The sequence below is a fragment of the Ruegeria atlantica genome (genome assembly GCF_013032505.1).
Lineage (GTDB): Bacteria > Pseudomonadota > Alphaproteobacteria > Rhodobacterales > Rhodobacteraceae > Ruegeria > Ruegeria atlantica_F.
Genome location: NZ_WQCG01000001.1, coordinates 569,415 through 682,762, shown reverse-complemented (window position 1 = coordinate 682,762; position 113,348 = coordinate 569,415). Strand labels below are relative to the sequence as shown.

Annotated in this window: 109 protein-coding genes and 1 tRNA gene (2 of these 110 cut by a window edge); 61 read left to right on the top strand and 49 right to left on the bottom strand. The window is 57.2% G+C overall.

Annotated elements, in window-relative coordinates; genetic code table 11:
- The 4 genes from folE2 to GOW92_RS03335 all read left to right on the top strand — a co-directional run.
- Positions 1-205: the end of a GTP cyclohydrolase FolE2 gene (folE2, locus tag GOW92_RS03350; RefSeq protein WP_170557979.1), read on the top strand. The gene continues 899 nt to the left of window position 1, outside the view; the window shows 205 of its 1,104 coding nt (coding positions 900-1,104); its start codon lies off the left edge, out of view; the stop codon is at positions 203-205.
- A 278-nt stretch (positions 206-483) separates the two neighbouring features.
- Positions 484-1,140 (top strand): hypothetical protein, encoded by a 657-nt coding sequence (locus tag GOW92_RS03345; protein WP_170557977.1) that lies wholly within the window; start codon positions 484-486, stop codon positions 1,138-1,140.
- Positions 1,141-1,191: 51 nt separating this feature from the next.
- The gene (locus tag GOW92_RS03340) at positions 1,192-2,640 is read left to right on the top strand and encodes a TrkH family potassium uptake protein (protein WP_170557975.1); all 1,449 of its coding nucleotides are present in this window, start codon (positions 1,192-1,194) and stop codon (positions 2,638-2,640) included.
- Positions 2,640-4,214: a thiamine pyrophosphate-binding protein gene (locus tag GOW92_RS03335; protein WP_170557973.1), complete on the top strand. Its 1,575-nt coding sequence runs from the start codon at positions 2,640-2,642 to the stop codon at positions 4,212-4,214. The genes GOW92_RS03340 and GOW92_RS03335 overlap by 1 nt, the downstream gene beginning before the upstream one ends.
- Positions 4,215-4,269: 55 nt before the next feature.
- Here the strand turns inward: GOW92_RS03335 and GOW92_RS03330 are convergent, their stop codons facing one another.
- Positions 4,270-6,003, bottom strand: a complete 1,734-nt coding sequence (locus GOW92_RS03330) for a serine protease (RefSeq protein ID WP_170557971.1) — start codon at positions 6,001-6,003, stop codon at positions 4,270-4,272.
- A 205-nt stretch (positions 6,004-6,208) separates the two neighbouring features.
- Here GOW92_RS03330 and GOW92_RS03325 point away from each other — a divergent pair, with 205 nt between their 5' ends.
- The 10 genes from GOW92_RS03325 to glmM all read left to right on the top strand — a co-directional run bounded on the left by GOW92_RS03325 (position 6,209) and on the right by glmM (position 19,751).
- Positions 6,209-7,138 (top strand): glycine--tRNA ligase subunit alpha, encoded by a 930-nt coding sequence (locus tag GOW92_RS03325; RefSeq protein ID WP_170557969.1) that lies wholly within the window; start codon positions 6,209-6,211, stop codon positions 7,136-7,138.
- A gap of 363 nt (positions 7,139-7,501) precedes the next feature.
- Positions 7,502-8,026, top strand: a complete 525-nt coding sequence (locus GOW92_RS03320; RefSeq protein ID WP_170557967.1) for a DUF6446 family protein — start codon at positions 7,502-7,504, stop codon at positions 8,024-8,026.
- Positions 8,027-8,033: 7 nt separating this feature from the next.
- Entirely contained in the window at positions 8,034-9,248 is a 1,215-nt protein-coding gene (gltS, locus tag GOW92_RS03315) for a sodium/glutamate symporter (RefSeq protein ID WP_170557965.1), read from the top strand.
- 9 nt (positions 9,249-9,257) lie between these two features.
- Positions 9,258-11,477, top strand: a complete 2,220-nt coding sequence (gene glyS / locus GOW92_RS03310) for a glycine--tRNA ligase subunit beta (RefSeq protein ID WP_170557963.1) — start codon at positions 9,258-9,260, stop codon at positions 11,475-11,477.
- 64 nt (positions 11,478-11,541) lie between these two features.
- Positions 11,542-14,082: a putative PEP-binding protein gene (locus GOW92_RS03305; RefSeq protein ID WP_170557961.1), complete on the top strand. Its 2,541-nt coding sequence runs from the start codon at positions 11,542-11,544 to the stop codon at positions 14,080-14,082.
- Positions 14,083-14,268: 186 nt separating this feature from the next.
- Positions 14,269-14,910: a cell wall hydrolase gene (locus tag GOW92_RS03300; protein WP_170557959.1), complete on the top strand. Its 642-nt coding sequence runs from the start codon at positions 14,269-14,271 to the stop codon at positions 14,908-14,910.
- 73 nt (positions 14,911-14,983) lie between these two features.
- A complete protein-coding gene (locus GOW92_RS03295; protein WP_170557957.1) occupies positions 14,984-16,354 on the top strand; it encodes a multicopper oxidase family protein in 1,371 nt (456 codons plus the stop codon).
- 103 nt (positions 16,355-16,457) lie between these two features.
- Complete coding sequence (locus GOW92_RS03290) at positions 16,458-17,378, top strand: dihydroneopterin aldolase (protein WP_170557955.1); 921 nt, start codon at positions 16,458-16,460, stop codon at positions 17,376-17,378.
- Positions 17,375-18,373 (top strand): dihydropteroate synthase, encoded by a 999-nt coding sequence (gene folP, locus GOW92_RS03285; RefSeq protein WP_170557953.1) that lies wholly within the window; start codon positions 17,375-17,377, stop codon positions 18,371-18,373. The genes GOW92_RS03290 and folP overlap by 4 nt, the downstream gene beginning before the upstream one ends.
- Before the next feature lie 34 nt (positions 18,374-18,407).
- Positions 18,408-19,751 carry a phosphoglucosamine mutase gene (glmM, locus tag GOW92_RS03280; protein WP_170557951.1) on the top strand — a complete coding sequence of 448 codons (1,344 nt, stop codon included), beginning with the start codon at positions 18,408-18,410 and terminating at the stop codon, positions 19,749-19,751.
- On the opposite strand, the gene GOW92_RS03275 is transcribed toward glmM, so the two are convergent.
- Together GOW92_RS03275 and ilvC are read right to left on the bottom strand one after the other, a co-directional pair.
- Complete coding sequence (locus GOW92_RS03275; RefSeq protein WP_170557949.1) at positions 19,748-20,650, bottom strand: DMT family transporter; 903 nt, start codon at positions 20,648-20,650, stop codon at positions 19,748-19,750. The genes glmM and GOW92_RS03275 overlap by 4 nt on opposite strands.
- A gap of 73 nt (positions 20,651-20,723) precedes the next feature.
- Positions 20,724-21,746, bottom strand: a complete 1,023-nt coding sequence (gene ilvC / locus GOW92_RS03270) for a ketol-acid reductoisomerase (protein ID WP_170412147.1) — start codon at positions 21,744-21,746, stop codon at positions 20,724-20,726.
- Positions 21,747-21,878: 132 nt separating this feature from the next.
- On the opposite strand from ilvC, the gene GOW92_RS03265 reads away from it, so the two are divergent.
- Both GOW92_RS03265 and GOW92_RS03260 read left to right on the top strand, forming a co-directional pair.
- The gene (locus tag GOW92_RS03265; protein WP_170557947.1) at positions 21,879-22,334 is read left to right on the top strand and encodes an Lrp/AsnC family transcriptional regulator; all 456 of its coding nucleotides are present in this window, start codon (positions 21,879-21,881) and stop codon (positions 22,332-22,334) included.
- Positions 22,331-22,789 carry an Lrp/AsnC family transcriptional regulator gene (locus GOW92_RS03260; protein WP_170557945.1) on the top strand — a complete coding sequence of 153 codons (459 nt, stop codon included), beginning with the start codon at positions 22,331-22,333 and terminating at the stop codon, positions 22,787-22,789. The genes GOW92_RS03265 and GOW92_RS03260 overlap by 4 nt, the downstream gene beginning before the upstream one ends.
- A 6-nt stretch (positions 22,790-22,795) precedes the next feature.
- On the opposite strand, the gene GOW92_RS03255 is transcribed toward GOW92_RS03260, so the two are convergent.
- Positions 22,796-23,497, bottom strand: coding sequence for a GntR family transcriptional regulator (locus GOW92_RS03255; RefSeq protein WP_170557943.1), 702 nt, complete (start codon positions 23,495-23,497; stop codon positions 22,796-22,798).
- Between the two features lie 230 nt (positions 23,498-23,727).
- Here GOW92_RS03255 and GOW92_RS03250 point away from each other — a divergent pair, with 230 nt between their 5' ends.
- Complete coding sequence (locus GOW92_RS03250) at positions 23,728-24,855, top strand: aminotransferase class V-fold PLP-dependent enzyme (RefSeq protein ID WP_170557941.1); 1,128 nt, start codon at positions 23,728-23,730, stop codon at positions 24,853-24,855.
- Positions 24,856-24,866: 11 nt separating this feature from the next.
- On the opposite strand, the gene GOW92_RS03245 is transcribed toward GOW92_RS03250, so the two are convergent.
- The 3 genes from GOW92_RS03245 to GOW92_RS03235 form a co-directional block, all read right to left on the bottom strand.
- On the bottom strand, positions 24,867-26,063 hold the full coding sequence (locus GOW92_RS03245; RefSeq protein ID WP_170557939.1) for a UbiH/UbiF family hydroxylase: 1,197 nt from the start codon (positions 26,061-26,063) through the stop codon (positions 24,867-24,869).
- A 76-nt stretch (positions 26,064-26,139) separates the two neighbouring features.
- Positions 26,140-26,388 carry a hypothetical protein gene (locus GOW92_RS03240; RefSeq protein ID WP_170557937.1) on the bottom strand — a complete coding sequence of 83 codons (249 nt, stop codon included), beginning with the start codon at positions 26,386-26,388 and terminating at the stop codon, positions 26,140-26,142.
- Positions 26,389-26,474: 86 nt separating this feature from the next.
- Positions 26,475-27,119: a pyrimidine 5'-nucleotidase gene (locus tag GOW92_RS03235; RefSeq protein ID WP_170557935.1), complete on the bottom strand. Its 645-nt coding sequence runs from the start codon at positions 27,117-27,119 to the stop codon at positions 26,475-26,477.
- 100 nt (positions 27,120-27,219) lie between these two features.
- Between GOW92_RS03235 and GOW92_RS03230 the strand changes: the two genes are divergently transcribed.
- Positions 27,220-27,867, top strand: a complete 648-nt coding sequence (locus GOW92_RS03230) for a GntR family transcriptional regulator (RefSeq protein ID WP_170557933.1) — start codon at positions 27,220-27,222, stop codon at positions 27,865-27,867.
- Positions 27,868-27,870: 3 nt separating this feature from the next.
- Here the strand turns inward: GOW92_RS03230 and GOW92_RS03225 are convergent, their stop codons facing one another.
- The gene (locus GOW92_RS03225; RefSeq protein ID WP_170557931.1) at positions 27,871-29,739 is read right to left on the bottom strand and encodes a glycosyltransferase; all 1,869 of its coding nucleotides are present in this window, start codon (positions 29,737-29,739) and stop codon (positions 27,871-27,873) included.
- Positions 29,740-29,821: 82 nt separating this feature from the next.
- Entirely contained in the window at positions 29,822-30,988 is a 1,167-nt protein-coding gene (carA, locus tag GOW92_RS03220) for a glutamine-hydrolyzing carbamoyl-phosphate synthase small subunit (RefSeq protein WP_170557929.1), read from the bottom strand.
- 183 nt (positions 30,989-31,171) lie between these two features.
- On the opposite strand from carA, the gene GOW92_RS03215 reads away from it, so the two are divergent.
- A complete protein-coding gene (locus GOW92_RS03215) occupies positions 31,172-31,657 on the top strand; it encodes a GatB/YqeY domain-containing protein (RefSeq protein ID WP_170557927.1) in 486 nt (161 codons plus the stop codon).
- Positions 31,658-31,678: 21 nt separating this feature from the next.
- Here the strand turns inward: GOW92_RS03215 and GOW92_RS03210 are convergent, their stop codons facing one another.
- The 4 genes from GOW92_RS03210 to ctaD all read right to left on the bottom strand — a co-directional run bounded on the left by GOW92_RS03210 (position 31,679) and on the right by ctaD (position 35,759).
- Positions 31,679-32,173, bottom strand: coding sequence for a DUF2244 domain-containing protein (locus tag GOW92_RS03210; protein WP_170557925.1), 495 nt, complete (start codon positions 32,171-32,173; stop codon positions 31,679-31,681).
- A 44-nt stretch (positions 32,174-32,217) separates the two neighbouring features.
- A complete protein-coding gene (locus GOW92_RS03205; RefSeq protein ID WP_170557923.1) occupies positions 32,218-32,817 on the bottom strand; it encodes a 2-hydroxychromene-2-carboxylate isomerase in 600 nt (199 codons plus the stop codon).
- Between the two features lie 105 nt (positions 32,818-32,922).
- Positions 32,923-33,951, bottom strand: a complete 1,029-nt coding sequence (locus GOW92_RS03200) for a bestrophin family protein (RefSeq protein ID WP_170557921.1) — start codon at positions 33,949-33,951, stop codon at positions 32,923-32,925.
- 149 nt (positions 33,952-34,100) lie between these two features.
- Complete coding sequence (gene ctaD, locus GOW92_RS03195) at positions 34,101-35,759, bottom strand: cytochrome c oxidase subunit I (RefSeq protein WP_170557919.1); 1,659 nt, start codon at positions 35,757-35,759, stop codon at positions 34,101-34,103.
- Positions 35,760-36,048: 289 nt separating this feature from the next.
- On the opposite strand from ctaD, the gene GOW92_RS03190 reads away from it, so the two are divergent.
- On the top strand, positions 36,049-36,468 hold the full coding sequence (locus GOW92_RS03190) for an HIT family protein (RefSeq protein WP_170557917.1): 420 nt from the start codon (positions 36,049-36,051) through the stop codon (positions 36,466-36,468).
- Between the two features lie 11 nt (positions 36,469-36,479).
- Here GOW92_RS03190 and GOW92_RS03185 read toward each other — a convergent pair whose 3' ends face one another.
- Positions 36,480-36,899 (bottom strand): MerR family transcriptional regulator, encoded by a 420-nt coding sequence (locus tag GOW92_RS03185; protein ID WP_170557915.1) that lies wholly within the window; start codon positions 36,897-36,899, stop codon positions 36,480-36,482.
- An 83-nt stretch (positions 36,900-36,982) separates the two neighbouring features.
- Between GOW92_RS03185 and GOW92_RS03180 the strand changes: the two genes are divergently transcribed.
- Positions 36,983-37,930 carry a cation diffusion facilitator family transporter gene (locus tag GOW92_RS03180; RefSeq protein WP_170557913.1) on the top strand — a complete coding sequence of 316 codons (948 nt, stop codon included), beginning with the start codon at positions 36,983-36,985 and terminating at the stop codon, positions 37,928-37,930.
- A 298-nt stretch (positions 37,931-38,228) separates the two neighbouring features.
- Here GOW92_RS03180 and lipB read toward each other — a convergent pair whose 3' ends face one another.
- Positions 38,229-38,885 (bottom strand): lipoyl(octanoyl) transferase LipB, encoded by a 657-nt coding sequence (lipB, locus tag GOW92_RS03175; protein WP_170557911.1) that lies wholly within the window; start codon positions 38,883-38,885, stop codon positions 38,229-38,231.
- Positions 38,886-38,924: 39 nt separating this feature from the next.
- Positions 38,925-39,584 (bottom strand): DsbA family oxidoreductase, encoded by a 660-nt coding sequence (locus GOW92_RS03170; RefSeq protein WP_170557909.1) that lies wholly within the window; start codon positions 39,582-39,584, stop codon positions 38,925-38,927.
- A 144-nt stretch (positions 39,585-39,728) separates the two neighbouring features.
- On the opposite strand from GOW92_RS03170, the gene GOW92_RS03165 reads away from it, so the two are divergent.
- The 6 genes from GOW92_RS03165 to GOW92_RS03140 all read left to right on the top strand — a co-directional run bounded on the left by GOW92_RS03165 (position 39,729) and on the right by GOW92_RS03140 (position 46,014).
- Positions 39,729-39,815: transfer RNA gene (locus GOW92_RS03165), tRNA-Leu, on the top strand.
- A gap of 148 nt (positions 39,816-39,963) precedes the next feature.
- Positions 39,964-40,947 carry a glycosyltransferase family 2 protein gene (locus tag GOW92_RS03160; protein WP_170557908.1) on the top strand — a complete coding sequence of 328 codons (984 nt, stop codon included), beginning with the start codon at positions 39,964-39,966 and terminating at the stop codon, positions 40,945-40,947.
- 5 nt (positions 40,948-40,952) lie between these two features.
- Complete coding sequence (locus tag GOW92_RS03155; RefSeq protein ID WP_170557906.1) at positions 40,953-41,897, top strand: hypothetical protein; 945 nt, start codon at positions 40,953-40,955, stop codon at positions 41,895-41,897.
- Complete coding sequence (locus tag GOW92_RS03150; protein ID WP_170557904.1) at positions 41,894-43,891, top strand: tetratricopeptide repeat protein; 1,998 nt, start codon at positions 41,894-41,896, stop codon at positions 43,889-43,891. Before GOW92_RS03155 ends, GOW92_RS03150 begins: the two co-directional genes overlap by 4 nt.
- 61 nt (positions 43,892-43,952) lie before the next feature.
- Positions 43,953-44,999 (top strand): glycosyltransferase family 2 protein, encoded by a 1,047-nt coding sequence (locus tag GOW92_RS03145; RefSeq protein WP_254452881.1) that lies wholly within the window; start codon positions 43,953-43,955, stop codon positions 44,997-44,999.
- 31 nt (positions 45,000-45,030) lie between these two features.
- Positions 45,031-46,014, top strand: a complete 984-nt coding sequence (locus GOW92_RS03140) for a hypothetical protein (protein ID WP_170557900.1) — start codon at positions 45,031-45,033, stop codon at positions 46,012-46,014.
- Between the two features lie 3 nt (positions 46,015-46,017).
- Here the strand turns inward: GOW92_RS03140 and GOW92_RS03135 are convergent, their stop codons facing one another.
- Positions 46,018-46,323 (bottom strand): DUF6476 family protein, encoded by a 306-nt coding sequence (locus GOW92_RS03135; protein ID WP_170557898.1) that lies wholly within the window; start codon positions 46,321-46,323, stop codon positions 46,018-46,020.
- On the opposite strand from GOW92_RS03135, the gene GOW92_RS03130 reads away from it, so the two are divergent.
- Together GOW92_RS03130 and rpoH are read left to right on the top strand one after the other, a co-directional pair.
- Positions 46,322-47,356, top strand: coding sequence for an RluA family pseudouridine synthase (locus GOW92_RS03130; RefSeq protein ID WP_170557896.1), 1,035 nt, complete (start codon positions 46,322-46,324; stop codon positions 47,354-47,356). The genes GOW92_RS03135 and GOW92_RS03130 overlap by 2 nt on opposite strands.
- Before the next feature lie 146 nt (positions 47,357-47,502).
- Positions 47,503-48,399 (top strand): RNA polymerase sigma factor RpoH, encoded by an 897-nt coding sequence (rpoH, locus tag GOW92_RS03125; RefSeq protein WP_170557894.1) that lies wholly within the window; start codon positions 47,503-47,505, stop codon positions 48,397-48,399.
- Positions 48,400-48,439: 40 nt separating this feature from the next.
- On the opposite strand, the gene GOW92_RS03120 is transcribed toward rpoH, so the two are convergent.
- The gene (locus tag GOW92_RS03120; RefSeq protein ID WP_170557892.1) at positions 48,440-49,510 is read right to left on the bottom strand and encodes a fasciclin domain-containing protein; all 1,071 of its coding nucleotides are present in this window, start codon (positions 49,508-49,510) and stop codon (positions 48,440-48,442) included.
- 223 nt (positions 49,511-49,733) lie between these two features.
- On the opposite strand from GOW92_RS03120, the gene GOW92_RS03115 reads away from it, so the two are divergent.
- From GOW92_RS03115 to GOW92_RS03105, 3 genes are read left to right on the top strand one after another with little or no spacing between them, the layout of a single operon-like run.
- Entirely contained in the window at positions 49,734-50,708 is a 975-nt protein-coding gene (locus GOW92_RS03115; protein WP_170557890.1) for a Gfo/Idh/MocA family protein, read from the top strand.
- Between the two features lie 58 nt (positions 50,709-50,766).
- Positions 50,767-51,036, top strand: coding sequence for a DksA/TraR family C4-type zinc finger protein (locus tag GOW92_RS03110; RefSeq protein WP_170557888.1), 270 nt, complete (start codon positions 50,767-50,769; stop codon positions 51,034-51,036).
- Positions 51,037-51,049: 13 nt separating this feature from the next.
- Complete coding sequence (locus GOW92_RS03105) at positions 51,050-51,937, top strand: DMT family transporter (protein WP_170557886.1); 888 nt, start codon at positions 51,050-51,052, stop codon at positions 51,935-51,937.
- Here the strand turns inward: GOW92_RS03105 and GOW92_RS03100 are convergent, their stop codons facing one another.
- The 3 genes from GOW92_RS03100 to GOW92_RS03090 form a co-directional block, all read right to left on the bottom strand.
- Positions 51,938-53,758, bottom strand: coding sequence for a M3 family oligoendopeptidase (locus GOW92_RS03100; RefSeq protein WP_170557884.1), 1,821 nt, complete (start codon positions 53,756-53,758; stop codon positions 51,938-51,940).
- Positions 53,759-53,832: 74 nt separating this feature from the next.
- On the bottom strand, positions 53,833-54,810 hold the full coding sequence (locus tag GOW92_RS03095) for an alpha/beta fold hydrolase (RefSeq protein ID WP_170557882.1): 978 nt from the start codon (positions 54,808-54,810) through the stop codon (positions 53,833-53,835).
- Entirely contained in the window at positions 54,810-55,100 is a 291-nt protein-coding gene (locus GOW92_RS03090) for an SCP2 sterol-binding domain-containing protein (RefSeq protein ID WP_170412257.1), read from the bottom strand. The genes GOW92_RS03095 and GOW92_RS03090 overlap by 1 nt, the downstream gene beginning before the upstream one ends.
- A 69-nt stretch (positions 55,101-55,169) precedes the next feature.
- Here GOW92_RS03090 and GOW92_RS03085 point away from each other — a divergent pair, with 69 nt between their 5' ends.
- The 6 genes from GOW92_RS03085 (at position 55,170) to GOW92_RS03060 (ending at position 61,030) form a co-directional block, all read left to right on the top strand.
- On the top strand, positions 55,170-55,739 hold the full coding sequence (locus GOW92_RS03085; RefSeq protein WP_254452880.1) for a tetratricopeptide repeat protein: 570 nt from the start codon (positions 55,170-55,172) through the stop codon (positions 55,737-55,739).
- Positions 55,740-55,761: 22 nt separating this feature from the next.
- On the top strand, positions 55,762-58,572 hold the full coding sequence (locus GOW92_RS03080) for a helicase-related protein (protein WP_170557878.1): 2,811 nt from the start codon (positions 55,762-55,764) through the stop codon (positions 58,570-58,572).
- 6 nt (positions 58,573-58,578) lie between these two features.
- A complete protein-coding gene (locus GOW92_RS03075; protein WP_170557876.1) occupies positions 58,579-58,953 on the top strand; it encodes an RNA-binding S4 domain-containing protein in 375 nt (124 codons plus the stop codon).
- A gap of 53 nt (positions 58,954-59,006) precedes the next feature.
- Positions 59,007-59,345: a ferredoxin FdxA gene (gene fdxA, locus GOW92_RS03070; protein WP_170557873.1), complete on the top strand. Its 339-nt coding sequence runs from the start codon at positions 59,007-59,009 to the stop codon at positions 59,343-59,345.
- Positions 59,346-59,629: 284 nt separating this feature from the next.
- On the top strand, positions 59,630-60,145 hold the full coding sequence (locus tag GOW92_RS03065; protein ID WP_170348382.1) for a CarD family transcriptional regulator: 516 nt from the start codon (positions 59,630-59,632) through the stop codon (positions 60,143-60,145).
- Between the two features lie 114 nt (positions 60,146-60,259).
- A complete protein-coding gene (locus GOW92_RS03060; protein WP_170557871.1) occupies positions 60,260-61,030 on the top strand; it encodes a potassium channel family protein in 771 nt (256 codons plus the stop codon).
- Here GOW92_RS03060 and cobS read toward each other — a convergent pair.
- Positions 61,027-61,791, bottom strand: coding sequence for an adenosylcobinamide-GDP ribazoletransferase (cobS, locus tag GOW92_RS03055; RefSeq protein WP_170557869.1), 765 nt, complete (start codon positions 61,789-61,791; stop codon positions 61,027-61,029). The genes GOW92_RS03060 and cobS overlap by 4 nt on opposite strands.
- A gap of 79 nt (positions 61,792-61,870) precedes the next feature.
- Here cobS and cobT point away from each other — a divergent pair, with 79 nt between their 5' ends.
- The gene (gene cobT / locus GOW92_RS03050) at positions 61,871-62,884 is read left to right on the top strand and encodes a nicotinate-nucleotide--dimethylbenzimidazole phosphoribosyltransferase (RefSeq protein ID WP_170557867.1); all 1,014 of its coding nucleotides are present in this window, start codon (positions 61,871-61,873) and stop codon (positions 62,882-62,884) included.
- Between the two features lie 28 nt (positions 62,885-62,912).
- Here the strand turns inward: cobT and GOW92_RS03045 are convergent, their stop codons facing one another.
- Positions 62,913-64,793, bottom strand: coding sequence for a monovalent cation:proton antiporter-2 (CPA2) family protein (locus GOW92_RS03045; RefSeq protein ID WP_170557865.1), 1,881 nt, complete (start codon positions 64,791-64,793; stop codon positions 62,913-62,915).
- A 19-nt stretch (positions 64,794-64,812) separates the two neighbouring features.
- Positions 64,813-65,268 (bottom strand): Lrp/AsnC family transcriptional regulator, encoded by a 456-nt coding sequence (locus GOW92_RS03040; RefSeq protein WP_170557863.1) that lies wholly within the window; start codon positions 65,266-65,268, stop codon positions 64,813-64,815.
- Between the two features lie 146 nt (positions 65,269-65,414).
- Between GOW92_RS03040 and hppD the strand changes: the two genes are divergently transcribed.
- On the top strand, positions 65,415-66,512 hold the full coding sequence (gene hppD, locus GOW92_RS03035; RefSeq protein WP_170557861.1) for a 4-hydroxyphenylpyruvate dioxygenase: 1,098 nt from the start codon (positions 65,415-65,417) through the stop codon (positions 66,510-66,512).
- Between the two features lie 59 nt (positions 66,513-66,571).
- On the opposite strand, the gene GOW92_RS03030 is transcribed toward hppD, so the two are convergent.
- The gene (locus tag GOW92_RS03030) at positions 66,572-68,767 is read right to left on the bottom strand and encodes a hypothetical protein (protein WP_170557859.1); all 2,196 of its coding nucleotides are present in this window, start codon (positions 68,765-68,767) and stop codon (positions 66,572-66,574) included.
- A 164-nt stretch (positions 68,768-68,931) separates the two neighbouring features.
- Between GOW92_RS03030 and GOW92_RS03025 the strand changes: the two genes are divergently transcribed.
- Positions 68,932-69,627, top strand: coding sequence for an SIMPL domain-containing protein (locus tag GOW92_RS03025; protein ID WP_170557857.1), 696 nt, complete (start codon positions 68,932-68,934; stop codon positions 69,625-69,627).
- Positions 69,628-69,629: 2 nt separating this feature from the next.
- Here GOW92_RS03025 and GOW92_RS03020 read toward each other — a convergent pair whose 3' ends face one another.
- The 3 genes from GOW92_RS03020 to GOW92_RS03010 form a co-directional block, all read right to left on the bottom strand.
- Positions 69,630-70,340: a GNAT family N-acetyltransferase gene (locus tag GOW92_RS03020; protein WP_170557855.1), complete on the bottom strand. Its 711-nt coding sequence runs from the start codon at positions 70,338-70,340 to the stop codon at positions 69,630-69,632.
- Between the two features lie 3 nt (positions 70,341-70,343).
- Positions 70,344-71,636 (bottom strand): O-acetylhomoserine aminocarboxypropyltransferase/cysteine synthase family protein, encoded by a 1,293-nt coding sequence (locus GOW92_RS03015; RefSeq protein ID WP_170557853.1) that lies wholly within the window; start codon positions 71,634-71,636, stop codon positions 70,344-70,346.
- A gap of 72 nt (positions 71,637-71,708) precedes the next feature.
- The gene (locus tag GOW92_RS03010) at positions 71,709-72,704 is read right to left on the bottom strand and encodes a hypothetical protein (RefSeq protein ID WP_170557851.1); all 996 of its coding nucleotides are present in this window, start codon (positions 72,702-72,704) and stop codon (positions 71,709-71,711) included.
- Positions 72,705-72,871: 167 nt separating this feature from the next.
- Here GOW92_RS03010 and GOW92_RS03005 point away from each other — a divergent pair, with 167 nt between their 5' ends.
- The 4 genes from GOW92_RS03005 to preA all read left to right on the top strand — a co-directional run bounded on the left by GOW92_RS03005 (position 72,872) and on the right by preA (position 77,204).
- Entirely contained in the window at positions 72,872-73,504 is a 633-nt protein-coding gene (locus GOW92_RS03005; protein WP_170557849.1) for a cupin domain-containing protein, read from the top strand.
- Between the two features lie 159 nt (positions 73,505-73,663).
- Positions 73,664-74,998: an NAD(P)-dependent oxidoreductase gene (locus GOW92_RS03000; RefSeq protein ID WP_170557847.1), complete on the top strand. Its 1,335-nt coding sequence runs from the start codon at positions 73,664-73,666 to the stop codon at positions 74,996-74,998.
- 46 nt (positions 74,999-75,044) lie between these two features.
- Positions 75,045-75,881 (top strand): methyltransferase domain-containing protein, encoded by an 837-nt coding sequence (locus GOW92_RS02995; protein ID WP_170557845.1) that lies wholly within the window; start codon positions 75,045-75,047, stop codon positions 75,879-75,881.
- Between the two features lie 18 nt (positions 75,882-75,899).
- The gene (gene preA / locus GOW92_RS02990; RefSeq protein WP_170557842.1) at positions 75,900-77,204 is read left to right on the top strand and encodes an NAD-dependent dihydropyrimidine dehydrogenase subunit PreA; all 1,305 of its coding nucleotides are present in this window, start codon (positions 75,900-75,902) and stop codon (positions 77,202-77,204) included.
- A gap of 131 nt (positions 77,205-77,335) precedes the next feature.
- Here preA and GOW92_RS02985 read toward each other — a convergent pair whose 3' ends face one another.
- The 5 genes from GOW92_RS02985 to GOW92_RS02965 form a co-directional block, all read right to left on the bottom strand.
- Complete coding sequence (locus tag GOW92_RS02985) at positions 77,336-78,595, bottom strand: TRAP transporter large permease (RefSeq protein WP_170557840.1); 1,260 nt, start codon at positions 78,593-78,595, stop codon at positions 77,336-77,338.
- Positions 78,592-79,125, bottom strand: a complete 534-nt coding sequence (locus GOW92_RS02980) for a TRAP transporter small permease (protein ID WP_170557838.1) — start codon at positions 79,123-79,125, stop codon at positions 78,592-78,594. Before GOW92_RS02980 ends, GOW92_RS02985 begins: the two co-directional genes overlap by 4 nt.
- A 63-nt stretch (positions 79,126-79,188) precedes the next feature.
- Entirely contained in the window at positions 79,189-80,163 is a 975-nt protein-coding gene (locus GOW92_RS02975) for a TRAP transporter substrate-binding protein (RefSeq protein WP_170557836.1), read from the bottom strand.
- 25 nt (positions 80,164-80,188) lie between these two features.
- Positions 80,189-80,731 (bottom strand): 3-hydroxyanthranilate 3,4-dioxygenase, encoded by a 543-nt coding sequence (locus GOW92_RS02970; RefSeq protein WP_170557834.1) that lies wholly within the window; start codon positions 80,729-80,731, stop codon positions 80,189-80,191.
- Between the two features lie 95 nt (positions 80,732-80,826).
- A complete protein-coding gene (locus tag GOW92_RS02965; RefSeq protein WP_170557832.1) occupies positions 80,827-81,780 on the bottom strand; it encodes a dihydrodipicolinate synthase family protein in 954 nt (317 codons plus the stop codon).
- A 145-nt stretch (positions 81,781-81,925) separates the two neighbouring features.
- On the opposite strand from GOW92_RS02965, the gene GOW92_RS02960 reads away from it, so the two are divergent.
- From GOW92_RS02960 to GOW92_RS02950, 3 genes are all read left to right on the top strand, one after another.
- Positions 81,926-82,699, top strand: coding sequence for an aspartate dehydrogenase (locus GOW92_RS02960; RefSeq protein WP_170557829.1), 774 nt, complete (start codon positions 81,926-81,928; stop codon positions 82,697-82,699).
- Positions 82,700-82,701: 2 nt separating this feature from the next.
- Positions 82,702-83,646, top strand: a complete 945-nt coding sequence (locus tag GOW92_RS02955; RefSeq protein WP_170557828.1) for a LysR substrate-binding domain-containing protein — start codon at positions 82,702-82,704, stop codon at positions 83,644-83,646.
- Positions 83,647-83,722: 76 nt separating this feature from the next.
- Positions 83,723-85,180 (top strand): NAD-dependent succinate-semialdehyde dehydrogenase, encoded by a 1,458-nt coding sequence (locus GOW92_RS02950; RefSeq protein ID WP_254452879.1) that lies wholly within the window; start codon positions 83,723-83,725, stop codon positions 85,178-85,180.
- Between the two features lie 30 nt (positions 85,181-85,210).
- Here the strand turns inward: GOW92_RS02950 and GOW92_RS02945 are convergent, their stop codons facing one another.
- Positions 85,211-85,819 carry a TetR family transcriptional regulator C-terminal domain-containing protein gene (locus GOW92_RS02945; RefSeq protein WP_170557827.1) on the bottom strand — a complete coding sequence of 203 codons (609 nt, stop codon included), beginning with the start codon at positions 85,817-85,819 and terminating at the stop codon, positions 85,211-85,213.
- A 171-nt stretch (positions 85,820-85,990) separates the two neighbouring features.
- On the opposite strand from GOW92_RS02945, the gene GOW92_RS02940 reads away from it, so the two are divergent.
- The 9 genes from GOW92_RS02940 to GOW92_RS02900 all read left to right on the top strand — a co-directional run bounded on the left by GOW92_RS02940 (position 85,991) and on the right by GOW92_RS02900 (position 94,878).
- Positions 85,991-87,241 carry a Zn-dependent hydrolase gene (locus GOW92_RS02940; protein ID WP_170557826.1) on the top strand — a complete coding sequence of 417 codons (1,251 nt, stop codon included), beginning with the start codon at positions 85,991-85,993 and terminating at the stop codon, positions 87,239-87,241.
- Positions 87,242-87,332: 91 nt separating this feature from the next.
- A complete protein-coding gene (gene hydA, locus GOW92_RS02935) occupies positions 87,333-88,787 on the top strand; it encodes a dihydropyrimidinase (protein ID WP_170557825.1) in 1,455 nt (484 codons plus the stop codon).
- 55 nt (positions 88,788-88,842) lie between these two features.
- Positions 88,843-89,640: an ABC transporter ATP-binding protein gene (locus GOW92_RS02930; RefSeq protein ID WP_170557824.1), complete on the top strand. Its 798-nt coding sequence runs from the start codon at positions 88,843-88,845 to the stop codon at positions 89,638-89,640.
- Positions 89,633-90,562: an ABC transporter permease gene (locus GOW92_RS02925; RefSeq protein ID WP_170559320.1), complete on the top strand. Its 930-nt coding sequence runs from the start codon at positions 89,633-89,635 to the stop codon at positions 90,560-90,562. Before GOW92_RS02930 ends, GOW92_RS02925 begins: the two co-directional genes overlap by 8 nt.
- Positions 90,559-91,404: an ABC transporter permease gene (locus GOW92_RS02920; RefSeq protein WP_170557823.1), complete on the top strand. Its 846-nt coding sequence runs from the start codon at positions 90,559-90,561 to the stop codon at positions 91,402-91,404. Before GOW92_RS02925 ends, GOW92_RS02920 begins: the two co-directional genes overlap by 4 nt.
- Positions 91,405-91,459: 55 nt before the next feature.
- Entirely contained in the window at positions 91,460-92,449 is a 990-nt protein-coding gene (locus GOW92_RS02915) for an ABC transporter substrate-binding protein (RefSeq protein ID WP_170557821.1), read from the top strand.
- A 153-nt stretch (positions 92,450-92,602) separates the two neighbouring features.
- Positions 92,603-93,316, top strand: coding sequence for an ABC transporter permease (locus GOW92_RS02910; RefSeq protein WP_170557819.1), 714 nt, complete (start codon positions 92,603-92,605; stop codon positions 93,314-93,316).
- Positions 93,309-94,043: an ATP-binding cassette domain-containing protein gene (locus GOW92_RS02905; RefSeq protein WP_170557817.1), complete on the top strand. Its 735-nt coding sequence runs from the start codon at positions 93,309-93,311 to the stop codon at positions 94,041-94,043. The genes GOW92_RS02910 and GOW92_RS02905 overlap by 8 nt, the downstream gene beginning before the upstream one ends.
- Before the next feature lie 19 nt (positions 94,044-94,062).
- The gene (locus tag GOW92_RS02900) at positions 94,063-94,878 is read left to right on the top strand and encodes a substrate-binding domain-containing protein (RefSeq protein WP_170557815.1); all 816 of its coding nucleotides are present in this window, start codon (positions 94,063-94,065) and stop codon (positions 94,876-94,878) included.
- A 4-nt stretch (positions 94,879-94,882) separates the two neighbouring features.
- On the opposite strand, the gene GOW92_RS02895 is transcribed toward GOW92_RS02900, so the two are convergent.
- The 10 genes from GOW92_RS02895 to GOW92_RS02855 form a co-directional block, all read right to left on the bottom strand.
- Positions 94,883-95,755, bottom strand: coding sequence for a helix-turn-helix transcriptional regulator (locus GOW92_RS02895; protein ID WP_170557814.1), 873 nt, complete (start codon positions 95,753-95,755; stop codon positions 94,883-94,885).
- The gene (locus GOW92_RS25120) at positions 95,756-95,881 is read right to left on the bottom strand and encodes a hypothetical protein (RefSeq protein WP_302477271.1); all 126 of its coding nucleotides are present in this window, start codon (positions 95,879-95,881) and stop codon (positions 95,756-95,758) included.
- 13 nt (positions 95,882-95,894) lie between these two features.
- Positions 95,895-97,157 carry a c-type cytochrome gene (locus tag GOW92_RS02890; protein ID WP_170557813.1) on the bottom strand — a complete coding sequence of 421 codons (1,263 nt, stop codon included), beginning with the start codon at positions 97,155-97,157 and terminating at the stop codon, positions 95,895-95,897.
- Positions 97,158-98,369, bottom strand: coding sequence for a formate dehydrogenase subunit gamma (locus GOW92_RS02885; RefSeq protein WP_170557811.1), 1,212 nt, complete (start codon positions 98,367-98,369; stop codon positions 97,158-97,160).
- 73 nt (positions 98,370-98,442) lie between these two features.
- On the bottom strand, positions 98,443-99,036 hold the full coding sequence (fdh3B, locus tag GOW92_RS02880) for a formate dehydrogenase FDH3 subunit beta (RefSeq protein WP_058273836.1): 594 nt from the start codon (positions 99,034-99,036) through the stop codon (positions 98,443-98,445).
- A gap of 11 nt (positions 99,037-99,047) precedes the next feature.
- Positions 99,048-101,942 (bottom strand): formate dehydrogenase subunit alpha, encoded by a 2,895-nt coding sequence (locus GOW92_RS02875; protein WP_170557809.1) that lies wholly within the window; start codon positions 101,940-101,942, stop codon positions 99,048-99,050.
- Positions 101,943-102,046: 104 nt separating this feature from the next.
- Positions 102,047-102,235 (bottom strand): ubiquinol-cytochrome c reductase iron-sulfur subunit N-terminal domain-containing protein, encoded by a 189-nt coding sequence (locus GOW92_RS02870; protein ID WP_170412382.1) that lies wholly within the window; start codon positions 102,233-102,235, stop codon positions 102,047-102,049.
- A gap of 59 nt (positions 102,236-102,294) precedes the next feature.
- Entirely contained in the window at positions 102,295-102,906 is a 612-nt protein-coding gene (locus GOW92_RS02865) for a TorD/DmsD family molecular chaperone (protein WP_170557807.1), read from the bottom strand.
- A 4-nt stretch (positions 102,907-102,910) separates the two neighbouring features.
- Positions 102,911-103,495, bottom strand: a complete 585-nt coding sequence (locus tag GOW92_RS02860) for a DUF3306 domain-containing protein (protein WP_170557805.1) — start codon at positions 103,493-103,495, stop codon at positions 102,911-102,913.
- On the bottom strand, positions 103,492-104,046 hold the full coding sequence (locus GOW92_RS02855; RefSeq protein WP_170557803.1) for a DUF3305 domain-containing protein: 555 nt from the start codon (positions 104,044-104,046) through the stop codon (positions 103,492-103,494). The genes GOW92_RS02860 and GOW92_RS02855 overlap by 4 nt, the downstream gene beginning before the upstream one ends.
- 263 nt (positions 104,047-104,309) lie before the next feature.
- Here GOW92_RS02855 and GOW92_RS02850 point away from each other — a divergent pair, with 263 nt between their 5' ends.
- On the top strand, positions 104,310-106,262 hold the full coding sequence (locus tag GOW92_RS02850; RefSeq protein ID WP_170557801.1) for a 4Fe-4S binding protein: 1,953 nt from the start codon (positions 104,310-104,312) through the stop codon (positions 106,260-106,262).
- Here the strand turns inward: GOW92_RS02850 and GOW92_RS02845 are convergent.
- Positions 106,256-106,984 (bottom strand): c-type cytochrome, encoded by a 729-nt coding sequence (locus GOW92_RS02845; protein ID WP_170557799.1) that lies wholly within the window; start codon positions 106,982-106,984, stop codon positions 106,256-106,258. The genes GOW92_RS02850 and GOW92_RS02845 overlap by 7 nt on opposite strands.
- A gap of 132 nt (positions 106,985-107,116) precedes the next feature.
- On the opposite strand from GOW92_RS02845, the gene GOW92_RS02840 reads away from it, so the two are divergent.
- Genes GOW92_RS02840 through GOW92_RS02830 form a run of 3 tightly spaced genes read left to right on the top strand, consistent with a single transcriptional unit; the run spans position 107,117 to position 109,349 of the window.
- Complete coding sequence (locus GOW92_RS02840; RefSeq protein WP_170557797.1) at positions 107,117-108,178, top strand: Mrp/NBP35 family ATP-binding protein; 1,062 nt, start codon at positions 107,117-107,119, stop codon at positions 108,176-108,178.
- On the top strand, positions 108,175-108,870 hold the full coding sequence (locus tag GOW92_RS02835) for a biotin/lipoate--protein ligase family protein (protein WP_170557795.1): 696 nt from the start codon (positions 108,175-108,177) through the stop codon (positions 108,868-108,870). Before GOW92_RS02840 ends, GOW92_RS02835 begins: the two co-directional genes overlap by 4 nt.
- A complete protein-coding gene (locus tag GOW92_RS02830; protein ID WP_170557793.1) occupies positions 108,870-109,349 on the top strand; it encodes a DUF6505 family protein in 480 nt (159 codons plus the stop codon). The genes GOW92_RS02835 and GOW92_RS02830 overlap by 1 nt, the downstream gene beginning before the upstream one ends.
- Positions 109,350-109,352: 3 nt before the next feature.
- On the opposite strand, the gene GOW92_RS02825 is transcribed toward GOW92_RS02830, so the two are convergent.
- From GOW92_RS02825 to GOW92_RS02810, 4 genes are all read right to left on the bottom strand, one after another.
- Positions 109,353-109,853, bottom strand: a complete 501-nt coding sequence (locus GOW92_RS02825) for a flavin reductase family protein (RefSeq protein ID WP_170557791.1) — start codon at positions 109,851-109,853, stop codon at positions 109,353-109,355.
- 89 nt (positions 109,854-109,942) lie between these two features.
- Entirely contained in the window at positions 109,943-111,355 is a 1,413-nt protein-coding gene (locus GOW92_RS02820; protein ID WP_170557789.1) for a 3'-5' exonuclease, read from the bottom strand.
- Between the two features lies 1 nt (position 111,356).
- Positions 111,357-111,875, bottom strand: a complete 519-nt coding sequence (locus GOW92_RS02815; protein ID WP_170557787.1) for a hypothetical protein — start codon at positions 111,873-111,875, stop codon at positions 111,357-111,359.
- Positions 111,876-111,899: 24 nt separating this feature from the next.
- Positions 111,900-113,348, bottom strand: partial view of a DUF294 nucleotidyltransferase-like domain-containing protein gene (locus tag GOW92_RS02810; RefSeq protein WP_170557785.1) — the 3' portion only. The gene runs 375 nt beyond the window's last position; 1,449 of the gene's 1,824 nt are visible here — the last part of the coding sequence; its start codon lies beyond the right edge, outside the window — the gene reads right to left on this strand; the stop codon is at positions 111,900-111,902.

Genomic DNA, 113,348 nt, shown 5'->3' with positions numbered 1-113,348 from the left:
CAACCCGATCTTTGTCGAAGATGCAGCCCGCCTGTTCTGTGCCGAGCTGCTGGCCGATCACCATATCGGTGATTTCCGTGTGGTCGCAAGCCATCAGGAAAGCCTGCACAGCCATGATGCGGTTTCGGTTCTGACCGAAGGTCCGACCTTTGTATCGCCCAGTCTTGACCCACGGTTGTTCACCACCCTGTTCCACGTCGGGTGATGGGCAGGGTGGATCAATAAAGTATCAATACTAGACTAAAAGCGGTTTTCCGCCGCAGCGCGGCAATTCGTGCTGCATTCGCACAGTAGTTCACGTTACACTGATGCGGAATGCAGCCGTGGCTGGCGAATTTCTGTTCGTACGCCAGCCACACTGAAAGGAAGCTGAGACGTGCGACGCTCAGGACTTCATGACCGCTTGATCCGCCCGAATATTCGGGACGGGCAGGTCTTTTTACTCTTTTGCAGGCTGCATCGCTTTCAGAGGAGAACTAACGTATGAATCCAATTTCCCAACCGCTGGAGTTTCAGGCAGCAGCCATCCGAATGGCAGGCTATGCGGTTAGCAACCAGATGAAAATTATGCAGATTTTGACCCGTTCGGCGATGGAGTTGCCGTTTGTGTCGGTTAGTGCCCTGCACGTATCCGCATCGGCCCCGACACCGGTTGCACCAACGGCAAAACCTGCGCCCAAGGCAAAACCAGTCGCAAAGGCGAAGCCCAAAGCGGTCGCCAAACCCAAGCCTGTAGCTCGTAAGAAAGTTGCAGCAAAGCCCAAGGTCGAATCACCCAAAGCCACTGAGACTAAAACAGCGTCGGTGGCGGTCAAACCGGTCGAAGTTGCAGAAAAGCCCACAGTCAACCAAAAGCAGCCAGCGGCCAAACCAAAGCCTGCGGCTGCGCCTGCAGTCGCCAAGAAAACACCTGCGCCGCAGCCTGCAGCAGTTGCAAAGCCAAAACCTGCGGCTGCGAACACCGCTGTGCCCAAGGCCCCGGCCAAACCAACGGCCCTCAAGCCAGTCGCACCTGAACCGGCACCTGCCAAAGTCGAAGCGGAAAAAACTGAGGTGGCGCAGACAGCCCAGGCGCGTCGAACGCGCGCCCCGTCCAAACCGCCCGCGATGCCCACATCGGCAGGCAAAACGGACGGGTAAATCCCGACACCGGCTTGACACAGTCGTGTAGGCGCGCCAACGCTGCGCCTCATGACGGATATGCGCCCGGTTGGATATGTGATTGGCCTATTGGTCGCCATTCTTGGGGCGACCATGATGCTGCCTATGCTTGCGGACTTCATCGAAGGCCGGGGCGAGTGGCACGTTTTTCTTGAAAGCGCGGTCATCACAGTCCTCACTGGTGTCATTCTGGCGATGAGCTGCTCGAACGGCGTGGGTGAAGGTCTCACGATCCGTCAGACCTTTTTGCTGACCACGGGCGTCTGGGTCGCGCTGCCGTTTTTCGGGGCTATCCCATTTCTGCTTGGCGAGACCGAACTGCGCTTTGTCGATGCCTATTTCGAGGCGATGTCCGGCCTGACGACAACCGGATCGACTGTGATTTCGGGCCTTGATGACCTGCCGCAGGGTTTGCTGTTGTGGCGTGGTCTGCTGCAATGGTTGGGCGGTATCGGCATCATTGTCGTGGCCATGGTTTTCCTGCCAGAGCTTCGGGTCGGGGGCATGCAGATCTTCCGCTCGGAAGGATTTGAAACCATGGGTAAAATCTTGCCGCGCGCGCAGGAAATCGCGGGTCAGATTTCACTTATCTATGTCTTTCTGACCGTTGTTTGCGCACTGGTCTATGCCGGTCTTGGCATGGGCTTTTTTGATGCCGTGGTCCACGCGTTGACGACGATCTCAACGGGCGGGTTTTCGAATTATGACGCGTCTTTTGGTACCTTCTCGGGCCCGGCAGAATATGCGGCTGCTGTCTTCATGATCCTCGCTGCACTGCCGTTCGTGCGCTACGTCCAGTTCGCCAATGGCAATACTCGATCAATTTTCAGGGACAGCCAGATACGAACCTTTATGGCGACCATTCTTGTACTGGTGGTCATCATGGCCGTCTTTCTGACATCAGTGTTCCCGCATCATTGGGAACAGGCCGTACGTGAATCCCTGTTCAACATCACGTCGATCATTTCGGGCACCGGCTATGCCAGCGTTGATTACATGGCCTGGGGCAGTTTCCCGATCATGATGTTCTTTCTGATCGGCCTGATTGGCGGCTGCGCGGGCTCAACAGCCTGTTCCATCAAGATCTTCCGGTATCAACTGCTGTTTGCGTCGATCAAGACTCAGATCCGCCGTATCCGCTCACCCCACGGGGTGTTCACGCCGCAATACGATGGCCGTTCGATAGGCCCGGATGTTCTGACCTCGGTCATGAGTTTCTTCATGTTTTTCGTGGTTTCTCTGGGCGTTCTTGCCTGGGCGCTGGCGCTGACTGGATTGGATTTCATAACGGCCGTATCAGGAGCCGCGACCGCGCTGGCCAACGTCGGGCCAGGGCTGGGGGATAAGATCGGACCGGCGGGTAACTTTGCAGGGCTGAGCGACACAGCGAAGTGGCTGCTTTCGATCGGTATGCTTGTGGGTCGGCTTGAGCTTTTGGCCGTCTACGCTCTGTTCACTGTCCAGTTCTGGAGGAATTGATGAAAAGACCCCTTGGTGCGCAGATTTCGCATATGCTGCGGGATCGTGGAGTGGATGTGATCTTTGGTATTCCCGGCGTGCACAATCAGGAAATGTATCGTGGGATTGAAGAGGCTGGGATCACCCATGTGCTGGCCCGGCACGAGCAGGGTGCCGGGTTCATGGCCGACGGCTACGCTCGTGCGACCGGCAAGCCGGGTGTTGCTTATGTCATCACCGGACCTGGGCTGTGCAATATCATGACGCCGATGGGGCAGGCCTATACGGACTCAGTACCGATGCTCGTGATGTCCTCGTGTCTGGATGAAACGCAAGCCGTGCATGGTCAGCTACACCAGATGAAGGATCAACGCGCCGCAGCTGAAACCGTAACGGACTGGTCGCATCAGGCGAATACTGCTCAGGCCGCTTATGGTTTGGTCGAGCGGGCGTTTGAAGAGTTTGAACTCAGCCGTCCACGTCCAAAGCACATTCAGGTGCCGATTGCGCAGCTTGAGGCAGATGCCGATCCCGCGCCGTTTCCAAATCAGCCGGGGCTACGCACAAAAGTCCTGCCGCCCGACCTTGCGCCGGTGATGTCCATGCTGAACATCGCGAAGCGTCCGCTGTTTATTCTGGGTGGTGGCGCACGGTCGAACCTTTGGCGGCAAATCCTGACAGAGTTGGGCGCCGCGTGTTTCACCACTTATGCGGGGCGTGGAATGGCGGGTCTGGGCTATGCGTTGGACTTTGGCGCCACGCTGCCGCGACCGGGCAGCGCCGATGTCATCGCCTCGGCCGACCTTGTAGTCGTTGTGGGCGCAGAATTGGGCGAGGTGGACCTTTGGCGTAACAAGCTCGGCAATTCGGCCAATCTTGTGCGCATCGACTTGGACCCGAAAGTTCTGTCTGATCACCACCGCGCTGCGGTGAAGTTGCAGGCGGATGGTGAAGGATTTGCCCATGCGCTTTGGGCGGCAATCGACAATGTCAAACCGGCAACCGGCTGGACAACCGAGGAAGTAGCCAACGCCCGCACCCGTTGGCGGGCCGAAGTGGATGCCGAGCGACCGGGCATTGTTCCAGTGATGGATGCATTGCGCGAGGCTATGCCAGGCGACACCATGATCTATTCCGACATGACCCAGTTCGCTTATGTCGCCAAAGAGGTCTGGGATATGGCCTATCCTTACCATTGGCACCATCCGACCGGGTTCGGGACACTTGGTTACGCGCTGCCGGCCGGTATCGGCGGGGCCGTGGCGCGCCGAGGAAAACCAACAGCAGTGATCGCCGGTGATTACGGTTTTCACTATACGATGCAGGAACTTGGGGCGGCGGTTGAACTGGGCCTGTCTCTGCCAATTATCCTCTGGGATAATGGAAAGCTAAAAGAGATCGAGGAAAGTATGGTCCGGGGTCAGATCGCTCCGAATGCGGTCGTGGCGCGCAACCCGGATTTCTGCAAACTGGCCGAGGCCTTCGGTGCTTTGTCGTCCGCGCCCTCTAGTTTGGACGAGATGCAACAGGCAGTCCGGTCGGCTTTTGCGGCCCCGGTTCCGACATTGATCCGCGTCACTCCGGAAATCCTTTAGCCAACAAAAAAAGCGCCGCCCAATCGAGCGGCGCTTTGAACAATTTCGTGCGAACTCAGTCCCAGCAATGAACCAATACGGTCATCCCGGTTGCCCGACGGCTGAGTTCGTTCGGTGAGATCTGCGCCGTAGGCTGACCGGATTGACCGGATACCCCAGCCTTTGCCAGAACTTCGTTCAGGCTGCTCGCCGTGGCGGCTAGGCTGACCGAGGCGGGCAGGGTGCGGCCCTCGGTCGGGGTAGGCAACAGCATGCCAACAACCTGACCACTGCCGTCAAATACCGGCCCCCCCGCGTCGCCGGGTTGAGCTGCCAATGCGAGGCGTTTCACCCCGTCCTCACCGTTCAGGCCGCGCACATCTGCGATCTGACCATAAGTAAGCGTCGGTGCGCCCAATGCGCCCTGATACGAGAACCCGGACACCGCGACTTCGGATTGAATGCGCGGGGCATCGGCACTGAACTCTGCCACGTTAACTGGAACCAGATTACGGTTGGGGCGCAGAACCGCGACACCCAGATCGGCGTCCGACGAAGCAACCTCAAACTCTTGATCGCCGTCAAGCGTGATCCGTGTACAGCTGTCTGCGGCCTCGAACACAGTTAGGACCGTGCCACTGGCATCTGCGAAAAAGCCGGAACGCGACAGGCGCGGCGTTCGTACCTGCAGCCCGGACACGAGGTCAATTCGCTGCTCGGCGTTGGCACCCGCTGCTGAGTCCAGCACTGTGTCGGTTGCAGTAAAGCTGGCGCGCGTCGCAGCCAGAACTCTGGCAAGACGGTCGTCGTCACCTTCGGGCCAGACCAGAGTAAAGCCTTTGATCTGTCCGTCATCCAGCCGCGCTTCGCTGTGGGACACGATCCCATTGCCGCGTCCTTCCAGCGTAAAACTGTCGCCGCGCAGTTGCCGCAGGCCGTCCAGAGGAACGATTTCCAGCGACTGCATCACTTCGTAGAGGGCACGCAAGGTGGCCTTGTCGCCCTTCTGACTGATCAACAGGGCCTTGGCGTCCAAGTCGGTCGTGCCCGTGAAGTGAACAAACGGAGCCTCGTACCGGTCAAATGCGACGACACCAAGCGGCAGGTCCAGATCGATACCGGCTTGGGGATCAGAATATCGCTCCATCCCGACGCTTAGAAGGGGGGCGTTGAAATCGTCCATAAGAGCTTTGCGCTGTGCGGTTGTCAGAACGCCGGTTGCCTCAAAGCCATTGAACCGCTGCCAGTCGCCCATAGACCTGCGCGTGCCCTGGCCAAATGCCCCGTCAATCGTTGAATTGTAAAAACCCGCGGCCTGTAGGGCGGTTTGCAAGTCCATACGCTCTTGCGTGCTGAGAAGGCGCTCGCTTTGCAGCGCCTGCGAGCGTGTCTCGTCCGAGGCCTGCGGGGTCAAACCCACAACCGGCTGTTCAGGCTGCGGTTCAACTGGCGGCGCTACGACGCCCCGGTCCAGAATGTTCACACCAACCGGCCAGAATTGCTGACCTAGCGCGCTTGAAAACGCGATGTAGCTATCCGCGGGGATTTGCCCCTCGGCTCGGTATACGCTCAAGACCTGCTCAGCGTCGCTGCGCAAATATGGACCAATAACAATGGCATACCAGCCAGAGTTCAAGCGAAAACCGTTTACGTCCGGTAGGGTGCTGGCATAGGCCTGCGCACGTTCCTGCGCTTCGCGTAGTGAAGGCTGCGCCTCGACTTGCACCCAGACGCCTGCGTCCTGCTGTGCAAATACAGCGCGCGCGCCGATGAGAAAAAGAAACAAAATTGCCGTTAATATGCGAGTCATTGTCTGCCCGTGTCCGCAGTGTTTTATCTTTGCCGGACACTACGCGAATTCCTGCACCGAAAGCCATGCCCGGAATACGGGGAATTTCCAGTGTGGCGGCGCAGTGACAGCATAAGCCTTGCGGCCCGTTGACGCCCAACGGCCCCTTGCATAGGAAGGACAAAACCCAACGGAACCGGGCGCAGTGGCGTCCAAAGGGAATGTCATGACCGACCAGTCCAGCGCACCACGTTCTTTTCAAGAGATTATCTTGCGGCTTCAGACCTATTGGGCCTCGAAAGGCTGCGCCATTCTACAGCCATATGACATGGAGGTTGGGGCAGGTACGTTCCACCCGGCCACTACCTTGCGTGCTTTGGGCTCGAAAGCGTGGGCTGCGGCCTATGTGCAGCCGTCGCGCCGCCCCACGGATGGACGTTACGGTGAAAACCCCAACCGTTTGCAGCATTACTATCAATACCAGGTTCTGATCAAACCGAGCCCGCCGGATCTGCAGGAACTGTATCTGGGGTCGCTCGAGGCGATTGGCATCGACATGAACCTGCACGACATCCGATTTGTCGAGGATGACTGGGAAAGCCCAACCTTGGGTGCTTGGGGTTTGGGTTGGGAAGTCTGGTGTGACGGCATGGAAGTCAGCCAGTTCACCTATTTCCAGCAGGTCGGTGGCCATGATTGCGCACCGGTTTCGGGCGAGCTGACCTATGGTCTGGAGCGTCTGGCCATGTATGTGCTGGGCATCGATCACGTGATGGACATGCCCTTCAACGACCCGCAATCGCCAAGCCCGCTGACCTACGGCGAAATATTTAAGCAGACCGAAGAGGAATACGCCCGTTGGAACTTTGACGTGGCCAATACCGAGGTTCTGCTGCGTCACTTCGAAGAGGCCGAGGCCGAATGCGCGGCCATTCTCGCGCAGGACCATGACGACCCGAAGACCGGCAAACGCATCGTCATGGCACATCCGGCCTATGATCAGTGCATCAAGGCCAGCCATGTTTTTAATCTGCTGGATGCGCGCGGCGTTATTTCGGTGACGGAGCGTCAGGCCTATATTGGCCGCGTCCGGGCCTTGGCGAAACAATGTGCGGATGCGTTCCTGCTGACCGAGGCCGCCGGGTTCGAGGCCTGATGTGCCTCTCAGCTCAGCCCGGGCAGCAGGAAACTAAGGCCAGCTGCCTCGCTCAAATCATCGATGTTGACGCCGTACAGGTCCAGCGTTTGGTGTCCCGTAGCCGCAAAAGCGGTGCCGAGGATCAGGCAAAAGAGCGTCGTTTTTGTCGTGACGTAACGCTGATCGGCCGGGAAAAATCCGACCTTGACGCAAAGAAGTCTGGTGGGTTGGTGACCAGGTTCGCAATAGCAAAAAACGCGCCGAAGAAACCTCTGGCAAGGGTGCAGCCCGTCCCGAAAGTCTCGTTGAGACCTGTGATCAATTGGAATCTGTACTACTTACCGATCGTGAAAAAGGCATCGTGAGCAGAAGGAAAAGACGATGACAGGAAAAGTGCTTGCGATCATACTTCTGATCTCCGCAGCGGCGGCCGGGTTCGGGATGTATTACTTGCAGATCTACGGGTTTTATTATGACGTTGAACACAATCCCGGACAGGACGTCTTGTTAATGACAGAAGGGGCCGAGGCACCCGCACCGATTTCCTACAGCGCGTTTCGGGCTATCGACGCAGACAGCTCACCTATACGCTATCGTGCTTGTTTCGAAACCGATCTGACCCCAGCGCAGATTGAAGAAACCTATGTCGTGGTCAAGGATGCAGAGCCACTGACCGCGCCCGGGTGGTTCGATTGCTTTGACGCTGTGGCGGTCGCGGATGCGCTGAAATCAGGTGAGGCCAAGGCCTTTTTGGGGGCGAAGAATATCCACTTTGGCGTGGACCGTATTGTTGCCGTCACAAATGACGGCAAAGGCTATGTTTGGCACGCGCTGAACAATTGCGGGGAAAAGGCCTATGACGGCACTGTAATTGGCGAAGAATGCCCGGACCGGCCACAGAATTGAGGATGGGATGACTGCCGAGACCTTACAGATACCTGACTTTCTAACGGCCACGTTGGGGTTTGCGGTCTATCTGCTGGGGGCTGAGATCAACGCGCGTGTAAATGCGTTGCGCCAGTTCAACATTCCGGAACCTGTCACGGGTGGGTTGCTGGCCTCGCTGGTCGTGCTGGCGTTGTATCTGGTTTTTGATCTTGAGCTGTCCTTTGATCTGGCCACCCGGGACTTCCTTTTGGTGGTGTTCTTTGCTGGAATCGGGCTGAACGCGCGGATTTCCGATTTGATATCAGGTGGCAAGCCCTTGTTTTTGCTTTTGATCCTGACATTGGTGACGATCGTCGCGCAAAACGGTATCGGGGCGATTGGGGCGACGATATTCGGGTATCCGGCGCAGGCTGGGGTTTTGTTCGGCTCGGCATCTCTGATCGGCGGGCACGGAACTGCGATTGCTTGGGCTCCAGAAGTTGCCGAGGCTACCGGTCTGGACGGCGCAACCGAGCTAGGCGTTGCCGTTGCAACACTTGGGTTGGTGCTGGCTGCTTTGATTGGCGGACCGATTGCGCGGCTTTTGGTCGAAGGGCGCAACCTCAGCCCTGCACGCCCCGACGAGGATCACACAGTGGGGCTTCCCGCTGACGACGATGACGCGTCCAGCAAGATCGACCACCTGTCGATCATGCGGGTTCTGCTGTTCCTCAACCTGGCAATCATCGCGGGATACTCGCTGGGCGAGGTAATCAGCGCCGCCGGTTTGAAGCTGCCGCTTTTCGTGCCCTGCCTGATCATGGGCATCGTGATCGCCAACTTCCGCGCCTGGCTTGCGCCCAGCAGGCCACCGGTAGAACGCACGCCTTCGCTGGCGCTGATCTCTGAATTTTCGCTGGGCGCGTTTCTGGCGATGTCACTGATGAGCCTGCAGCTTTGGACCATCGCGGAACTCGGTCTTGCCATTGTGGTCATCATGTCCGCCCAGACGCTGTTCACGGCGGCCTTTGTGATCTGGGTTCTGTTTCCTGTCATGGGCTCCAACTACCGCGCTGCCGTTCTGGCAGCCGGGTTCGGAGGCTTTGCCTTGGGTGCAACCCCGACCGCCATCGCAAATATGACCGCTGTCACCAAACGATATGGCCCATCGCCTATTGCTTTTATCGTATTGCCCCTTGTATCCGCATTCTTTGTGGATATCGCTAATGCCATCGTCATTCAGACGATCGTAAATTTCTAAGGACCGAATATGCCCGACCTGCTGATCGAATTGTTTTCCGAGGAAATCCCCGCGCGCATGCAGACCCGCGCCGGTGAAGACCTGAAAAAGCGGATCACCGATGGTCTGGTCGAGGCCGGTTTGACCTACGCCTCTGCTGCTACTCTGACAACGCCGCGCCGCCTGACGCTGGCGGTCGAAGGGTTGCTTTCAGAAAGCCCCATGATCCGCGAGGAACGCAAGGGTCCGAAAGTTGGTGCTCCGGATAAAGCCATCGAAGGTTTCCTGCGGGGCGCAGGTCTGACCCGCGATCAACTTGAAGAGCGTGAAACACCCAAAGGCGCGGTTTATTTCGCCACCATCGAAAAGGCAGGACGCCCGGCAGCTGAAATCGTTGCAGAAGTGCTTGAGGCGACGATCCGTAACTTCCCCTGGCCGAAATCCATGCGCTGGGGCAGTGGCGGTCTGCGCTGGGTACGCCCGCTGCACTCAATCCTGTGCATCCTGACCGATGAGACCGGCGCGCAGGTCGTGCCGATGGAAGTCGATGGCATCAAGTCCGGCGATACCACCGAGGGTCACCGTTTCATGGCGCCGGGTCGGTTCGCCGTGTCGTCCTTTGAGGACTACGCCGCCAAGCTGAAACGCGCATTCGTTGTGCTTTCGCCTGCAGAACGCGCTGAGCATATTTGGAACGACGCTCAGAACCTTGCCTTTGCGGCGGGTCTGGAAGTGGTCGACGACAAGGGCCTGTTGGCCGAGGTTGCCGGCCTAGTCGAGTGGCCGGTCGTCCTGATGGGGCGGATCGACGACGAGTTCCTGGAGCTGCCACCCGAGGTGCTGCAGACTTCGATGAAGGAGCATCAGAAATTCTTCTCGGTCCGCAATCCCAAAACCAGCCGGATCGAACAGTTCATTACTGTTGCAAACCGCGAAACCACCGATAATGGCGCGACTATTCTGGCAGGCAACCAAAAGGTTCTGTCGGCGCGTCTGGCGGATGCCAAGTTCTTCTGGGAGAACGACCTGCGCGTGGCCAAATCGGATATCGCCCAATGGACCCGCGCGTTGGAGTATGTGACCTTCCATAACAAGCTGGGCACACAGGCCGAGCGGATCGACCGTATTGCGGCATTGGCCCGAGAATTGGCGGAAGTAACTGGCGCAGATGCAGATCAGGTTGAGACGGCCGCGCGACTGGCCAAAGCGGATCTGAGTTCCGAGATGGTCTATGAATTCCCCGAACTTCAGGGACTTATGGGGCGGTACTACATTGAGGCCGCAAGCGAAGATGCCGCCGTGGCCGCCGTTGCGCAGGAGCATTACTCGCCACTCGGCCCCTCGGACGACGTGCCGACTGCGCCGTTGTCGGTGACCGTGGCGCTGGCCGACAAGCTGGACACGCTGACCGGCTTCTGGGCGATTGACGAGAAGCCGACCGGATCGAAGGACCCGTTTGCTCTACGTCGTGCAGCGTTGGGCGCGACGCGGTTGATACTGGAAAACGATTTGCGTCTAAGCTTGGATCGGTTCTTTGATAGCCAATTGGTCCGGGCAGAAGGCGCCATCAATGACGCGTTGTCGAAATCAAATGTCGAGGACCTGCTAGAAGAAATCGCGGATCACGGCGTCTTCGGCGCAGCGTTCAAAGCGGTCAAAGACAATCTCGGCGAAAAGCCGACCGCTGAATTTCTTGGGTTGGAGAAGAAAGTCCCAGACGCGTCCGATGACCTGCTTTCTTTCTTCCACGACCGCCTCAAAACCTTCCTCCGCGATGAAGGCATCCGCCACGACATCATCGACGCCTGCATCGCGATGGACGGCAATGACGACCTGAACCTGCTGGTCAAACGCGCCCGCGCGCTGAACGCGGTGATCGCGACTGAGGACGGTGAAAACCTCGTGCAGGGGTTCAAACGCGCGAACAACATTCTGACCCAGGCCGAGGAAAAGGACGGGGTCGAGTACTCATATGGTGCGGATATCAAGTTTGCGGAAACCGATAGCGAAAAAGCCCTCTTCGGTGCACTTGAGGCCACGCAGGCCCAGATCGACCCGGCCTTGAAAGCCGAAGATTTCCCGAGCGCGATGTCGGCTATGGCAGGTTTGCGCGGTCCGGTCGATGCGTTTTTCGAGGATGTTCAGGTCAACACCGACAATGACATCCTGCGCCGTAACCGGTTGAACCTGCTGAGCCAGATCCGTCAGGTCTGCTCCAGTGTTGCTGATCTGAGCCGTATCGAAGGCTGATCCAGAACGCCCTTGCGCCATTGGTGCAGGGGCTTATGCTGCGTGCAAACCAAAAGGTGCCGCAGTGCAGAATAATCCGCATACCACACTTATCACGTCCGAAGCGCCCGTAGCCGCCAACACACATGGCGGGCGGGCAAAATGCTTGCAGCGTCTTGTTCGGCTAGACCTGCCAGTCCCACGGACGGTTGCGTTGTCCTTTGATGCGGTTCATCAGATATCGGACGGGCAGGTGCCAGATATCGTAGCCATTCTGGAGCAGTTCGATCAGACCGCGCTGCTTTGTGTCCGGCCCAGTTCCGAGGACCCTGATTGGGGCGGTCCCGGCGCCATTCTGAACATCGGCATGAATGATGCGCGCTATGTCGACCTGTCGGATTCGATGGGTGTCGAGGCCGCAGCCGCGCTGTATTTGCGGTTTGTCCAAAGCTATGCGGTGCACGTGGCGCGGCTGGACCCGGATGTATTTGACGAGATTGAAGCGGATGGCCGCGAAGGTCTGCAGGAGTCCCTGCGCGCATACGAGGACGAGACGGACGAAGCCTTTCCGCAAGATCGCGGCGAGCAGCTGATCGCCGTTCTGCGTTCGATGGCGCGAGCGTGGGAGGGCACCTCGGCCCGATTGTTGCGTCAGGCCAAGGGCGCCCCGGCAGATGCAGGCTTGGGGCTTGTGATCCAGGAGATGATCCCCGGCGTCGGGCAGGGCGAGTGCGGATCGGGCGTGTTGCAACTGATTGATCCGGCCACCGGATTGCCTCAGCTGACCGGTCGTTATCTGAGCCAGAGCCAGGGGCGGGATGCGCTGGGAGAGGGCGTCGCAGCGCTTTATCTGGAAAAGGACCCGCGCGGGGTGTCTTTGGAGGACGTCGCGCCCGAAGCTTTTGCCGCACTCAAGGCCCATGCGGCGCTGATGCGCGTCAAGCTGCGCGAGGAAATGCAGGTCGAATTCGTGATCGAAAACGGCCATGTTCACATTTTGGATGGCGTGCGGGTGCAACGCAGTGCCCGGGCCGCGATGCGCATCGCCGTGCGATTGGCTGAAGATGGCATCATCCCGCCGCAAGAGGCGGTGATGCGGGTCGATCCGCATTCGCTGAACGAGTTGCTGCACCGTCAGGTTCACCCGGATGCGGAACGGGATACGCTGACCACTGGCATTGCAGCCAGCCCGGGTGCTGCGACAGGCAAGATCGTGTTCACCTCGGCCGAGGCGCAAGCAAGTGCCGCGCGCGGGGAGCCGTGTATTTTGGTGCGGCGCGAGACCTCTCCGGAAGATGTGCGGGGCATGCACGCCGCTGTGGCTGTGCTGACCGAAAAGGGCGGCATGACCAGCCACGCGGCCGTGATTGGCCGAGGTTTGGGTCTGCCGTGTATCGTTGGCGCGTCCGAGATGCGGTTTCAGACCAAGAAAAAGCAGCTGACCGCACCGGATGGGCGTGTCTTCAAAACGGGCGACACGGTGACGATCGACGGCAGCTCGGGGCAGGTGCTGGCTGGACAGCCGACCATGCTTGAGGCCGCGCTTGACGACTGCTTCCAAACCCTTATGGGCTGGGCCGATGAGGAACGCGACATCGCAATTCGCGCCAATGCGGACACGCCCGCCGACGCGCAGACAGCGCGGAACTTCATGGCGCAGGGGATCGGACTCTGCCGGACGGAACATATGTTCTTTGATCCCGGCCGCCTGATCGTGATGCGCGAGATGATCTTTGCACAAACCTCATCCGGTCGCGCAGCGGTGTTGGAACGCCTGTTGCCGATGCAGCGCGACGACTTCGCCCAGCTTTTTCGGATTATGGAAGGTCAGCCGGTCTGTATTCGTCTGTTTGACCCACCGTTGCACGAATTTTTGCCCACCACGCGCACTGGGCAACGCGAACTCGCCGAAGCGCTGGACCTGCCGGTTTCTGACGTGGAGCGGCGGGTAGCGGAAATGACCGAGTACAACCCGATGCTGGGCCTGCGCGGTGTACGTCTGGGTGTGACGGTTCCCGAAATCTATGACATGCAGGCGCGCGCAATTTTTGAGGCCACGCTTGAGGCCAGCAAAGATGGCGCACCTGTCGTGCCCGAGGTGATGATTCCTCTGGTATCCGCCAAGCGCGAGGTCGAACTGGTCAAGGCGCGCATCGATTCGGTTGCAGCATCCGTTGCAGCAGAGCATGGGCAAGAGTTCGAATACCGGTTGGGCGTGATGGTCGAAACCCCGCGGGCCTGCTTGCGTGCGGATGAGATCGCTCCGCAGACATCGTTCCTGAGTTTTGGCACCAACGACCTGACCCAGATGACCTACGGCTTGTCTCGCGATGATGCGGGTCGGTTTATGTCGGCTTACGTGCGGCAAGGCGTGTTCGTAGAAGACCCGTTTCATGTGCTGGACGCAGACGGTGTCGGTGAGCTGCTTAAACTTGGGGCTGAGCGCGGTCGGCAAGCGCAGCCCGACGTGACCCTATCGGTTTGCGGCGAACATGGCGGTAACCCCGAATCAATCGCTATTTGCCGGGAATTGGGCTTTGACTATGTGTCCTGCTCACCCTTCCGGGTGCCCGTCGCTCGGCTGGCTGCCGCTCAACTTGCAATTTCGTCCAGACTTGGGGGTTGACAGAAGGCCAGCACTCAAGAATTAGTAGGAGACAGAGAGCGCCGTCGTCAAATATTGTTGACGAAACGGCGATTTTCCACTTGCTTTTTCGTCAGAACTGGACGTCGCCGTTTGAATTCGGTATGAGCCTCATCGCGCCCGCCGGGGGAGGGTCTGGCGCTGAATGTGCCTGTGCGAGGTTATCTGATGCTACGATACATAATGGCTGTTGCCACATTGGCAGCAACCGTGCTGCCGAGTGTTTCCGTCGCTGAGAGGGAAGCCACCGAATCTGCCAAACGCGAACTTGTGACCCGGAGCGAATTGCCCGGGCAAAACTTTCGCGACTATCTGAATCTGTTCAAGCCCCGTAAGGCGCCTGTGCTGGAAAAAGTTTCGTATTCAAAGTCCTGGTTGGATCAACTCCCCAAGGCTTCCGGAGACGAGAACTTTAAATGTCTTGCCGAGGCGCTGTACTTTGAAGCGCGCGGTGAAAGCGTGCGCGGTCAGTTTGCCGTGGCCGAGGTGATCCTGAACCGGGTCAAAAGCAGCCGCTTTCCAAGCTCGCTGTGCGGGGTGATCAAGCAGGGAACCGGCAAGAAGTACCAGTGCCAGTTCACCTACACTTGCGATGGTCAAAAGGAAGTAATCCGCGAGAAAAAAGCCTATGAACGTGTGTCCAAGGTTGCCCGCGCAGCAATCGACGGCGTTGGCGTGGGGCTTACCGAAGGGGCGACTCACTATCACACCAAAGCCGTGCGCCCGTCATGGTCTCGTGTCTACAAAGAGACCGCTCGGATCGGGGTCCATATTTTCTACCGCCACAACTATCGGACCGCGAGCAACTGATTGACGCACCCGCGCTGGAACCTTGATGGCGCGGGGCAAATCATGACCTATGTAGCGGGCCAGGAGGTCCGCTATGATTTTATCCCGCAGACGGTTTTTGCAAACTTCGACCGCGCTTGCGCTGCTGCCACGGGCGGCGCATGCGGTCAGTTCTGATCTGATCGCGCAAGAAGCGATGCAGCAGATTGCCCCGTCGGGGTATCCGGCCACGCCGGTATGGACTTATGGCGGCTCTGTGCCCGGGGTCGACATTCGTGTACCTCAAGGTGGGCGTGTCAGGCGCAAACTGATCAACAATCTGTCCCAACCCACGGCAGTGCACTGGCACGGAATTCGGATCGACAATGCAATGGATGGCGTGCCGGGGTTGACGCAGGACGCTGTCGAGACGGGCCAATCCTTCGACTATGATTTTGTTGCACCCGATGCCGGAACGTATTGGTATCACTCGCATAACAGATCCATGGAACAGGTCGCCCGAGGTCTGTACGGACCTTTGATCGTTGAAGATTCCAGCCCGCCGGATGTTGATAAGGATATGACGCTGATGCTGGACGATTGGCGTCTGGATCCAGAAACGGCGCATGTCGTGGATGATTTCGACAATGGGCACGATCTTAGTCATGCAGGGCGGCTGGGTAATCTCGTGTCCGTCAATGGCAGCTTTGATCCGGCTTACAACGTTGGATCGGGGGAACGCCTGCGATTGCGCCTGATAAACGCATCTAACGCTCGAATATTTGATTTGGCCTTGGACGGGCTGACGGGATGGATTGTGGCACTGGATGGCATGCCGCTGACAACGCCACTGCCTGTCGAAGGCGACTTCCCCCTTGCACCGGCACAACGCGCGGATCTTATTGTGGATGTGACCGCTCCGTCGGGGGACGTTGCCAGCCTTGCCAGTATCGAGCGGGACGGCGGGTACGGCTTGGTACGCTTTACCGTCACCGAAGAATCCACGCAGCGAAGGCAGGGTGTTGAGGCGTTGCCCGCAAACAATATGCCGGAATTTCAATATGATGAAGCACCGCTGCATCGCATGTCCCTGCAAGGCGGCGCGATGCGTTGGCTTGAAGGGGCGAAGCTTGGCGATCAGGACCTGACGGGACGTGAGTTGGCGCAACTCGGCCGGTTCTGGGCTCTGAACGGATACGCTGAACGCCCCAAGGACCCGTTTTTGGATGCGCGTCAGGGGCAGGTACACCGGATCGAATTTTTGAACGAAACTGCCTTTCCTCATGCAATGCATCTACATGGTCACCACTTCCGAATTATTCTGCCGGATGGCAGTTTGGGGCCGTGGCGTGACACGGTGTTGGTTGACCGGGGGCAAACCCGACAAATTGCACTTGTGGCGGACAACCCGGGCGATTGGCTGCTGCATTGTCATATGCTGGGTCATGCCGCCTCGGGTATGATGAGCTGGTTCCGCGTCAGCTGACGCCGCATTCGATGGCTGGAAAGACGCATGTTGCGGTGTTATACGCGCGCGCATCGTTTATTTTGGGCAAACACGTCCACAAAGCCCGAAGAGGTTCGCCTGTATGAGCTCTGAAATCCGTCTTGCCTTTGCGCATCCGTCCGAGCGGTCCGAAGCGACCGCCTCTCGGGGGCCGCTGGATCGTATTTCCTTGCGCGATCATATCGTCGAGGTAGAGATCGGCGCGTTTCAGGCCGAACGTGGAACGACCCAGCGGATTTGCTTTAACATCGTGGTTGAAGTTCGCCCCTTGAGCGATCCCATCGACGATGACGTGGATCGCATCCTGTCCTACGACCGGGTGACTGAAGCGATTGCATTTGAGCTTTCGGCCGAACGTCTTAATCTTTTGGAAACCCTGGCGGACCGCGTGGCGGAACGTATTCTACTTGAGCCTCAGGCTGTAAGAGCTTTCGTCAGAATAGAAAAACTTGACCGCGGTCCCGGCGCCCTAGGTGTCGAAATTGTTCGCGGAAAAGACAATACCCATCAAGACGTGGTCGAGGAAGAGCGCCCCCATCCGCGTTTGGCCTTTCTATCGAACGAGGCTATCGTCTCGCCCAATCTGACCGGGTGGATCGACCAACTGGAAAATCGTGAACGCCCTCTGATCCTGTGCGTCGGAGCCGCAGATATGCCGGTTTCCCAAACCGGCCATGCGATGACCCAACGCCGAATTGATCTGCTGGCCATCGAACAGAACGCGTGGGTTCTGGCCGCGCGCGATCACCGTTGCGTTGTTGTCTCAACACGGACTGAGCTGGATTGGGCCATGAAAAACGGCCAGATTTGTGTCTGGGCGCCCTCGAAAATCGTTCTGGACGCCGTCGATGGTCCGTCTGCTGCACCTTCGGATGCGGTCGCGCTGGCCGCATGGTTTGCCGCGACTTTTGAAGCGAGCGAGATGATGGTGATAGGCGGCGCGCTGCCCGACGCCCCGAAAACACCGTTGCGCGCGATTTCGGTGGATCAGGCGCAACTGTGACCTCGTATTTTCGACCTCTGGTTCAGCATGGTCCTAACCGTCCGTCGGGTTCTGTACCATTAGCGGGCCAGCCGCTTTGGTTTACCCATGTTGAACGGTTAAGCCGAAAAGAACGTCCAATGGTCATTGCCGTACAGGATGTACCAAGCGATGCGCTGGACCGACTGACGCGTCCACGTGCCGATGTTGCGGGCCTTGCCATGGATCGCCCGCATATTATGGGTATTCTGAATGCAACTCCGGACAGTTTCTCGGATGGCGGCGTGCACAACTCGGTTAGTGCCGGGCAATCTGCGGCCGAGCAGATGGTGTCACACGACGCAACCATTCTGGATATCGGCGGAGAATCTACCCGACCCGGAGCGAGTTTTGTTCCCGAAGACGAAGAGATCGCCCGGACCCGCCCGCTGATCGAAGCTATCAAGTCCCGTACGGATGCGTTGATATCCATAGATACGCGTAAGTCCGCTGTCGCCAAAGCCGCGTGGGAAGCCGGGGCAGGGCTGATCAACGACGTCACCGGCTTTACCTATGACCCGTTGCTTGCGCCTTTTTGTGCCGAAGTTGGGGCGCCGGTTTGTGTGATGCACATGCAGGGTGATCCGGCCACGATGCAAGATAACCCGACCTATGAGGATGTCCTGCTGGACGTCTATGATTTCCTGGAGGGGCAGGTAGATAGCCTGGAAAAACTGGGTTTGAACCGAGATCAGATCATCGTCGATCCGGGCATTGGCTTTGGTAAGACTGAGGCGCATAATCTGGCTTTGCTGCAGGGGATCAGCCTGTTTCACGGTTTGGGCTGCCCGATACTGTTGGGCGTGTCCCGAAAAGGTATGATCGGGCAAATTGGCAAAGAGCCGCGCAAGGACGCCCGTGCGCCGGGATCTATCGCAGTAGGGCTGGCCGGATTGTCCCAAGGCGTTCAAATTTTGCGCGTGCATGATGTGGCAGACACGGCTCAGGCCTTGCGCCTTTGGGCTGCCGTCCGGTAAGGCGGAGACAGGCAAGAAGTGACGGAGTGATATTATGCGCAAGCTGTTCGGAACCGATGGGGTAAGGGGTACGGCAAATACCCATCCAATCACGGCCGAAATGGCATTGCGCATCGGTGCAGCCGCTGGTCGCTATTTCCGCCGCGACCAATCCGACGTTCACCGTGTGGTAATCGGTAAAGATACAAGACTGTCCGGTTATATGCTGGAAAACGCTCTGACGGCCGGTTTGACCTCGACAGGTATGAATGTGCTGCTTCTTGGGCCTGTGCCAACACCCGCAGTCGGGCTGATGACACGGTCGATGCGTGCTGATCTGGGGGTCATGATTTCGGCCAGCCACAACCCTGCCGAAGACAATGGCATCAAGTTCTTTGGCCCGGATGGGTACAAACTGTCCGATCAGGCAGAAGCCGAGATCGAGCGTCTGATAGAAGAGGGCGTTAGCCCCGCGCAAGCGCAGAATATCGGTCGCGCCCGACGCGTGGATGATGCGCGTTTTCGGTATGGTGAGCGGGTAAAGTCCTCGCTGTCGCGCGACCTGCGTTTGGACGGGCTGAAAGTAGTGGTGGATTGTGCCAACGGGGCTGCGCACCGTACAGCGCCTGAGGTTTTGTGGGAATTGGGTGCCGAAGTGATCCCGGTAGGGATTGCGCCCAACGGTAAGAACATCAACCTTAATTGCGGTTCGACCAAACCACAATTGGCTGCGGAAACGGTTGTCGCTCATGGCGCGGACGTCGGAATTTGCCTGGATGGTGATGCCGACCGTGTGGTCATGGTCGATGAACACGGGCAAGTCGCAGATGGCGATCAGCTAATGGCGCTTTTGGCGACCAGTTGGGCCAAAGAAGAACGGCTCAAGGGGGGTGCGCTGGTTGCAACTGTCATGTCGAACCTTGGTCTTGAAAGGCATCTGACCAAACACGGTTTGCGTCTGGAGCGGACCGGCGTCGGGGACCGCTATGTCGTTGAACGTATGCGTGAAGGCGGGTTCAACCTGGGCGGCGAACAGTCCGGCCACATCGTGATGAGCGACTATGCGACAACGGGAGACGGCCTGATGGCAGGTCTCCATTTCCTGGCTGAGATGGTTCATACAGGCCGTAATGCATCGGAACTGTCGGTGCAGTTCGAAACCGTTCCACAAATGCTGAAGAACGTGCGTTATGGCGAAGGACAAGCCCCGCTTGAGGCAACCAGCGTGCAGGCTGCGATTTCTGACGCCGAAGCACGGCTGAACGGGCAGGGGCGCTTGCTGATCCGTAAATCGGGCACAGAACCTCTGATCCGTGTAATGGCGGAATGCGAAGACGACGACTTGTTGAATCAGGTTGTTGATGGCATCGTTGCTGAAGTCGAAGCCGTCACAAGCTAGCGGCCTGTCAGCATCTTTCGAAGGCTGAACCACTGGCTGATGGCCAACCCTGTCAGGATCATGGCAAGTGCCACGTAAAACCGGAGCGGCAAAGCTTCGGACAACACCAACGCGCCGAACACCATCGACCAGATCGGCACCTGATAATTGACCAGTGTCATGAAGACGGACCCTGCACTGCGAATGACAGACACGCGCAGTAGTGTTGCGAATGCTGTGGGCACCAGTCCCAAGACGATAATGGCAATGCTCGGACGGGTGCCTTCCCAGGTCGGCACGCCTTCGGTCACAAACATGATTGGCAGTAGGATCACTGCGCCTACCAGCAAGGTCAGAGCGGCCAGAACCACCGGGTCAATGGGCGGGCATTGGCGGGTGAAGATCGACGCGAAGGAATAACATAGTGCTGCCCCGATGCAGGCCAGTTGCGCCAGTGGTTCCGCCCCTTGGCCGAGCTGTGCCAAACCGGGGCCGATCAGCACCAATGCGCCGCAAAAGCCTAGGGTAACGCCCACCAACCGCCTGAGGTTCAGGGGCTCGTCCGAGAAGAAATGAGCCAAAGGCAGCACCATCAGCGGAATTGCGGCCATCGACAGGCCCGCGAAGGCTGAGGGTACGTATTGCTGACCCCAACTCAGCAAAACAAAGGGCAGGGCGGATGACAGAATGCCAATTACGATGACCGAGGTCCAAAGTGCAGCGGACCCCGAGGGCAGTTTGCGGTTCGTGGCCGCCATTAGTCCCAGAAGCATCACGGCGCCCAGCGTCGTCCGCGCGGTGGCGACGGTGATAGGTCCATACCCTTCCAGAGCCATGGCAACGACCATGAACGTACCGCCCCAGATCAGGCCAAGGGTGATAACGCCGCTCCAATCGCGGGATGTGGGTTGCTGGACCATCTTCGTCTCGGCTTAGGGTATGGACAAAAAAGGGCGGCCAGAAGGGCCGCCCTTTCGCATTCGCCTGACGGGATCAGTTCTTTTCCTGATCGACCAGCTTGCCGGCTGAAATCCACGGCATCATGTCGCGCAGTTTCTTGCCAACCTGCTCGATCTGATGCTCATCGTTGTGACGGCGTGCTGCTTTGATGGTCGGTTGACCAACAGCGTTCTCAAGCATGAAGTCACGTACGAACTTGCCGGTCTGGATGTCCGACAGGGTCTCTTTCATCGCCTTCTTGGTCTGCTCATAAGGCAGGATCCGCGGACCGGTGACGTACTGGCCGTATTCGGCTGTGTTGGAGATCGAGTAATCCATGTTGGCAATGCCGCCTTCATAGATCAGGTCAACAATCAGCTTGGTTTCGTGCAGACACTCGAAGTAAGCCATTTCAGGCGCGTAGCCTGCCTCAACCAGCGTTTCAAAGCCGCAACGGATTAGCTCAACGATGCCGCCGCACAGAACTGCCTGCTCACCGAACAGGTCGGTTTCGCATTCTTCGCGGAAGTTGGTTTCGATGATGCCCGAGCGGCCGCCACCGATGGCCGAGCAGTAGGACAGGCCGATTTCCAGCGCCTTGCCGGTTGCGTCGCTATCCACCGCAACAAGGCAGGGCACGCCGCCGCCTTTGACGTATTCGCCGCGCACGGTATGGCCGGGGCCCTTGGGGGCCATCATGATGACGTCGACGCCTTCTTTCGGCTCAATCAGGCCAAAGTGGACGTTCAGGCCGTGGGCAAACGCGATCGCGGAACCCGGCTTGATGTTGTCATGCACGTATTTCTTGTAGGTCTCGGCCTGCAGTTCGTCGGGCATGGTGAACATGATGACGTCACACCAGGCTGCCGCTTCGGCGATGCCCATGACTTCCAGGCCTTCGGCTTCGGCTTTCTTGGCCGATGCAGATCCTTCGCGCAAAGCGACGACAAGGTTTTTCGCGCCCGAGTCGCGCAGGTTCAGTGCGTGGGCATGGCCTTGGCTGCCATAGCCCAGGATCGCCACTTTCTTGTCTTTGATCAGGTTGATGTCGCAATCGCGATCGTAATAGACGCGCATGTCGCCGGTCCTTTCTGGTTAGATTGCCGAGGGTTTTACCTGCCAGACTGTGTATTGGCGATAGGGTTGGCCTTGAGTATTTGTAAAAAAGATGAAGAATAATTCTTGAAACTGTAGATTCGTGAAAAATTCATGCTTGATGATTTAGACCGCCGAATCCTGCGCCACTTTCAGGCTGATCCCAGTCTGACCGCCGCAGAACTGGCCGAACGTTGCCGTATCAGTCAGGGCGTCTGCTGGCGTCGGGTCGAAAAGATGCAGGCGGCGGGGATCATTCTGGGGCAAGAGGCTGTGATTGACTGGGCGGCGCTTGGGTACGCCGTTGAGGTTTCGCTGCGGGTCACACTGGACAAGACGCAAGCCCGCGCGTTTGACGAATTCACTGCGGCCGCCCGGCAGGTGCCTGAGGTGATCGAATTGCAGACCTTTCTGGGCCGGGTAGATGTGCGCCTCTCGGTTATTGCCAGGGACATGGCACATTACCAACAACTCTACCGCGACCGCATTCTGACCCTGCCGCATATCGCGGATATCGAGGCCTTGATGCACATCGCGCGGGTCAAAAGCGAAGAGGTCCTGCCGGTATGACCGATCTGGATGAACTTGACCGAAAGATACTGCGCGCGCTGGCGCAGGATGCTTCGCTAAGCGCGGGGGCGTTGGGGCGTAACCTGGGATTGTCACAACCCGCGACATGGCGGCGAATTCGACGGCTGGAAACCTCGGGCATTATCAAAGGCAGAAGGCTACGCCTGAACGCCGAGGCTTTGGGGTTCGGCGTGACGGTGTTCCTTGGCGTAAAACTGGCACGCAAGGGACAGATCAGTTTGGAGGATTTCGAGCGTGCCGTAAGTGCGATTCCCGAAGTTCAGACGGTCGAGCATGTGCTGGGTCTGTACGACTATCGCCTGCGGGTTGTTGCCCGTGATTTGTCGGATTTTGAGCGTGTCCTGCGCCGCCGGATCATGACCTTGCCCGGCGCAGGAGATGTCGAGGCCAACGTTCTACTGAGCGAGGAACGCCTGCCGGGCCCGATTGGATAGAGTGGGTCAGTACCGTGTGCGGATGCAATATCCCGGATGGTGCGTCATCCGGGCAAAAGCCATCGGGTTGCCGTTCTTCCAGGTTGTGCGTTCCAGCTGGATCATGGATGCCCCGGCAGTTGTCCCCATGAATTCCGCCAGACGTCCGTCGGCTGAGATCGCACAAAAGGCGACTTCCGCTTCGGTAAACGGAGAGGCGTTTAGAAGCCATTCATGCGGGCCGTGACAGCTTAGGTCGGCATATTCGATTTCAGGCACTGCATCTATGTTGATCCAGCGTTCCTCCAGTTGGAAGGGACGGTTGTCTGCATAGTGCATGCAAATGACATGCAAAACGCGAATGTCCGCCGAAACACCGATCTGCGAGGCCAGCCAACCGGGGCTTGCGACCACGTTGCGTTCAACCAACGAGTACCGATAGGTTGCATTTTGGCTTTCAACTGTTTGACGGGCTAAAGAAAATTCCAGCTTTGCATGCTTGCTGGGTTCCTTTTTGACGCGGGTCCCGCTTTTGCGTTTGCGTTCGACAAAGCCCTGATCGGCAAGCTCGCGCAAAGCGCGGTTCACCGTCGCGCGGGCGCAATTGAATTCCTCGGCAAGCTGAGTTTCGGTTGGCAGAAGCGATCCCTGCGGCCAAACGCGGCTTTCGATCCTCCGTTTAACTTCGTCCCGTACAACTTGAAAACTGATCCGCTTTTGCGCATTCACCTGTCGAAATACCTTTCTTCCACAAAGTGAGTGCATCTGGTCAGAAACACGTCAAAGTGTAAAGGGCTACTGACACTAATTGGCGTCATTTATTAGCGAATTCGACGAACAATGTGTCATTTGATTATTTTGTTTTCGGGTTCCCTTGGGGCAGGTATTCAGGTTCAGTACAGGTCGCGACAGATTAAACCGGGTCGTGAGTCCGCTGACACAATTTGAAAGGACAAACCATGCCAGCGCTATTGGATACCGTTGATCCCTCTGGGCTCGAAGAGTTCTCGGTCGTTTTTACCGATAGATCATTGAACCACATGTCGGTTCAATTCCAACAGGTTATGCGCGACATCTCTGGGTTACTGAAGGATGTATATAACGCAGATGGCGTGGCAATAATCCCCGGTGGTGGCACCTATGGGATGGAGGCCGTTGCCCGGCAATTTGCGAGCAACGCGAATGTTCTGGTCGTTCGGAATGGCTGGTTTTCCTATCGCTGGAGCCAGATTATCGAATCCGCTAGTCTTACGGCGTCAACCACGGTTCTCAAGGCGCGGCAGACGGGCAATTCCAGCCCTTCGCCCTTTGCCCCGGCACCGATTGATGAGGTTGTTTCAGCAATTTATGAACAGCGCCCGGATGTCGTATTCGCTCCGCATGTGGAAACCTCGGCAGGGGTTATTCTGCCCGACGATTACGTAACAACCATGGCTTCTGCGGCGCATGAGGTTGGGGCTTTGATGGTGCTGGACTGCATCGCATCGGGTTGTGCCTGGGTCGACATGAAGGCGACCGGAGTGGACGTTCTTATCTCGGCCCCCCAGAAAGGGTGGAGCGCATCGCCCTGTGCAGGCCTTGTCATGCTGTCCGAGCGTGGCGAGGCGCGGTTGGAAGAGACGACTTCTGACAGCTTTGCCGTTGATCTGAAGAAGTGGCGGCAGATTATGCAGGCTTATGAAAATGGCGGACATGCGTATCACGCAACCATGCCAACGGATGCGTTAAAGGCGTTCCGGGATACGATGGTCGAGACCCGTGACTATGGGTTTGAAAAACTGCGCGATGCACAATGGGCATTGGGGGATGGTGTGCGGGCCATGCTGCGGGATAAAGGCATCGTCTCGGTTGCCGCAGACGGATTTGGTGCGCCGGGGGTTGTGGTCAGCTATACGGCGGACCCGGACGTTCAGAACGGTAAGAAGTTTGCCGCTTTGGGCATGCAGATCGCAGCAGGTGTGCCATTGCAATGTGATGAACCCGAAGGCTTCAGCACTTTCCGTGTTGGCCTGTTCGGCCTGGACAAATTGTACGATGTCGACGGTACCATCGGACGTCTCAAACGTGTGTTGGATCAGGTTCTTTGAGCTCCGGGGCCTTAGCGTACGCCGAGGCCCATTTGCATCAACGTCTTGCGAATGGGCGGTAGGGAATAGAGAGCGTTCAGACCCATGGCCCGCACGTCCCTTAACGGCCGCGCTTCGATCATCGAGGCGCGGTTCAGCAGGTCGATGCCTTTGACGCGCATCTCGATTTCGGTATGGCGGGCCTTATGATAGGCGTCGAGCATCTGCGCATCGCCCAAGCCGTCGGGGCGAGCTTGTGCAAGATCTAGCAGGCTGCGCAGATCGCCCAGCGACATGTTCAGACCCTGCGCGCCAATAGGGGGCACCACATGGGCGGCTTCGGCCATTAGCGCGACACGTTCGCCTGAAAGACGTTCAGCCGACTGGCTGATGATGGGCCAGATGGTTCGGCGAGAAGCCAGTTTCAACGGTCCGAACAACCCACAGGAACGCTCGGTCATCTGATCCTCAAACGACTCGGGCTCGGTGTTCAGCAACTCAACTGCGCGGGGGCCGCGCTCCATCCACACGATCGCCGAAGACGGCTGCCCTTGCCAGTCGGGGAGGGGAACCAGAGTGAACGGCCCGCCAGAGCGGTGAATTTCAGTTGAAACGTTGTCGTGTGGAATCGGGTGTGTGACTGCAAAGGCCAGTGCCTTTTGGCCATATCGGGTCGTATGGACGTTGATACCAGCGGCCTCTCGCATTGGGGAGCTGCGCCCGTCTGCAGCAACCACCAGTTTACTGCGAATGCGACTGCCGTCACTCAGCCCCACGCGCGCTTCGACTGTGCGAGTGAACAGGCTGGCGGTGCCTGTACCGGGGCGGAAATCGACGTTGGGCAGTTCCGCCAGACGCGCCACCATCTCACGCCGCAACAGCCAGTTGGGCAGGTTCCAACCGAACGGCTGGTCTGAAATATCGGCGGCGTTGAAATCGCGCACCACGCGGGGTTCGGGCACGTCACCGCCGGCGTCCACAATGCGCATAATCTGCAAAGGGGCTGCGTGTGCGTCCAGCCGTTGCCACAAGCCGCATTGTTCCAGCAGCCCGTGTGCAGGTTGGAGAAACGCGGTGGTCCGCAAATCTGAACCGTCCACGTCACGCTCGGTGACAGGTGGGGTCGGGTCGACGCAAACGACGTCGAAACCTGCGGTTCCAAAGGCCGCCGCAGCGGTCAGTCCGGCGATTCCTCCGCCGGAAATCAGGATGTCACAGCTGTCTTTCATGACCTTGGCCTCCGAGTGTTGCGCAGAACCTAGTGCGGTTCTGCATCGGGTGCCAAGTGACATCCTGTCCCGCGTCTCAGCCGCGAGAGATCAGAATGAGGATCAGGAACATTACCGGCACCATCATTACGGCTGGGATGTATAGGCCCGGCAAACCGAACAACAGGGCCGAACAGCCCCACATGCTGAATATCGCGGCCGCAGTATATCCCCAATCTTCGCCCTTGGCATCCGCGACATCGCGCGCCATCCATCCAAACAGGGGAATTGCAAACAACAGGCGCTGCCAGATGGGCAGGCGTCCGGGCATCTCGATCGCGCTCATGGGGTCTCCGATTCTGTTCGTCGCTGAGGCGCATATAGGGACGATGCTGCACCCGCAGAATGTGCAGATCGTCGCAGTGTGACAGCCTATCGCAGGCGGGCCAGAAACGCGGTCAAATCGTCGGTATGGTGGTGGATATGATCGGCCTCATGCGGCTCAGGTGCGACGTGGACAGTGCGCATTCCCATTGCATGAGGGGCGGCCAGATTGCGCGGATCATCTTCGAACATTGCCGCTTTGGCCGCGTCGATTCCATCTTGTGCAAAGATAGTCTCGAAGGCGGCCTGCTCGGGTTTTGGCCGATAGCCCGCATGTTCCACGCCGTAGATCGCATCGAACAACCCGCCGAGGCCGCGTGCTTCCAACACCCGTTCTGCGTAAGGCGCGCTGCCATTAGTGTAGACGATGCGACGACCGGGCAGCGATCGGATGTGGTCGGCCAGTTCGGCGTCAGGGTCCATATGGCTCATGTCCACCTGATGCACGGCATGCAGATAAGGATCAGGGTCCAGATCGTGCTCGGCCATCAACCCTGCCAGCGTAGTGCCGTATTCCCGCCAATAGTGCGAGCGCAGACGATCCGCTTCTGCCCGCTCTACGCCGATGGCCTTTACCACATAGTCCGTCATCAGAACCTCGATCTGATCGAACAGTTGCATATGAGGCGGGTACAGCGTGTTGTCGAGGTCGAACACCCATTGGGTGACGTGCGTAAAGGAAGGTTTGACCATGGTTCGGGTTTAGGCCGACGTGCCACGGTTTTCAATGCTACACTTGATTGCGAGGGGGTGGGGCGGATAGACATGTCCGAACGAGGAGACAAACCACCCGATGCCCCAATCCAGACAGCCCAATAAAGACGCATACAGTCTAATTCTCGAAGCAATTGACGTAGGCGTTTACAAGCCTGGTGACCGATTGGTCGAAAGTGAGCTGGCAGAGCGATTTGGCGTGTCCCGCACGCCGATCCGCGAAGCGTTGCAGCGGCTTGAAACTCAGTCCTTGCTGGAGCGTGACGGGCGATCCCTGATTGTGGCTTCGCTTGACCACAACCAAATGGCCGAGCTTTACGTCGTCCGGCGTGAGCTGGAAGGGTTGGCAGCAAAGCTGGCCGCGAAACACGCCACCGAAGAAGAGATCAAAGTGCTGCAGGACATGGTCGCCGCCGATGATGCACTAGTGGATGATCCAACAGCGCTTTCGAGGGCCAACAGGCGGTTTCATGAACAAATCCATTTGGCGTCACACAATAGATATCTGGTGCAACAGCTGGACCTTGTTCACCGCACTATGGCGCTGATGGCCACCACATCCTTGGCGGTTCAGGGCCGTGGCGAGATTGCTCAGAGCGAACACAAGGGCATAGTCGAGGCGATCGCAGCACGGGATGAAGAGGCGGCAGAACACGCGCTAAAAGAACATATTTCGGTGGCCTTCATGACGCGCCTGAAACAGGATGCAGTGCTGCGCGAGAAGTGACGCTTAGTGCGGCTGAACCTCTTCTCGGGCCTGTCCATGCTGTGTTTTGTCCCAGAAGAACGGGTTGCTGGCCAGCTCCCACAGGGCTTTGTAGGCGGCCAGCACGCCTAGCGGAAAATACAGGGGCATCGTTGGAACCCACGGCATCAGGAACCGCCTTTCTGGCGCGGCAACGGCCAGCATTCCGACAATTAGATTGGTCATCTCCGCGGTCAGAAACACGCCGATAAGTGCGTAGAAGAACCAATCTGACAAAAGTGGATCAAATGGGCCGGGCAGGCCCAATGACGCTAACCAAAACAGCCATAGGACCGGTGCCAATAGAAACTGACCAATCGTGCCCAGAAAGAACGCCTGAACGCCAAGAAATCGCTTGAGCCCAATGTCGTTCAGCAGACGCAGCGGTGCGCGCATGTGCACGAGATAGGTCACCATGAACCCCTTCAGCCAGCGTGAGCGTTGTTTGACCCAGGGCCAGGCGCGAAAGTTCGCCTCTTCATAGGTGGTGGTATCGACCATCTCGGTCCGGTATCCCGCACGGCTAAGACGTACGCCCAAATCTGCATCTTCGGTCACGTTGTGGGCATCCCAGCCGCCAAGCTCCAGCAGTTTGTCTCGGCGGAAAAAGAAAGTTGTGCCACCCAACGGCACGACCAGACCCAGGTTCGAAATGCCCTGCAAAATGATCCGAAACCAACTGCTGTACTCGATTGTAAAGCAGCGTGACCGCCAATTGGTGCGCGGGTTGTAATAATCCAGAACGCCTTGCAGGCACACGACGTCCTCGCTGGCCCGCGAGAAATGTCGGACCACCCGTTCGATCTGATCCGGTTGCGGTGCGTCTTCGGCATCCCAAACCCCCAGAATGTCGCCTCGGCAAAAATCCAATGCATAGTTCATTGCGCGAGGCTTGGTCGTCAGGCCGTTCAGTTCGGGAACTTCCACAGTTCTGATCCAGCTGGGCAACTCCACCCGACTTACTGTCGCCCGCGTGACCTCATCCGAGGCTTCCAAAACCAGTATGACATCCAATAACGCCTTTGGGTACGTCAGGCGTTGAAGCCGCTTGATCAAAGCGCCAGCTATTTCTCTTTCTTTGTACAGGGGTACCATCACTGAAACGCGAGGTAGCCGCAGTGGAACAGGCTCGGGATTTTGGCACCGTTGACGAGTTCTCATGAGGTACGAGACTAGGCCAGCTATCCTCAAAGCCATGAACAGAAGCAGCGAAGCCACGGCAGTGGTCAGCAGAACAGACAACCCGATCAGAGGAAACGCCGCAAAAAAGCAAAGAAGTCCTGCAATCGCAACTATAGGACCCACGCGCGCTGTTGGTGTCCAGGACCGACAGCTCTGATCTTCGTCGACCCGAGCTTCTGCGCCTTGGGCCAAAGTTTCCGAAAATGCGTCGGCGATTGCGTGATCAATCTGACTGGTTGACGCAAGTACTGGTGAGACCGTGTGTTCAGTGTGGGACAGGGCGGCGCGAACAGCGGCAAAACGGTCCGGATTCGCGGTCGCGATAAGCAGGATGGGGCCGATACGTCGCCACGGGATAACGTTATGCTTTAGCCAAAACTCGACCGGTTTGATGTTACATAAAGTCCGAGTGGGTGGTGTGTCTTCCAGATCGACAACTTGCAGGTTGGTCTGCTCGGACAAGGCGTCCATGACGTTCTGACGGCTGATCCATCCCTCTCCAACAAGGATCTCGCCTAAGGGGGCCTGTTGCCTAGATTGCAGATGCAGCGCTTTTTCCAACTGCGCAGGGGTAATACACCCGCGTTCTATCAAACAGGTTCCGAGGGGCTTCCGCTCCCGAACGGAAATCGGCGCGGCGCGCGCGAAATGCTGCAGGTTTAGTTCGACCATTAAAAAACCCTGACGCGGTGATCCCGGCGTCAGGGTTGCTCATTCATGGTTAACAGCGCGTTAACACTAAACGATCAGGCAGTTAAGCCTGTGCTTTCTTACCCGCCATTGCCTCGGCAAAGCGTTCGAACAGATAAAAGCTGTCCTGAGGGCCAGGCGAGGCTTCGGGGTGGTACTGCACCGAATAGACCGGACGACCCGACATCCGAATGCCGCAGTTCGAGCCGTCAAACAGCGAGCGATGCGTTTCGACAACGCCATCCGGCAGAGTTTGCGCGTCCACCGCAAAACCGTGGTTCATCGAGGTGATCTCGACCTTGCCGGTATCCAGATCCTTGACCGGGTGGTTTGCGCCGTGGTGGCCGTGGTTCATTTTCACGGTCTGACCGCCCAGAGCCAGCGCCAGCATCTGGTGCCCGAGGCAAATGCCAAAGACGGGCAGGTCGGTTGTGTCCAGAACCTCTTTAATCATCGGTACGGCGTATTCACCGGTGGCTGCGGGGTCGCCGGGGCCGTTCGACAGAAACACGCCATCAGGATTATGGGCCAACACCTCGGTGGCAGTCGCCGTTGCAGGCAGAACCGTGACATCGCAACCAGCCGAGGCGAGGCAGCGCAGGATATTGCGCTTTGCGCCAAAATCGACGGCGACAACTTTGTGCGCCGGAGCCTCCTGCGGTTTGTAGCCATCCGGCCAGGCCCACCGCATCTCGTTCCAGCGATAGCTTTGAGCGCAGGTCACATCTTTGGCCAGGTCCATGCCTTCCAGGCCGGCAAAGCCGCGTGCGGCTGCAACCAGAGCCTCGATGTCGAAATTGCCATCCGGGTCATGCGCCAGCGCCACATGAGGTGCACCTTGCTGACGAATGGCGCGGGTCAGGCGGCGCGTATCCACGCCACCGATGGCAATACGTCCGCGCCGAGCCAGCCAGTCCTTCAGTTCCTCGGCTGAGCGCCAGTTAGATGGTTCGGTGGGGTCCCATTTGACGACCATTCCGGCAGCTACGGGATCGCTGGTCTCGTCATCCTCGGGGTTCACGCCAACGTTGCCGATATGTGGGAAAGTGAAGGTCACGATCTGTCCAGCATAGGAGGGGTCGGTCATGATTTCCTGATAACCGGTCATGGCCGTGTTAAAGCACAACTCGGCGACGGTCTGACCGGTGGCGCCGAAGCCCATACCGTAGAACAATGTACCGTCGGCCAATGCCAGACATGCGGTGGGCTTGGACGGGGCGTTCTGGGCCATTGCGCGACTCTCCTACAAGGTAAACCGGCGCATAACTAAGGGGGTTGTACGCTCGGGTCAAGTCTGTTCAATTTTTGGGCTATCGTTTTAAATCAATGTGTTAGCTATGTTCGCCCCCTGTTGTGTCGCGCTTTTTGTTTCGATATGGTCGGGGTTCCTTTGCCATGGGGATGGACAGAACATATGGATATGCGATCAAGGGTGAACACAGCCCTTAAGCAAGCGATGAAAGACAAGGACGCCGAGCGCTTGTCGACGCTGCGCCTGATTAACGCTGCGATCAAGGACCGTGACATCGCGTCGCGTGCGTCTGACAACGAAGAAGCCAAAGGCTGCGGTGACGCAGAGGTGCTTGAGATTCTTGGCAAAATGACCAAGCAACGCAAGGAAAGCGCCCGTGCCTATGAAGAAGGCGGTCGGCTGGACTTGGCCGAGCGGGAACTACGCGAGGTCGACGTTATCGAGGAATTCCTGCCCAAGCAGTTGGACGATGACGAGGTCAGCAAAGCGATTCAAACCGCAATCACGGCCACAGGCGCTGGGTCGATCCGCGATATGGGCAAAGTGATGGGCGAGTTGAAAACCCGTTACACCGGTCAAATGGATTTCGGTAAGGTCGGCCCGATGGTCAAAGACCAGCTTTGCGCCGGTGCAAGCGGCGGCTGCTAAGTCCTTTTCTTTTGCCAAAAGCTAAGGCTGCGCGACGGGTTCGCGCAGTTTTTTTGTGAGCTCATCATAGAGCGTAATCCGTTCTTCCTCAGACAGAAACGCACCGATTTCAACCTCGCGACCATCTCCGGTCAGCGTGACATAGTTTGGGACCGGGCCGCCGCGCTCGTGCATTTCGGGGCGCGCCCAATAGCGGTTACAGGACCATTCCTGCTGCCCCCGCTGCGGGTGATGCTGCACCAGGCGCGCCTGCGTGCCGGTCAAAGTAAACACCTCGAAGATGCTGCGGGCCCGGTAATTTGACTGGATTGCCAGCCACAGGCCTAGAACCGTGAGCAACATGAACGGTAGCAAGCCCCACAACAAAACCGAGCCCAGCACTGCCATGAGGGGGATCAAACCAAACAAGAAGACTGCGAACACAACGCGCATCGCCCAGCGTGGAGGCAGAGAGTTATGCGGCCACAGGCGCAACTCTTGTTCGGAATTTGACGTTTGATTCCATCGGTAGGGCATGATGCGAAAATAGCGCAACACCTGCGTGTGTCTAACAGGAAAGATCAGATGACGTGACCGACTCTGGCCCAGGACAGCGCGTCGTCCAGCCTATCGTCGCCCCAGAAAACCTCGCCGCGCACGACCATGCTGGGAGCGCCGAATACACCCAGCTTAGTGGCCTGTTCGGTTTCGGTCTCAAGCGCCGAGATCGTGTCCGGGCTGCGCGCGCGGGCAATGGTCAGTCGCGGGTCTTGCTGGCACCGATGCAAGGCTTCTGACAGCGCGGTTTCGCTGCCTGCTTCGATTCCTTCTTCGAACCAGATGCGATACAGGTTTTGGGTGAAAGATTTGCCCCAACCGTCTGACATGCCCAGCACGGCCACCTGGTTGGCCAGCGCGAGATCCGAGATCGGGTAGGGCGCAGGAAGCGTGGCGTGCAGGTGGTACTTGGCCGCTCGCCGTTCGATATCCCGCCACATGTATGCGGATTTGATGGGTTTGCCGGAAAAGGGAATGTTCTTCTGCTCGGACATCACTGTCCGCACATTGAAAGGCCGCCAATTCACGGTGGCGTCATGCTCATCGCACCAGTCATCCAAACGCATAATCGTCAGGAAGCTGTATGTGCTTCCGATGGAATACCAAAAATCAATTTCAGGCATCTGTTCACTCCGATCTCAGAGTTTCAGGACATATGATACCCTAATTCGGACAGATTATCGAACGCGTCCGGAAATGGCGTTGCGAACCCGCCAAAACTGGTTGCCCTATATCAGGGCTTTTTCGATAGGTTTCACAGGTTGTGGCGCAACGCCGAATTCGGTCATCTGACGTAAGTCGATCTCGATGGTCCGACACAGGGCCGAGATCGGGACGTCGGTGACATCCCCTTCAAACGGATCTTCCATCGACGCACTGACGCGTTCGGTGACAAAGAAGATCCAGCAGACCAGTGCCCCTACGGGCGCAAATGTCAGCCAATCAAAGATCACAAGCTGCCACACAGAGAAATCTGTTCCGGCGACAACCGATCGCTCGTCGTTGAATGCCAATGGGAGCATGAAGATGAAGATCCAACTGAAAACCCGTCCGACTTCGGCAACCTGTCTGGGAAACGGCGTGTTTTTGATGCGCTCGCACTGACCCTGCGTAGTCGTAAACCGGGCGAGACGGTCCATCAGGGCGACGTGCCAAAACGGATCAATGCGATGGTTGCGCGCCAACTCTGCTATCTTTTCGCCCTGAAGAAACATCAGATAGGCCGCCCGATTGCTCTTGCCCTCAAGCCTTGGCAAGTCGCATTGCAACTGGTGTTCCCGCCAGCAGTCGGGGTTTTGATGCAGTTCGGCGTAGTCGGAAATAGGCTTGTGCCCAAACATCCACGGGCGTCGGCTGCGTCCTGTCGGAGAAGGTTGGCGCAGCTGAAATGCCAGCATATTGAGCCAAGCGATGTGACGTTCGATCAGTTCGTTGCGCAGCGCAGGATCAATTGGTGTACCGTCGGGCAGTACCAAATTGCTGATGGTGTTGCCCCAATCCCGGCTGGCGTTGACGATCTCGCCCCAGATGCTGCGCGCCTCGGACCATCGCCCAAAGGCTGAGGTATTCTTGAAGCCAAGAAAGAATGCCACAGCCAGTCCTAGCATGGTGACGGGTGGACTAGGGTTCGAGATCAGCTCGATTGTGGTGAGTTCGTCTGCCAGTACAACCAGCAATGACCATGTCAGCACGATGCAGATAAAGCCAAAGGAGCCTTTGACCATCTGTCGTACAGTAATTCCATCGTGAAGGATCATGACCGATCAGGTCCTGCGCAATTTGTGATTGCAAGACAGTCTAACGGCTTATTCTCGGGCAAGTCTATGCCAGCGCTGTTTTAATCCGGAGGTCTGAAAAATGAAAAGCCCCGCGTTTGCGGGGCTTTCCAGATAGTGTTTTGCAGGGTTTAGTGGGCGTGGCCCTTGTCCCAGTCTTCCTGCTTTGGCAGCTGCTCGAACGTGTGTTCGGGCGGCGGGGTAGGCAGGGTCCATTCCAGCGTGTCCGCGTATTCGTTCCACGGGTTCGGACGTGTTTCTTTCGCGCCGCGCAGCAGGGCGTAGATCACGATGCCGAAGAACAGCAGGAACGAAGCGAAAGAGATGAACGCACCAATCGACGATACAAAGTTCCACTGAGCGAATGCCTCGGGGTAGTCGATGTAACGACGCGGCATGCCCTGACGGCCCAGGAAGTGCTGCGGGAAGAAGGTCAGGTTGGCGCCGATGAAGAACAGCCAGAAGTGAACCTTGCCCCAGAATTCCGAGTACTGACGACCTGTCATTTTCGAGAAGTAGAAGTACACGCCCGCGAAGATCGCAAAGACCGCACCCAAGCTCATCACGTAGTGGAAGTGCGCAACCACGTAGTAGGTGTCGTGGTAAGCACGGTCCACACCAGCCTGCGACAGTACAACGCCGGTCACACCACCAACGGTGAACAGGAACAGGAAGCCGAAAGCGAACAGCATCGGCGTCTTGAACTCGATTGAACCGCCCCACATGGTCGCGATCCACGAGAAGACCTTAACCCCTGTCGGAACCGCGATGACCATCGTGGCCAGCATGAAGTAGGCCTGCTGACGCAGCGACATGCCAACGGTGTACATGTGGTGCGCCCATACGACGAAGCCCAGAACACCGATCGCGATGATCGCCCAGACCATCGGCAGGTAACCGAAGATCGGCTTCCGCGCGAAGGTCGCAATCACGTGGCTGATGATGCCGAAGCCGGGCAGGATCACGATGTACACTTCCGGGTGGCCAAAGAACCACAGGATGTGCTGATACAGAATCGGATCGCCGCCACCGGCCGGATCAAAGAAGGTGAAACCAAAGTTGCGGTCCATCAGCAACATGGTGATCGCGCCTGCCAGAACCGGCAGTGACAGCAGAATCAGCCACGAGGTGACGAAGATCGACCAGCTGAACAGCGGCACCTTGAACAGGGTCATGCCTGGGGCGCGCATGTTCAGGAAGGTGGTGATCATGTTGATCGCGCCGAGGATCGAGGAGGCGCCCGATACGTGCACGGCGAAGATCGCAAGGTCCATGGACATGCCGCCCTCGGTCGTGGACAGCGGTGGGTAGAGAACCCAGCCAACGCCCGAACCAAGCTGGTCGTTACCACCGGGGCTCAGCAGCGAAGCCACGCCCAGCGAGGTACCAGCGACGTACAGCCAGAAGGACAGGTTGTTCATCCGCGGGAACGCCATATCCGGCGCGCCGATCTGCAACGGCATGAAATAGTTGCCAAATCCGCCGAAAAGGGCAGGGATGACCACGAAGAACATCATCAGAACACCATGGTAGGTGATCATAACGTTCCACAGGTGTCCGTTGGGGGTACATGGGTCGGCCATAAAGCCTTCTAGGCACATGTACTGAACACCGGGGTGCATCAGCTCGAGCCGCATGTAGACGGTCATCATAACCGAGATCAGACCGGCGAGTGCCGAGACGATCAGGTAGAGAATCCCGATGTCCTTGTGGTTGGTCGACATGAACCAGCGCTGGAAAAAGCTGCGCTGGTCTTCATGGTCGTGACCATGAATGGCTGCGTCTGCCATTATAGGTGCCTCCTGTTGCAACTACACCGCGCAGTCGGACCTCTCCAACGCGCGGGATTCCTGCTGGTTTTAGATTGCGGGGGGGCGACCTTCAATGGTCGAGTTTGATCTGGATCAAGAATAATTGTCGCGGGCAGGAGGGCGACCCGAGAAATTTTCACCAAATTCCGGTCTGATCTGGGTATCTGCGCCGCAATTTCAAGGGGACGGCGGCGAATTGCGTTCCCCGCTTGACCCGGGCCCGGGTGCGCCGCAGAACTGTCGGCAATACCGCAATCGGAGAACTGAAATGACTTCCTATGATCCCGAAAACATCTTTGCCAAGATATTGCGCGGAGAAATCCCTTCGACCCGCGTCTACGAAGATGACGACACGCTGGCCTTCATGGATGTTATGCCGCGTGCGGACGGGCATCTTCTGGTGATCCCCAAAACTCCGTGCCGCAACATCCTGGATGCTTCGCCGGAACAACTGGCGGCGGTTACGGCAACGGTTCAGAAACTGGCTAAGGCGGTTGTCGCTGCGTTCGATGCGGATGGGGTCACGATCCAGCAGTTCAATGAAGCCGCAGGAGGGCAGGAGGTCTTCCATCTGCATTTCCACGTCCTGCCGCGCCATGATGGCGTCGCGGTGCGCGCACCCGGCACGATGGGTGATTTCGAGCTGATTGCCCAGCATGCCGAAAAGATAAAAGCTGCGCTGAACTGATCGACTGGTAATTACTTCGAGTGCGACCCCAAGCACTCGCTATGGTCGCCAAATGCATGAAGCACGGCGCAGACATGGTCGTGCTTCCCGTCGCAAGCTTTGGAAATTCGGGTCAGTTCCTCCTCGAGGCTTCGCAGCCGGGCAATGCGATCCCGGAGGTCGGCCAGTTGCTTTTCGGCGATTTCATGCGCTCGGTTAAGATCGCCGCCAGACGCGCCTTCCAAGGACAGCAAACCCTCGACATCGGCCAACGGCAATCCCAGATCGCGGCAATGGCGTATGAAAAGTAGCCGATGTAACGCAGTGTCATCATATCGGCGTTGATTACCTGCTGTTCGGTCCGGGCGCGGCAACAGCCCTTTTTCTTCGTAAAACCGAATTGTCGGAACCTTGACCCGAGTTCGGCGCGACAGATCTCCAATCGAGTACATATTTTTCCTCAAGGCTCTTGAACCTCTAGTTACTAGAGGAATTACATGCGGTGTGCAGTCGTAAATAGGAACACAGAAACAAGATGGCACATGATCATTCTCACAAAGGGCACAGCCACGCACACCATCACATTGACCCCAAGGCCGGGGATGCGCGTGTAATATGGGCCATTGCCGTCAACATGTTCCTGACACTGGCGCAAGTTATCGGCGGCATTTTTTCTGGATCATTAGCGCTGATTGCCGATGCCCTGCATAATTTCTCAGACGCCATCGCACTGGTCATCGCCTTTTTCGCGCGCAAAATCGCGCGCCGCCCGGCCGATCCGCGCATGAGCTTTGGCTATGGTCGGGCGGAGGTCGTCGCCGCGTTGGTCAATTACACCACTTTGATCGTTTTATCGGTGTACCTGTTCTACGAAGGTGTGATGCGGTTTTTTGAACCCGAGCCAGTAAATGGCTGGATGGTGGTCTGGATCGCTGCTCTGGCGTTGATCGTGGACCTTGTCACCGCGGCGCTTACCTACACGATGGCCAAGGATAGCATGAACATTCGGGCGGCTTTTCTGCACAACGTCGCGGATGCTCTGGGATCGGTGGCCGTTATCGTCGCCGGTACGGCCGTGATCCTGTTCAATTGGACATGGGTCGACCCCGCCGTGACGATCCTGATCTCGGTTTACATCCTGTGGCATGTCAAAAGCGAAATTGGCGAAACGATCCGCGTTCTGATGATGGCTGCCCCCCCCGACCTGGACCCGGAAGAGGTTGCCTCGGCAATCGAAGATGCACCCGGAGTGTCAGGGGTGCACCATATTCACCTGTGGAGCATGCAAGAGCGACAACCTGCGCTGACCGCCCACCTGGTCGTGGATGCAACCGTCTGGGCCGACGCTGAAGGGGTGCGGTCCCGCGTCAAACAATCGCTCCGCGATCAGTTCGGCATCGGCCATGCCACATTAGAGATCGAGCAGGCGCACCGTGCCTGTTGCGGGCCATCTCGCTTTGGGCATATAGAAGAGAAGCTTTAGAGCAGAATGCGAATTGCCGCTCCGATTTGGGGTCGGAACGGCAGACTCGTTAACAAAAAATTTTCCGACTTCTCAGGATGACCCAAGATCACCGGTTAACACACCACTCACTCTAAGAACGGTAAGATCATACTACCCGCAATCACGCGTGATGTATCCATTTGAGTGAGTTTTTCGTTAATTCGCCCTATTTGAACTGTAGCCATTGGGAAATTTTGGCTCAGTACGGAAACAGAGGGGGTAAGATTTGTGGGATTGTTAACAAGGCACTAACTCTGAACGATTCGCTTGTGCCGACTCAGGCTCTATCGAGGGCAAAAACCTCTGAGAAGGTTTTCCGCAAAGCCGCGTCCACGTCCACAATTGTGACAGGCAACCCCAGATCGACAAGCGATGTGACACCATGTTCGGTGATGCCGCAGGGTACGATGCCCGAAAAATGTTCGAGGTCAGGTTCGACATTGATCGAGATGCCATGGAAGCTAACCCACTTACGCAGGCGCAATCCGATCGCTGCAACTTTGTCCTCGGCGGGTAGGCCGGATGCCGTCAGCGGTTTGTCATTGCGCCGCACCCAAACACCAACGCGCCCGTCGCGGATCTCGCCAGTTACGTTGAACTCGGCAAGCGCCGCGATCACCCATTCTTCCAGTTGTTGGACGAACCGGCGCACATCCTTGCCGCGTTTGTTCAGGTCCAACATCACATAGGCCACGCGCTGACCGGGGCCATGATAGGTATATTCACCACCTCGTTTGGCCTCATAAACCGGAAAGCGATCTGGATCGGTCAGATCTTCAATCCGGGCCGAGGTGCCGGCGGTGTAAAGGGGCGGATGCTCCAGCAGCCAGACACACTCATCCGCTTCACCGGCCGCGATTGCGGCCACGCGCGCCTCCATGAAGGCGACGGCGTCGTTGTAATCGGTCAGCCCGTCAGTGATCTTCCATTCCATGGGGGCTCCTTACCGCCGGGGCAGCGCGAAGAAAAGAGGTCACGCAGCTTCGGTCAGGCACCGTTGCAATAGGTTCGAGTAGGTTTCGCCCCCCTGTGCACCGGTCACCAGATACTTGCCCGCAAACACCATCGACGGGACGCCCGAAATGCCGCGGCTGGTCCAGAACTGCTGTTTTTCGCGAACTGGCGCGACGTGATCGCCCGAATCCAGAGCCGCACGGGCGGCGTCCCGGTCCAACCCCGCTGCTTGGGCAGCATCAAGCAGAACCTCGGCCTGGGACACATCCTGCTGATTGGTAAAGTAAGCTGCGAACAGAGCCATCTTCAACGGATGCTGGCGGCCTTGCGTTTCGGCCCAGTCCAGCAGTTGATGTGCCGCAAAAGTATTCACCATTCGACTGTCGTCATCGAAGTTGAACGTAAAGCCAAGCTCGGCGCCGGTCCGGGTCAGTCGGTCGCGAGCGTGCTGGCTCTGCTCGGCCGTGGATCCGTATTTCTCCATGATATGTTCGCGCAGGTTTTGACCCTCAGAGGGCATATCAGGGTTCAACTCAAAGGGATGCCACCTGAGGTTGGCCAGCACGTTTTGTTCTTTCAAAGCTATGTCCAACTGTCGGAAGCCCACGATGCACCAAGGGCATACAACGTCTGAGACGATATCGATTTGGACAATCGGACGGGGATCTGGCGCGGTCATGGGCGGGCTCCGAGCAAAGGTACATAAAACTCTGTCTGTAATACAGATATGGGCGGCAAAGCGGAATTCAAACCGGCGCGTTTTTTGCCTCTTCACATCCTGTTCGCCACCGTCTATACGGCCCCCTACCAAGTCATTGGCAGTGCGGTCGTGGCGGAATTGGTAGACGCGCAGCGTTGAGGTCGCTGTGGGGTAACTCCCGTGGAAGTTCGAGTCTTCTCGACCGCACCATTAATCAACCAAAACTATCGATCAGTCAGCGCATCTGCCGTGTAGAGTTGCACCAGTCGGCGTTGGAATGGCCGCATCACTATTTCCTGTCTCGCACGCGCGGATCGGGATGTGTATGAGTGGGGCAAGAATATTTGGGAAGAGTAGTATGTCTCAGTCGATCACCGTATTCACGACGATGAAGAACGAAGGCCCGTATATGTTGGAATGGGTCGCGTTTCACAAATCGATTGGGATCGACCACTTTGTGATTTTCACGAACGACTGTGACGACGGAACGGACAAGATTGCTGCCAGATTGCAAGAACTTGGCCTGGCCACTCATGTCAGCAACGAAGTGAAAGAGGGGGGCAACCCACAGCACCAGATGCTGCGCCGCGCGCGCCGCCAGCCTAAGGTCAAAGAGGCCGATTGGCTGTTGTGTCTGGATGTAGATGAATTTTGGAATATCCGTTGTGGCGACAACGGATTCCATGACCTGATTTCAGAGGTTGAGCAAAGGGCAGGGCAACCGGTTGATGCGATATCCCTTGCGTGGAAACTGTTTGGAAGTTCCGGAAACATCAGTTTCGAAGACAGACCGGTGACCGAGGTGTTCTCGATGAGCGATCAGGAGTTTCCCTATCACTCAGGCCGCGCCTTTGGCCTGAAAACGTTGTTCCGTAATAATGGCAAGTTCACCCGGTTTGGTCCGCATCGCCCGAAGGGATTTGAAGAGGAACAAGCACCCAATATCGCCTGGTCAGATGCCGGTGGCAAACTGTTCCCGGCCGACAAGGTTGGTTGGCGGGCGTGGCGCGGATTCGACCACTCCTTGGGGCGCATTCATCATTATTCGGTCCGGTCCATGGATGGCTTCTTGGTCAAGCGTGACCGGGGCCGCACAAACCACATCAAAGTGGATCAGGGGCAAGCTTATTGGAAGGACATGAACGTAAATAAAGAGTCTGACCAAACCATTCTGCCCGCCGCACACCGGGCCGCGCCCTTGTTGGCCGAATTGAAAGCGGATCAAGAGCTTAAAGAACTGCACGTTCAGGCCTGCGACTGGCATCGGGCCAAAGTGTCCGAAATCAAGATGCGACCGGAATGGGTGGATTTTCGTGTCTGGCTTGCCGATAACCTTATCTGATCAACATGGCTGAAGATCTTTCCAAAGAGCAGCTGAAACCGGAACACCCTGATCGCAAGACGGGGTATGAGCGTATTTTGACCGACCCCGCGCCTCCGTGGTTTGTCGAGTTGTATCCGGGTGGCGATGGCACCGGTTTCTTTCAAAAGCTGGAACGCCACTCGATCCTGTTCCATCAGCGCTATGCCACGCGGCTGGTGGTCAGCTTTGACAATATCGCGAATGCCAATGACCTGTCTTTCGCGCGCGAACCGTGGGGCTGGAAATTTTTTCGCGACGAAGGTTGGTCCCATATGGGCGTCTTCGCCCGCACCAAAGCGTGGTATCGCGACCCCGAGATTATTTCATATTTCGAAGGCAAGGTCGCCGAGGGTTTCTTTGATCGGTTCGATCAGGTGGTTTTTGCGGGCGCGTCGATGGGCGGTTTTGGCGCTTTGACATTTTCATCGCTTGTGCCCGGAGCCAATGTGATCGCTTTCAATCCTCAGACGACGTTGGATGAACGGCTGGTCCCCTGGGAGACCAGGTACCGCTTCGGCCGCGTTCAGGATTGGGATCTGCCGATGAGCGACGCGGCCCAGACAGTTCATGCCGCTGGCAAGGCGTATGTCTTTTATGACCCGTTCTTCGATCTGGACCGACAGCAAGTTCAGCGTTTGCAGGGCGACAACGTGATGTTGCTGAAGACTTGGTTTTCAAACCATTTCGCGGCGCCCATGCTGCGCAAGCTGGATATCCTTAAGCCCGTGATGCTGGGGGCTATGGACGGCTCACTGGATACGGTTGGGTATTACAAGATGATGCGCGCCCGACGTCGCCTGCCTATGTATATTCGGGGGATTGAGGCCATCGGGAGCGAGCGACATCCCGACTTGGTGCGGCGTGCCCGACAAAGGTTCCGCCGACTGCGCCGACAGGCAATGGCCGAGAAAGAAAGGGACGCCTCGTGAGCAGTGCCAAAGGCGTGTTTGTAGGTCAGCGTAAAGATCGTATGGGCGCGCGGTTGCTGATGATGCTGACCTGTATCCGGCTCGCCGAAGATTTTGATACGACCTACCGGGTTAACTGGTTCCCGCAAGGGGCAGACGCGCCTGAGCTTGACCAGCCGCAAGAATTGTTCGCGCAGGGCTGGATGGATGACCATTTCCTTAGTCCTAAAGAGTTCGACGCTTTTTCAACGAATTCCTTGCCGATCTGGTCCTTCCAAAATGACTCATCGCCTGATCGCCTGATCGAACATCTGAATGCGGGACGATCTGTGATTGTCGAGGAAGGCTTCGAAGTTTTGGCTTTCCCTTGGGAAGATATCGAGGCCATCCGGCCCCGGTATCGCGACTTTATTCATCGGGTCGGGTTCACCGAAGAAATACGCGAAGTCATGGATTGTGCGGATGCCAAGCTGTCAGGTCAGGGTGTATCGGCCTATCACATCCGCCGCGGCGATATCCTGAACGGGTTGCCGTGGAAGCACACGACATGGCCTGCAAAGATTGAACCCGAAGAATTGTATGAAGCGCATCTGGAGAAGAACGCCGACAAAACGGCCATCATGTTCTCGGACCAGCCCGAGTTGATCACACGGTTTCAGAAACGGTTCCCGAAACTGCTGCAGATGGGTGACATTGCCGATGTCTCGGGGATGACGCGTGCAAAGCGGGATTTTCTTGAACTTTATGCTATGTCGCGGGCAGAGCAGGTGGTTGCTCCCGTCATCTCTGCTTTTTCCATGGCAGCCGCGCGGATTTCAGGGCAGCAGCGTAAAGTCTTTCGGGATGTGTTGACAGATGATGAGATCTCTTACGCGAATGAAGCCTCTATAGCGCGGCTGAGAAAGGGGGGCAGTGGCTTTTTAAATGCCTCCGAAGCGGCACATATTTATTCCAAAGCGTTGTTTCATATGAACCGCTTGGATTCGGATGACAGAACAGACGAGGCATTGAACATTGCCGCCGAACTGTTGGACAACGGCGCAGACAACGCTTTTCTTCCTCTTCTTCAAGCGCTTAACCTGTTTTACGCAGGTAAGTGGGATGATGCTTCGGATATGGTCGACTCGGCATTGCAAAATCCCAATATCTGGCCGGAAGACTATGCTGTTTGCAGCGCTCTGAAAGCTGCAGCTCTTGGCGAGAAACGAAAGCGCTGGCAGGCGGCGCAGGCATTCAGCCGAGCGTTCTGGGCCAAACCAATAAGACCGGATGTTTTGGTTTTTGGGTCACGCGTCGTGTATCGGGATCAGATTGCATTGCGACTGTTTCCTCCGACTGACTGGTCATTGCAAAAAGTGATCCGCAGACCTTGGTTCAATTTCAACTCTCATGTCGCGCAGCGCAAGGTATTGGTACGGTTGCCCTGCAATTTCGATTTTCTTCTGTTGGATTGGTCGGAGCTGTCGCTGGATCAGAAAGCTCGCAGACTGTTTGACAACCAACCGCGCCTAAAACAGTTGCATGACGGCCTTACTCGGATGACCGACATGCCGGATACCGATCCGCGCGTTAGAAGTTTCAGCGCCAAGCTGGAGGCGCATTTGGGCGAAATTTCGAACGCGGCGGCCATTGATATAACACGCAAGGTCTTGTCAGAAGTACCCGACAACCCACTTTACCACAAACGGTTGTCCGATTTGTACCAGGCTGAAGGTGACACGACAGCTGCTCGGATCACAATGGCCGACGCACTTGCTTGCGATCCTGGAAACGCCTTTTTGGTTTTTGCTACGGGGCAGATGCTGGAAAAGAATGGTGCCGTTGAGCAGGGGCAAAGCCAAATCATTCAGGCGGCAGAGATTGACGACGATACTGCCGCCATTCAGGGCGAGGCAGGCCGTTTACTTTTGCAACGCGGGGAAAAGGAAGCCGCTCGTGGGTTTCTTCAAAAAGCTCATGATTTATGTCCCAAGTTCAAGCGGTTTTCAAACCAACTTAAACGGGCAGGCGGCTGAATCACGCGGATTTCCCCTTGGTAGTTCCGCGAAATCAACGTAATTTGCGGGCAAACTCCCAATGATCCCGACGCGTTCCGGGCAAAAACAACGAACAGGGCAGTCAGTCATGGCCGATCAGGATCCTCGATACATCAGTATCACTCCGATGAAGAATGAAGGCCCGTTTGTGCTGGAATGGGTGGCCCATAACCGTGCGATTGGTATCGACCAGATGGTGGTGATGACCAACGACTGCAGCGACGGCACAGATGCCTTGTTGCAACGGCTGCATGACATGGGTGTCCTGATCCATGTCGACAACAACTCGCGCCGTAAAACCAGCCCCCAGAAACGCGCCTACAGAACTTTTCTGAAGATGGAGGTTGCGCGCCCGCAGGATTGGGTCGTGGTGATCGACGCCGACGAACACATCAACGTCAAGGCCGGTGATCATACTCTGCGGGCTTTGACCGATGCCATTCCTGACGCCAAGACGATCTCAATGACTTGGCGGTTGTTCGGCAATGCAGGCGTTGTACGGTATGAAGACCGGTTCTTGTCGGATCAGTTCCGACAGGCTGCCCGTGAAAAGACTTACCGGCCGCCGCAGGCATGGGGCTTCAAGACCATGTTTCAGCGGGAGATTTGGGATGGATTGGGCGTTCATCGTCCCAAAAAACCGACCGTCGAGACCATTGAAGAATGTCATTGGTACAACGGATCAGGCCAACTGATGCCTGAACGATACTACGAAAAAAGCTGGCGATCGGCCCGTGACTCGGTCGGGTATGAGTTCGTGCAGGTCAATCACTACGCGCTGAAGTCCTGCGAAAGCTATCTGGTCAAAAAGATGCGCGGTCGGGCTCACCATTTGGGGGAAAGCTTGGGTTTGGAATACTGGAATATGATGAACCAGAACGCCGAGACGAATACCTCGATCGACGTGGTTTTGGATCGTAAACGTGGATTTTACTATGAAATGCTCTCTGACCCCGAGGTCGCGCGCCTTCATCATGCGTCTTGCGATCTTCACCGCCAACAGATCGCGCAATTGCGTGAAGTGCCCGAGATGCAGGACCTAATGCAGCAGATGACCGCTGAATTTACGGCCAATCAGCAGGCGTAATACGAAACGGTTCGGGGACAGGAGCTGAGAAATGCTTTGGCTGCATATGGGGATGCCCAAAACGGGCACAACTGCCTTGCAGGGGTTTTTGCGCCGAAACCATGCAGTGATGGACGAAATCGGCCTGCACTATATGGAAACAGGCCGGCGCAGGCTGGAAGGTAGTAGTCGGCTCGCCATAAGTCACAACATTGTCGCCTTTCACATCAACCAAAGCGCTGATCCGATGGATCCGTTTCGGTCCGATATGACCACCGAATATGACGCCCATGCGGATAAGACCTGTGTTGTCTCGTCTGAGATGTTCTATGGCTGCAATCTGAACCGGTTGGCCGAGGTTTTCGCCGATATTCCTTCACGTGATCTGACGATCACCTACTACTGCCGCCGTTATTCGGATTTCTTCGAGGCGGATTACAAGCAGCGGGCCAAAGCGGGGCGGCTGGCCCATGGTGGGTCCGAATATATCCGTCAGCAACTTGATCTTATTCGCAACCACCCAGAGCGGTTGAGTTTTTCAGCCAAGCTGGCTGAAATTCGTACAGCTTTTCCCGGTGTCACTATTGCTCCACTTTTGTACGAACGCTCTGGCATGGTGCGGGGCAACGTTGTCGATGATTTCCTGTCGCGGATCGGTACGCCATTGGCCGAGGAACTTGCCGGCGGGGGCGTGTCCAACCCTTCGCATTCCCGCGCGGCCAGCGAAGCTTTTGGCGTCGTATCTCGCGCTCTAGGACGCAAGAAAAGCCGCCAGTTGCGTCGAACTTTTGTCGATGATCCCGTCATGGTGCGTCGAAATGATGTGCTGGAACCCGATGAGCGCGCTTGGCTGGACGAATTCCTGGCCCAGCAGGATACAGCCTTTCAGCACGAATTTTTTCCGGAACGGCCTGAACTGTTCGCCCCGAAAAAGCTAAGCGATGAGGACAAAATGTTCCGTCGGGACACGGCTGAAGAATATGAGGCTTTGCGAAAAGCCTCTGAGATTGTGTTTCGGTTGGCTTTGGACAACTGATCGTTATTCCTGAACGGCGATTTCCTGACGCTGTTTTCCTGTCGTCTTGTCAAAAATCAGGATTCGGTTGTCATCGGTCACGACCGCGTACCAGTTGCTGCCGATCGTTACAGCCTGTGCTTTAGCCCCGTTCGGAAGTTCGATTTGATCGGGCAGGGTGGGGGTTCTGTCCGATAGCCGGATGACAATCAGTGCGAATGTCAATAGAACCCCGCCAATCATCACCGCGGTCAGCAGCATGACCATACGCCGCAGCAATCGAAGCTGCGGTGTTTCCTGCGGTTCTTGGGGTTCGGAAGGGACAGTCATGGGCACCCGCCAGATTGAATTTCAAATCGCGGCCGATCCGCCGCCCCGCCTTGATAAGGCGCTTTCGCGGGATGTACCAGCGGATGAAAACCTGTCGCGTACGCGCCTGACACGGCTGATCGAGAATGGCGAGGTGACAATCGACGATGTCGAAATTCGGGACCCCAAGGCCAAAGTGACGGAAGGGGCGTCCGTGTCCATCACCGTCGCTGAGGCTGAGGAGAGCCATATAGGCCCCGAGGACATCCCTCTGGAAGTTGTCTATGAGGATGCGGATCTGATTGTCATCAACAAACCGGCGGGTATGGTCGTGCACCCCGCGCCGGGCTCGCCCAACGGAACGCTGGTCAATGCGCTGCTGCATCACTGTGGAGCGGACCTATCCGGTGTGGGAGGCGTCAAACGCCCCGGCATCGTGCACCGCATTGATAAAGAAACCAGCGGTTTGCTGGTTGTCGCCAAATCTGACGCGGCCCATCACGGCTTGGCAGCGCAGTTCGAGGCGCACAGCGTCGAACGCTATTACCGCGCGATTTGTTATGGCGTACCAGACGCCAATGATCCGCGACTGCGCGGTATCAAGGGTGTCAGCTTTGAACCAGGCAATATCATGCGCCTGACGACGCAGTTGGCGCGACACAAAACCGACCGGCAGAAACAAGCAGTTCTTTTCCACGGTGGTCGGCATGCGGTCACTCGGGCGCGGCTGGTCGAGACATTTGGCAACCCGGCAGGCATCGCGCTGATTGAATGTTGGTTGGAAACCGGCCGGACGCACCAGATCCGTGTGCATATGGCACATGCCGGGCATGGTCTGGTTGGTGATCCGGTGTATGGCGGTAAACGCAAACTTGCGGCAAAGGCTTTTAGTGCGACAACTTCCGAGGCTGTCCGCGACTTTCCACGACAGGCACTACATGCTGCAGTTCTGGGCTTTGAGCACCCCGTGACGGGTGAAAAACTTCGGTTTGAGGCTGAATTGCCAAATGATATGGAAATTCTGATTGAACAATTGCGCGCGCCGCTGACATAATACGCAAACATACGTGAGTAACGCGTTCTTAGCTTTCCTTTATCAATCGTTAATTTCAAACTGTTAACGGTACCTCTTGAATGGATCGGGACTTGCTCCCATATCCCATGTTAACGATGTAAACATTTGTCGGAGGGACATGAATCATGGCAAATTACGCAAATCTCCCCGCGCCGACGCCCGAGGGCGGCCTGAACCGCTATATGCAGGAAATTCGCAAATTCCCGCTGCTTGAGCCGGAAGAAGAGTACATGCTCGCAAAGCGTTGGGTGGAAGAGCAAGATACTGAAGCTGCACATAAAATGGTCACTTCGCACCTGCGTCTGGCGGCCAAGATCGCTATGGGATATCGCGGCTATGGCCTGCCACAGGCCGAGGTAATTTCCGAGGCTAATGTGGGCTTGATGCAAGCTGTTAAAAAGTTCGACCCTGAGAAAGGTTTCCGGCTGGCGACCTATGCGATGTGGTGGATTCGTGCCTCGATTCAGGAGTATGTCCTGAGATCGTGGTCGATGGTCAAACTAGGCACCACATCTGCGCAGAAGAAGCTGTTCTTTAACCTGCGCAAGGCCAAGGCCCGTATTGGCGCGCTTGAAGAAGGCGACCTGCGTCCTGAGAACGTCAAAAAGATCGCTGAAGATCTGGGCGTGACCGAGGATGAAGTCATCAGCATGAACCGCCGTATGTCCGGTGGTGATGCCTCGCTGAACGCGACCGTCGGGTCCGAGGGCGAGGGCACCATGCAATGGCAGGACTGGCTTGAGGACGAAGATGCCGATCAGGCCGGCGATTACGAAGCTCGCGACGAGCTTGACGCCCGGCGCGAGCTTCTGGCCGCTGCGTTGGATGTCCTGAATGATCGGGAAAAGGACATCCTCACTCAGCGCCGTCTGATGGATCAGCCCGTCACATTGGAAGAGCTCAGTACCCAATATAACGTTAGCCGCGAGCGCATTCGGCAGATCGAGGTCCGTGCCTTTGAGAAGCTGCAGAAAAAGATGCGCGAACTTGCCCGTGAAAAGGGTATGCTTGGGACCGTCTGACCCTATTATTCAGCCCGCCATAACGGCGGGCTGATTTTCTTTACGCGAAGATGAAACTGTCTTCGGTTAGATGGCCAGGCCAAACGCCCGTCAGGACAATACTATCGCCGCCGTCCAGCTCGATCGTGGTTCTGAACAACTCGCCCGAGATGTCGTCTTCGATGTCATCGAAACCGGTTATCCCGTCATAGCCAGACAGGTCGATCTTGTCTTTGCCGATCTTGAAATCGACGATCCAATCGTCGCCATCGCCGTTTTCAATGACAAACATGTCTTTGCCACGTCCGCCGAACATGATGTCATCATCGGCGCCGCCGTCGATCACATCGGCCCCTCTGCCGCCAAAGATCGTATCCTCGCCTTCATCACCACGTAGGGTGTCTTTGCCTCGCCCGCCAAAGATCACGTCGTGCCCGGCGCCTCCAAGCGCGACATCATTGCCTCGGCCGGTATTGATGACATCATTTCCGCCGCCACCATGCACAAAGTCCTGGCCGCGCCCGGTGAAGTAGAACTCGTCCGAGTCGTCGCCAAGGATGAAATCGGTGTTCTTTTGGCCCAGAATGTCCGTTACGGACACGGGCAGCAAAACACCGTTCAGAACGTGAATGATCCCGTTGGTCGCACCAATATCCGTGGCGATGATTCCGGGATCAGCGACGCCGTCATCCGCATCGCCCAGGCTTGGGGGGGCGCTTTGCAGGTTCAGTTCAACGGATGAACCTTGCAGCGTTTCAATCGGTGCGCCATCTCCAAAGCTGGCCACCGCGGCCAGATCGAATTCTCCATTCACGACGTGGTACTTCAGAACCTCTGTTAGCAGGGGGATAGGGTCCCCGCCGCCCAGAAGGGTCAGCGCTTTGACGATATGCCCCAGTGCGCCGGCTTCGTCCGATCCGGTATAGCCAAGTGCCTGAGCAAGCCCAATGAAAGCCGCATCGGTTGGAGCGAATACGGTAAGGCTGGCCTCGGGATCATTTAGTGCCCCGTCCAAGCCGGCGGCAACCACGGCCTCGCGCAAAATATCAAAATCTCCGTTGTTGTCATCGAACGAGCCGAGGGCTCCGCTCATCAACACGGTGCCTGTTATTGTCTCTGTCGGTGTTGACATGTCTGGTAATCTCCCACCCAGTTGGTCACAACATCAATCCCGGGTGCAAAAGCGGACAATGCCGACATCCCGGTGACATAGTTGCTACGGCGCAGACAATGAAAAGGATCAAGAAATTCTCAGCTTTGCTTTTATTGCAACCTAACAAACACCACGAACCCCCTGACTTTAAAGCAGTTCCCTGTTAAAGACGGCACAACCCAGCAAAAGATGAGAGGGCGGTATGCAGCAACCGGTTCAATGGGGCGTATTAGGCGCCGCGAAATTTGCAAGACAGTATATGGCACCGGCAATTCACGCTGCAGAAGGCGCGCGGTTGGCTGGCCTTGCCACGTCGGATATGGCCAAGGCTGAGCCGTTTCAGCAGTTTTGCCCGGATCTGACGACCTATGGCAGCTATGACGCCCTTTTAGCGGACCCAAAGATAGATGCGGTCTACATCCCGCTGCCCAATCACCTGCATGTTGAATGGAGCCTCAAGGCACTGGACGCCGGAAAACACGTTCTGTGTGAAAAGCCGATTACCATGTCCACGCCCGAGTTTGATACGCTGATCGAAAAGAGGGATCAGACTGGTTTGTTGGCGGCCGAGGCGTACATGATCGTGCACCACCCGCAGTGGCAGTTTGTGCGCAAGCTGATAGCGGATGGGGCCATTGGGAAGCTCGTGCATGTGACAGGCGCGTTCAGTTTTGACAATCGCGCAGATACCGGAAACATCCGTAACCGGGCCGAAACTGGCGGCGGCGGGCTGCGTGATATCGGCGTTTATGTGATCGGCAGTGCCCGCTTCGCGACCGGACAGGAACCGGTTTCGGTGCAATCGGCAATCCGCTGGGAAGACGGCATTGATGCCTTCACCGAAATACGCGCGCAATTCCCCGATTTCACCTATTCCAGCTATGTCTCGATCCGAATGCACCCTCATCAAGAAATGGTGTTTCATGGCGAGGGCGGTGTGATCCGCCTGACTGCGCCGTTCAACGCGCGAGTTTTTGGAGAGGCGCGGGTGGAACTGCACCGCCCAGGATTGGAAGTTCAGGTCACGCGCTTCCCCGGCGACGATCACTATAAGCTTCAGGTCGAGGCATTTTGCCGGTCGGTTCGTGATGGGGCTGATTATCCATGCCCGCTGGAATTCTCGAAGGGTACGCAGGCAATGATTGACAGGGTGTTCGAGGGCGCAGTCGCGCTCTGACTTGCCACGCGGCGGCAGGCTCGCGTAATCTGACTGTTACCTGATCAGGAGCGAGACGATGGCAGGCGGCTGGGCGCGCGATGGTGCGGTGAGTGAACAGATTGAGGCGTCCATTACGGACGAATTGGCCCGGATGCAGGCGCAAAAGCGGCCCGTAGGTGAAAGCCTGACGCACTGCGCCGAATGTGAAGAGCCTATTCCGGAAAAGCGGCGCGCCGCTATTCCCGGGGTGAAGTTGTGTCTGGATTGCCAGCAGGAACGGGACGGGGCTTTCAAAGCCCGTTCCGGCATCAATCGCCGTGGTTCAAAAGACAGTCAGTTGAAGTAAGCGGGGCATAGGGATGCCCGACGCCACAGAGAAACAACCACTCTTGCAAAACGGGTTGGTTCTTGGATTTCTGGCGGCGTTTCTGTGGGGCACGCACAGTGTCATTGTCCGGTATCTGACCAGCGATTTAGGCGGATTGCAGATCGCGGTCTCGCGCCTCTTCATTGCTGCACTGGCCATCTATTGCATGTTGCGCGTGATGCGCGTTCCGGTCTCAATCCAACTGAGCGACTGGAATTTTCGCCTTGCCGTTCTTTCGACCGTCGTAAACTACATTCTGTTTCATATCGGGTTAGAACATACCGGCGCAGCCAACGCTATGGTGCTCGAAAACACGGCGCCGTTCTTTGTGCTGGTTTTCCTGTACTTTTTTGCCGACACAGCCGTTACTCGTACAGATTTCCTCGCCACTGGCTTGGCGATTTTGGGCGTGTTTTTAACTGTTTACCAGGATTTTCAAGGGGGCGGGGAACCTCTGTTCGGGGACCTGCTTGAAATCGGAGCGGGCCTAAGCTGGGCCGTGTTCCTGATCTCAAGCAGCCGTGCCATGCGGACCTCGGAATCGACCGGCGAACGTTTGAACTTCCTCTTCGGAATATTCATTTGTTCGGGCGTGCTTTTGATGCCGCTTGCCGCGTTCGCATTGCAGGTCCCAACGGTCAACGACGTGGTCTTCCTGATCCTGCTTGGGGTGCTGCCTACCGCCCTTGCTTACTATCTGTGGTATGAGGCTGCGGCGCGGGTCTCGACCCTGACAGCGACGTTGATGTTTGCCGCATCCGTGGTGTTCACATTCATCAACTCGGCCCTTTTTCTGGGGGCCGCAATCACACCGATCGCGGCCCTTGGGGCAGTGTTTATCGTGGCCGCCGTCTTCCTGACGACCAAGAGCCAAAAGTGATTAATCTTCCATAGCTTCCAGCTCGTCGATAAAGCCGGAAATCATCGACAGACCTTTGTCCCAGAATTTCGGGTCGCTGGCGTCCAGCCCGAATGGTTCAAGTAGTTCTTTGTGGTGCTTAGACCCACCGGCACGCAGCATTTCGAAATACTTGTCCTCGAAACCCTCCGATCCATTTGCGTAAACCGAATAAAGTGCGTTCACCAAGCCGTCGCCGAATGCGTACGCATAAACGTAGAAGGGTGAGTGGACGAAGTGCGGGATATAGGCCCAGAAGGTCTCGTACCCATCCATGAATTCAAATGCGGGCCCAAGGCTTTCTGCCTGAACGCTCATCCACAGGGCGTTGATGTCGTCCGGGGTCAGCTCGCCTTCGCGACGGGCGGCGTGCAGTTTGCATTCGAAGTCGTAGAAGGCGATTTGTCGGACAACTGTGTTGATCATGTCCTCGACCTTACCGGCCAGCAGCACTTTGCGCTGTTCGGGGGTTTCGGCCTTGTCCAACATCTTGCGGAAGGTCAGCATTTCGCCGAACACCGATGCCGTCTCGGCAAGCGTAAGCGGGGTCGATGACAGCATCTCGCCCTGATCGGCAGCCAGGACCTGATGCACGCCGTGGCCCAGCTCATGCGCAAGGGTCATCACATCGCGCGGTTTGCCGAGGTAGTTGAGCATCACATAGGGGTGCACCTCGGTGACGGTCGGGTGCGCAAATGCGCCGGGCGCCTTGCCGGGCTTCACGGCCGCGTCGATCCAGCCTTTGCTGAAGAATGGCGCCGCTATTTCGCCCATGCGTGGGTCGAACGCATTGTAGGCGTCCATGACCGTGTTTTCGGCCTCGTCCCAGCCAACGATGCGGGTGTCTTCCATCGGCAGAGGAGCGTTACGATCCCAGACCTGCATGACATCCAGACCCAGCCATTTGCGTTTCAGCTCGTAGTAGCGATGGCTGAGCTTGGGGTAGGCGGCCACGACCGCCTCGCGCAGGGCTTCGACAACTTCGGGTTCCACGTCATTAGAAAGGTGACGACCGGTCTGAGCGGTCGGCATGTTGCGCCAGCGGTCGACGATTTCCTTTTCCTTGGCCTGCGTGTTGTGGACGCGGGCAAAGGTCTTGATGTTGTCTTGAAACACATTGGCCAACTCGCGCGAGGCGGCTTCGCGTTTGGCGCGATCCTGTTCCGTCAGCAGGTTCAGGGTGCCTTCGATATTCAGCTCTTCGCCATCTACGGTGAAAGTCAGGCCAGCAATGGTCTCGTCGAACAACCGCTCCCACGCGTCGCCCACAACGCCGAGATCGTGGAGGAATTTCTCAAGCTCGTCAGACAGTTGATAGGGTTTCATCGCGCGGATGCGGCGGAAAACCGGCTCGTAACGCGCCAGATCAGCGTTTGCCTCAAAATGGGCCTTCAACACGTCATCGTCGATGCGGTTGATTTCCAGCGTGAAGAATACCAGCGGGGTAGTGAAGATGGTGATCTTTTCCTGCATATCTGACAGGAATTTGGCGCGCTCGGCATCTGTGGTCAGCTGATAGTACCGCAAACCTGCAAACGACATGATGCGTCCGGCGATGGCATTGATTTTCTCATTTCGCAGGACGCAGTTCAGCAGACCCGCAGCATCAAGATCGGCCAGCTTGCCTTCGTAGTCTTCGGCAAACGAAGCACATTCCTTTTCCAGCCAGCCCAGATCTCGCGACAGTTCGGGCGCGTCCTCTGAGGCGTAAAGATCGGTCAGATCCCATTCCGGCAGATTGCCCAGATTGTCGGCACCTCCGACTGCATTTGCGTCACGGACGGGAAAGGGAAGGTCGCGCATGGATCACCTCGATAATAGCTTTCGCCAACATCTAGGCGCGCAGGGCGGGGATCACAAGCGGTGCTTCGTTGTGTTCACGAAGACAGAGCTGGTTCCTGCACCGCATCAGGCAACGCGGCCTTGAAATGAGCGGCCAGCTGGTCAAAGACCGGCCCGCGCACGTCGGGCGCTTCCATCAGAACTTCGTGTTCACCATTTGGGATTTCGACCAGGGTGCCACTAGGCCAATTCGCCATTCGGGCGCGAATGGCCTTGCGGTCGACAATCTGTTCATGGCTGCCCAGAAAGGTCAGGCAAGGCGTTTTCGGTGCTGTCTGTTCCATCAACCAGGCGCATTCATCCAGTGCCTCGCGCAGCCAGATTGTAGAAGGCGCACCAAGCGCCAGTTCGGGCTGTGCAGCCAGTTGATCCTTCATCATCCGGAACATGTCCGGATCGCGAGTCAGTACATTCCCCTCGAACGGTTGGGAGGCCACATAGCTTTCCAAGGACGTCGTCGGTGGTGTTTTTTCCCCCAACCCGATCCGCGGTCCCCAATAGGCTGTCAGACGGCTGAGCGGTTTCATGATCGGCGTAAAGAAAATGCCCCACATCGGTCCGGTAAAGGCGCAGGCGGCAAAGCAGTTCTTTTCCAAAGCCGCGCGCATACCGATTGCCCCGCCCATAGAATGTCCGATTACGAACCACGGTTTCGGTAGGTTCAGTTCGCTCGCCAGTTCCAGTGTTACCTGAACGTCTTGCTGATAATCCGTGAACTGCTCGACATGGCCTACGCGTGGATCATCCAGCAGCCGGTCAGCCAAGCCCTGGCCGCGCCAGTCAACGGCCAGAAAGGCAAATCCGCGCTCCATAAACTCGGCCGCGCAATCGCCATATTTTTCGATGTATTCAGTGCGGCCGGGGAACATCATCACCGTGCCGCATGCGTCGCCTCCGGGCAGCCAGTGGCCGACCCGAATGCGCGTATTGTCCGCTGTGTTCAGCCAATGAGCCTGACCACCGGCGGGGACGCCGGCCATGTCTGCAAAGAAAGGGGCCGGCGACAGATCCATCAGGCCAGTGCCGATGCCAGTTGCATGGCAACGCCCATGTCGCCATCCACGGTCAGCTTACCCGACATGAATGCGCCGGTAGGGTTCAACTCACCGCTGAGGATCTGCTCGAACGTGTCTGCGTCCGCGCTCATGGTGACGTCCGTTTCTTCATCACTGACGCGCGCGCCGCTTGCGTCCAGAACGATCGAGCCCAGATCGGCGATGGCAAATTTTGCCGACGCGCTAAAATCGCCACCCGACAGTTTTTCGTTCAGCGCGGCTGCGGCTTTTTCCAAGGTGTCGCTCATGATTCTCCTCACTATGTTTGTGCGCCGGGAATGGACATCCACGGGCGCTGCGCTACACTGAACGTTGTTATGAGCATTGCAAGCACCAATCTCAAAGGTATCGTCGCGGCAACAGCGCTGCTAGTCACGTTTTCCCTCCCTTCTTTTGCACAAACTGCGGATTCAAGGGATGAGGAACAGCTATTACTGCAATTGTCGCAGGCAACCCCCGAACAGGCGATTAACATTGACCGCCAGCTCAAGGCATTGTGGGCACAGTCTGGCTCAGCCTCGGCGGATCTGTTGCTGGAACGGGGACGCGAAGCGCTGGAGGACGGGGACTCGCTGGCCGCAATCCAGCATCTGACGGCCCTTACCGATCATGCGCCGCAATTTGCCGAGGCTTGGCATGTGCGGGCCTCGGCCTTTTTTGGCATCGAACGCTTCGGTATGGCTGCGGCCGACTTGGAATACGCTCTGACGTTGAACCCCAACAATTACGAGGCCATCTACGGATTGGGCCTGATTTTTGAAATTGTCGATCGACCCGACAAGGCGCTGCAAGCCTATAAGCGTGCTTTGGCTATACATCCCCACCATGAAGAAGTAACCAATGCCGTGAATCGACTGAAGCCCCGGGTCGAGGGCTCGGCCCTCTAACAAGCCGGGGCAGGGGGCAAAGGTGAGCGGGTCATCCCGAATCGTGGCCGTACTTGGCCCAACGAACACAGGTAAAACCCATTACGCGATCGAGCGGATGCTGGGGCACCGGACAGGCGTGATCGGCCTTCCGCTGCGTCTGCTGGCGCGTGAGGTCTATGACAAGATAGTTGCGATCCGGGGACCGTCTGTTGTCGCTCTGGTCACGGGCGAAGAAAGGATCGTTCCGCCGCGCGCGCAATATTGGGTCTGCACGGTTGAGGCGATGCCCGAAGGCATGGGTGCGGATTTTGTGGCGATCGACGAGATCCAGCTTTGTGCCGACCCTGAGCGTGGTCACGTGTTTACCGACCGTCTGCTGCGATCGCGTGGCACGAGTGAGACATTGTTTCTGGGCGCTGACACCATGCGCGGGCCTATTGCAGCGCTGGTGCCAGAAGCGCAGTTTGTGCGGCGCGATCGCATGTCGCAGCTGGTCTACTCCGGCTCGAAAAAGATCAGCCGCATGCCCGCGCGCAGCGCAATCGTCGGATTTTCGGTCGACAACGTCTATGCCATTGCCGAACTGCTGCGTCGCCAAAAAGGCGGCGCAGCGGTGGTCATGGGGGCGCTCAGCCCGCGCACCCGGAATGCTCAGGTGGAATTGTATCAAAACGGTGAGGTTGACTATCTGGTTGCCACTGATGCCATCGGGATGGGGCTGAACCTAGATGTGAACCACGTGGCGTTTTCGTCTCTGACCAAGTTTGACGGCCGGCGTATGCGGCTTCTGGCACCCAATGAACTGGCCCAGATCGCAGGCCGGGCAGGGCGCGGGATGTCTGATGGCACGTTCGGTGTGACGGGTGAAGCCCCACCGCTGGACGAAGGGGTCGCGCAGGCGATCATGGACAGCCGGTTCACGCCGATGAAAAAGCTGAATTGGCGGAATGCCGCTTTGCGGTTTGGCTCGATTGAGGCCCTCATCGACTCGTTGGAAGTCGGTCCCGACAGCGAACATCTGATCAAAGCGCGGCCCGCAGACGACCTGAACGCACTGAAATCGCTGTCTCAGGACGCCGAGGTCATCGCCCGCGCAAGCGATGGCCCGTCCGTCCGATTGTTATGGGATGTGTGCCGAATCCCCGATTTTCGCGGTATCAGCCACGCGGAACACGCTAGCCTGCTCGAGGTGATCTATGGTCATCTGCATGAACGCGGCACGATCCCTGATGACTTCATGGCGCGGCAAATCCGCCGCATCGACAAAACAGACGGGGATATTGATGCGCTGTCCAAAAGGTTGGCATATATTCGCACCTGGACATATGTTGCGCAACGAAACGGATGGGTGCGTGACGAATCACATTGGCGCGCGGAAACGCGCACTGTAGAAGACAGCCTGTCAGACGCTCTTCACGATCGTTTGACTCAAAGATTTGTGGACCGGCGCACATCTGTGTTGCTGCGCCGGCTCAAACAGAAGGAGGCCCTTTTGGCCGAAGTAAATGACAAGGGTGAAGTGACCGTCGAAGGAGAATTCGTCGGTCGTCTGGAAGGTTTCCGGTTTACACCGGACAAAAGCGCGCAAGGAACCGAAGCGAAAGCTCTGAAATCGGCCTCTTTGCAAGCACTCGCGCCGCAATTCCATCTGCGTGCCGATCGCTTCTATAACGCGCCCGATACCGAAATTGATTTTACCGATCAGGGTGGCCTGATGTGGGGCGAATATGCTGTCGGCAAACTGGTTGCCGGCGCAGAACCCCTCAAGCCGTTGGTCGAGGTTTTTGTGGATGAGGCTGCAGGCCCGGATGTTGAGCAGAAAGTGCAGCGCCGTTTGCAGCACTTCATCGACCGCAAGGTTGCAGCGTTGTTTGAGCCGCTGCTTAACCTGTCGCGCGATGAAGAACTGTCCGGCCTGGCCAAGGGCTTTGCCTTCCGTATGGTCGAAGCGTTGGGCGTTCTGCCACGCGCGCAAGTTGCGCAAGAGGTCAAGGATCTGGATCAGGATGCCCGCGGTGCCTTGCGCAAACACGGTATTCGGTTCGGCCAGTTCACCATTTTCATGCCTCTTTTGTTGAAACCCGCGCCGACGCGATTGCGTCTGGTTCTTTGGGCGTTGGTGCAGGGCTTGCAGGAATTCCCCGAAGCACCGCCTCCGGGTTTGGTCACCGTTCCTGTCGCCAAGGACGCGCCGCAAGGCTACGACACCATGTGCGGCTACCGCGATGCCGGTGAACGTTCGATCCGGATCGACATGCTGGAGCGGCTGGCAGATATGCTACGCGCCGAAGACAGCCGGGGTGGTTTTGAGGCCAAGCCTGACATGCTGTCGATCACCGGCATGACGCTGGAGCAGTTTGCGGATCTGATGCAGGGGCTGGGCTATAAGGCCGAGCGCGGTGAGCGCGAAAAGGTCAAACCTGCACCCGCGGAAGTCAACACGCCTGCGACTGAGCCGTCGGAACAGGCTACCGCGGAAGAAACCCCGGCGCCGGAGGCCGCAACCGAAGAAGTCGTCGTGACCGCCGAGGCGTCAGCCGAGGCCACGGATACGGAATCGACAACCGAACCTGTTTCAGAGGAACCCGAGGTCGAGGTGTTCTTTACATTCACCTGGGGACGTCAGCGTCAGGCCAACCGTGGTCCGCGTCGTGAACAGCGGCAAGGGCAGGGCGGCAAAGGCAAACCGCGCGGCAAACCTCAGGACGGTCGCGGTAAGCCGCAAGGCAAGAAGGGTGGCAAACCGCAGGGTGGTAAGACATTCTCGTCCCGTCCTCCCCGGAAGGAAAAGGCGATCGATCCCGATAACCCGTTTGCAGCAGCGCTCATGGGTTTGAAAGACGGCAACTGATCCGTCATGGCCGAGGCCAAGCTGCGGATCGATAAGTGGTTGTGGCAGGCGCGGTTCTTCAAGACCCGCAGCCTGGCCGCCAAGCAGGTCAGCGGCGGTCATGTACGACTGAACGGAACCCGGGTTTTGAAACCGGCGCAGGCCGTCGGACCCGGTGACGTTCTAACATTCCCCCAGGGTCGTATCGTACGCGTTGTGCGGGTCGAGGCTCTGGGTGTCAGACGCGGTCCAGCCACGGAAGCGCAAACACTGTTTGCGGATTTGACAGAAAAACAGGACGCCCCTCCTAAAAATCCGGGGTTTGAGGGAAAGGGTCGTCCAACAAAGAAGGATCGGCGCGCGCTTGATCTTTCTCGCCCTCGGAATGGCGAGTTACCTTGAAGCCAAGCTCGGTCTGGATTAGCTAAACGCCATATCTGAATGGGATTCTGACTATGACCTATGTCGTCACGGACAACTGTATCGGCTGCAAATACACCGACTGCGTTGAGGTGTGCCCGGTGGACTGTTTTTATGAGGGCGAGAATACGCTGGTCATCCATCCCGATGAATGCATTGACTGCGGTGTATGTGAGCCGGAATGCCCGGCAGACGCTATTCGTCCGGACACCGAACCGGGTATGGATCAATGGGTGGAATTTAACCGAAAATACGCGGAAGAATGGCCTGTGATCGTGACAAAGAAAGACCCGCTCCCTGAGGCAGAAGAACGCGACGGGGAAGAGGGCAAGCTTGAGAAGTACTTCATCGCCGCACCCGGCGAGGGTGGTTAAGCGATTCGCTTGTTGAACTTAACTGTTCAGACACACGTTAGCCTTCTATGTATCTGAGAAGTATTGATTTTCTCGACGCAGCTAGGGGGCGGCCTTTCGGGTGTCGCATTTTTGTGATATACTCAGAAGCTGAATGATGAATGAGATGGGGATGACTCCGTAAGTATGTACGCTTTGGAGTTCTAATTTTATGACAAACTTGCCGCCTGACCGGGCCCGATGCTGGCGCGGTTTGTGGCGTATTTTTGTCTGTGCCTCGCTCTCGAAACCAAGGATGAACCTGTATGTCTAAGTCGAAAAAGCTTGAGTTCCGCCCGAACGATTACGTTGTCTACCCCGCCCATGGTGTGGGCCAGATCATCTCGATCGAAGAGCAGGAAGTCGCGGGATACTCGCTCGAGCTGTTCGTCATTTCTTTTGAAAAAGACAAGATGACCCTGCGGGTACCGACCAACAAGGTCACCGAATCGGGTCTGCGCTCGTTGAGTTCGCCCGACGTCATCAGTCAGGCGATGAAAACGCTCAAAGGTAAGGCCAAGGTCAAACGCGCGATGTGGTCGCGTCGGGCGCAGGAATATGAGCAAAAGATCAACTCAGGCGATCTGATCTCGATCGCCGAAGTGGTCCGTGACCTGCACCGCACCGACGATCAGCGCGAGCAAAGCTATTCCGAGCGTCAGTTGTACGAAGCAGCGCTGGAACGCCTGACCCGCGAAGTCGCCGCTGTTTCCGGTGCTGGCGAAGTCTCTGCAGCCAAGCAGGTTGATGAGGTTCTGACCTCGCGCGCAGCTGCTGCATAATCGCCAGGAATGCCGTTTTTCAGGCCGCTCCCGAAAGGGAGCGGCTTTTTCATTTTTGACGGCTTGGTCAAAACCCCGTTTGCGGCTAATTTTCCAGCAGGAAGAGGCGCGTAGATGGCGAACGTAAAGCAGGCAGTCAAATATCTGTATATCGGGCACGACCCGATTTCGGTCTGGTTTCGATACGGGTTGATCCTGTTTGACGCGATCACCATCGTTTTCTTTGTCGGTACAGCAAATGGCGAACATGGCCTCGGTTTCACCGTTGCTAGCCTGATCATCGGGTTCTTTATTGTGCTGGATTTTTCGGCGCGGATGTGGATCTCGAAAGATCGTTGGAAACTGCTACGTCAAGTCTACACGCTGGCCGACATCGTCGTCATCGTCTCGTTGTTCCTTGATCTGTTCCTGCCGTGGAACCTGGCATTCCTGCGGATTTTGCGGGCTTTGCGCCTTATCCACTCCTACCACCTGCTGAGGGACTTGCGGCGGGACAGCGATTTTTTCCGCACGCATGAGGACGCCGTGATCGCGGCGATAAACTTGTTGGTTTTCGTGTTTGCCACTTCGACGGCCGTACTAGTCTTTTTCATCCCCGAAAACAGCCCGCATGCTTATGTCGATGCGCTATATTTCACTATGGCGACCCTGACCACGACCGGGTTCGGGGACATCACGCTGGCGACGCCGGCGGGCAAGCTGTTCTCGGTCTTCATTATGATCGTTGGTGTGGCCCTGTTTGTCCGCTTGGCTCAGGCAATTTTCATGCCCCAAAAAGTGCGTCACAAGTGTTCGAATTGCGGCCTGTATCGGCACGATCCGGACGCGGTGCATTGCAAGCATTGCGGCGAAACACTGCGGATCGAAACAGGCGGAACGACTTAGAGAGTTGCGGCCAGGGCCATCAGGAACGCAAGCTCTGATATTTGTTGCGATGCTCCCAGAACGTCCCCTGTCTGTCCTTTAATCTTGGCTTTGGCGATCAAAGCTAGAACTCCAACTGTCAGAGCCGAAAAAACTGTTGGTACCAGCGCACTTGGTCCAATCAGCAGCAGAGACAAGACGACCGCGAGACCACAGCCTATCGCTGCAGTCTCGGCCTTTGGGCCGCCGACCGAATGGCTCAACCCGTTGTTTCTGGCGTTCGGTAGTGTTGCCATTAGTATTGGCATGACTGCACGCGAGATGACGCAGGCCGCCAGAATACCTGTGAAGGCGTTGGCCGACAAAAGCGCGGCGATCAGCGCGACGCGCAGCAGTTGGCTGAAGATAAGGGTAAGAACGCCGTAGGCGCCGATATAGCTGTCCTTCATGATTTCAAGGCGCCGTTCCGTGGAAAACCCGCCCCAGAACCCATCGGCCGTGTCTGCAAGCCCGTCTTCGTGCATAGCCCCCGTGGTGATCACAAGCACAGTCACCAGAATAACGGCGCAGGCGAGTGCAGGCAGGCCGGTTGCGCTTGCTATCCAACCAAAGACACAGGCCAACAACCCAACTGACAGCCCCACCAGTGGAAACGCCCAGACCGCATTGGCTTGTCGCGCAAACAGGCGTTCTGGCAAACGTGGCATCGGCAGGCGCGTCAACAACACCAGCGACAGTGGAAAATCCCAAGCGGAAAAGAGTTTAGTGTCGTTTTTGTTCACTCCCGCGCCTTTCAGGGTCTTGTTGGATCGGACGCTTCGGTTAAACACACAGGACCACTCTGATGCAACGAGGCTTTCGATGCTGCCCGAACTAAAAGACCTGAATTCTCTTCGCGAGGCTCTGAGCAACGCTCCAGGACCGGATGGAACCGCGCTGCAAGGTGCTGCCGAGCGCAATGGACAACTGACCAAACCCCCCGGTGCTTTGGGCCGGCTCGAGGATTTGGCGATTTGGTATGCCGGCTGGCGCGGGGACGCCCGACCGCAGATCTCTGCTCCCCAAGTCATCGTGTTTGCGGGCAATCATGGCGTTACGGCGCAAGGTGTTTCCGCCTTTCCGCCAGAAGTAACCGTTCAAATGGTCATGAATTTTGAACATGGAGGCGCGGCGATTAATCAATTGGCCAAAGCCGCTGGTGCGACCATGAATGTGCACGCGCTGGATTTGAACCGACCCACGGCTGATTTCACCTCAGGCCCAGCTATGTCCGAGGACGAACTGCTCGCGGCGTTGCGCGTGGGTTGGACTGCCGTTGATCCAAGCGCCGACTTGCTGGTTGTCGGAGAGATGGGGATCGGCAACACCACCCCGGCGGCTGCCATCGCCTGCGCCCTGTTCGGGGGGGAGGCGACCGATTGGACCGGACGCGGCACAGGTGTTGATGACGCCGGTCTGGCCAACAAAACCCGTGTTGTGGCTGAAGGCGTCGCCTTGCATGCCGGTTCACGCGACGGGCTGGAAATCCTGCGCTGTCTGGGCGGGCGCGAAATCGCGGCTATGGCCGGAGCCATCGCAGCTGCGCGGGCGTTGCGCATTCCGGTCATTCTTGACGGCTTTATTTGTTCGGCGGCTGCAGCCTGTCTGGCAGGCGTGGCCGAAGGTGCCTTAGATCACACGGTCGCAGGCCACCAAAGCGCCGAAGGTGCCCACGCGGCCGTATTGGCCAAATTGGGTAAAGAGCCGCTGTTGAGCCTCGGATTGCGCCTGGGCGAAGCCTCTGGTGGGGCACTGGCCATCAATATCCTCAAAAGTGCCGTCGCGTGCCATTCCGGAATGGCGACATTTGCCGAAGCAGGTGTTTCGGACGGTTGATCGAACCGCCTGATCCGGCAAGACCGGGTCAGGCTGATTTCTTTGCGTGTTTCTCGGCCAGTTCCAACAGCTCGGTTTCCAGGTCTTTCTCAAGCTGCCGTGCCCGCTCGATGTACTTTTTGTTGTCAGCGGTTGGCATTCCGGGAATCCACAGCTCTGCCAGATCACGCACAGAGGCGCGGTCGTGGTGATAGAATGTCTGCTCGGCCTGCGCCGCCTCGTATTCGCTCAGACCTACGTTTTCTAAAACATAGCGGCCCGCTCGCAGCGATCCGTCGAACATCTCGCGGACAATGTCATCCGCCCCGGCCTGGTACAATTGGTAGACATGGGTGCGATCACGTGCGCGGGCCACGATATGCAAATCCGGTCGCTGACGCCGGGCAAAGCCAACCAACCGCGTGACCTGCTTGGGGTCATCCATCGCAGCGACCAGAACAGAAGCTTTTTCAAGCCCGGCGGCACGCAACAGTTCTGGCCGCGTGGGATCACCCAAAAAACCCTTGACGCCGAACCGCCGCATCAACTGGATTGTCTCGATATCGTGGTCCAGAACGACGGTTTTGAAGCCGCTGGCGCGAACAAGCCGATTAACGATCTGACCAAAACGACCAATCCCGGCGATTATCACAGGGCCTTTCTCGTCGATTTCATCAGGTTCGACTTCCGCGGCGCCTTCGCCCATTCGGCGCGACATCAGATCATAGATGATGAACAACAGCGGGGTGATCAGCATTGTCAGGGCGATGATCATCAGCAGTTTTTGCGACAAATCCGGTGGGATGACGTTTTGCTGCGTCGAGAAAGCCAACAGCACAAAGCCGAATTCGCCTGCCTGCGCCAGACCCAGTGTGAACAGCCAGTGATCCCGACCACGCAGCCGGAACGCGCGGCCGACCAAAAACAGGATGATGCCCTTTGCCAGTATGACCAGCAACGCAAGACCGATCAGATCAAGCGGGTCGTTGAAAAAGTAACCGACATCAATCCCAGCGCCGACCGTGATGAAGAACAGGCCTAAGAACAGGCCTTTGAATGGCTCAAGGTCGCTTTCCATTTCGTGGCGGAATTCCGAACTGGCCAGAACAACACCCGCAAGAAACGCGCCCAAAGCAGGAGACAGCCCAACAAGGGTCATCAGGAAGGAAATTCCCACGACGATCATCAATGCCAGCGCTGTGTACATTTCGCGCAGCCGGGTTGCGTGGATGAAGCGGAACAGTGGGCGCGTCAGGTAGATACCGGCCAGAATGACAAAGGCAACAGCGCCGATGGTGACCAGCGTAACAGCCCAGCCTGGCAAACCTTCGACCAGTGACAAGCTGTGATGGCCCGCGTCATGGAGTGCGTCCGCGCCGCGATCGATTGATCCGTCGCTTTCGATATGAGGCATGGCAGGCAGCGCCAATAACGGCAGCATCGCCAGAATAGGGATGACTGCGATGTCCTGTGTCAACAGGACCGAAAACGTCGCCCGCCCTCCATTTGTCTGCATCAACCCTTTTTCCGACAACGTCTGCAACACAATCGCTGTCGATGACAGAGATAAGGTTAACCCTACGGCCAGGGCGACCGACCATGGGTGGTTTGCATAAATGGCCACGGCGGCGATGACAGCGGTGGACAGCAACACCTGCAGACCGCCCAGTCCAAGAAGTCGGTCTCGCATGTCCCAAAGGGCGCGCGGTTCAAGCTCTAGTCCGATCAGGAACAGCATCATGACCACGCCGAATTCGGCCACGTGCTGCAGACTTTCAGTCTCGGCCCCCACAAGACCGAAGACAGGGCCGATGACGATGCCAGCGGCCAGATAACCCAGAACAGAACCTAACCCCAGACGTGCCGATAGGGGCACAGCGATCACGGCGGCAGCCAGATAGATCGAAGCCTGGTAAAGGAAATCGTCCATTTTTGTCCTCTCGGTCCGGTCAGGTGGGCAACGGCGCGTCGCGTTTAAGTTGGTCCATCACGATCTGGCTTTGAACCCGTGCCACCGCAGGATGCGGCAGTATCACCTGGTGAAGCAAGCGGTTGAGCGCGGAAAGATCGTCGCAATAGACGTGCAGCAGATAATCTGCCTCTCCGGTCATCGTCCAGGCGCTGGTGATTTCGGGGCGGGTGTTGACCATGCGAGCAAAGCTCTCGGATTGTTCCGGGCCATGAGTGCCCAAATGAACCTGTATGAAGCCTTGAACCTGCAAACCCAGCCTGAGCGGATCCAGCCGCGCGGCATAGCCGGTGATATAGCCCTCGGCCTCAAGCCGCTGACGGCGACGCCCGGCCTGGCTTGGTGACAAGTTCAGCATTTCACCCAATTGATGCGCGGTCAGATGTGCGTCCTTTTGCAAGGCAGACAGCAGACGCGTATCGGTGGAATCCAGCATATGCGGATTTTCTCCATATTCTTTAACAAATATGCGCGAATTGCGCATGTGATCATAGTTTACACGAAAACTATGCGCAGAAACAGCGCTTGGTAAGGCGTATTTTGGAATCAGCAAAGAAATTCCTGTTTTTACGGAGACGCGCCATGGGACCTTTCCCGCATAACGCCCCGAAATCTGTCATCAGCCCTGAAAACCCCGCCGGAACCGATGGGTTCGAATTTGTGGAATTCGCCCATCCTGAACCGCAGGAGTTGCGCGATCTTTTCGCCAAGATGGGTTTCGAACTGGTCGGACACCATAAGGACAATACTCTTGTTGAACTGTGGCAACAGGGCGACGTGACCTATATCCTGAATGCCGACCCCGAAAGCTTTGCCGCCAAGTTCGTGGAACAGCACGGCCCATGCGCACCGGCGATGGGCTGGCGCGTTGTGGACGCGCAGAAAGCTTATGAGCACGCTGTTTCCAAAGGTGCCGAGCCTTACGATGCGGCCGACAAAACCATGGACGTCCCGGCAATCAAAGGCATCGGCGGATCGCTGATCTATTTCATCGATCAGTATTACGAAACATCGCCTTACAATCACGAGTTCAACTGGACCACCCAGTCGAAACCGCGCGGTGACGGGTTCTATTACCTCGATCACCTGACCCACAATGTCTACAAGGGCAATATGGACAAGTGGTTCAAGTTCTACGAGGACTTGTTCAACTTCCGCGAAATCCGGTTCTTTGACATTCAGGGCAAGTTCACTGGCCTCTACAGCCGCGCACTGACGTCGCCATGCGGTCGTATCCGTATTCCTATCAACGAAGACCGGGGCGAAACCGGGCAGATCGTGTCTTACCTCAAGAAATACAAAGGTGAGGGCATTCAGCATATCGCAGTGGGTAGCGAAGACATCTACGCCTCGACCGATGCGATTGCGGAAAAAGGTCTGAAGTTTATGCCGGGGCCGAACCAGGCGTACTACGACATGTCCAAGGATCGGGTTGTGGATCATGATGAACCGCTGGACCGGATGATCAAGCACGGCATCCTGATTGATGGCGAAGGCGTTCTTGACGGCGGCGAGACACGTATCTTGTTGCAGATCTTCTCAAAAACCGTGATCGGTCCGATCTTTTTCGAGTTCATTCAACGCAAAGGCGATGATGGGTTTGGTGAAGGGAATTTTCAGGCCCTGTTCGAGTCCATCGAACGTGAACAAATCGAAAGCGGCGAAATTTCAGCTGCTTAATGAAGTAAGTTAAGCCGAAAATGGCGGTCAGGTTTATCCCTCGGCCGCCTTTTTCATACTTAGCTCCGCGGCATTTTCAGTGTCACGTTTCTGCCGCGCTTTTGGTACCGCAACTCGCTATCGCCAATGGCGATGACACTGCCGCCGTCCAGCCTGTCTCCGACTTTCAGCTTTTTGTATCGACCACTGGGTAACCGAACCAGGGCGCGTCGGTTGGCCGGCGTCCCGTAAACCCCGATCAGGTTCAGCTTGCGCAGGTTGATCGCGTTGTCGATGGTCGCCTGACGCGCCACCGAAGCGGTCGAAGGGATTTTGGGCGCCACAGTCTTTGGCTGGAATGAACCAGCCTCGTCCGAGTTTTGGTTGACCGCCGCCGTCGACCCAAGATTGGCGGTGTTTGTGCTGGCAGGGCGGGTCAGTCCGGCTGGTCGTGGTTTGGGGCGTGGCACACGCACAACTGCCAAAGCCGTTGGCGTTTCGTCAATCTGGGGGCTGCTTTGCAACGAATCCGGCCGCAGTTTCGGACGCAGAACCGCCAATTCCTCGCGCGTGCGTCCGCCAAGTTGCTGGCGCTCGAAGCTTTCCAGCAAATTGGCGGGACGTGGATTTGGCCGTTTCTGCGCTAAGCGGGCTGTTGGATCTTCTTCAATCGGCTCTTGCTCGAACCGAACCGGTACTGCAGGGGGAACCTTGGCGGGCCGGCCAAGATAAACGACCACCCCGTCCGGGTTCAGGGTTCCTTCGGCTGAGGGCGTGACCAGGCCGCGTTCGTCCAGATCAAACTGGACGCCTGCCTGTGCGGGCAGGGCGTTCTGTTCAAACGGAAGATCTGTTTCAAAGCTGCTTACGGGGGGCAGCGCCACCGCGTCCTGCGACAAATCAGTGCTGTCCAGGGACGCCAGATACAAGTCCTCAGTCGGCTGCAGGTCCGGGTCGGGTAAAGGTGCGGGCGCAACGATTTTGATGTCGGCTTGTGCGAGGTCTTCTGCTGGTTCAGGCTCCCGCTCGACCGGTTCGACGGTGGTCGGGGCCACATTCAACGCTTCAAGAACCGCGGGATCAGTTGTGATGAGATCAGGACTTGAGTCTGCATCGGCTTGATCCTGCTGTGCCTCATCGGGTGCAACGGCGGCAAGCTCCGGTTCCTGATCGGTCAGTTCGATTGATGTCGGCGCGGTATTCAAAGCCTCAAGAATTGCAGCATCCGTTGCCGACAGATCCGCATCTCGTTCTTGATCCGTTTCAGTCTGCGGAACCTCAGTAAGCTGTGGTGCGTCCTCAAGCTCTGCTGGCGAAGTGATTTGATCGTCGACGGACGAGCTTGGCAGCACCTCTTCGACTGAAGCGACCTCTGCCACTGCGGGTTCGACTTCGTCTGTTCCTGTCAGGGACCAAACTGTTACCGCGATGCCTGCAACCACGGCTGCCGCTGCCGCGGGGATAGCATAACGGCTGAATTGGGGGGCGGGATTTGTATCCGCTGCGGTGTTCGGGGTGGGCGTTGAACGAAACTCCGTCGGGGTCTCGGAAGCCGCAATCGCGTGAACCGCGGGAGCCGGCTCGGCCTTTTCGGGTTCATCTACCCCAGCCGGTTCGGTCGCCTCGGTCTTGTCGGGTGCATCTACCCCAGCCGGTTCGGTCGCCTCGGTCTTGTCGGGTGCATCTACCCCAGCCGGTTCGGCCGCCTCGGCCTTGTCGGGTTCATCTGCCTCAGCCGGTTCGGTCGCAGCGTTCTTGTCGGGTTTTTCCACCTCAGCCGGTTCAGCCGCAGCGGCCGTTTCGGGGGCGTTGATTTCAAAGAGTGGTTCGGACGGAAATACCTGATCTTCGATCGGGGTTGAGTACTGGACGGGAACAAATCCGTGATCGGCGGCAAATGCTTGCGCCTCCGCCAGAGTTTGTCTTGCGACGGCAGCAACATGGGTTGTGGAACCCACGGTTACGGTGTCAAAAGCGAGCTCATCCAGCGCGTAGGGGGTGGCATCGGTCAGCTCCGACTGAGCTTTCTCAGCGCTTTCTTCCGGGCTTAAACCCTCTGTCGACACAGATAAAAAACGCACCTGGTCTGCCGGTATCAACAGCTTGCAGTTCAGGTCGTTTTCCAGATTAAAGCCTTGATCTCGCAATGCGATGATCTGTGCATTCAGGTCAGGCGCATCCAGAGAAACCTCGCCAATGCAGTACCAATCACCATCCGAATGGTGGTGCAAGGATATTCCGGTCGAAGAAAAAGACAGCGCAAAGGCGGGTTTCATAATCCGGAAAAACCATAGTTGTCAGCATCTGTGCAAACGATCTGTCGTCCGCAGAGTGACATTAAAGCAGGATCCCGCCGAGGGAAAGAAAAAGCCGGTCTTTCCCCTTGTTCGGCAGACCCTCGCCACCCCATGTTGGAGAAAAGCAAATTGGAGGGAAGACCTTGAATAAAATCGCTTTTCTAGCTGCAGTTTTGTCGATGTCAGTCGCAGGCCTGGCACATGCGGAAGAACGTCGCATCACCGTTGACGCAGCGGGAACCGTGCAGGCTACGCCCGATATGGCGACCATAACTCTGGGCGTAACCAACGAGGACGCGCAGGCCTCGAACGCTATGAAGGCCACTTCGGAATCGGTGACTCAAGTCCTAAGCCGGTTGCAGGAGCTGGGCATCGAAACGCGTGATGTGCAGACCCGCGACGTGTCTTTGTCGCCGGTCTGGAACAATCGTAACAGCGCAAGCGGCGACCGGCCCGAAATTTCGGGATTTGTCGCCTCGAACCGAGTGGTGGTGCGTGTGCGTGACCTGACACAGCTTGGTACAATCATGGATGCAGTCATCCAGGACGGGGCCAATGACTTTGGCGGGCTAAGCTTTGGTGTACAGGATCCGAAACCGCTGCAAGCGCAGGCGCGCGCAAACGCCGTAGCCGAAGCGACCGCCAAGGCCGAACAGTTGGCACAGGCTGCAAACGTGACGCTTGGGCCGGTTCAGGAGATCAGCGAACAAGTCGGTGGTGCGCGTCCCGTTGCCATGATGCGAGAATTCAGTGCCGCGGATTCTGGGGGTGTACCTGTGGCGGGAGGTGAGGTGTCCGTTTCGGTCACAGTCACCATGGAATTTGAAATCTCTGAGTAACCTCAGACGTTTGCGCGGGCCTTCAAATGTTGTCTTTGTTGGCCCGCTTGGTCGAAGTTGTCCGGCGATAGCCACGCTTCAAAGGCGTTGCGGATGCGCGGCCACTCGCTGTCGATGATGGAATACCACGCCGTGTCTCTGTTACGGCCTTTGTAGTGGGTGGCCTGTCGGAATGTACCTTCGTAGCTGAAGCCTAACCGCTCGGCGGCGCGACAGGATGGTGCGTTTAAGGCGTCGCATTTCCATTCATAACGGCGATAGCCCAACTCATCGAAAACGCGGCGCATCATCAGATACATGGTTTCCGTCGATTGTGGGCTGCGTTGCAATAAGGGCGAGAAGTGGATGTGCCCGACCTCGACAACACCCGAGGCAGGGGTGATTCTCAAAAACGAAGCCATGCCCACTGGAACTTCGTTCGTATCCAGAACCGTGTGAAACATCGGGTCAGCGTCCATGCAGGTCGCCCGCGCCCAATCCTCAAACGCGCGCTCGCTTTCGAATGGCCCATAGGGCAGGTAGGTCCAGTTGTGACCATCCGTGTCGTTGGCAAACGCCCGGAACAATCCGGGCGCATGTCTGTTCACGTCCAGCGGCACGACGGAGCAAAACCGACCTTCCATCGGCGTGTAGGGCGGTGTTGGGCGAGGGAACTCACCCGAAACCGGCAATCCGATGGGTTGACCCAGATCGTTTGTGTCGTGCCCGCTCATTATTTAAGCGGACGCTTTGGACAGTGCCTGATCAAGATCGGCGATCAGGTCATCAGCGTCTTCGATGCCAATGGACACGCGCACAACACCCGGGCCAGCGCCCGCGGCTTCTTGCTGTTCCGGGGTCAGCTGACGGTGCGTGGTCGAAGCCGAGTGAATGATCAGCGAGCGTGCGTCGCCCAGGTTGGCTACGTGGCTGAAGATCTCTAGCGCGTTGACCAGCTTGATACAGGCATCATAGCCACCCTTGACCGCAAAGGTGAACAGCGCGCCAGCGCCCTTCTTATATTGTGCCTTTACCCGGTCGTGGTAGGGGGAAGAGGGCAGTCCCGCGTACGTCACGTATTCCACCCGGTCATCTGCCTCGAGCCACGCGGCGATCTTTTGCGCGTTTTCGACATGCCGCTCCATCCGCAGGGACAGGGTTTCGATCCCCATCAGCGTATAGTGTGCCGCCTGCGGGTTCATGGTCATGCCCAGATCGCGCAGGCCAATGGCAATCCCGTGGAAAGTAAACGCCAGCGGGCCGAAGGTCTCATGGAATTTAAGCCCGTGATACGCCTGCTCCGGTTCGCTGAGCGAGGGGAACTTGTCATTCGCCGACCAGTCGAACTTGCCCGAATCCACGATGCAGCCGCCGGTGACGGTCCCGTTGCCGGTCAGGTACTTGGTGGTCGAATGTACGACCAGCGTCGCACCGTGCTCGATCGGGCGGCACAGGTAGGGCGTGGCCGAGGTGTTGTCGACGATCAGCGGGATGCCTGCGGCGTCCGCAACATCCGCCAGCGCGCGGATATCTGTGACATAGCCACCGGGGTTGGCAATCGATTCACAGAACACAGCGCGGGTGTTTTCGTCGATGGCGTCTTTCACGGCGTCCAGATCGTCGGTGTCGACGAACTTGGCCGACCAGCCGAACCGCTTGATGGTCTGGCTGAACTGTGTGACCGTGCCGCCGTACAGGCGGGTAGATGCGACGACATTGCAGCCCGGACCCATCAGCGGAAACAACGCCATGATCTGCGCAGCGTGACCGGACGAGCAGCATACCGCGCCCACACCACCTTCCAGCGTGGCAACGCGTTCTTGCAGAACCGCCACGGTCGGGTTGGTCAGGCGCGAATAGATGAAGCCGACCTCTTGCAGGTTGAACAGAGCCGCCGCGTGGTCGGCATCGCGGAACACATAGGCTGTCGTCTGATAGATCGGTGTCTGACGGGCGCCAGTCGCAGGATCGGGTCGCGCGCCCGCGTGAATTTGAAGCGTGTCAAAACCGTAGGTGGGGCCGTCAGACATCTTGGAAATCTCCTGTTGGAATGCTTGTTGCTGAATCTCTAGGCGATTGAGCGCGCGCAGACAACATTCCTGTCAGCGCATCCAAAGACCATTCTTGCGTATCGTGTTGCGAATAACCTGCTCGCGTTTTGGAAGGTCGTCGCGGTCGAACATGTCCCGGATTTTATGACCCTTGCGCTGCAACACCAGCTTCTTGATCGGATCATATCCCTTCAGCACCTTTTTGACCCGGTTGGGCGCAACCACGGTTTCCAGCACCTCGACAGTATGATCGCTTTCACGGGCGTAGAGCAGGGGGAACAGGCGATAGTGACAGCTGACCGACCCGTCCAGAAATCCTGCAGGCAGGGAGTTTCGGTTGCCACCAAACGAATGGATCACCAGCGGTAAAGCTGCCTGATCCAGCCAGGGGTCAAGGTTTTGACCGGCCATTTCGGGAATCTCGCCGTCGCGGATCGTGCGGGCATAGTCCAGAAAGCGTTCTCCAAACCTACGCGGGCAGGAGTAGAAGAAGTAACCGGCATTGAAATACAAATAGCGCCGCCAGTAATCCACCGGTTGGCTGGTATCCAGTGAGCTGGCGAAATCCAATCCGAACTTGTCGTACAGCGCCTTCCAGATCCCATCCAGGCCGGGGCCGTAGAGGGTTGGCTTGGGCCACGTTCCTTCGACCCTAAGCGATGCGCTCGGTTTATCGAAATCGAAAGGCACGCTGTTCAGATCTCCAGTGATCAATGTGTCACTGTCGAAAAACACGAAAGGCTCGCCTTCGGGCATGGCCAGCAATGCTTCGATCTTGTTGCCATAGGGGTAGCTGGCACCGAATACCCTGTTTTCGAAGGGCAGGATCTCGGCATCCAACTGGCGCAACGCTTTCAGCAGATCCTCGTCCTGAATACCAGGGTCCTGCGGCCAGTTCGGTCCGGGTTTGGGGGCCGCCACAAACAGGCGGCCGGAAAAATCAGGGCTGCAGTGCCGCAGTGATGCGGCGAACAAAAGCGCTTCGTATTGCAGCCGGTTGTTTTGCCCGATGATTAGGATGTTGAATTTCGGGGCGTTGGCCTGCATCCGTTGACTTTCAGTTATTGTGTTTGCCGTTGGCCGGCGCTGCTCGGGTTTCTTTTCGGACGTACAGTAAGCAGGTGCGCCCGTCAAAACCAGATGTGATGCGCGCAATTTGAAAACTGTCGGCGCAACACCATGTAATTGACACGTCCCCGTTCAGGAGTGCCCCCATGAGGATCAACGCAGATTTCACCAAACGTGTTGCAGTTCATTTCGACCAGACTGAATGGGTCGAGTCCCCCGCTGCCGGTGTCGAACGCAAGATGCTGGATCGCATCGGCGAAGAGGTTGCCCGTGCAACGACAATCGTCCGTTTTGCACCGGGCAGCGCGTTTTCGGCCCATACTCACGACGGGGGAGAAGAATATCTGGTTTTAGACGGCGTTTTTCAGGACGAAACCGGAGATTTCCCGGTCGGCAGTTATGTGAGAAACCCTCCGACCTCGTCGCACACACCTTCGGCCAAAGAAGGCGCCACAATCTTAGTGAAGCTGCATCAGTTTGACCCCGACGACCGGACCGAGGTGCGCCGTTCGATCAATGGTCAGGGGAACACTCAACTGTTCAAAGACGCGCATGAAGATGTCCGGGTGTTCAATCTTGGGGCGGGTGAGGTGTTGAATCTGGACGCGTCGCAGGGGTTAGAGCTGTTTGTGATCGAAGGTTCGCTGAGGGAATCTGAAGAAGATTTCAACGTCTGGGACTGGTTGAGGTTGGCGCCAGGCACGCGGTCGACCGCTGTAGCCGGGGCTTCCGGGGCGCGTGTTTGGACCAAATCTGGCCATTTGTCTCAGATGGTGTGATACGTCTACCGCACGAAAAATGGGCATAAACAAAGGAAAACCGGATTGAATGGTCCGGTTTATTCATTTTTTGACCAATTGGCAAATTTTACCATTTGATAAAAAATTACTTTGTGGCAAGCTGAAGCCATAACGAACATATCTACAGGGAGTAGAGCGATGGCACAGGGCCAGATTGCCTCCGGCATTGTCTCCGGTCGGCTATCCAGCGAAGAGCTGACATCGAATTTTACGGATTTGCATCCGCCATTGGCCCCGCATGAGGCCGCCGTGGCAGCAGATCGGTGTTATTTTTGTTACGATGCGCCATGCGTCACAGCCTGTCCGACGGACATCGACATTCCGCTGTTCATGCGCCAGATTCAGGCCGGTCAGCCCGAAGCTGCCGGCGAAACCATCATGGCACAAAATATCCTCGGTGGTATGTGCGCCCGCGTCTGTCCCACTGAGACATTGTGCGAAGAGGCCTGTGTGCGCGAAACTGCCGAAGGGCAGCCGGTAGAGATCGGTCGTTTGCAACGTTACGCAACGGACAGCGTCATGGTTGCCGGACGCCATCCGTTTGAAAGGGCTGCGCCGACGGGCAAAACGGTTGCTGTGATCGGGGCAGGGCCAGCGGGTCTGGCCTGCGCGCACCGGCTGGCGATGCTGGGTAATGACGTGGTGATCCACGAAAGCCGCCCAAAGCCGGGCGGCCTGAACGAATACGGGATCGCGGCGTATAAATCGACTAATGATTTTGCTCAAGCCGAGGTGGATTGGCTGCTGGAAATCGGCGGAATCTCGATTGAGACCGGTTCAGTTCTGGGAGAGGGGATCTCGCTGAAAGGGCTAGCCGAGAACTATGATGCAGTGTTTCTGTCTATCGGTCTTGCCGGGGTGAATGCCTTGCGCGCAGATGGGGCGGAAAAAGATGGTGTTCGCTTCGCTGTTGATTTCATTTCGGACGTGCGTCAGGCCTCTGATCTGGTTGATTTGCCCGTAGGTCGCAACGTGGTCGTCATCGGCGGCGGCATGACTGCAGTGGACGCTGCGGTGAAGTCGAAACTGTTGGGTGCCGAACATGTCACCATTGCCTATCGCCGTGGACGCGACGCGATGGGGGCCAGCCGGTACGAACAGGACCTCGCAGCCTCACACGGCGTCAAGATCATGACCAATGTGCAACCTGTGGCCATCCATGGAAACGGGGCCGCGGTCGAGATTGAGTTGGAATATACCACCAGCCACGATGGGCAACTGACCGGCACCGGGGAAATGATCCGCTTGCCTGCAGATCAGGTGCTCAAGGCCATTGGCCAAAAGCTGGACGGCGCGCCGGAAGGTCTGGAACTGGACGGCAATAAGATCGCTGTGACCGGGGCTGGACGGACTTCGATGGCGGGTGTCTGGGCCGGGGGCGACTGTGCGGCGGGAGGCGAAGACCTGACCGTGACCGCAGTGGCCGAGGGCCGTGATGCCGCGATGGACATCCACGCAACTCTGGTTTCGTGATAGGGTGGGGTATTCACCCCATTCCTGTCGCTGCTGAGGTATTCCCATGTCCCAGATCGAACAAGCCGTTGCCCAACACTATACCACCGGAGCTTTGACCGACCGCGTGCGCGCGGCGCTTGAGGCAAGTGGGATCGACCCGGACGCGGCCACTGTGGCCGATCTGAAGGCGGGGGATGAGTTCCACACAGGCGGCGTTCTGGCGACAGACAACCTGTTTGCGCAATTGTCACCGACCCATGCAACGCGCGTTTTGGACGTGGGATGCGGCATAGGTGGCACGTCGCGGTACATCGTGGATCGCTACGACTCGACAGTGACCGGCGTCGATCTGACGCCAGAATTCGTTGAAACAGCTACCGCCCTCAGCGATCTGGTCGGGCATTCCGACAAGGCCAGTTTTCACGTCGGAAGTGCTTTGGACATGCCGGTGCCGGATGCCGGATTTGACCTTGCCGTCATGTTGCATGTGGGCATGAACATTGAAGATAAGGCCGGGCTGTTCGCAGAAGTTTCGCGCGCGCTGGCTACGGGCGGGACATTTGCCCTGTTCGATGTGATGGGCGGGGATGTGGACGAACCGCTGTCCTTCCCGCTGCCTTGGTCAACGGTGTCCGAAACCTCGTTTGTACATGCACCGCAGGTCTACAAGGACGCCGCGGGTGCCGCCGGTCTGGAATTGGCCGCCGAGACCGACCGCACAGAGTTCGCACTGAAGTTTTTCGAGGAAGTCTTCGCGCGCACCGCTGAAAGCGGGCCAGCCCCCTTGGGCATCCACCTGATGATGGGCGAGACGGCGCCTGAAAAATTCCAAAACTACGTCAAAAACCTCAAGGCCGGGCGTATTCGTCCGACCGAAATGATATTCAAGAAAACCGGCTGAGCCGGGAAGGGAGAAGCCATGGCCGATCTGACAACAAACTTTTTGGGCATTTCCAGCCCCAATCCTTACTGGCTGGCCTCGGCACCGCCGACAGACAAGGAATACAACGTGCGCCGCGCATTCGAGGCCGGGTGGGGCGGTGTCGTCTGGAAAACTCTTGGGTCTGAAGGGCCGCCGGTTGTGAACGTAAACGGGCCGCGCTACGGAGCGATCTATGGTGCGGATCGTCGATTGCTGGGGCTGAACAACATCGAACTGATCACGGACCGCCCGCTTGAGGTAAACCTCGAGGAAATGGCGCGGGTCAAGGCCGACTACCCGGATCGCGCGCTGATCGCGTCGATCATGGTGCCCTGCGAGGAAGAGGCCTGGAAAGCTATCCTGCCGCGTGTCGAAGAAACCGGCGCGGACGGGATTGAACTGAACTTCGGCTGCCCGCACGGGATGAGCGAACGTGGAATGGGCGCCGCCGTGGGGCAAGTTCCGGAATATATCGAGATGGTCACCCGCTGGTGCAAGAAATACTATGACCGGCCTGTGATTGTGAAGCTGACACCAAACATCACCGATATCCGTAAACCTGCCGAGGCGGCGAAAAACGGTGGCGCGGATGCGGTGTCACTGATCAATACGATCAATTCGATCACCAGCGTTGATCTGGACACGTTCAGCCCGGAACCGTCGATTGATGGCAAGGGCAGCCACGGCGGGTATTGTGGCCCGGCGGTCAAGCCAATTGCCCTTTCGATGGTGTCCGAGATCGCGCGCGCCGAAACCACTCATGGCCTACCGATTTCCGGCATTGGCGGCGTGACCACATGGCGCGATGCGGCAGAGTTCATGTCTCTGGGCTGTGGAAACGTCCAGGTGTGTACTGCAGCTATGACCTATGGCTTTAAGATCATCGACGAACTGACTGCAGGTCTGTCCAAGTGGATGGATGAAAAAGGGTACACAAACGTGTCCGAGATTATCGGTCGCGCGGTTCCAAACGTGACCGACTGGCAATACCTGAACCTGAACTACGTGGCAAAAGCTAAGATCGACCAGGACCAGTGTATCAAGTGTGGTCGCTGCTATGCGGCATGTGAAGACACCAGCCACCAGGCGATCTCGATGTCCGATGACCGGGTGTTCGAGGTGATGGATGACGAATGCGTGGCCTGTAACTTGTGCGTAGACGTTTGCCCAGTTGATGGATGTATCTCAATGGTGCCAATGGCCGCGGGCGAGGTTGATCCGCGTACAGGGCTGGAAGTTCAGCCGGAATATGCGAATTGGACGACGCATCCTAACAACCCGATGGCCAAAGCTGCCGAGTAATTTGCTTACTAAAAGCAAGAAGGGGCCCCAAAACGTGGGCCCCTTACCAATTGTGCTGTTGACCACGTGAATTGTGGTTATTGCCCCAACTTAACTGCGTCTCCAGAGACCCGCAGCTTCATCTCGTTTCGCTAGATCAGGTAGGTCGACAAGATCGGAGCATAGCTGAGCAGAATTAAAACAGCAGCCACTGCAATCAGGAACGGCCAAAGCGATTTCAGAATTGCTCCGGGGGTCGTGCCGCTCATGGATGAGGCGATATACAGGCCAATCCCGACGGGCGGTGTCAGCAAGCCAAGAACCAGATTCAAGCACACAACCACGCCGAATTGATAGGGGCTGATATCGTAGGACCCGGTTGCAATCGGCAATAGAATGGGTGTGATCAGAATTATTGCGGCGATACCATCGATCACCATCCCTACCAACAGCAGGGCGGCATTGACGATTAACAGAAACATGAACGGGTTGGATGTGATGGATGTGATCAACCCGGCTAGCTGCTGCGGTATTTCCTCGTAAATGATGACCCAGCCAAACACGCTGGCCGCAGCGATCATGAACAGGATCATCGACGCATTTGCGGCTGTTCGCTTGAACATCTCGCCCAGATTCTGCGGCTTCAGATCTCCGTAAATCAGCCAACCAACCAGAAATGCGATCAGCGAGGCGATGGCGGCGGATTCCGTTGGCGTTGCAATTCCGAACAGAATGCCGCCGATGATCGAAACCGGGATCAGCATGGCGGGCAGGGCGGCGATCAGGGCTTGTACGGCGTCTTTGCGGGACATCCAGACACCCTTGGGGAATTGCTGAACCCAACCAATTAACGTGATTACCAGTGCAAAAGCTCCGGCCAAAAGCAATCCGGGAATGATCCCGGCTATAAACATGTCACCGATGGGTATCTGCGCCAGAACGCCGAAGATGACGAACATCATTGACGGCGGGATGACCGGCGCCAAAAGGCCTCCGGCGGCTGTTGTGGCGGCGGCGAAGCCCTTGCTATAGCCCTCTTCCTCCATCGCGGGGACCATGGCGCGGGACATCACAGCGATCTGTGCGGTCGCCGAACCGATGATGGCGGCCATGAACATGTTCGCCAGCAGGTTGATATAGGCCAGCCCACCCCGAAACCCGCCCACGAAAACGCGCGCCAAGGCGACCAATCGACGGGTCATGCCACCTTCGTTCATCAATTCTCCGGTCAGCATGAAGAGCGGGATAGCCAGCAGGCCGTAGTTTTCCAGCCCGCCAAACATCTTCTGGGCGAAACTGTCATAAAGAACCGTGTTCCCGCTTTCCCAGATGTACCAGATCGCGGTGATCGCCAGCACGATGGCGACGGGGACCGACAAAAGCAGGGTCGCCAGAAAGACAATAGGACTCATGCTTGCAACCCTCGTTCAGGGCGCGCCACAAGATGCATTGTCGAATGCAGCGTGGCCCCCAAGGCAAATAGCCACATCACGAACCAAAACAGGAATTTTGGCAGCCCGAGTGTCGAGGTCGGCTCAGCATAGATGAAGTTGAAGGTGTTGCCCTGAAAAGCCATTGCGTCGAACCCAGTGCGTGCGATGTCCAAAGGCAGAAACCAGCGCCAGCAGACCCACAGCATCGCGATTGCAAAAATGAAGACAACGATATCGACGACTTTTTGGATGATTGCCCGGACCTGAGGCGGAACCAGATCCACAAGGATAGTGATCGAGACCGAATTGCGGTGATGTAACGCTGCGGATGCGCCAAGGAATGTCATCCATACCATGGCATAGATTGCCAGTTCATCCACCCAGAACAGTGCGTTGCCAGCCGTGCGGGTCACAACGTTCAGCAAGATCAACAAAGTGACGCAAACTGCAAGCGCTGCGGCACACCACAATTCCACCCGCGCCCACGCAGCCGACAGTCGGTACAACATCGCCGATCCCCTGTACAAAAGGGCGCAGGATCGACCCGCGCCCTTTCCTTGAAACGTTCAACTTTATTTGGTTTCTGCCGCAGTCTCCCGCAGCGCGTCAAGGGACGAGGTCTTTTCAGACCAGATGCCGTTCCACTCCTCAATCGCATCGCCGAAGAATGAGGCATCAACTTTCTTATAGGCCTTGCCGGTGCCTTCGATTTGTTCCAGCCACTTCGCTTCGTTGGCAACATAGGCGTCGATGGTGCTGTCAACGTGTTTTGCCATCAATTCACCGATCATTGCGCGGTCTTCCTCGGACAATCCGGCCCAGACCTTGGCCGAGACCAGCCCGACCATCGGGAACATCATGTGATCAGACTGAACAATAGTGTCGGCGTGATCATAGTACTTCAGCACCCAGATCAGCTCGGCATCCATATCAATGGCGTCGACCTGCCCATTGGCAAGCGCGTCATAGACCGCCGGCAGCGGCATCGGCGTCGGAGCAGCTCCGACCGCGTTGTAGAAATCCAAAATTGGTGTGAACGGAGTGATCCGCAATTTCAGACCGGATAGGTCCTCGGCAGAAGATACATCACCCCGGCTGACGATCTGGCGCAGCCCGGCCATGCCGTAACCAACGCCGACAACGCCCACCTGGCCTGGCAGAGGTTCCAGCATCGATTTGGCTGTGTCCGAACGCAGGATGCGCCCCGCGTGGCCGATATCATCTGCGAGATACGGCGCGTAAAACGCCCCCAGTTCGGGCGCGCGGTTTGATACTTCGGCCACGGTCATGAATGCCATGTCCAGCGCACCAGTCTGCAATTGCTGCAGCATTTCCGCCTCATTTCCCAGCTGACGAGCGGGGAAAACGGACACGGTATGCGCACCACCGCTAGCTTCGTTCAGCTCGGCCCCAAAGGACTCGGCAGCTTTAGTCCAGATATGCGGAGGTGGCGTGATCAGGCCCAGACGGAATTCATCTGCGTGTGCGGCCAGCGTTGTCACAACAAGCGCTGCAGCCGATGCGGCGATCTTAGCAAAATGTTTCATGTTCTTCCCTGTTGTTTTGTTTTTGTCAGAGTGTGACCCAGCCCTCTGGTGGCTCTTTTCCCGGATGCACGGTCTGGCATTTCGGGCATGTTCGGTCTTCTTCCGATGAATAGAACTTTTCATAGACCGGAGGCAAATCCTTGACGATGGACTGCAATTGCATCTCAGCCCTGTGAACGCGGGTACCGCATTCGAAGCAATACCATTCGATCGCATCCAGCTCGCCTGTCTGCCGTTTCGGTTCGATCACCAATCCGATAGAACCCTCCTGCGGTCTTTGTGGCGAATGGCGGACATGCGGCGGCAGCAGAAAGATCTCACCTTCCCGGATCGGAACGTCATAGAATTCCTCGCCGTCATACAGCTTCAGCACCATGTCGCCTTCAAGCTGGTAGAAGAACTCTTCAACCGGGTCGTCGTGATAATCGGTGCGCTTGTTCGGCCCGCCGACGACTGTGACCATAAGATCCGCATCCTCCCAGACCTGCTGATTGCCGACAGGTGGTTTCAGCAGGTGACGGTGCTCATCAATCCATTTCTGAAAGTTGAAAGCTTTTAACTTCGACATGTCCCACTCCCTGTTTGCAGAAGTTTGGCCGGTTTTTTCATAACCGCAAAGAAATTATCCGCATCTAGATATCCGATTTGCTTATATCGATGCGGTTAGGGCTTTAAGCCGCATTCCTCGAACCCTTTGCGGATGATCTCTTTTTCCGCATCCGTCAGTTCAAGCATCGGGGGCCGCACGCGCCCTCCGGTCTGCCCCAGCAGCTCTTGCCAGTACTTGCCGAAAGCTGTGGGTTTGTCCGCAGGTTTGGTTCGTTTTATCGCATCACGAACCGGGTTCAGGCTGTCAAAAACTCTGCGCGCCTCGTCTGCTTTTCCCGCAAAGGCCAGCCGCGTGTATTCATTCATGCGCTGATCGTTCTTGGACTGGATTTGATAGGGCGGGGACGAGCAAAGGTACAACTTCCAATCAAGCTCCAGAATATTGTCCAACCATTCATGTTCGGCCGAGGTTGAGACATGGATTTTGTCACCAACCATATGAGTCAATTTCACATACATCTCACGTGGGACTGAGTATTTGATCGCCACGATATTGGGCAGCTCAGCGATCCGCGCGCATTCTTCGGGCTGCATCAGGTAGCCGCTGTCAGGGTGGCTCCACATGGCGATCCCGATGTCCAGTTCATCGCAGAACCGTTTGTAGTACTGGTAAAGAACTTCACCACGATCCTGAACAAAGCTCAGGACAGGCGCGTGCAGAACTATGTAATCAGCTCCGCAATCCTGCGCATGGCGGGCCAGTTCCAGCGCCGTGTCCATGTTCTGGTCCGAGACCGAGACGATCACACCGGCCTTGCCTGCGCATTCATCGACCGCAATTTCAAAGTTGCGCTTGCGCTCATCAAGGCTCATCGAAAAAAACTCGCCCTGTTTCCCCGCAACGAACAGGCCCTGAATATCCAGATCGTCGATCCAGTGGCGGATGTTTGACCTCAGGCCTGCCTCATCCAGTGACAAATCTTCGTTGAACGGGTTCAGGGCCGCCGCCCAGATACCGGTCATGTGCTCGCGCGCATAGGCTTTTGCATCGTGTTTAGAGTAATTCATATCAGGCGGACCTTTTGGTTATCCTGCTAAGAAAGCCCGATCATATCGTCTGATCCAATGCGAAAGCTGGGAATTGGATATCAGAAATTAGAATATCCATAGAATATCAATTTAGGAATCTTTGGCACTGGGTTAAGTTTGCCGCATGAAGATTGGATTGATTGGAAAAGGCGCGATCGCGCAGCATGTCCTGGATGCCATTCAGGCACGAGGGCATCAAGTTCATGCGGTTCTGGTTCGCGCAAGTAGCGTTTCGCAGGACCCGGGTTTATTTGTGAGCTCTGTAAATGATCTCACTTCCAGGGCAGAACTGGTTATCGACTGCGCGGGCCATCAGGCGTTGGCGGAGTACGGTCCTCCGGTTTTGTCCCGTGGCATTGATATGGTCACCGTATCCATCGGCGCATTGGCAGACCGGCAGGTCGCGGATGCACTGGAGTCCTCCGCTCGCGACTCGGGGGCCAAACTGCATCTGGCCAGTGGCGCCATCGGTGCGCTGGATTGTCTTGGTGCGGCTGCGACCGGCAAGTTGGACAAGGTTATCTATGTCGGGCGCAAGCCACCGCAGGGCTGGAAAGGTTCAATGGCTGAGGACAAGTTAGACCTCGCAAATCTCACCAAGGCCGAAACGCATTTCAGTGGCACCGCTCGCGAGGCCGCGCTGAACTATCCCAAAAATGCAAACGTGGCGGCGGCAGTCGCTTTGGCTGGGCTAGGGTTCGATGACACGCAGGTTCAACTGATTGCGGACCCTTCAGCCAACGGCAACACTCACGAGATCGAGGCCCAAGGCGAATTCGGGCGGTTTCATTTCCAGATCAGTGGGAAGTCCCTGCCGGACAATCCACGCAGTTCTGCCCTGGCGGCCATGAGCGTGGTGGCCAAGGTCGAACAGCTTCTGGACCCAATTGTGATCTGATCGTGGTGGGACGTCACTCACGCATCGTCGATCGCGCCCTGACCCGGCTGAAACTGCGCCAACTGCGCCTGCTGGTTGCTGTGGGTGCACATGGAAACATCCAGAACGCAGCACGCGAGCTGGGTATTTCTCAACCCGCAGCAACTAAGATGATTCAGGATCTTGAACTGGACTTTGAGGTCAAGCTGTTCAGCAGAACCAACCGGGGCGTGATCCCGACTGTGTTTGGAGAAACCCTGATCCGTCATGGCAAACTGATCTTTGCGCAGGTCTCGAACGCCGCGCAGGAACTGGACGACCTGAACGAAGGAAATGCAGGCCGCGTTGTGGTAGGAACTCTACTGGCAGCCTCGACCAGCCTTCTGCCAACGGCTATTGAAATCCTGCTCGCTGACCGTCCGAACGTGGCCATCAAGATTAACGAAGGCACGAACGAAGTCCTGATGCCACGGTTGCTTTCGGGCGAGATCGATATGGTGGTCGGGCGCCTGCCATCCCATCGGCATCGCGATAAGATCAGGCAGGAAAAGCTGTTTGAAGACCGTATTCTGGCGATTGTCGGCAATCAGCATCCCTTGTCCGAACGTCAAAACATCTCGTTCGCGCAGATCAAACCTTTTGGCTGGATTGTGCCACCGCTTGAAACCACGCTGCGGCGTCAGCTTGATCATTTCTTCGTTGGTCAGCAGCAGTACGTCCCGCCTGTGATGATCGAATCCGTGTCCTACCTGACCAACCGGGCCCTGTTACAGTCGCGGGATCTGATCGGGCTAATGCCGGCCGAGGTCGTTTCGCAGGACATCGCCCACGGCTACTTATCGCCTTTGGATTGGGACGTCCCATTTGGCCAAGGGCCGATTGGCGTCTCGTTTCGGGCAGATGCCGATCTTTCGCCCGCCGGTCGGGCCTTCAAATCGGCGCTGCATGAGGCGGCGCAGCGGAAATGAGGTCAGGTATTCGCCAAATTGATATCAGTATTCCCCCAATTCACTTGAAGTAATGCCAGCCTTTGCGTGATTTGAAATGGTCAAATTCGGAGGCAACGGTTTCATGTATCCTGAGCTCAAGCTGTTCATTGCAGGCAAATGGCGCACAACCAGCCGCGACATTCCGGTTGTGAATCCGGCGACCGAGGATGAAATCGGTCGTCTTCCATGCGCCTCAAAGCAGGATCTGGATGACGCCCTAGAGGCTGCAGTCCGAGGGTTTCGCGTATGGAGTCGCACCTCACCGCGCGAACGTTCCGATACAATCCTGCGCGCTGCTGCGCTGATGCGGGAACGTCAGGAAAAGATTGCCCATGCTATCACCATGGAACACGGCAAGCCGCTGAAGCAGGCCAGGCTTGAGGTTATCCGAGGGGCAGAGTTTTTTGAATGGGACGCGGGCGAGGCGATGCGGACCTATGGGCGGGTCATCCCTGCGGCTCCAGGTCACAAGTTTTCCGTTCATCACCAGCCTATCGGTGTCGTCGCAGCCTTTTCACCCTGGAATTTCCCGATGAGCCAACCTGCACGCAAAATCGCTGGCGCGCTGGCCTCGGGCTGCTCGATCATCCTGAAGGCGGCAGAAGAAACACCCGCGGGGGCAATACATATTGCAAAAGCCTTCGAAGATGCCGGTCTTCCTGCAGGCGTCCTGAACCTGGTGTTCGGAGAGCCGGCAGAAATCTCAGGCCACCTCATCCCGCAGGACCCTGTAAGGCTTGTGGCTTTCACCGGCTCAACCGCTGTGGGGCGACATCTGACTACTTTGGCCTCAGAACATATGACTTCGGTGCTGATGGAACTTGGTGGCCACGCGCCAGTAATTGTCTGCGAAGACACAGATGTGAAAGCGGCCGGGATCTCAAGCGCAGTTCGAAAAATGCGCAATGCCGGGCAGGTTTGCACATCGCCCACAAGGTTCTTTGCGCATGAGAGCATCTTTGACGATTACGCCACAACTTTCGTTGAACGCGCTGCGGCAACTATTGTCGGAAACGGAATGGACCAAAATGTGGAAATGGGGCCTTTGGCAAATGACCGGCGGGTGCCTGCACTGACCGAATTGGTGGAAGACGCCCGTGAAAAGGGTGCGACGGTTGCCACGGGTGGCGCCAAACATGGCGACAAAGGGTACTTCTTTCAGCCCACCGTCCTGCTGAACGTGCCCGACAACGCCCGGATCATGCAGGAGGAACCTTTTGGTCCGGTGGCTGTGATCAATCCGGTATCCTCACTGGATGACGCAATCGGCAAAGCAAACTCGGTGCCCTATGGGTTGGCCGGTTACGCATTTACAAATCGCGCGGACTATATTGATCGATTGATTGACGAGGTCGAGGTCGGCAACCTGTCTATCAACACGCTTGAGGCATCCATGCCTGAAACGCCCTTTGGCGGTGTGAAATCCAGCGGATATGGTCGCGAAGGCGGCACCGAGGGGCTGGACAACTACATGATCGTAAAAAACGTATGGCATTCTGCCGACATCACCTGATCAATGGCGTGGCGGATAACGTCGCGCCGATTATGGCGTCAGAAGTTTGCGGTAGAGCGTGTCGATAAACGGCTCGGCCCCTTCAAATGGGTCTTCGTCACCCAGAATTGCGCGGACCTGAACGTCGAAGTCGGCGTAGTGCTGTGTCAGCGCCCAGATTGAAAAGATCAGGTGATGGGGGTGCAGGCGCGCGATTTTGCCTTGATCCATCCACCGTGTGAGTATTGCCGTTTTCTCATCCACCAGAGATTTAAGGTCGCGCGACAGAGATTCGTGGATGCGCGGAGCGCCCTGAACAAGCTCGTTTGCAAACAAACGGCTTTCGCGCGGCAGGTCTCGGCTCATTTCCAGCTTACGGCGGATATAGGCGAGGATTTCTTCCATCGGATCGCCATCCGCGTCCAGATCATGCAGTGGGGCAAGCCAGACCTCCAGCAGGCCTGACAGCAGGGCTGTGTGGATCGCCTCTTTCGACGGGAAATAATACAACAGGTTTGGTTTGCTCAGCCCGGCCTCGGTCGCGATTTGATCGACGGTCGCCCCACGAAAGCCATGCGCCGAAAACACATTCAGTGCGGCTTCGAGAATCGCGGCGCGGTTCTTTTTCTGAATTCGGGTCGGGGCGCGGTCTTTGGGCATGTTTCCTGACTGTCTCTTTTTCCGCCAAGCGGGCACCAAATATGCCGAATTTTCCGGCGGCACCATGCAATTTCTTGACTGATGTCGAACCCGTGATAGCGTGAGTTTGACCAGATGGTCAAATCAAGACACCAAAAGCGAGCCAAATCGCAAGCAACAGGGAAGAACAAGATGGCAGCTCCGGCGCAAAACCTCAGGATCAATGGCGACAGACTTTGGGATAGCCTGATGGAGATGGCCAAGATCGGCCCCGGTGTTGCGGGGGGCAACAACCGCCAGACCCTGACGGATGAAGACGCAGAGGGGCGCGCTTTGTTTCAAAAGTGGTGCGAAGACGCCGGCTGCACCATGGGTTTGGATCAGATGGGCAACATGTTCGCTCATCGCGTGGGCACTGACCCCAACGCTCTGCCGGTCTATGTTGGCTCACATCTGGATACCCAACCAACCGGCGGCAAGTATGACGGCGTGTTGGGCGTATTGGGTGGGCTGGAGATTATCCGAACGCTCAATGATTTGGGCATCAAAACCAAACATCCGATTGTCGCGACCAACTGGACCAACGAAGAGGGCACGCGCTATGCGCCGGCGATGCTGTCTTCGGGCGTATTTGCCGGGATGCACACGCAGGACTGGGCCTATGACCGCGAAGATGCCGAAGGCAAGACCTTCGGCGATGAGCTAAAGCGCATCGGCTGGCGGGGAGACGAAGAGGTCGGTGCCCGCAAGATGCATGCTTTCTTTGAGTTGCATATTGAACAGGGGCCGATCCTTGAGGCCGAAGGCAAGGACATTGGCGTTGTGACGCACGGGCAGGGGCTAAGCTGGACGCAGGTCACCGTGACCGGAAAGGACGCACATACCGGCTCGACGCCGATGCCGATGCGCAAAAACGCAGGGCTGGCGATGGCGCGTATCCTTGAGAAGGTGGATGAGATCGCCTGGTCGCATGCGCCCCATGCGGTTGGGGCGGCAGGGCATATTGACGTTTATCCGAACTCTCGCAACGTGATCCCCGGTAAAGCAGTGTTCACTGTCGATTTCCGTTCGCCCGAATTGGCGGTGATCAAGGACATGGAAAACCGTCTGCGCGTTGCCGCCGAGGATATCGTGGAAGAGATGGGCCTCCAAATCGAGTTCGAAAAAGTTGGCGGATTTGACCCGGTAAAGTTCGACGAAGGGTGTGTCGCTGCGGTTCGGGACGCGGCTGAGCGATTGGGGTATTCGCACACCGACATCATCTCAGGTGCAGGGCATGATGCCTGCTGGATCAATCGGGTGGCACCGACCGCGATGGTCATGTGCCCTTGTGTCGATGGTCTGAGCCATAACGAGGCTGAAGAAATCAGCAAGGACTGGGCTGCAGCCGGGACGGATGTTCTGTTCCATGCGGTCGTTGAGACGGCGGAGATTGTTGAATAGGGGGACTGCCCCCGTCGCCTGATGGGTGACTTCCACGGGATATATTTGGCCAGATCAAGCAAGCGGCGCAGACCGCGTCAGGGAGATTAGAATGAGCACTGTTATCAAGAACGGAACCGTTGTGACCGCCGACTTGTCTTACAAGGCGGATGTCATGGTCGATGATGGGGTCATCACAGAGATCGGGATGGATCTTAAGGGTGACAAAGAATTGGACGCCACGGGATGTTACGTCATGCCGGGTGGGATTGATCCGCATACCCACCTGGAGATGCCGTTTATGGGCACCTACTCCAGCGATGATTTCGAAAGCGGTACGCGGGCTGCGCTGGCGGGTGGAACGACGATGGTCGTTGATTTCGCGCTGCCGAACCCGGGTGAAAGCCTGTTGGACGCGTTGAAACGCTGGGACAACAAATCCACCCGTGCCAACTGTGACTACTCCTTCCACATGGCTGTGACATGGTGGGGCGAGCAGGTGTTCGATGACATCAAGACGGTGATCGAGACACGCGGTATCAACACGTTCAAGCATTTTATGGCCTACAAGGGCGCCTTGATGGTGAATGATGATGAGTTGTTCTCTTCGTTCAAGCGTCTGGCAGAGTTGGGCGGCATCGCGATGGTTCACGCCGAAAACGGTGATGTGGTGGCGGAACTCAGTGCCAAACTACTGGCCGAGGGCAATAACGGCCCCGAGGCGCATGCTTATTCCCGTCCGCCGCAGGTTGAAGGCGAGGCGACCAATCGCGCCATTATGATTGCCGACATGGCAGGCGTGCCGCTTTATGTTGTGCATACCTCTTGTGAAGAGGCGCATGAAGCGATCCGCCGGGCCAAGATGCAGGGTAAGCGCGTTTGGGGCGAACCTTTGATCCAGCACCTGACATTGGATGAAAGCGAGTATTTTCATCACGATTGGGATCACGCGGCACGTCGGGTCATGAGCCCTCCGTTCCGGAACAAGCAACATCAGGATAGTTTGTGGAATGGTCTACACTCGGGCACGCTGAGTGTTGTAGCGACAGACCATTGCGCCTTTACGACGGAGCAAAAGCGGTACGGTGTCGGCGACTTTACCAAAATCCCGAACGGCACCGGCGGCTTGGAAGACCGGATGCCTATGCTGTGGACCTATGGGGTGAATACAGGCCGTCTGACGATGAATGAATTCGTCGCGGTGACGTCAACAAACATCGCCAAGATAATGAACTGCTATCCCAAAAAGGGCGCGATCCTTGTTGGGGCAGATGCGGATATCGTTGTGTGGGACCCTGAGAAATCCAAGACGATCAGCGCGGGTACTCAGCAATCTTCGATTGATTACAACGTGTTTGAAGGGAAAGAGGTCAAAGGCCTGCCGCGCTTTACGCTGACGCGGGGGCATGTGGCTGTGCATGACGGCGAGATTCGCACGCAGGAAGGTCACGGTGATTTTGTCGCACGCGAACCTAATGGCCATGTGAACAAGGCGTTGAGCACCTGGAAAGAGCTGACTGCGCCTCGACCGATCGAGCGGTCGGGCATCCCGGCGACGGGCGTATGATGCGTGTGGGTCGTCTTTGTGGCGACCCAAAATCAAATCTTTTCAAGGCTATGGAATGAATACTGAAAGCACTACCCAGCCCGTGATCGAGGCAAGGCAGCTGGATCTGACCTTCCAAACCAATGACGGACCGATTCACGCGTTGAAAGACGTCAACCTGACTGTCGGCAAGGGCGAATTCGTCAGTTTTATTGGCCCCTCGGGCTGCGGAAAAACCACCTTTCTGCGCTGTATCGCGGCATTGGAAACCCCAACGGGTGGAACCCTGACAGTCAACGGCATGACCCCGGATGAGGCGCGGCGGAACCGGGCCTATGGGTACGTGTTTCAGGCGGCGGGTCTGTATCCTTGGCGCACCATCGCTAGGAACATCAAGCTACCGCTTGAGATCATGGGGTATTCGGCCGCTGAGCAAGATGAACGTGTGAGAAACGTTCTGGAACTTGTTGATCTTGAAGGATTTGGAGGCAAGTTTCCCTGGCAGTTGTCCGGAGGAATGCAGCAGCGGGCCAGTATCGCGCGCGCCTTGGCCTTTGACGCGGACATCCTGCTAATGGACGAACCCTTTGGTGCGCTGGATGAGATTGTTCGGGATCACCTGAACGAACAGCTTCTGGCGCTGTGGGCGCGGACGGAAAAGACCATTGGTTTCGTCACGCACTCGATCCCAGAGGCGGTGTATCTGAGCACCAAGATCGTGGTGATGAGCCCACGGCCGGGGCGGATTACAGACGTGATCGACAGCCCTCTGCCAAAAGAACGGCCTTTGGATATCCGTGATACGCCAGAGTTCATCGAGGTCGCCCATCGCGTGCGCGAAGGCCTGAGGGCGGGGCATGCGGACGATGAATGACGGATTCAAAGCTTTCTGGGCCGTTCTGACTGTTCTCGCGGTGATCATTGCGTTTTGGTACGCGGCTTGCGTTCCAATGAACATCAAAGGCGTATTGACCGAGCAAGAGCGCGCCGGGGCCGAAGTGCAACCGCCGTCAGCTAAAGACCGTCGGGATATGTCCGAATTCGGACTGGTGTTGAACAATAGCTTTGCCATTCCAGGCACGTGGGAGCAGGACCGACCCCGTCTGCCGGCCCCACATCAGGTCGCCATCGAAATGTGGGAGACCACGGCACAGAAGAAAATCACTTCGAAACGGTCACTTATCTATCACGGCTGGGTGACGCTCAGCGCGACGATGTTGGGTTTTGCGATTGGCACAGGGCTGGGCATATTGCTGGCCGTGGGCATCGTGCACAGCCGTGTGATGGACTTGTCTGTCATGCCCTGGGCCATTGTCAGCCAGACTATCCCGATTATCGCACTCGCACCGATGATTATCGTGGTTCTCTATTCGATTGGTATTCAGGGGATCATTCCCAAGGCGATCATCTCGGCCTATCTGAGCTTTTTCCCGGTGGTTGTCGGAATGGTTAAAGGCCTGCGCAGCCCTGACGCAATGCAACTGGACCTGCTGCGCACCTATAATGCCAGTCGGTCTCAGGGGTTCTGGAAGTTGCGCTTGCCCGCGTCTATGCCGTATCTGTTTACGTCGTTGAAAATTGGCATCGCGGCGTCGCTGGTTGGTGCCATTGTTGGTGAATTGCCAACAGGAGCGGTGGCCGGTCTGGGTGCACGTTTGCTGGCGGGCAGCTACTATGGACAAACCGTGCAAATATGGTCGGCCTTGTTTGCGGCGGCCATTCTGGCGGCCTGTCTGGTTGGCTTGCTGGGGCTTGTTGAACGGACAGTGCTGAAAAGAATGGGGATGGCGCAATGATACTGGTGCTGTTTGCAATCGCCGTCTGGGTGCTGGGCTGGTGGCTGAACAGCCGTCTGGCCAGCGGACCTTATGCCGATACGCGCATTGTGCGTTTCTTGGCACCATTCATATTTGGCATAACTATCATCGTCATTTGGGAGCTGCTGGTCAGAGGGCTCAATGTTTCTCTGGTCATACTGCCGGCACCATCCGTAATTGCGGTGCGCTTTGTAGATAGTCTGCCGATCCTGTGGGCAGATTTTGTTCAGACCATCATCAAGGGGGCGTTCAGCGGATACATAATCGGCTGTGGCGCGGCATTCCTGATGGCTATCGCAGTGGATCGCTGGGATTTCCTACGCCTCGGGCTACTACCTGTCGGGAACTTTGTTGCCGCGCTGCCGATCGTGGGGACAGCCCCCATTCTGGTGATGTGGTTCGGCTTTGATTGGCACTCCAAAGCAGCGGTGGTTGTGGTGATGGTATTCTTCCCAATGTTAGTGAATACCGTTGCCGGATTGCGCGAGGCCACGGCCATGCAGCGCGATCTGATGGAAACCTATGCAGCCACCTATTGGCAAAGCTTTCTGAAGCTGCGTTTGCCAGCCGCGATGCCCTTTATCTTCAATGGCTTAAAGATTTCTACCACCCTGGCGTTAATCGGCGCTATCGTGGCAGAGTTCTTCGGATCACCCACGCTTGGCATGGGCTTTCGGATTTCAACCAGTGTCGGGCAATTGTCTCTGGATATGGTCTGGGCCGAGATTGTGGTGGCCGCTTTGGCCGGAACGGCGTTTTACGGCCTTGTGGCCATGATCGAAAAGGCGGTGACATTCTGGCATCCGTCTCAGCGTGGATAATAAGTAATTCAACAGACCCCAAAAGGGGCGCCAACAGCAACTAGGAGATATGAAGATGAATAAGCTACTCAGCGGGGCGATAGCCGCCTTTAGTCTGGCCGCCAGTTCGGCCTTGGCAGCGGATGAGGTGACATTGCAGCTCAAGTGGGTCACGCAAGCGCAGTTCGCAGGCTATTATGTCGCCAAAGACAAGGGATTCTACGAGGAAGAAGGGCTGGACGTCACCATTCTGCCAGGCGGACCAGACATCGCGCCAACACAGGTGATTGCTGGTGGGGGCGCTGATGTAACCGTCGAGTGGATGCCCGCAGCACTGGCCGCGCGTGAAAAGGGTCTGCCGTTGGTGAACATTGCGCAACCGTTCAAAAGCTCGGGCATGATGCTGACCTGCTGGAAAGATGCCGGGATCGCCGCGCCCGAGGACCTCAAGAACCGCACGCTGGGCGTTTGGTTCTTTGGCAACGAGTTCCCATTCATGAGCTGGATGAGCCAACTGGGGATCGACACGGGTGGCAAAAGCGAAAGCGGCGTGGAAGTTCTTAAGCAGGGATTCAACGTTGATCCACTGTTGCAACGTCAGGCTGATTGCATCAGCACGATGACCTACAACGAATACTGGCAGGTCATTGATGCGGGCGTCAGCCCGGATGAACTGGTGACTTTCAAATACGAAGATCAGGGCGTCGCGACGCTTGAAGATGGTCTTTACGTGCTCGAAGAAAACCTGAGTGATGCGGAATTCGCCGACAAGATGGAGCGCTTTGTCCGGGCCTCGATGAAAGGTTGGAAATACGCTGAAGAAAACCCGGAAGAGGCCGCCGATATCGTTCTGGAAAACGATGAGACCGGCGCCCAGACCGAAGAGCATCAGAAACGCATGATGGGTGAGATCGCGAAACTGACCTCTGGTTCGAATGGTGCGTTGGATCCGGCCGATTTTGAACGCACTGTGGCCACGTTGCTGGCTGGTGGATCAGACCCAGTCATCACCAAACAGCCGGATGGTGCTTGGACCCATCAGATCACGGATGCAGCGCTGAACTGATCAACTAGGCATTAACTGAAAAAACGCGGTCCCATACGGGGCCGCGTTTCCTTTTTCTTATGTCGGAAAAGTGTCTGTACTTGAGGCCGAAATGGCGTAGAATTCTATGAATAACAGCGCATTTCGTACGAAACAGTCGATAGTCCGGAAAAAATGCAGGGATTTGCATCAGAATTCAATACCGCTATCGCTCTGATCCTGAACGGGGATCCAGAGCTTTGGGCGATTGTGCTTTTGTCCCTGAAAGTTTCTGTATTTGCCGTCCTGATTTCTGCTCTGATTGGGATGCCTGTTGGCGCTGCGCTGGCCGTTTCGCGCTTTCCGGGACGGCGGATCTTGATCGTTCTGATGAACGCTCTGATGGGGTTTCCACCCGTCGTGGTTGGACTGCTGGTCTATCTGATGTTGTCTCGGTCGGGGCCGTTGGGAGTTCTTGAACTGCTATATACACCGACCGCGATGATCATCGCGCAGGTGGTCCTGGTGACACCTATTGTTGCCGCGCTGACGCGGCAAGTGGTCGAGATGTTGGCCGAGGAATATTCGGAACAGCTCCGTTCGCTTGGTGTATCGCGTCTGGCTTCTGTTCCGGTCTTGCTGTGGGACGCGCGTCTGGCACTGGTCACCGCATTACTGGCCGGATTTGGCCGTGCCATTGCCGAAGTTGGGGCAGTGATTATTGTCGGGGGCAATATCAATCACGTGACCCGTGTGATGACGACCACCATCGCATTGGAAACGTCCAAAGGTAATCTTGCGCTTGCTCTTGCGCTTGGTGCGATTCTGATCGGTATCGCTGTGGCGGTAAACGCCATGGTCAGCACGCTTAGCCTGCGGGCCGAGCGAGAGGGGTTGCGCCATGCGTGATCTGGTCTCGGAAATGGCGCGGCACATCACTGTGCATGGAGTACAAATTGCACGCAATGGCACTGCGTTGCTGGACGTACCGCATCTGAATTTGGCCGGGCCGGGTCCGACTCTGATCCTTGGACCGAACGGGTCTGGCAAAAGCCTGTTGCTGCGATGTTTGCACGGGCTGATCGCTCCGGATAAGGGGCATGTGGAACAGGACGGCGTTCCCTTGAATTCCAATCATAAAGCTCGACAGGCGATGGTTTTCCAGCGGCCTGTCTTACTGCGCCGGTCGGTTGCGGCCAATCTGGAGTTTGTTCTGAAACGGCAGGGCCTGTCACGCGCTGCCCGCAAGATGCGTATCGCAGAGTTGCTGATCCAAGGCGGGCTGGAGGGCAAGGCGCGGCAATCGGCCAGATCGTTGTCGGGTGGCGAGGCGCAGAGGCTGGCCATCTTACGCGCACTGGCGCTGGACCCGGACACGCTGTTTCTGGACGAACCGACCAGTGCGCTGGACCCTAGTGCAACTCAGGTAATCGAACGGATGATCCTGCGCGCGTCAGCTGAAGGGGTGCGCATTGTCATGGTGACCCATGACATTGGTCAGGCGCGTCGGCTGGCATCGGATGTCGTCATGATGCAGGGTGGCCATGTGGTTGAACATGGCGACGCGCGTCAGGTAATGGACGATCCACTGAGCGAGGCCTCACGCCGGTATCTGGCAGGCGGGCTGGTAACATAACAAAAACCTGGAGTTCACAATGATCCGGAATTTCGTTCGGGCAGCATTGGTTTCCCTTGGCCTGATTGCAGGTTCGGCCTCGGCCGAAGAGCCGTTTATCGTCGTACAATCAACAACGTCGACCCAAAATTCGGGGCTGTTCGACTACATCCTTCCTTGGTTTGAAGCGGAAACCGGGATCGACGTGCGCGTTGTGGCTGTCGGCACCGGGCAGGCGATCCGAAATGCGATCAACGGCGATGGGGATGTTCTGCTGGTCCATGCAACGGCTGATGAAGAGCAGTTTGTCAAAGACGGGTGGGGCGTTGAACGGTTCGACGTGATGTACAATGACTTTGTCCTTGTCGGGCCTAAATCAGACCCAGCCAAGGTGAAAGGCGGTTCGGACATTGTGGCCGCCTTGACGGCAGTATCCGAAGCGGCAGTTCCTTTTGCGTCTCGTGGGGATGACAGTGGTACCCATAAGGCTGAAATGCGCCACTGGGGCGACGCCGGTGTAGACCCCACAGCGGAATCGGGCACATGGTACCGCGAGACAGGTTCAGGCATGGGCGCGACGTTGAACGTGGCCAGTGGCATGGACGCTTATGCGCTGACGGATCGGGCGACGTGGGAATCCTTTGGAAACCGGGGGAACCTTGAGGTTTTGGTCGAAGGTGATCCGCGCTTGTTTAACCAATACGGCGTCATTCTGGTGAATCCCGAAAAACATGCGGGTGTTCGCGCAGCTGCGGGGCAGCGGTTCATAGATTGGTTGATCGGTCCGGACGGGCAAACCGCAATTGAGGCCTTTAAGTTGAATGGCAATCAGTTGTTCTTTCCGAACGCAAAATAGGAAACTACCCGCTGGCGCCATTGTGGTGGATTGTTCCCAGACCGGACAGGTCGTAGCCGCCAAACTCATTGGCGCGGTTCAGGAACCGGTCGGATTGTACAAAGCTGAGCAACTTCAGCATTGGGTCATCAAAGTAAGCTCTTCGCCAGATCGCCAGGTCCAGGCGTTCCGAATGTGTCGGGACAAATTCCAGATCGTAAAGTCCGGCCAATGCACCCAACCCGAACCCGACCTCGGCTTTGCTATCATGCAGGGCGATTGCCAGCTCTTCCTCGGTGCGGGCACAGGTGGGCAGGGCTTCCAGATCTTCGCGCGTCAAACCATGGGCTTCCAGTTGGGCGTCGAACAGTCTTTGGCTGGCGGCGCTGTCCTGGCGCAGGATTACACGTCGACCTTTTAGCTGTTCAAATCCCTGAATATCCGACGTGCCTGGCGCCAGCAGCAAACCACGCTGGCGATGAGCAATTTCAAACAGAACGACCGGAGCCTCACCCAAAGTGTCCTGAAGCGTCCGGGTGTTAAAACCGGCATCCTCATGAATGTGCAGCGCTGCTGCCTGTGCGTTTCGATCTTTTAGCCGGGTTAGCCCATCGAATGAGCCATCGTAATATGTCGCCAGGCCTGATCCGCTTTCGCGCAGCGCCCAGTCCAGCAGCGGATCGTGACTGCCAGCGACAATCGGGGGCAGGGGCGGTTCGGCCACTTCCGGGCCAGATCGCGAGGCGTTCAGCCATGCAATCACCTCGGCCCGCGGAAAAAGCAACTTGCCCATAGCGCGCACACACGGCACCTCACCCGATGAAGCCAGGTCATAGGCCTTTCGCTCGCCAATGCGCAGGAGATCGGCCAGTTCTTTGGTGGTCAAGTATTCGGACATTCAGTCGAGACGCACAGCCGAGCCAGCCCCTGCATCCGCAGCACTGAAACCGATCTGTTGCAGCGTATATGGCGCGGCGACAGTGATCACCGCCATAACGGCGACGGCAGCAAGAAAGGCTTTCATAGTCTCCTCCGGCTCAATTTTCTGGCATCGTGGCGCGGCGCAGAAAGGCGATCAGGTCGTCCCGATCCTGAGGCTGAGTGATCCGTTGCATCGGCATCTTCGACCCCGGAATGTAGTGGTCCGGCCCTTCGTCAAAAAGAGCGTTTATCGTTTCTTCATTCCAAATGATATCAGAGTCTTGCAGCGTATCCGAGTAAAAATATCCCCGTAGGGTACCTGCTTTGCGCCCGAACACACCGTGGAGCGTCGGACCTGCCCGGCGTTGGCCATCCGGGGTCAGGCTATGGCAGATCGAACATTTGCGGGCGAACTGACGTTCACCGTTTTCCATTTCCTCGGGATCTTTCAAAAAGCTGGGTTCAGCCGCAGCCATCTGTTCCTGATCTCCCAGCGCAGCGACTGGCCAGCTATACATGGCCTCGTCAATACCGCCCGCATGCAAGTTTTGCCCGTCAGTGGAAAAGGCCAATGCCCAGACCGGGCCACGTAAGGTCGCTCTGAAATCCTGTGCGATGCGCCATTCGACCGTGTCTATCATCATAATATAGCCTTCGCCGTCTCCGACGGCCAACATGCTGCGATCCGGGCTGAGCGCCAAGGCAAGGATCGGTCGGCGTTCCAAAGTGAAATCACGTTCGTCGCCAGTTGTCAGGTCGAGGATGCGGGTGACGCCATCAACCGCGCCGTACGCAATCCAGTTGTCCTGTTCGTTCAGTGCCAGCTCATTGATGCCAAATCCGTGTTCCACGAACCGGTTCGTTTCCTGTCCGCTGGCAACGTCCCATATGCGCAGTGAACCATCGATACCTGCGGAATACAGTTCCGAACCGTCTGCAGAGAATTCGACGGCATTCACACCGCTTCCAGTCGGCCCGAGCATCGACGGCGCCGAGCCATCGACCGGCCACAGCCCGATGGTCCCATCCCAACTGGCCGTTGCCACATGGGTCTTCGACGCGGCGACGCCTACAATCTTGCCTTTGTGCTGACCAACAATCTGACCGCCAGGCCATTTGCGCAGGGTAAAATCATCCCCAGCCGAATAGATCGCGGTACCGTTGAATACGACGGAATTGACTGCGGCCTCGTGGCCTTCCAGCCATTTCGGCGATTGCCCGGTCCATATGCCAACCGAGTTGTCAAAACTTGCTGTTGCGATCCGACCGTCTGGCGCGGTGGCGATCCCCATGATGGGCCCGCCGTGGCCTTTAAGAGTGAAGAACTCGGCCATCGCGGGCAGGGGCAGCAGCGCCAGTGCCAGAACCAGCTTGCGCATTTATTCGGCGGGCGAGGCCGCTCCTTCGCTGGCCTCTTTTGCCTGCACCTCTTCCAGCCACAGCGAGTGGTGCTCGCGGGCCCATTGCTCTTCAACCTCTCCGGTTCCCATTGCGTCGAACGCGCCCTCCATGCCGACCGAGCCCAAGTAGATATGAGCCAGAATGATAGCGATGAAAGCGTAGGCGACCATGACGTGCCAGACCTGAGCGTATTGCATTTCCTCCTGCGGGGACATTTGCACTGGTAGGTTCAGGCCCAGCATTTGCGGAATGCCTGTAGCATTTGCGATCGAGAAGGTTTTGGCAAACAGCGGCATTTCAAACGGGAACAGCAGCGACAGACCCGACAGGCTTATTGAGACGCCCAGCAGGATGCAAAGCCAGAAAATGATCTTTTGTCCGGCATTGAATTTCTTGGCTGGGGGATGGCTGCCTTTGGTAAACAGTCCACCACCAGCGGCGAGCCATTTTAGATCGACGCGGTTCGGAATGTTATGACTGATCCAGTTTACGGTGACGATGATCAGCCCCAGCATGAAAGCCCATGCGAGGTTGTTGTGCAGCCATTTGCATCCCTGAGCGATCATTGCGAAGCCCTCTTTCCCGAAGATCGGTATCAGGAAGTCGCGGCCGTATAGGGTCAAAAGACCAGTGATGCCGAGGATCAGGAATGAACCGGCAAACAGCCAATGGCCAAACCTTTCAAAGCCTCCAAAGCGGGTGACCGTGCGGCCGGTTTTTTCGCCGTCGATCCTGATCTTTCCACGGATTAGGAAGAAAAGCAGAAGGATGACAAGCATTCCGCCGATGATGTAGCTGCCATATTCGCGCAGCGGACCGGTGCGGAAGTTCAACCACCACATGCCGCCGTCCTGAATCAGCACTCCGGCTGCCGGTCCTTTGGACGAGACTGTGACATCCGCCGATCCGTAGCGCAGCGCGCGGTAGACATCGCTGTCCGAGGCGACACCCCGTGTGCCCAACTGACCAAGCAAGCCTTCGGCATTGCCCTGGCCAGTATTGTCTGAGCGATAGCTGTCATCAACCTGTTCGCCGCGCTGTCGCGCCATGATATCCTCAAGCGTCGTCGCGCCCCCGGTCTGCGCCCTGTCAGCAGGGGCAGGGGCAGGGGCTTCGGCTTCACTTGATTGGGCGACAGCGGTTTGGGCCATCAAAAATGTCAGCAGCAATACGGAGAGTAAGCGGAACATCTGAACCTCGGTCAAAATCCCTGTTCAGACGACCCACGAACGCGGGTCGTCTGTTTGGTTCACGAAGACGGTTTTAGCCGTCTTTCTGGTCGTAGGCCGTGCCCCAACCCCAGGCGCCCGAGCCAAACCCGCGCGCGACGACGCGCTCGCGGTAGATGGCCGACACCACGTCACCGTCACCGGCGAGCAGGGCCTTGGTGGAACACATCTCGGCGCAGATGGGCAGTTTGCCCTCGGCGATCCGGTTGCGACCATATTTTGCGAACTCTGCGGTCGAGTTGTTTTCTTCGGGACCACCAGCGCAGAAGGTACATTTGTCCATCTTGCCGCGCGATCCGAAGTTACCCGCCTGTGGATATTGCGGCGCGCCGAAGGGGCACGCATAGAAGCAATAGCCACAGCCAATGCACAGGTCTTTGGAGTGCAGGACGACACCTTCTTCGTTCTGATAGAAGCAGTCGACCGGGCACACCGCCATGCAAGGCGCATCCGAACAATGCATACAGGCCACCGAGATCGAACGTTCGCCCGGGTTGCCGTCATTGATCGTCACCACCCTGCGGCGGTTGATGCCCCACGGCACCTCGTGTTCATTCTTACACGCGGTTACGCAGGCGTTGCACTCGATGCAGCGTTCAGCGTCGCAGAGAAACTTTGCTCTAGCCATTTTCGTCCTCCTTACGCTGCCGAGATCTTGCAGAGAGTACACTTGGTCTCCTGCATCTGGGTCACTGAATCATAGCCATACGTCTGGGCGGTGTTGGTACTTTCACCCAGCACATAGGGGTCTGCACCGGCGGGGTATTTGTGCCGCTGGTCTTCGCCCTGGAAATGGCCGCCAAAGTGGAATGGCATGAAGGCCACGCCGGCACCGACCCTGTTGGTCAGCATCGCCATCACCTTGACCTTGCCGCCCTCAGGACCTTCGACCCAGACCTGTGATCCGTCACGAATACCAAGGTTGTTGGCATCGCGGGGATTGATCTCGACGAACATGTCTTGCTGCAGCTCAGCCAGCCACGGGTTTGACCGTGTCTCATCACCGCCGCCTTCATATTCGACCAGACGACCAGACGTCAGGATTATCGGGTAATCCTTTGAAAAGTCGTTCTTTTGGATCGAGGCATAAAGGGTTGGCAGGCGATAAGCCTGACGGTCCTCGTAGGTCGGGTAATCCTCCACCAGATCGCGCCGCGGTGTATAAAGCGGTTCGCGATGCAGTGGGATCGGATCCGGGAAGGTCCAGACGACCGCGCGTGCCTTTGCGTTCCCGAAGGGCGCACAGCCATGCTCGATCGCGACCCGCTGGATACCGCCGGACAAGTCGGTTTTCCAGTTGGTTTCCGGTCCTGCAACGGCGTCGATTGCTGCCCGCTCTTCAGCGGTCAGATCACCGTCCCAACCAAGGTCCATCAGCATCTGCATCGTGAATTCGGGATAACCATCCTGAATTTCCGATCCAGCGCTGTAGACCCCTTCGGCCAGCAGGTTGTCGCCATCACGTTCCACGCCAAAGCGGGCACGGAAGGTCAGGCCACCTTCGGCCACCGGTTTCGACATGTCATAGAGGTTTGGTGTCCCCGTATGACCCATCTCTGCCGTGCCCCAGCAGGGCCAGGGCAGACCGTAGTACTCGCCGTCGTTTGGTCCACCAATGGCCTGCAGCGTGGTTCTGTCGAACGTATGCTGGTTGGCCATGTGGCTTTTCAAACGTTCCGGTGACTGACCGGTGTACCCGATGGTCCAGAGACCCGAGTTGAATTCACGTGTGATGCTTTCAACATTCGGGGTTTCAGGGTCGTCCATCTCGATATTGCGGAAGAACCGATCCGCCCAGCCGAACTTGTTGGCGAACTTGGCCATGATGACCTCGTCCGGCAGGCTTTCGAACAGCGGTTCCACGACCTTGTCACGCCACTGCAAAGACCGGTTCGATGCCGTGACCGATCCACGGGTTTCGAACTGCGTACAGGCGGGCAACAGGTAGACGCCATCGGTGCGGTCATGCAGAACGGCCGAGACGGTGGGATACGGGTCGATCACGACCAGCATGTCCAGCTTCTCCATCGCCGTCTTCATTTCTGTCATCCGGGTCTGTGAGTTGGGCGCGTGGCCCCACAGCACCATGGCGCGGACATTGTTGTCCTGATCCATGTTCGCCGGGTCTTCCAGAACACCGTCGATCCAGCGGGAAACAGGGATGCCGCGTTCGTTCTGAAGCGGTTTGTCCTTGCCTTCCTTGTCCTTGATCGTGGCGAACTGGCCAGCAAGCCATTCGGGTTCTTCACCCCAGACACGTGCCCAGTGGCCCCATGCACCTTTTGACAGGCCATAGTAGCCGGGCAGGGTGTGGGACAAAACACCAAGATCCGTTGCGCCCTGCACGTTATCATGGCCGCGGAAGATGTTGGTGCCACCACCCGAAGTACCCATGTTGCCCAGAGCAAGCTGGAGCACGCAGTAGGCGCGAGTGTTGTTGTTGCCGTTGGTGTGCTGCGTACCGCCCATACACCAGATCACCGTACCGGGACGGTTGTTGGCCATGGTGCGCGCAACACGCTTCAACTGTGAGCCTGGTGTGCCAGTGACACGCTCAACCTCTTCCGGGTTCCACTTGGCAACCTCTTCACGGATCTGGTCCATGCCCCAGACACGGGTGCGGATGAACTCTTTGTCCTCCCATCCGTTGTCGAAGATGTGCCACAGAATACCCCAGACCAAAGCAACGTCTGTACCGGGGCGGAAGCGGACATATTCATCCGCATGCGCTGCGGTGCGCGTAAAGCGCGGGTCGCAGACGATCAGCGGCGCGTTGTTCTGCTCTTTCGCGCGCAGAACGTGCAGCAGCGAGACAGGGTGTGCCTCGGCCGGGTTGCCGCCGATGATGAAGATGGCCCGAGAGTTGTGGATGTCGTTATACGAATTGGTCATGGCGCCGTAGCCCCATGTGTTCGCAACACCCGCAACCGTGGTTGAGTGGCAGATCCGGGCCTGATGGTCCACGTTATTCGTGCCCCAATAGGCGGCGAACTTGCGGAACAGGTAGGCCTGTTCGTTGTTATGCTTCGCAGAACCCAGCCAATAGACGCTGTCTGGCCCAGATTCTTCGCGGATGCTCATCATGCCGTCGCCGATCTCGTTGATCGCCTCTTCCCAACTGATGCGCTTCCATTCGCCGCCTTCCTTTTTCATCGGATACTTCAGGCGGCGTTCACCATGGGCGTGCTCGCGAACTGCGGCCCCCTTGGCACAATGTGCACCCAGGTTGAACGGGCTATCCCAACCGGGTTCTTGCCCGATCCAGACGCCATTCTGCACTTCGGCGACGACCGTACAGCCGACCGAACAGTGGGTGCATATGGATTTGATGTTTTCGACAGCCTGATTTGCTGCTGTCTGGGCGCTGGCTGGCGTCACGGTTCCACCCGTGGCGCTGATCGCGGCCAAGCCGCCGATCGTCAGGCCCGAGCCACGCAGGAATGCGCGGCGATCGACGGTTTTTTCGCCGACCTGGGACAGGATACTTGTCCGCTGGGGGCGTCTCGCAACCCCGTTGGTCTTTTTCCTAAGCATTTCGTTCCTCCCTTGCTCGCCATGTAAGCCATGGCTGGCTTGGTACTGCTGTTGCCGACGTCAGGGCCAATCGCAACCGTCAGTCGGGTGTGACCTCGTCCGGTTCAGAACCGGGCGCTGTCGAGGTAGGCGCGTGTATGCGCAGTGTCCTGAATGCGGGTTTCGTCCGTCGGAAGCTCAGCTGCCTCGGCCTTTCCGCTCAGGCTGGCGGCGGCGACTGCAGCAGGGGCTGCGGTTCCGGCCAGTTTGAGGAAGTCGCGGCGCGTCGCGCCTTCTTCCTTTTTCTTGCTCATGGGGTTCTCCTCTCCCATTTGCGATCTAGCGCCTTTGCAAGCGCTGGCGAGTGGCGGGCTTACGCCGCCGTCATTCGGAAGGCTTCGCGCTCGATCTCCATGAAAACCCGACCGGCAGTACCGACCGAGGCATAGAGAACCGAGTTTTCAGCGCCTTCCAAATCCGAATAGAAATGCGTGGCCCAAGGGCCGATATGCTTGCTCCAGAATGCCTTTTGATCTTCCAACGACGCCGGTGCGCCAAAACGACCAACGATCATTCCGGCCATCATCTCCATCAGTGAAGCAATGTTATCTTCCGGCTCGAAAACGTTCCGGGCTCGGGTAATGCCACGCATCGCCATGTCGTTGCGCAGCTGCGCCAAGGGTTTCTCGTTCAGGAACCCAGTGAGGTAGAAACTGGCATAGGGCAGCAGCTCACCGCGCCCCAATCCGATGAACAGCGCATTGAACTCGCGCTCGGCTGAGGCGGTCTTGGTAACCTTGGCGACGCGGGCCATGGCCTGAATGGCCTGTCCCAGATCAGTTTCGTCGCCTGTCAGGCCAGACACCTGGTCCAGCAACATCTGATCCGGCGGCGCAGACAAAAGCAGCCCCAGGAAGTTGTAGAAATCCGCGCGCATGCGATCCTCGGCTGAGACGTCCAACTGTTGCGCTTCACTTGCGGTCATCAGGTTATCCTTCGAATTCAAATTTCATACGGCGCGGGGCAGGGACGATCTCAACCTCGTCTTGCGTGTCGACCGGAGTATCAGTCTCAGCCATCAAAACAGCTTCTGGCGCGGCCTCTTCACTTTCCACAGGGCTATCCTGCAGTTCGTCCGGTTGAGGTGTCTCGTCCGTTTCACTCTCTTCGGCCTCAGCCGCCAGAGCCTCGACATGCGCGAGCATTCCCTTGCCGACCTGGTAAGCTGTCTGAATATTTTCAATCACACAGGCCGCGTCGGTATAATCCTCGCCATAGTCTACAAGACCATCGACATTGGCCAAAACCGGGTTCAGCCGCCACAGTCGGCGCAAAGCACGGCGGCGCAGACGGTCGGGCACCGCCTTCGCCATAAAGCCAGTGACATCATCGCCCGCCTGCAGCTGATCTGGATCGGGTAGGTTAAGCTCAGCCAGTATTTCGGCGTCGGATTTTTCGTCCAATTCCGCGTGCTGAGCGGCAATGGTCTGTTCTTCAACTGCGATGACCTCGGCCTCGGCTTCCGCTTGCACCGCCGCTTTGCGGCGGGACCAGAAATCGCGAGCTTCGGTCATTGCACGATCCTCCGAGGGGCGCGGTAGACGTCAGACTCTTGCCGGATACGTGCATCCCCCTTGCCGTCTTCGACCAGATCGATCCGCTTTTTGTCCCTGCGGCGTTTCACAAAGACCTCATCGCTGTGATGTTCCAAAGCGAAGTCGCGCACCCAGGCGATTAACCCTTCGGTCATCGGAATTTTCTCAACAATCTCCTCGCCGGTATCCGCGTAGTCCTGACCTTCAAAAGGCGACGCAGTAACCAGAACTGCATCCATTGGCCTTTCACCATCCAATGCATCACGAAGAACAAGGTAGATCGACGGTTGGCCGTCCGACAGGTTCACCATATAGGCTTCGGTCTCGTCCGCCCAAAGCGTCAGAGGCAGGGTCGCTGCGTGGTACTCGATGGCCTCGCCTTCGCGCCGCATTTCGTGCCAGTCCGCAGGCCCGGCACCGGGCAGCACGGCGATGGCGCGCCAGTTCCATTTCGCCCAGCGGGTTACACCGGGTGTTTTGCGCACAACGACGCCGATTGGCATTTCAATCTGGCTTGCGGCCTTGGCCACTGGCTCCTCCCCGGAAGGCTCTCCCATGCCTTCCCTAGGGTCCACTATGGTACACAAAGCGCTAAGGTGCCAAGCCCACGCTGTACGACCTTAGTCGTAATCGCAGGTAGCAAAACAGTGATCACGGCAAACAGAAGCCTTTGTTTGTTGTAAATTAAGGGGTTTTGGTGACCAAACGGCCCTCAGTCTCAAAGGGTTTACATTGCAGCAACGGGAATACAGCCTACGATACCAAGAGGCGGAGATGTATCCGGGGGAGGATCATGAGCACCAAACTACTGCTATGCGATTGCGCCGTGTCTCAACCTTTGGATTCCGACACCATTGGTTCGGCCTGCGAGGTGGAGTGTTCCAAGGTTCACACAGCACTTTGCACACGAGAGTTGGGGGCTGCTTCTGCAGCGATGCAACAGGGGGACATCATTATTGCCTGCGGGCAAGAGCAAGAGGTGTTTCAGGCACTGGCCGAAGAACTGGGTGTGAACGCTCCGGGATTTGTTGATCTTCGTGACAGGGCCGGGTGGTCCGATGAGGGCGCGGGTGCGGCTCCGAAAATGGCTGCGTTGGCAGCTGAGGCTCTGTTGCCGCAACCAGTGACACCCAGCGTTGATGTATATAGCGAAGGGACATGCCTGATTATCGGCCCCGGCGATATAACCTTTGCGCTTGCGGAAAAGCTGTCAGGAACTCTTGCGGTTACGGTTCTCGTCACGGATGAGGTTGCGCCGATCTCGCGCGCGTTCGACGTGGTGCGTGGGCGTATCAAATCGCTAAACGGGGCGCTGGGCGGCTTCACCTTGCGGCTGGACGCGTTTCAACAGCTTGAACCCGGTGGGCGCGGAGCGTTCACATGGACTGCGGCACGGGACAAGGCGCAGTCAGCTTGCGACATCGTTCTTGATCTGACCGGAGAATCCCCCCTGGTGCAGGCCCCGACCAAACGCGAGGGCTATCTGCGCGCCGACCCCAAAGATCCACTATCCGTCGAACGGTTGGCGTTTGAGGCGGTTCAATTGGTCGGCACGTTCGAAAAGCCGCTTTACGTGCGGATGGAAGAAACGCTGTGTGCCCATTCACGGGCCGAACAGGTCGCATGCACGAACTGTCTGGATATCTGCCCGACCGGTGCGATCAAACCCGCCGGTGAGCATGTGGAAATCGACCCGATGATCTGCGCGGGCTGTGGGGAATGCGCCGCGGTTTGCCCCTCAACAGCAATCACCTACGAGGATCCGCCGATATCTGCGTTGCTGTCGCGGATGCATATTTTAGCGCGCACCTATCGGCGAGCCGAAGGAGTTGCGCCGCGCTTATTGATCCATGATGCCCACGGGGCCGAGATGATCCGCCTGGCCGCCAGATTTGGACGTGGTTTGCCTGCGGATGTGATCCCGCTGGAACTGGGTGTTATTTCCGGGTTTGGTCATGCCGAGATGCTGGCTGCACTGGCGCATGGTTTCGCCCGCGTGGACGTCTTGCTGGCCCCAACAACCGAGCGGGATGCGTTGGACCGTGAACTGGCCTTGGCGCAGGCCATTGCAGGGCCGAATGCACTGGGCTTGGTGGACGAGGTTGATCCGGATGCCTTGTCCGATACCCTTTATGCGCAAGAAGTCCCACAGCCTTTGGCAGATCCTGTTTTGCCATTAGGCAACCGTCGTCAGATCGCGCGTTTGGCTGCGCAGGCGTTACATCCGCAAGCCGAAGCGCCGCTACCGTTACCAGAAAACGCGCCTTATGGTGCAGTCGCGGTGAACACGGATGCATGCACCTTGTGCCTCAGCTGTGTATCGCTGTGTCCGTCAGGCGCTTTGATCGATAACCCGGACAAGCCGCAATTGAATTTTCAACAGGATGCCTGTCTGCAATGCGGGCTGTGCAAAGGCATCTGCCCAGAGAACGCGATTACGCTTGTCCCGCAGCTTGACCTGAGCGATGCGGCCCTGTCTCAGCAAGTGCTGAATGAAGAGGAACCGTTCGCCTGCGTGGAGTGCGGAGCTTTGTTCGGTGTAAAATCTACTGTCGAGAGGATAATGGAAAAACTATCCGGTACGCATCCAATGTTTGCCACCTCGGACAAGGCACGGATGATACAGATGTGCGATAATTGCCGCGTGAACGCGCAGTTTCAGCAACAGGACAATCCGTTTCAATCCGCACCAAAACCCCGCGTCGTTACGACCGAGGATTACTTCTCAAAACGAAAGGATCACTGAAGCTGTAAGGGCGCACCCAAATCTGCCGCGGTAATGACCGAGACAAAAGCTAGGATGGCTTCCAGATCGTCCAGCGTCATCTCAACCGGATAGATGGGCGATGGGCGCTGAGGATCAAACGGTGGGGTCAGCCCGTCAATCTGCGTGAAGGCGGGGTGCGGGTTGAGGGCAAAGAACGCCTCAAATCTTTCCGACCAGTCTGGCATGGCGCGCAGCACCGCGAAAGAGGGCGTCGATCCCAGACCATTCATCCGGTTTTTTGGTCCGATCACATGGCACCGACCGCAATGGGTCATCGACAATTCCTCGCCGCGCAACGTATCACCGTCGATCACTGTTTCGGTCTCTGTGGCCGCGATATCGAAACTGGCCGAGAAGGGCGCACCTTGTTCGGGGGCAAAACTCTCTACCGTCCGTTTGCCAATGTCGGACAGCAGCCAGTCGCGGAACCGTTCATGTTTGGCGTCTTCACTGATCCGGAGGTGATAGATGACACCATCGCGCGCGAACACAGGACTACCCGGAGGCGTGGTTTCCAGCACCAAATCGCCCGCATTATCCGCAATAACCCGTATCCCGGTCTTGAGAGAAAAGCGAGGAAGGATATGTTGCAGCAGACCGGAGTCCGCAACCTCGTCTGGTGCGGCAAGACCAATCGCCTCTTGCGACCAAGAGGGGGTAGCAGAGAGCGTCAGGCTCAGGCACAAGAGAACAAAGCGCATGCCACAGCCTAACGGCACGGCAGCAAATGCGTCAAATGAACTGAATGAGACGGAGACACGTGCAATGAGCGGCAACCACAGCTTGTCGATACGCAGAGCCCTTACCACCGGGTTCCAAAAGGAGAATAACGCATGAGTGTTCGTGACGCAGTTCTTGCAAACCTAAGAAAGATCACCGATCCGGTTTCCGGACAGGACATCGTTAGCGCCGGCGTCGTTCGCGCACTGAATGTCGAAGGGGACACAGTGCGCTTTGTGTTGGAGATCGACCCCAAGCAGGCCGAGCGGATGGAACCCGTCCGAGCAGCAGCAGAACAGGCCGCTCAACTTGTCGACGGCGTTTCCACTGTATCGGCCATGTTGACCGCACATTCCGAAAAGGCGCCGCCGGATTTAAAACCCAAACCTAAACCTTCCCAGACAGGCCCGCAGGCCGTACCGGGCGTGGATAGGATTATCGCTGTGGCTTCGGGTAAGGGGGGTGTCGGCAAGTCTACTGTTTCAGCCAACCTCGCCTGTGCCTTGGCCGCCGAGGGCCGGCGCGTGGGGCTGCTGGACGCAGATGTCTACGGACCGTCGCAACCGCGGATGCTGGGTGTCTCGGGACGCCCAGCCAGCCCCGATGGCAAGACAATCCTGCCATTGCGCAATCACGGCGTCACCATGATGTCGATGGGTTTGATGACCAATGAAGGGCAGGCCGTTGTCTGGCGCGGCCCAATGCTGATGGGCGCGTTGCAACAGATGATGGGTCAGGTGCAATGGGGTGCGCTGGACGTGCTGATCGTCGACCTGCCACCGGGTACCGGTGATGTGCAACTGACTTTGAGCCAGAAGTTCAAAGTGGACGGTGCCATCGTCGTTTCGACCCCGCAAGACGTGGCGCTGATCGATGCCCGCAAGGGGATCGACATGTTCAACCAGCTCAAGACGCCCATCCTTGGGATGATCGAGAATATGTCGACGCATATCTGCTCGAACTGCGGCCATGAAGAGCACGTGTTCGGCCATGGCGGTGTTAAGTCCGAAGCCGAGGCGCTGGGCGTTCCCTTGCTGGGTGAAATCCCGCTGCATCTAGATATCCGCGTCGCCGCCGATGGCGGTGCGCCCATAGTGGTCAGCAAGCCCGATAGCCCACAGGCCGAAGCTTTCCGCAAAATCGCGCGTGACATGATTGCTAAGGGCAACGCATGAGCGAGCCGGTCTTTCCCCCGCTGCTGACGGGCCACCCGGTGCAGGGTGGGGAAGACCCGTTCGAGCGTGCGCAGGCTATGGCCGCGCTGGGCTGCGATGCGGGAACCTTGATTTACAACATTCAGGCCGACCGCCTGCGTGTCGCCATTGTTTTTGCACCGGAAGTTGCCCTGCAGGACGCAATGGCAATGCTGCCACTGTGTTCGGTCGGATTTCAGAACGCGCTCGGCGCGCTGGCCCCGCCCGAGGTCGCGGTACATCTGGGCTGGGATGGGTTGATTTGTGTGAACGGGGCCGAATGCGGAATGTTCCGCGTGGCGGCTTCGGATCAAGAACCATTGGCGGAACCGGATTGGCTGATCGTCGGATGGGATTTGGCGCTGCTGCAGACCAGCGAGGCGCCGGGCGAAAACCCGGATGTAACCGCGCTGTACGACGAAGGATGCGCAGATGTTTCGGCGACGCAGCTGCTTGAAAGCTGGTCGCGGCACATGCTGACATGGCTGAACCGTTGGCAGGAAGAGGGCAACGCCCCGGTGCACGGCGAATGGATGGGCCTGATGCGCGGCGTAGGAGAGCCGTTTGGTGAAACCGGTGTGTTCTTGGGAACGGATGAACGGTTCGGTATGCTGATCCGACACGGTTCTGACACGCAGCTTCGCCCACTGACGGAATTGTTGGAGAACGGATGATGAAACTGGCCCGCGCAATCCATTTCGACGAAAGCGACATGAACGTGTTCCATTCTCCGGCTCGAACCGGCGAGTGGTGTATCTCGGGCGGTTTTGAGTTTTCCAATTGGGGCGAGGGCGACCTGGAAGGGAAGGCGCGTCAGGCCTTTGCGAATGGCTGGCTGGGAGTTGAAACCTTTGGGCGCGTGACATTCGTTGCCGTTACTCAAGTGGAACAGGCCGAATTGGACCAGATCGCGCAGAATCTGTCAGAGCATTTTGTGCAACTCTACGGGGCCCCGTCGGTCGAAGCTGCGATGGACGTCGCCCGGGCCGAGATTGCCCATATGTCCGAACTGTGTGACGGGCATAACCCGAACACGCTACTGACCGTTTCGCGTGAATTGTCAGACGCCGGGGTGCGTGAAGCATTCCGCGTGATCACACCGCAAGAGACCCAGCTGGAAGCGCTAGCGGTTCATGGATCTTTGGACGAGTAACCGTCAGATCAGATCTGCAAAACCGCCAAATTGACCGCGTTTAAAGATCAAACCTTTACCGGTCCGGTACATGACCTTTTGAACCTCACCAACGATGATCAGGTGATCCCCGGCATCGTGTTGGGCGTGCACCTGACAGTCGAACCGGGCCAGGCAATCGGATAATTGTGGCCGGCGTATCGTGTCATGGGCCCATTCGGCGTGCGAGAAATCCTTGCCATCGCGGGCAAAGCGCAGGGCCTGTTCCTGCTGATCTTGCCCCATCACGTGGATCGAATAGTGCCGACTGGCGTTGAAATCATCGAACCGGTTGGAATCTTTGGCCAGACACCACAAGACAAGTGGCGGATCCAGCGACACCGAGGTGAATGAGTTAACCGTGATAGCCCGCGGGCCTTGATCGGTGTCCGTGGTGATCACAGTCACGCCGGTTCCGAAACACCCCAACGCCTCGCGGAAAGCGGTGCTTTGATCCGGGGTTGGGGTAAAGTGTTTTTCCGTCATTGCGCGCTCATCCCGTGGCCGCGCCTCAGGTGCCACGATGCGTCGGGTTTGTCCATGAAAAGCTGCGCACGGATTATGGGTTTTTCAGATTAGTTCAGGTCTTCCAGTAGACGACCATGTTGCCGCGTAGCTTCGATAACGTCACCAAAGGTCGTCATGCCGCGCGCTTTCAACATCGGTAGCATCCTAACAAGCGCCTCGGCGGTTGCTACGGCATCGCCAAGTGCGGTGTGGCGAAGATGTTCGGGGATAGTGATGTCCAACCGTTCACACACGGCATCCAGAGTGTGTTTGTCACTTGCCCCGAACAGAACAGCGGACAACAGAACCGTGTCCAGAATTGGGTGATCCCATTCGACCTTCATCAGGTGCGCATGTCGCCGTAAAAATGCCATGTCGAAAGGCGCGTTGTGGGCCACGATAACTGCCTCACGGGCGAACTGATGTAGTACGCGCCCGGCCTCGTTAATGTTCGGCGCACCCTGGACCATATGATCGCTAATCTTGTGTACTTTGGTCGAAGCCGGAGGAATTGGAATGCCGGGATCGACCAGCATGTCCAACTGTTCCCCGTCCACAATACGTCCGTTAACAACCCGAACAGCCCCAATCTGAACAATTTCGTCTTTATGCGGCAGCAGGCCGGTGGTTTCGGTGTCAAACACGACAAAGCACAAGTCTTTCAGGGCAAGACTTTCAACGGTCTCGCCCGGGGTCGCGTTCAGCAAGTCGAAATCATAGACCAAAGGCCGAGCGGCGTCGGGCGCCAGGTTTGCTTTACTGTCTTCAAAGACCAGCATGTATCCGGGCGCGCCGCCAAGTGGTTTCATGCGCGCGCTGTAACTCTGCGCTCCGTCAATGCCAGTCAAAGTGCAGGTAACCTCAAGCCCGGTTTTCACCAGTTTTGCATAAGCCTCTTCCAGCAAGTCGGACTGCAGATATTCAAACAGCGAAGCATTTAGTCTTGGATGTGCGATCTGCGCCAGAACTTCGGCGGCTTGTCCATCATACAATACGATCTTGTGGGTTGGGCTGGCCAGAAGCATCGCAACCGGGATTTCGGTCAACAGGGCCGTCAGTCGTTCCTTTTCCTCGGCCAGATGCGCTGTTTCCTCGGCTACGGCCTGTGCGACATCCATTGTTTTGCCCGACAGTTGGTTGGCGAGCCCGGCTGCGGCTGGTGCCAGATCACCCAGATATCGCGCGGCCTGCGCGTCCAATTCGGTGCTTACACCGGCATGCGCGCGCGCCCTGAGCTGGGCGGATATCCTTTCGATTGGCTTGGCAACATTGTCGTCAAACAACAGCCAAACAGCTGCGATCAGGGCTAAAAATCCAAAACCCATCAGAATTTCAGCAAAGATGAAGGCATCAAAAAGGTCGGGATCTGCAACGCGACGGTAGCTGATCCACAATGCCAGTGAACTGACGGCCAATGCACCTACAGCCAGCAGGCAGAAGAACAGGAAAATGCGCAGACGCAGGCTTAACCGGTTCAGCATGTTACACTCCGCAGGTCGCCTCGACGATTGGGTCGTTGGCGGTGACGTCAATCCAGTCGGCGTTCAGCAACCGGCCGTCATCGGCGAATTGCGCCCCGTCTGCGAGGTTGGCGCGGCTGAACTCTTTGCAGTTGACGACGACTGGTAGCTTCGAAACAGGAGCCCAGCGACCAAAGAGGTATAGCTCGACCAGCCGCTGTTCCGGTACTTGTTCGTTGGTACGCACGGAACCGGCATCGATGGCGGCAAAGCGGTCCACAAAAGGAACGGCATAGGTCCAAGGGCGATAGAATGCGCGGCTTTCGACCTCTTGTATTACAGTCATGCCTTCGGGAAGGGTGTCGCGGGTGCGGTCATACCATGAGTACTCGCTGGCGATCGTCATTCCGATCATACCAAGACCTGCCGCGACAGGTGTCATCCAACGGGGCAGGCGGCCGCCCGTCAATTTGTTCAACACCATCACAACGCCTGCAAAAGCAATGCCTGCAAAGATGGTGCCGATCAGTTCCAGAAACATGTGACTCTCCGTGTGTCTGCCGCTTTAGCCCAGCATTCCCTTGCCGTGACCAACTGCCGATTGCATGGTTTTTACCACAACGAACGCATCCCGAAGATGACTTCGCTCAAAATCCGACAGATCCGAGGGCGGAAGGAAATTGTCAGGCTTTTGATCGCGCTTCACAAGCCTTACCTGATGTTCAAGTCGGGTTTCTGCAATCAAGTCATAGGCATCCAGCAAATCCCTCGCCCCCGATGGGCTGAGGATTCCGCCAGATGCAGCTGATTTCAGGCGCGCCCTTGTGTTGGCTTCGGTCAATCGGCCTTGCAGGCTGTATATACGCGCCAGATCAACCACTGGCACCACCCCATTGTGCTTTAGGTCCAAGGTGTTGCGATGCTCACCGGACCGGATGGTCGCAAACCCGCGCAAAAGACCCAGCGGAGGCGTGTGTTTCAGTGAGTTCGAGATCATATGCGCAACAAATATCGAGTTTGCGTTGGCGGCTGCCAAAGTCTCGGCCTGCAGATCGTCGAACAGGTGAAAGGCTCCTCCTATCGGCCGCAGGTCGAACATGACCGAAGCCAGCATCTGTGCTTCGGGATTTGGTTTGGCGATCCAGCCGTTGAAGTACTCGCCCCAGACACGAACGGGCTGACACCAGCGCGGGTTAGTGGCCATCATGTCGCCGGGGCAATAGAAATAACCACAGACGTCCAGCCCATCCGAGACGAATTTTGCCAGCTTCGCGAAGTAGCCCATATCCGCGTCCGAAACGCTGTCATCCAACATCAGGCAATTGTCCTGATCGGATACGCCGGTCTGCTCCTGCCGCCCCTGTGATCCGCAAGCCAGCCACAGGTAGGGAACGGGTGGGGGTCCCAGTTTGTCTTCGGCCAGTTTAAGCAGGCGGCGGGTCGCCGTATCTGCGATATCGGTGATCAGGCGGGTTACGATTTCATGCCTGTTTCCGGCTGCAACCAATTGCACCAGCAGTTGCGGGATTTCAGCGGTCACCGCCGCCATTTGATCTGCCGTGTCCGCTTGTGCAATCCGCCGGACCAACTCTGCCGAGTTAACCGCCTGATAGTGAGTCAGATCCGTCTGCGTCACGATACCGACCAGCCGTCCGCCTTCGCAAATTGGAATGTGGCCGATCCCGCGTTCCATCATCACATGCAGAACGTCCGAGCCAATATCCGAAGGTGACAGGGTGATCGGGTTTGCCGTCATGATCGCTGAGATCGGCGTGTCGGCAGACATTCCATTGGCCACGAATTTGCCTGAGATGTCGCGCAGTGTGGCGATGCCCAGAAGATCATCCGCTTCGGTTACACAAAGCGAGGAAATGTGCTTGTCGCGCATCATCCGGGCGGCTTCCTGAACCGGTGTGCCCGGCGTGCAGGTCGCAGGGTTATGGGCCATCAGAACGTCGATTGCACTTGTGGCCAAGCTCTGCGGACCAGATCGGTTTGAACGGGTCCGGTTAAA

What these genes read in the sequence shown, in the direction of transcription:
- GOW92_RS03160 (WP_170557908.1), top strand. Translation starts at nt 39,964, where the DNA reads ATGTCTCAGTCGATCACCGTATTCACGACGATGAAGAACGAAGGCCCG.
- GOW92_RS03120 (WP_170557892.1), bottom strand. Translation starts at nt 49,510, where the DNA reads ATGTCAACACCGACAGAGACAATAACAGGCACCGTGTTGATGAGCGGA.
- carA (WP_170557929.1), bottom strand. Translation starts at nt 30,988, where the DNA reads ATGGCCCAGAACGCCCCGTCCAAGCCCACCGCATGTCTGGCATTGGCC.
- GOW92_RS03135 (WP_170557898.1), bottom strand. Translation starts at nt 46,323, where the DNA reads ATGACTGTCCCTTCCGAACCCCAAGAACCGCAGGAAACACCGCAGCTT.
- GOW92_RS03045 (WP_170557865.1), bottom strand. Translation starts at nt 64,793, where the DNA reads ATGGACGATTTCCTTTACCAGGCTTCGATCTATCTGGCTGCCGCCGTG.
- GOW92_RS02975 (WP_170557836.1), bottom strand. Translation starts at nt 80,163, where the DNA reads ATGAAACATTTTGCTAAGATCGCCGCATCGGCTGCAGCGCTTGTTGTG.
- GOW92_RS03065 (WP_170348382.1), top strand. Translation starts at nt 59,630, where the DNA reads ATGTCTAAGTCGAAAAAGCTTGAGTTCCGCCCGAACGATTACGTTGTC.
- GOW92_RS02985 (WP_170557840.1), bottom strand. Translation starts at nt 78,595, where the DNA reads ATGAGTCCTATTGTCTTTCTGGCGACCCTGCTTTTGTCGGTCCCCGTC.
- GOW92_RS03105 (WP_170557886.1), top strand. Translation starts at nt 51,050, where the DNA reads ATGCCCGACGCCACAGAGAAACAACCACTCTTGCAAAACGGGTTGGTT.
- GOW92_RS03075 (WP_170557876.1), top strand. Translation starts at nt 58,579, where the DNA reads ATGGCCGAGGCCAAGCTGCGGATCGATAAGTGGTTGTGGCAGGCGCGG.
- GOW92_RS03225 (WP_170557931.1), bottom strand. Translation starts at nt 29,739, where the DNA reads ATGGTCGAACTAAACCTGCAGCATTTCGCGCGCGCCGCGCCGATTTCC.
- GOW92_RS03240 (WP_170557937.1), bottom strand. Translation starts at nt 26,388, where the DNA reads ATGAGCGCGATCGAGATGCCCGGACGCCTGCCCATCTGGCAGCGCCTG.
- GOW92_RS03085 (WP_254452880.1), top strand. Translation starts at nt 55,170, where the DNA reads ATGAGCATTGCAAGCACCAATCTCAAAGGTATCGTCGCGGCAACAGCG.
- GOW92_RS02925 (WP_170559320.1), top strand. Translation starts at nt 89,633, where the DNA reads ATGAATGACGGATTCAAAGCTTTCTGGGCCGTTCTGACTGTTCTCGCG.
- GOW92_RS03015 (WP_170557853.1), bottom strand. Translation starts at nt 71,636, where the DNA reads ATGTCTGACGGCCCCACCTACGGTTTTGACACGCTTCAAATTCACGCG.
- GOW92_RS03145 (WP_254452881.1), top strand. Translation starts at nt 43,953, where the DNA reads ATGATCCCGACGCGTTCCGGGCAAAAACAACGAACAGGGCAGTCAGTC.
- GOW92_RS02980 (WP_170557838.1), bottom strand. Translation starts at nt 79,125, where the DNA reads ATGTTGTACCGACTGTCGGCTGCGTGGGCGCGGGTGGAATTGTGGTGT.
- GOW92_RS02820 (WP_170557789.1), bottom strand. Translation starts at nt 111,355, where the DNA reads ATGCTGAACCGGTTAAGCCTGCGTCTGCGCATTTTCCTGTTCTTCTGC.
- GOW92_RS03230 (WP_170557933.1), top strand. Translation starts at nt 27,220, where the DNA reads ATGCCCCAATCCAGACAGCCCAATAAAGACGCATACAGTCTAATTCTC.
- GOW92_RS03235 (WP_170557935.1), bottom strand. Translation starts at nt 27,119, where the DNA reads ATGGTCAAACCTTCCTTTACGCACGTCACCCAATGGGTGTTCGACCTC.
- GOW92_RS03215 (WP_170557927.1), top strand. Translation starts at nt 31,172, where the DNA reads ATGGATATGCGATCAAGGGTGAACACAGCCCTTAAGCAAGCGATGAAA.
- GOW92_RS03200 (WP_170557921.1), bottom strand. Translation starts at nt 33,951, where the DNA reads ATGATCCTTCACGATGGAATTACTGTACGACAGATGGTCAAAGGCTCC.
- GOW92_RS03290 (WP_170557955.1), top strand. Translation starts at nt 16,458, where the DNA reads ATGAGCTCTGAAATCCGTCTTGCCTTTGCGCATCCGTCCGAGCGGTCC.
- GOW92_RS02850 (WP_170557801.1), top strand. Translation starts at nt 104,310, where the DNA reads ATGAGCACCAAACTACTGCTATGCGATTGCGCCGTGTCTCAACCTTTG.
- GOW92_RS02940 (WP_170557826.1), top strand. Translation starts at nt 85,991, where the DNA reads ATGGCAGCTCCGGCGCAAAACCTCAGGATCAATGGCGACAGACTTTGG.
- GOW92_RS03265 (WP_170557947.1), top strand. Translation starts at nt 21,879, where the DNA reads ATGCTTGATGATTTAGACCGCCGAATCCTGCGCCACTTTCAGGCTGAT.
- GOW92_RS03130 (WP_170557896.1), top strand. Translation starts at nt 46,322, where the DNA reads ATGGGCACCCGCCAGATTGAATTTCAAATCGCGGCCGATCCGCCGCCC.
- GOW92_RS03250 (WP_170557941.1), top strand. Translation starts at nt 23,728, where the DNA reads ATGCCAGCGCTATTGGATACCGTTGATCCCTCTGGGCTCGAAGAGTTC.
- hppD (WP_170557861.1), top strand. Translation starts at nt 65,415, where the DNA reads ATGGGACCTTTCCCGCATAACGCCCCGAAATCTGTCATCAGCCCTGAA.
- GOW92_RS02890 (WP_170557813.1), bottom strand. Translation starts at nt 97,157, where the DNA reads ATGCGCAAGCTGGTTCTGGCACTGGCGCTGCTGCCCCTGCCCGCGATG.
- GOW92_RS02875 (WP_170557809.1), bottom strand. Translation starts at nt 101,942, where the DNA reads ATGCTTAGGAAAAAGACCAACGGGGTTGCGAGACGCCCCCAGCGGACA.
- GOW92_RS03340 (WP_170557975.1), top strand. Translation starts at nt 1,192, where the DNA reads ATGACGGATATGCGCCCGGTTGGATATGTGATTGGCCTATTGGTCGCC.
- GOW92_RS03000 (WP_170557847.1), top strand. Translation starts at nt 73,664, where the DNA reads ATGGCACAGGGCCAGATTGCCTCCGGCATTGTCTCCGGTCGGCTATCC.
- GOW92_RS02930 (WP_170557824.1), top strand. Translation starts at nt 88,843, where the DNA reads ATGAATACTGAAAGCACTACCCAGCCCGTGATCGAGGCAAGGCAGCTG.
- gltS (WP_170557965.1), top strand. Translation starts at nt 8,034, where the DNA reads ATGACTGCCGAGACCTTACAGATACCTGACTTTCTAACGGCCACGTTG.
- GOW92_RS02965 (WP_170557832.1), bottom strand. Translation starts at nt 81,780, where the DNA reads ATGAATTACTCTAAACACGATGCAAAAGCCTATGCGCGCGAGCACATG.
- GOW92_RS03275 (WP_170557949.1), bottom strand. Translation starts at nt 20,650, where the DNA reads ATGGTCCAGCAACCCACATCCCGCGATTGGAGCGGCGTTATCACCCTT.
- GOW92_RS03210 (WP_170557925.1), bottom strand. Translation starts at nt 32,173, where the DNA reads ATGCCCTACCGATGGAATCAAACGTCAAATTCCGAACAAGAGTTGCGC.
- GOW92_RS03205 (WP_170557923.1), bottom strand. Translation starts at nt 32,817, where the DNA reads ATGCCTGAAATTGATTTTTGGTATTCCATCGGAAGCACATACAGCTTC.
- GOW92_RS02865 (WP_170557807.1), bottom strand. Translation starts at nt 102,906, where the DNA reads ATGACCGCAAGTGAAGCGCAACAGTTGGACGTCTCAGCCGAGGATCGC.
- GOW92_RS03295 (WP_170557957.1), top strand. Translation starts at nt 14,984, where the DNA reads ATGATTTTATCCCGCAGACGGTTTTTGCAAACTTCGACCGCGCTTGCG.
- GOW92_RS02905 (WP_170557817.1), top strand. Translation starts at nt 93,309, where the DNA reads ATGCGTGATCTGGTCTCGGAAATGGCGCGGCACATCACTGTGCATGGA.
- GOW92_RS02835 (WP_170557795.1), top strand. Translation starts at nt 108,175, where the DNA reads ATGAGCGAGCCGGTCTTTCCCCCGCTGCTGACGGGCCACCCGGTGCAG.
- GOW92_RS02915 (WP_170557821.1), top strand. Translation starts at nt 91,460, where the DNA reads ATGAATAAGCTACTCAGCGGGGCGATAGCCGCCTTTAGTCTGGCCGCC.
- GOW92_RS03115 (WP_170557890.1), top strand. Translation starts at nt 49,734, where the DNA reads ATGCAGCAACCGGTTCAATGGGGCGTATTAGGCGCCGCGAAATTTGCA.
- cobT (WP_170557867.1), top strand. Translation starts at nt 61,871, where the DNA reads ATGCTGCCCGAACTAAAAGACCTGAATTCTCTTCGCGAGGCTCTGAGC.
- GOW92_RS03005 (WP_170557849.1), top strand. Translation starts at nt 72,872, where the DNA reads ATGAGGATCAACGCAGATTTCACCAAACGTGTTGCAGTTCATTTCGAC.
- glyS (WP_170557963.1), top strand. Translation starts at nt 9,258, where the DNA reads ATGCCCGACCTGCTGATCGAATTGTTTTCCGAGGAAATCCCCGCGCGC.
- GOW92_RS02825 (WP_170557791.1), bottom strand. Translation starts at nt 109,853, where the DNA reads ATGACGGAAAAACACTTTACCCCAACCCCGGATCAAAGCACCGCTTTC.
- GOW92_RS03335 (WP_170557973.1), top strand. Translation starts at nt 2,640, where the DNA reads ATGAAAAGACCCCTTGGTGCGCAGATTTCGCATATGCTGCGGGATCGT.
- GOW92_RS03185 (WP_170557915.1), bottom strand. Translation starts at nt 36,899, where the DNA reads ATGTACTCGATTGGAGATCTGTCGCGCCGAACTCGGGTCAAGGTTCCG.
- preA (WP_170557842.1), top strand. Translation starts at nt 75,900, where the DNA reads ATGGCCGATCTGACAACAAACTTTTTGGGCATTTCCAGCCCCAATCCT.
- GOW92_RS03190 (WP_170557917.1), top strand. Translation starts at nt 36,049, where the DNA reads ATGACTTCCTATGATCCCGAAAACATCTTTGCCAAGATATTGCGCGGA.
- GOW92_RS03325 (WP_170557969.1), top strand. Translation starts at nt 6,209, where the DNA reads ATGACCGACCAGTCCAGCGCACCACGTTCTTTTCAAGAGATTATCTTG.
- GOW92_RS03345 (WP_170557977.1), top strand. Translation starts at nt 484, where the DNA reads ATGAATCCAATTTCCCAACCGCTGGAGTTTCAGGCAGCAGCCATCCGA.
- fdxA (WP_170557873.1), top strand. Translation starts at nt 59,007, where the DNA reads ATGACCTATGTCGTCACGGACAACTGTATCGGCTGCAAATACACCGAC.
- GOW92_RS03020 (WP_170557855.1), bottom strand. Translation starts at nt 70,340, where the DNA reads ATGAGCGGGCACGACACAAACGATCTGGGTCAACCCATCGGATTGCCG.
- GOW92_RS02845 (WP_170557799.1), bottom strand. Translation starts at nt 106,984, where the DNA reads ATGCGCTTTGTTCTCTTGTGCCTGAGCCTGACGCTCTCTGCTACCCCC.
- GOW92_RS03155 (WP_170557906.1), top strand. Translation starts at nt 40,953, where the DNA reads ATGGCTGAAGATCTTTCCAAAGAGCAGCTGAAACCGGAACACCCTGAT.
- glmM (WP_170557951.1), top strand. Translation starts at nt 18,408, where the DNA reads ATGCGCAAGCTGTTCGGAACCGATGGGGTAAGGGGTACGGCAAATACC.
- GOW92_RS03010 (WP_170557851.1), bottom strand. Translation starts at nt 72,704, where the DNA reads ATGCAGGCCAACGCCCCGAAATTCAACATCCTAATCATCGGGCAAAAC.
- GOW92_RS03180 (WP_170557913.1), top strand. Translation starts at nt 36,983, where the DNA reads ATGGCACATGATCATTCTCACAAAGGGCACAGCCACGCACACCATCAC.
- GOW92_RS02960 (WP_170557829.1), top strand. Translation starts at nt 81,926, where the DNA reads ATGAAGATTGGATTGATTGGAAAAGGCGCGATCGCGCAGCATGTCCTG.
- GOW92_RS02910 (WP_170557819.1), top strand. Translation starts at nt 92,603, where the DNA reads ATGCAGGGATTTGCATCAGAATTCAATACCGCTATCGCTCTGATCCTG.
- GOW92_RS03030 (WP_170557859.1), bottom strand. Translation starts at nt 68,767, where the DNA reads ATGAAACCCGCCTTTGCGCTGTCTTTTTCTTCGACCGGAATATCCTTG.
- GOW92_RS02885 (WP_170557811.1), bottom strand. Translation starts at nt 98,369, where the DNA reads ATGTTCCGCTTACTCTCCGTATTGCTGCTGACATTTTTGATGGCCCAA.
- GOW92_RS03300 (WP_170557959.1), top strand. Translation starts at nt 14,269, where the DNA reads ATGCTACGATACATAATGGCTGTTGCCACATTGGCAGCAACCGTGCTG.
- GOW92_RS03095 (WP_170557882.1), bottom strand. Translation starts at nt 54,810, where the DNA reads ATGGATCTGTCGCCGGCCCCTTTCTTTGCAGACATGGCCGGCGTCCCC.
- GOW92_RS02950 (WP_254452879.1), top strand. Translation starts at nt 83,723, where the DNA reads ATGGTCAAATTCGGAGGCAACGGTTTCATGTATCCTGAGCTCAAGCTG.
- rpoH (WP_170557894.1), top strand. Translation starts at nt 47,503, where the DNA reads ATGGCAAATTACGCAAATCTCCCCGCGCCGACGCCCGAGGGCGGCCTG.
- GOW92_RS02895 (WP_170557814.1), bottom strand. Translation starts at nt 95,755, where the DNA reads ATGTCCGAATACTTGACCACCAAAGAACTGGCCGATCTCCTGCGCATT.
- GOW92_RS03260 (WP_170557945.1), top strand. Translation starts at nt 22,331, where the DNA reads ATGACCGATCTGGATGAACTTGACCGAAAGATACTGCGCGCGCTGGCG.
- GOW92_RS02970 (WP_170557834.1), bottom strand. Translation starts at nt 80,731, where the DNA reads ATGTCGAAGTTAAAAGCTTTCAACTTTCAGAAATGGATTGATGAGCAC.
- lipB (WP_170557911.1), bottom strand. Translation starts at nt 38,885, where the DNA reads ATGGAATGGAAGATCACTGACGGGCTGACCGATTACAACGACGCCGTC.
- GOW92_RS03100 (WP_170557884.1), bottom strand. Translation starts at nt 53,758, where the DNA reads ATGCGCGACCTTCCCTTTCCCGTCCGTGACGCAAATGCAGTCGGAGGT.
- GOW92_RS03170 (WP_170557909.1), bottom strand. Translation starts at nt 39,584, where the DNA reads ATGACCGCGCCAGATCCCCGTCCGATTGTCCAAATCGATATCGTCTCA.
- ctaD (WP_170557919.1), bottom strand. Translation starts at nt 35,759, where the DNA reads ATGGCAGACGCAGCCATTCATGGTCACGACCATGAAGACCAGCGCAGC.
- GOW92_RS02860 (WP_170557805.1), bottom strand. Translation starts at nt 103,495, where the DNA reads ATGACCGAAGCTCGCGATTTCTGGTCCCGCCGCAAAGCGGCGGTGCAA.
- ilvC (WP_170412147.1), bottom strand. Translation starts at nt 21,746, where the DNA reads ATGCGCGTCTATTACGATCGCGATTGCGACATCAACCTGATCAAAGAC.
- GOW92_RS02995 (WP_170557845.1), top strand. Translation starts at nt 75,045, where the DNA reads ATGTCCCAGATCGAACAAGCCGTTGCCCAACACTATACCACCGGAGCT.
- GOW92_RS02870 (WP_170412382.1), bottom strand. Translation starts at nt 102,235, where the DNA reads ATGAGCAAGAAAAAGGAAGAAGGCGCGACGCGCCGCGACTTCCTCAAA.
- GOW92_RS03090 (WP_170412257.1), bottom strand. Translation starts at nt 55,100, where the DNA reads ATGAGCGACACCTTGGAAAAAGCCGCAGCCGCGCTGAACGAAAAACTG.
- GOW92_RS02815 (WP_170557787.1), bottom strand. Translation starts at nt 111,875, where the DNA reads ATGTTTCTGGAACTGATCGGCACCATCTTTGCAGGCATTGCTTTTGCA.
- GOW92_RS02840 (WP_170557797.1), top strand. Translation starts at nt 107,117, where the DNA reads ATGAGTGTTCGTGACGCAGTTCTTGCAAACCTAAGAAAGATCACCGAT.
- GOW92_RS03060 (WP_170557871.1), top strand. Translation starts at nt 60,260, where the DNA reads ATGGCGAACGTAAAGCAGGCAGTCAAATATCTGTATATCGGGCACGAC.
- GOW92_RS03040 (WP_170557863.1), bottom strand. Translation starts at nt 65,268, where the DNA reads ATGCTGGATTCCACCGATACGCGTCTGCTGTCTGCCTTGCAAAAGGAC.
- GOW92_RS02920 (WP_170557823.1), top strand. Translation starts at nt 90,559, where the DNA reads ATGATACTGGTGCTGTTTGCAATCGCCGTCTGGGTGCTGGGCTGGTGG.
- hydA (WP_170557825.1), top strand. Translation starts at nt 87,333, where the DNA reads ATGAGCACTGTTATCAAGAACGGAACCGTTGTGACCGCCGACTTGTCT.
- GOW92_RS02900 (WP_170557815.1), top strand. Translation starts at nt 94,063, where the DNA reads ATGATCCGGAATTTCGTTCGGGCAGCATTGGTTTCCCTTGGCCTGATT.
- GOW92_RS03245 (WP_170557939.1), bottom strand. Translation starts at nt 26,063, where the DNA reads ATGAAAGACAGCTGTGACATCCTGATTTCCGGCGGAGGAATCGCCGGA.
- GOW92_RS03330 (WP_170557971.1), bottom strand. Translation starts at nt 6,003, where the DNA reads ATGACTCGCATATTAACGGCAATTTTGTTTCTTTTTCTCATCGGCGCG.
- GOW92_RS03110 (WP_170557888.1), top strand. Translation starts at nt 50,767, where the DNA reads ATGGCAGGCGGCTGGGCGCGCGATGGTGCGGTGAGTGAACAGATTGAG.
- GOW92_RS03140 (WP_170557900.1), top strand. Translation starts at nt 45,031, where the DNA reads ATGCTTTGGCTGCATATGGGGATGCCCAAAACGGGCACAACTGCCTTG.
- GOW92_RS02830 (WP_170557793.1), top strand. Translation starts at nt 108,870, where the DNA reads ATGAAACTGGCCCGCGCAATCCATTTCGACGAAAGCGACATGAACGTG.
- GOW92_RS03320 (WP_170557967.1), top strand. Translation starts at nt 7,502, where the DNA reads ATGACAGGAAAAGTGCTTGCGATCATACTTCTGATCTCCGCAGCGGCG.
- GOW92_RS02945 (WP_170557827.1), bottom strand. Translation starts at nt 85,819, where the DNA reads ATGCCCAAAGACCGCGCCCCGACCCGAATTCAGAAAAAGAACCGCGCC.
- GOW92_RS25120 (WP_302477271.1), bottom strand. Translation starts at nt 95,881, where the DNA reads ATGAAAGCCTTTCTTGCTGCCGTCGCCGTTATGGCGGTGATCACTGTC.
- fdh3B (WP_058273836.1), bottom strand. Translation starts at nt 99,036, where the DNA reads ATGGCTAGAGCAAAGTTTCTCTGCGACGCTGAACGCTGCATCGAGTGC.